This is a genomic window from uncultured Dysgonomonas sp., assembly GCF_900079725.1.
In the GTDB taxonomy this organism is placed as follows: domain Bacteria; phylum Bacteroidota; class Bacteroidia; order Bacteroidales; family Dysgonomonadaceae; genus Dysgonomonas.
Genome location: NZ_LT599032.1, coordinates 2,421,287 through 2,536,629 on the forward strand (window position 1 = coordinate 2,421,287; position 115,343 = coordinate 2,536,629).

Below are 115,343 nucleotides of genomic sequence, written 5' to 3' on the forward strand. Positions count from 1 at the left end.
GGGAATCCCTATTTACATACGGATTGTTTTCATCATACTCAGGATCTTTATCAGCGCCTTTTACCGGAAGTCCGTTAATTGTCAGATAAGAGTCTACCAGTTCCTGTGTAGGGTTGTCTGCTGATATTTCCGCATGTTTAGAAATCGGAGCCATGCCCTTCATGTCTGTCCATGTCTTTAATTCGGGAACATAAGTGATATCCAGAATAACCTCCCTATTATATTCCTGTTCAGGAGTAAAAAGCCTGAAATAGCTTTGCTCAGGATTTTGGGAATATTCAAACAACTTGTATTGACCATACTTATCCTGTTCTTTTATAAGGCGTCCTGCATATAATTTTACCTTTTCGTAATTGTTTTCGTAAAGATATGCCCGTGCCTGAAAAGCACATGCAGCACCGAGAGTTATACGTCCGTTTTCAGCAACAGGAAGATTATCAACCTTAGGCAGATAGCCTCTGTTAAGAATATCTTCGAGTTCGGTATGTATAAACTCCATTATAGTTGCTCTTGATGTACGGTTTATATCATAGGAGTCTTCTAAAGAGAGTTCGGAGGTAAAGAATGGTACATCTCCATAATAATTGGTCATTCTGAAGTAGATGAAAGCTCTTATAAAACGTATTTCGTCGATCATCCTGTTCTTTGCATTATCACTTAAACCCGGAATTCTGTCTATATTTTTAAGGAATACGTGACATGTTTTGATACCCCCATAAGAATCTTTCCATTCATTTTTGAACAGATCTAAAGAAGGGGTAGCCTGACCTCTACGTATAGTACTGGGATCACTTGAGCCATAGGTATGTACCATATTATCACCAAGAAATTCGTCCCGCCACATTATGCCGGCATTGTACATTTGGTTGTATGCCATATTTACAACCAGCATGGCCTTGGACTCAGATGTCCAATATTTAGCATCCGTAAATTTGTCGCGGGGTTCTCGGTCTAGGTCTTCACAAGAAGAAAAGAACAAAATGCCTGCGAGTATGGTTGCGATATATAATAATTTTCTCATATTCATATACTTATTTAAAATTCGATGTCAATACCAAATCCATAATATTTAAGAGTAGGATAATTTCGTCCACTATTTGTTCCGCTTCGTCCCATGTTATTATCATACTCCGACGATTCGGGATCGATGAACGAATTCTTTGACAAAGTGAATAAATTCTGAGCGTTTACATAAGCTCTGGCTTTGCCTAGGCCTATCTTTTGTACGATTTTCTTAGGAATAGTATATCCCACTTGAATATTTTTCAAACGAAGGTATTTTCCATCCAGGATAAAAATATCTGAACCCCGTTTCCAGTTGTTTGCAAAAGAATCCGAAGAATCGTCTGTCAGACGTGGATATTTCGCACCAGTATTTACCGGAGACCAGGTGTCGAGCTGGTGCTTAAACATTACCGGATACCAGGCACCACTGTGAAACGGTACATAGATATCACCACGAAGCGCTTGTTGACGCTTGCCTACACCTTGTATCAGCATCGACAGGTCGAAGCCTTTATAATCAACATTGTAGGTAAATCCGAAAGAATAGTGAGGGAAGCCATCACCCAAGTAAAAACGGTCATCATCATTTATTACACCATCGCCGTTGCGATCAACAAATTTCAGGTCGCCCGGCTGGATATTTTTCACATTATCAGGGATGGCGGAATTTTTGATTTCATCATAGCTTTGGAAAAATCCATCCGTTTTTAATCCATAATACGCACCTAAAGGTAAGCCTGCACGTGTAATATATCCTACATTGCTATCGACTGTTTCAATCTGATCTTGTGGAACATCGACAACTTTGTTTTTTGAATTTGCTATATTGAATGAAAAATTATGATTAAAGCCAGCTGCGCTTAGTCTATAATTCAGAGTGACTTCCCATCCGCGGTTTATCATTGACCCGATATTGACCTTTTCCAATTCAGTACCATATACACTTGGAGTTATCGGTTTATCGAGCATATCGGTCGTTTTCTGATCGAAATAATCGAGATTAACGACTAAAGAGTTGTTTAAGAATGTTAAGTCAGCTCCAATATTGAACGTTTTTACTTTTTCCCATTTCAGGTCAGGACTAGCTTCTGAAAATCCGGTTCCCGAGAAGGCATTATTATTGAATCCGACACTGTTGGTATAGGCTGTATATGTTGTAAAAAACAGATAGTCCTGTATTTCCTGATTACCAAGTATACCCCATGAACCACGGATTTTGAGATCTCCTATTTTGTCTCGATAGAAGTCCATAAAAGATTCTTCGGAAGGACGCCAACCTAATGAGACAGAAGGGAATGTCCCCCAGCGGTTATCTTTAGGGAAGCGGCTCGAGCCATCGGTACGCACTGTCGCTTCTGCATAATATTTATCTGCATAATTGTAATTTACACGGCCGAAAACAGATTGGATTACACGTTCTGTAGTACCATTTACCTCAGTTCTACTATCATTAAATACTGTTTGCGTCTCTCCTTCAGCAATCGGTATTCCCAAGTCGATATCAGTATATTTTGTTTTTACGTCTATTCCCTTATTATTCAAATACTCCTGCGAAACTCCGGCCATTGCCGTTAGTGTATGTTTGCCAAACTGCTTATTATAATCGAGTAGAAACTGTGCATTTAAGAATGTACCTTTAAATGAATAATTTTCGGTATCGCGGTCGGTATTTTCAGTTCTCGCTATTTCTGAACTATTCTGTTTATAAAGATCATACTGGAGCCTGCGTATAAAACGGGAATTGGATGTCATATCCCAACCGAATACACCTTTGGCTTTAAGGTTGTCGATTATCTTAAAGTCTAAACTAACACCAAGGTTTACTAAGTCATTATTATGCTTGTTGTAGCCCCCCAATTCGAGAGCAGCGGCAGAATTTGTACTAATAGAACTTTGAATATATCTTCCCGATGCATCTCTTGGTGCATTGTAATAATATTTCGGTGTACGGGCTGCATCGGCGATTTTAAAACCGGAATTCGCTTCATCCCCCTTTATATCATTTCTTGTATATCCTAGTATTACGTTCAACTTCATACGTTTATATTCAGTAGTGAGATTGGTCCGTAAATTATATCTTTTTACACCATAATCAGGACCTATGAAGTTACTCCCCTGATTGTAATATCCACCGGAAACCATATATGTCGAATTTGTTGTTCCACCGGAAACACTCACATTGTAGGATTGTTGCAGGGCTGTTTTGAAAATATAATCCATCATCCATTCAGCATCCTGATGATCTCTCAGATCCTGAATCTGCTGAGGGCTATAAGCAAGGCTATTTCCTCCATTTGCTAATGCTACATTCATCATCGTTGCATTTTGCCATCCATCGAGAGGTGTATACAAAATGTTAGGAGATTCAAACCCTACCGATCCGTTGAAACGAACTGTTGGCTTGGCGTTTTTCTCTCCTTGTTTAGTTGTAATCAAAATAACACCACTGGCCGAACGCGACCCGTAAATAGCAGTACTACCGGCATCTTTAAGTACAGATATGTTTGCTACATCGGCAGGGTTCAGCTTATTCATATTGTCTATATCGGTGATCATACCGTCGATAACAACCAATGGAGTATTATTTGTCTTAGTTTTGACCCCGCGAATATTTATATTCATAGTGTTGTCATTCGGGTTCATGCTCCTCTGCTGGATTACAAGATTGGGGGATGCCCCTTGCAATGCCTGTGTCAGATTAGCAACAGGACGATTTTCTATGGCTTTGGAAGTTATCTGGTCAACAGCTCCTACAACGTGTCTGCGTGTAGTAGTTCCATATCCGATAACAATTACCTCATCGAGCATTTTGGAGTCTTCTTCCATTACAATATTGAAGAATGAGGTGCTTCCGGCTTTTACTTCCTGAGTAAGGAATCCAACGTACGAAAAGACCAGAATATCGTTTTCATTACAGTTGATAGTAAAACCACCATCGATATCTGTTACTGTTCCATTGGTTGTACCTTTTACAGTCACACTTACCCCTATCAGAGGCTCTCCTGCACCATCTTTTATAATACCTTTTACGGCAGCCTGTATAGATGGTGGAGTAACTAAATTGTCAGTTTGCTTTGCATACACTCCTCCTGTGGTTAGGGACAGAACGAATGCCAGCAGCAAGCTAAAAATCAAAGATTCACACTTTTTGCAAGTCATACATGTTTGATTTAATTAATTATTCGATAAAATATTAGATTCAGTAAATAAATAAGATTATCGCTGAGTAAGCGATAAGAAAGAAATAGGTTAACTCGAACTTTCTTTTTCCATAAATATTAGTCTTTTAGGATTATTAGATTAATGTGTTCTTTAAAAGTCTACTTTGGTATTTTAAACTTTAATTAACACAAAAATAGACTTGATAACTTTTTTCTTTATACGAATTTGCGACATAAAAATACAGGAAACTGTTTTGGTATTTGATTCGTACTTTTTAGTCTCAAATTCGTACTTTCCTCAATGTTAAAGCACTTGGAAGTGGCCTCTATATATCAGTTTTTATATTAAACAATACCTAAAAAGTACTATATTTGTAATACTTTGTTATCTAACTATACAATATTCCACTCTTGTATTTAAAGATGGAGTCGTTCTAAATAAAAGCCAATACTATGAAATACAACTCACAATTTAATAGGCTTGTATTGTTTACAATCTTGATAATTTTATCCAACTCTATATGTGCTTATAGCCTTCGACAATATTCAAGTAAAAATGGGCTTTCTAACAGTGCTATATTATCCATGTATCAGGATAAAGGCGGCCTCATGTGGTTTGGGTCATGCGAAGGTTTAAATATGTTTGATGGCCTGAATTTTCAGGTCTTCATGCCATCAAATGAAGAGAATATCCTGTCCGGAAATATAATTGAAAGTATTCTTGAGGCAGAGGATAATACACTCTGGATACAGACAAATTATGGATTAGACCTTTTAGACAAACAGCTTAAGACCGTCCGCACCTTTAAAGAATTTAAGGGGAAAAACTGGATTATTAAAAGTCCGGCAAACGATATTTTTGTTGTAAAGAACGATAATTACCTTTACTATTATGTAGCAAAAGAAAATAAATTCCATAATATATATATAGAGGATCTGGTATTTGATGATATTCTGCAAATTGTTATTGATAAAGAAAATACCTTATGGGTTTTCATGAAAAACGGTAAATATTTCAGTTACAATATCCATTTGGATGAGAATAAAAAGCCAGCTCTTATCAAAAAGAACTATTTTACTAATAAAGAAAATATTATCTGGTGTTTTTATGAGGATGGTATCTTTTATTTTGTTGACGACACCTATGCGCTATATGAATTTGACCCGATTTCAAAGAATAAATACTATATACATGATATATCTGCCGAAGTGGTCAAATATGGAGATATATCATCTATCATCAAGTATAAGGATAACTATTTCATCGGATTTAAAAATAGTGGCTTGATCATACTACAACATATGCCAGAACAAAAAAAACGGTTCTCTATATATGAAGTAGATATAAAATCGGGTATTTTTTGCCTGATGAAAGATAAGTATCAGGATATTGTATGGGTTGGTACTGATGGACAGGGAGTATATATGTATTATACCGATTCGTATACAATAAAGGCAACACTATTCCGGGATCTTCCCCATAATATAAACAATCCTATAAGAACATTTTATCTCGATGATAAAAATACATTCTGGATTGGGACAAAAGGGGACGGGATCGTTTCTCTTGGCGGTTATGATATTGCAACAGGCAGCCAGACTACATCGACTCATTTTCAGACGATGAATAGTCAGCTAAAAGACAACTCAGTATATACGATAGTTCCCAGCAAAAAAAATATCTTATGGATAGGAAGCGAAAAAGGAATAAATTATTATTCATATAAAGATAGGAAAATTAAAAATATAGATGTATCCATAGACGGTAAACCGGTACAATATGTTCATTCGATATGCGAATTTAACGACTCTACACTTTGGATAGCCACTGTTGGCGAAGGTATTGTTAAAGCACGTCTGGGTGGAGACAACGATAATCCGGTGATAAGCAATGAGAAATTGTTTTTGTTTGATGAAGGTAAATTTTCTTCAAACTATTTTTTTACCACATATAAAGAAAACGATTCTATTATCTGGTTTGGAAATAGAGGATATGGCGCTTACAGGATCAATAATCATACTGAGGATATTGAAACTTTCACCTTCGACCAAAACGATAAAAATCAGACACTAAATGATATTTTTTCAATTCTGAAAAACAAGGACGGCTATTGGTTTGGAACAAGTTATGGGCTAGCCCGAATGTATGATGACGGAAAGAAACAAACTTTTGATAAAGATAACGGATTTCCTAACAACGCTATTCATGGCATCCTGCAAGATTATTATAACAACCTATGGCTAAGTACAAACCAGGGGCTTATCAAATTTAATATTGCACAAAATACATTTCAGACATATCGGCAACACAACGAGTTGGAAGTGACAGAATTTAGTGATGGAGCTTACTTTAAACACGAAAACACAGGCGTCTTATTCTTTGGCGGTATCAACGGTTTTGTAACAATTATCACTAACGAATTACCGAAAGAAGATTACAGCCCACCTATACATTTCAATGGCTTATCTATATTTGGTAAAGAGAATAATATATTCGACTTTTTAGAAATAGACAATGAGGATAAAACTCTGAAACTAAATTACAGGCAAAATTTCTTTTCAGTATCTTTCACCGCTGTCGATTATATACATGGCAACGATTACACTTACTTCTATAAATTGGATGAACTGAGTACTAACTGGATTGATAATGGTACTTCCAATACAGCAGCATTTACTAATATTTCTCCAGGTAAATATACCTTGTTGGTCAAGTACAGAAATAATATAACGGGGAAGGAAAGTCCTGTTCAATCTTTATTTATTGATATACTCCCTCCCTGGTATCTTACCAACATAGCTTATCTTGTATATGCCATACTTTCCCTTTGCATTCTGTTCATTATTATACGGTTTTCTATCAAATGGTATAAGATGAAAAAGGATAACATTATAGAAAGGTTAAACCGTCAGCAACGGGAAGAAATTTATGAGTCTAAACTTCGCTTCTTTACCAATATTACTCACGAACTATGTACTCCTTTGACTCTGATATATGGCCCATGCGAAAAGATACTTTCATACAAAAATACAGATAATTATATAAACAAATATGCAACCCTTATTCAGCACAATGCCGAAAAACTAAATAGTCTAATCTCCGAACTCATCGAATTCAGGCGATTGGAAACAGGCAATAAGACCCTTGAGATAAGGAATCTTTCTGTATCGGAGTTAACCCGCAATATAACAGATTCGTTTGTAGAATTAGCTGAAGCTAAAGGCTTCGAATATGAAGTTAGAATTGAAGAAAATGTTTTGTGGAATACCGATCCGAGTTGCTTATCCAAGGTTGTAACCAATCTTATTTCCAATGCTTTTAAGTATACATCCGATAATGGAAAAATAGGTTTAGAGCTATTTGTCAAAGGGGGAAAACTTAAGATTGTAGTCTCTAATACGGGAAAAGGCATTAAGAAAGAGAATATAGCTAAGATTTTCGACCGCTATACGATTCTTGACAATTTTGAGGAACAGAATAAGAATAAAGTGTCTCCAAGAAATGGCTTAGGGCTGGCGATTTGCAATAATATGGTAAAACTACTGGAAGGGGAGATAAATGTATCCAGCACTCCTAATGAAGTGACCATATTTACGGTAACTCTTCCTGTTTTGGAGGCTACCGACGACTCATCGGTTTACGATAGTACAGAACTGAGCCTTATAGAAGACCCCCTGCCTGTTAATCTGGAAAATTCACCCATACCGGATGATTATTTACTGCCTGGATATGATAAAGAAAAGAAAACAATAATGATTGTAGACGATGATCCGTCTATGTTGTGGTTTGTAACGGAGATTTTTATAGAACAGTACAATGTAATACCTATAAACGATCCGAAGGAAGTAATACCTTGCCTGAAAAAGAGTCTTCCCGATCTTATAATTTCGGATATAATGATGCCTGATATCGACGGCCTGTCACTAACAGCCTCAATAAAGGCGGATAAACTCCAAAACCATATACCGTTAATTCTTTTGTCAGCTAAAAATACCGAGGAAGACCAGATCAGGGGGATTGATTCAGGAGCTGAAGTGTATATCACCAAGCCATTTAATGTGAAGTATTTGGAAAAAGTGGTTGAGCGGTTAATTAAAAGAAAAGAAGATTTACAACAGTATTTCTCTTCGGCCTTAAGCTCCTTTGAAGTAAATGAAGGGAAACTTACGCATGAGGAAGACCGGAGATTCATGGAAAAAGTTTATGAAATAATAGATACAAATATTGCAAATCCAGATCTTTCTGTAGAGACTATCAGTTCCTCGTTGGGATATAGCACCCGCCAATTTTATCGAAGGCTAAAAGATATTACTCCCAAAAAAACAGTTGATATAATTAAGGAATATAAACTGGATATGGTAAAAAGGTTGTTGATCAGTACAAATTTATCTGTAGATGAAATTATGGATAGAACAGGCTTTGCTAATAGGGGAAACTTCTTCAAGATATTTTTTCAAAAGTTTGAAACAACTCCTAAAAAATACAGGGAAGAAGTCCGTAAAAATGCAGGAAAATCTAAAGAAGGCCCGTACTGCTAATAATAAAAGGATATTTGTTCTGTTGGGAACACTTATCCGAAATAAGCTTCCCTACTGCAGGTGCATAATTAATTCCCGAATAAACACACTCCACCCCATCTATTTATTTTTCTAATTTACAGCAAATTACATATTGTCTTTCAAAAATAATCGCAAAAATACTTTGTTGTGACCGAATAGTTACATATATTTGTATCCGAATGGTCACAATTAGGCAATAAATAGCATGGAAAAAAGAAAAGAACGCGACCGCGATAATACAGAAGAACGTCTGATAGGTGCAGTCGGTGAGTTGATAGTAGAAGTCGGATTTGAGAATCTGGGTATCAATCAGGTAGCCAAACAAGCAGGATTTTCGAAGAATCTGATATATCGTTATTTTGATTCGCTTGACGGATTGATATATGCTTATATGAAAAAGCATGATTTCTGGCTTAATACACCTTTAGAGCAACCGGATATTTCGGATATCAAAGGTTATCTGAAAGCCTTTTACCGCAGGGAGATAGCTGAATACAGAGAAAATATTGTTCTCAAAAGATTAAAACGGTGGGAGCTCTCCTCGGACAAAGATTTCGTAGTGGAAATCCGTGCCCAGCGGGAAAAGAATGGAGTGCAATTTATGGAGATGATGTCCGGATTCGCAAAGATAGACAAAGAGCAATTACAAGCCGTATCCACCCTTATGGATGCCGGAATATCCTATTTGGCAATTTTTGAAGATAACTGCCGGATGTATAATGGTATTGACATTCAAAGCGACAAAGGATGGGAGCAAATAATCGAAGGTATAGATACACTTATAGATATTATAATAAAGTAACCAATAATGAAAAAAGTAGTTTTAAACATGGTTTTAGCAGCGACAGTATTGAGTTGTAGCGGACAAAGTCCTGCTCCCTCCCAATTCGAAACCGGCAATATACAGGTTCGTGTGGAAGAAGGGAAAAACTGGTTACATGATTTCCCTATATTCTTTTTTATCAAAAAGAAGAACGCGCCGCAGATTGCTATCTGGACAGAAGATACGAAAGGTAATTTTATCTCGACCATCTATGTCAGTGAAAAACTTGCCAAACAGACGTGGATAGGTGCCAGAGGAAACAGACGGAAAGAATCCCTCCCTTGTTGGAGTCATGCACAGGGGGAACAATATTCGGACGGTTTATATCTTCCTACTAAAGAAGAGCCACTTACCGATGCGGTAACAGGAGCGACACCGAAAGGCAGTTTTTCGGCTAACCTGCAAATGGATGAAACAGTAAAGCACTTCATTGTTAAATGCGAGTTTAACCACTCTGTCGATTTCAACGAATACTATCCTAAGGATGCCAAAGAGGGCGACAGCAATTATTCCGGCGGGAAATTAGGAAGCGGACAGCCTGCTGTAGTTTACAGCATCGAAGTCGATATGACTAACGGACAAAAGGAATTTACCGGGAAATTAATTGGGCATAGCAGCCCCGATGGTTCAGACGGAAAAGTTTATCCCGATACTTCAAAACTGACTACAGCCCTTGATATTGTGAAAGGGATTACGGTTTCAGTCAAGGAATAGGCAGCATCTATTTTTTTAATCCAAATGTGACCGATTGGATACATTTATAAAACAAACGATCATGTTTCCATTTATATTATTCGGAGAGATAGGGCAGGAAAAGAAATGTCCATATCATGTACTGTCAGGGGAAAGGCATACTTATTACAGGATAACCTATAGCTATCCTTACGATTTAAACGAAGACATACTATTCATTTATGATGTCTTTTACGAATCGCTTAACCCGTTCGATCGACAATCGACGGTATCAAAAGTGAATAACAACGAACCGGTTATTCTGGATAGTATGTTTATCGAAGCCTTCAATCACTCAATAAGTCTTGCCCAAAAGACGAAAGGTGTATTCGATCCCACCATTGCACCGCTCATAAACCATTGGGGTTTTGGTTTTGAAGCATCAAAAGATAAAGAGATTGACAGTATAAAAGAGTATGTCGGATATGAGAAAATAAGCATTGAAAACGAACGGGTAGTGAAATCAGATCCCCGTGTACAGCTTAATTTCTCGGCGATGGGAGACGGTTTCTCCTGTGAATTGATAGCACGTTATCTCGACAGAAAAGGAGTGGAAAACTATATGGTAGATATAGGCGGGGAAATAATTACCAAAGGAAAGAATAGAACCGGCTCCGATTGGTCTGTCGGCATCCTCAAGCCTCCCGTAGACTTAGGGCAGGAAGCATCCCGATTTGAAGCGATAGTCCGGCTCAATGGCAGGATTTGTCTTGCCACTTCGGGAAACTATAACAACTACCGAACGAAAAATGGCAAAAAGTACGGACATACTATTAATCCATTGACGGGCACACCTGTGGACAATGATATTCTCAGTGCAACGGTTATCGCTTCCGATTGTGTTACGGCAGATGCTTACGCTACTGCTATTATGTCTGTCGAAGATGATAAACTAGATGACCTGTTAAAAACAGAACCGTCACTGGATTATTATCTTATCTGCAAGGAAAAATCCCAATCCGATAACTACAGTATAAAACAATCCACAGGGATGCGTAAATACCTCTGATATTTTTTTACCCAAATTGTGACCACCGGGCTACATAATTAATAACATAAAAACAAAGAAATGATGAAAACAGAAATTTTAGCAGCATTAGGCATTACGGCAGTCGGAATGCTTACTTCGTGTGATAAAGACCTGGTAGATTACCGCCAGGGCGATATCAAAGTGTATGTAAAAGAGGGGAAGGAGTACCTGCATGACTTTCCGGGACTTCTGGGGATTAACAAGAAAAATCCACCACAGATAGCCATGTGGATAGAAGACCTGAGCGGCAACTACATCAGTACTATTTATGTGAGCCATAAGATAGCTACTGAGTCGTGGCAGGGAAACAGTGGCAACCGGAGAAAAGAATCGCTTCCTGTATGGTGCCATTCGCGGGGCATACAATATCCTGATGGGTTATATCTGCCGACAAAAGGTGAACCGATGGTCGACGGCATTTCAGGAGCAACCCCTCACGGCAATTTCGATGTGAAAATGACTCCGGTAGGAAACTTAAAGCAGTTTGTTGTTAAGGTAGAATTAAACCATTCAACAGACTGGAACGACTATTACCCAAAAGGAGCAAAGGAAGGTGATTCCAACTGGACGGGTGGCAAAGATGGTAGCGGACAGCCTGCGGTTGTATATGCGGCAACCATCAACCTTGATTCGGATAAAAAGCAATATACCGCAACCCTGATTGGACACAGCAGCCCTGACGGGTCAAACGGTGAACTTTATACCGATTTGTCTTCCCTGACATCGGCTTTGGAAATAGTAAAAGAAATAACAATAAACATTGAGTAAAATGAAGAATTTAATTTTAATTGCGCTTTTGAGCTTATCGGTCATAACGGCTAAAGCACAAACAAAGGAAAAAGAATGTAAGATATCATTCGCCACGACAATCGGAACAGGATTGTCTATGAGCACACCGTCAAAGACACCGTTTACATGGCAGGTACTGGGCTATTATAACCTGACTGACAGATGGGCTGTAGGAGCCGGAACAGGGTTGTCTTTCTATGAGAAAACGCTTATCCCGGTATTCGGTGATGTGAAATTTCAAATCGGCAGGACACGTAAATTCACTCCTTATGCAGAACTGGCAATGGGGTACTCTTTCGCTCCAGCCAACGACGCTAACGGAGGATATTTTGCAAACCCTTCTATCGGTATTCAGTACCCGTTAAAGAATAGAATGAGGCTGCAATTTGCCGTTGGCTATGAATGGCAGGATTTGAAACGACTGAAGAAACAAACCGACAACTACTTTCATAAAGAATTTGAAGAAAAGTTGTGGCATCAGGCGATCTCATTTAAGGTGGGTTTAACTTTCTAAAGATTCTACGAGTAAGGATAGAGTAACACATGGAAAAGCAGGTAAAAAATATCTCCCCGTTGCGAACAGCAGGGAGATTCCACCCTTAGAGATCAGAATGTCCTTTTTGTACATAGAGAAAGTAGGATAAAGCCCATATTTTTGCAGCCATTATTAGAGAATTAAATGAAAGAATACAAAGTCATATTACCAAGAAAAGAGCTTATGCCATTCATTAGCTACTATTGGATATTTGAAGAAGATGGTATAAACAACTATACGGAAATAGTTATTCCTATCGGTTGTATGCAACTCGTTTTCCATATGGGAACGCCGCCATTTTCTACATTGACAAATGATTACCAGCCTATCACATTTGTAGAAGGGCATATGGCTTCTCATTCTAATTTGACATACCATAATCATTGCAAGCAGGTCGTAGTTGTTTTTACACCTCAAGGCTCACATGCCTTTTTCAATATTCCTATGCTTGAGTTTTACAATAGATATGTATCTGTTGAAGACCTAAATGATAAATCACAGGTAGAGCTGCGTGATAAAATATTGGATATGCAGGATAAATGTTCTGCTATTTCAATGATTGAAGATTTTTTTATGAATAAAATTCAAACGAATTACAACTTCAATCGGATTTGTTTTGCTGTTAATGAATTAGAAAAGGTTAATCCTGTAAGTATAAAGGAACTTTCAAAAAAAAGCTGTCTAAGTTATAAGCAATTCAAGAGAATATTCTATAATCACGTTGGCATTAATCCCAAAGAATTTGCGCGAATAATCCGCTTTCAGCGATCAATGAATTATATGCAAACAAATAAAAATATAACATCCACCTTATTGGCAGAGAAGGCAGGTTATTATGATGAATCGCACTTATTGCGAGAATTCAAACTACTCACAGGCTATACGCCTAATGAGTATGCACTTAATTGCCTGACTTATTCCGATTATTTTATAGTGTAATTATGAATCAATATACTTTAAAAAATTATATCCATTTTAATACTACATCATATTATGAGAATCTTTAATATAATCACCAACGGCGTACTTCTAATAATAATCGCCATAATACATAACCTTACGGTAATAGAACCCGATAACGGAGGCACACAATTTTCAAGAATGGCTGAGACATACTTCTATAAAGTCAGTCCCGGAGCCGAGCTTTTACCGATAGTTGAGGCAAAGACAAGTTTTGCAGACGTTGAAATACTTGTAATCTTCTGGTTCTTATATTTTGGATTGCTTTTAATACCTCTCGGGTTATTAATACATTCTATTGAACGGAAAGGTGGGACTTTACCACTCGTATTTACTATATCATATCTTCTGTTTGTGCTTGTCGGAGTTTATATGATGCCTAATTCCGGAATGACATTCATCATGTTACCTCATGCTATTTACATGTTGGTAATAAATCAGATAAGAGCCCGGAAAAATCGGAATGTAGAGGTCAAAGATTAAAACAATATGAAAACTAAACTGATTAAACTTGATGGTATATTATTGATATTACTGGCCATATTTCACCTTTCATTTTGGGAGTTATTCAATTGGCAGGAAGAATTGCCCAAGTTAAGCGACACAAATAGTGGAATTATGCAAATATCTACTATTGGGTTTGCATCTATTCTTTTCCCTTTGGGAATAATTTTGATACGTTATTGTATTGAAATAGCTAATACAAAGTTAGGAAAAGCCCTATTATTGGCTCTGTCATTCTTTTTTCTTATAAGGACTATTGTCGAATATATATTCCCGGGAAGTTCTATCGAATTGGGTGTATTCCTGTTTTTATGTACACTTTTGTTCCTAGTGCCTGCCCTGCATTGATAAAGGCTAAAAATTAAAGAAAATCATTAAGCTTTACTTTATACCCCTAAAATCTGCTCACAAGATTCCAGTTAAATCACAATAAAAAAAGGAATGGCGAAAATAAAGTGAAACTTTCCTTAATACTAAAATAGAATATGACTGAATATTTTTATGATGATACGAAAAAAGAGCTGCCTTCTTATCAACTGCATAGATTATTCCTGTTAGCTGGTTGGTCGGATGGTTCAGAAAGCCCTGAAATACTGGATAAATTCAATTTGCCGTTTATAAATTCAACTTTGGTTATATCAGCATGGCGAGATGATAGACTTCTTGGTGTTGTCAGGGTGCTTAGTGATAAAACAGTAAGATCAGTAATTTATGATTTGGTGATCGAACCGGAGTTTCAAAGAAAAGGTATAGGCCGTGAGTTAATAAAACGGTGTATTCAACAATACCCAAAATCGGAATGGTTAGTTCAAACCGAAGAAGATACCGCAGGTTTTTACGAAAAGATGGGATTTGACAGATATAAAAATTCCATTTTAAGAATTCCTTCCAAATGGTTTAAAAAAGAAACTTAAATTATAGAATTGACCGAAATAAATGTCAAATGTATAAGAAATGAATAAAACAGCAATTATCTATACATCAAAGCATGGAACGACTGAGAAAGTAGCCCGATTGGTTGCCCAAAAAAGTGAAGGTAAAATTGCTCTGATGTCATTGGAACAAAATAGTAATAATGATATCGACACCTTCGATATCATTATACTGGGAACGCCTATTTATGCAGGAACACCCCGAAAAGCGATGACTAATTTTTGCAAAATGAATCAAGAGAAGCTATTAGAAAAAACAATCGGGCTTTTTATTTGTGGAATGGAACCCGGCTTAGATATCCGGAATAAACAAATAATAAACGCTTATTCTGAACCATTACGTCAACATGCCAGAACAGCCACATTTTTAGGCGGTGAATTCTTATTTGATGAAATGAATTTCTTTGAAAGACTTATTGTCAAAAAGATATCAAAAGCAACAAGTTCCATTTCTTCAATAGAATATAGCGCCATTGAGAAGTTTGCAAAAGAAATTAAAATATGAAAACGAAAAATAACGAATTATGAAATCATTAGAAGAAAGTGTTGTCATAGCAATGGATACAACAGACACCGCGATTTTCCCTTACCTTCCCTATATTTTACAGGATTTTTGGGAAATAGGTACTTCACCCAAAGAAGTCATAACACTACTTGAGAGACAAAAATTGAATCACGCGCAATTAGACGTGCTAGATTTAGGCTGCGGGAAAGGAGCAGTTTCAATAGGGCTGGCTGATAAATTAAGGCATCACTGTTTAGGAATTGATGGTATAGAGGAATTTATCAGTGAAGCAAACAGCGCGGCAAAAGAACATGCAGTGGATACTCTATGTGAATTCAGGGTTGGCGACATTAGAAAGGAGATCAAAGATTTAGGTAAATACGATATTATAATACTTGGCGCAATCGGGCAGGTATTCGGGAACTATTATGAAACCCTTACTACCATGCTACCCCATTTGAAAGATAGCGGTGTAATCATTATTGATGATGGCTATATTGAAAATAATGATGAAGTATCACAATCTTCGATACTGAACAAGGAAGAATTGCTGTATCAGGTAGAGGAAGCCGGAATGGTAATCTGTGACGAAATAAAAGCCGGTCAGGAAGTATTTGATAACAATGAAGAAGACCTTCGGTTATTAGTACAAAGATGCGAGGAACTAAAGGTTAAATATCCGGAGAAGACATCCCTATTTCAGAGCTACATTGAAAATCAAAGAAAAGAATACACAACACTGGAACAGGATATCATTTGTTCGATCATGTTGATAAAAAGAAATGTAATAGCCTGATGATGAGCATTCATAATTTAAAATCCGGACAATAGCTAATCATCATATCCGTGCTGTATGGAAGAACCGAAAGCCCGAATTCCGTCTTTGTATAAAAGAAACTTTTCCGGGCGTTTTTTTAGCGCTCATCACATTATTAATGAAGAATTAATAATGAAAGATAAAAATTAACTATGGAGAACGAAGAATTTAATAATAAGCTAACGACTATCAGCTAAAAGCTATCAACTAACATATAAACAAATAATCATTTCATAAATTAAACCAAATCTGTTATGAAAATAACCAAAACACAAAACAAACGAGTAAAGTGCTGTACCGAATGGCAGATATACGCCCTTGTGCTGGTCTTGTTCCTGTTACCTCTCTTCTATGCGGGGGCAGGTAACAGTCGGGGACGGAACCCCTCCGCAGGACTTTTCCATCCTGGAGGTCGTGTCCAACGGTACGGGAGGTTTCCGCCTGCCACGTCTTACAAACGGGCAGCGCCAGACCCTCGAAGAATCCACAGCCTTCCAGACCGAGATTGTTGGCAAGGGCAAGGGGCTGACTATCTACAACACCTCTGTCGACTGTGTGGAATACTGGAACGGTATCAGGTGGATTAGCATCTGTACGGGAGGCTCTTCCTTTATAGGAGGAGACTGCGCCAGCTCCAACTCCCTGGCCGGAGGGGAAACGATCCACTGTGAGATAACTGACTCCAACTGCCTGACAGACGGGGAATATGTCTTTACCATTGTCTCAGGGACTGACTATATCTCCCTGAGGGTTATTGATGCCGGGGCAGGTGAGTTTGACCTGACCTTTGAACCCAATGACCGTGCCAGTGACCGCCAGGCTATTGTAATGGTCACCAGTCCCTGCGGTACCAGTGAATTTTTCGTCTATACCCAAAAGGGCGACGATACAGGTTGCGGAACAACGACCGTACCCGCTATCAAAAGCCTGGATGATATTACAGCGATGTGCTCTGGCGGAGCTGTCTACCTTTATCTGGAGGGATACCCGGCAGCAGGTACTTACATATGGACACTCAATGGGCAACAGGTAGGTACAGGCTACAACTATACGGCTACACAACCGGGAAAATATATTGTATACGGAGATAAAATAGGCTGCGATAACAACCGGTCGATACGCGTGACACTGGACGGTACGGGAGCGCCGTCACCTATATCCATTATCGTGAGGGGTAACAACGGACTTGTCTGTGGAGCAGGTGGTACAACCACCCTGATAGCATCCTCGCCAGCTTCAGGTATCGTGCGTTGGTTTAAGGACGGGGTATTGCAGCCACTTACCTCTCCCCATAACGAGGTAGAGGCTGGTGTGGGCTCATGGTTTGCTGTGGTCAGTGATGGCAGTTGCTGGTCGACACCGTCTGAAACGGTAACAGTATCAGAGGCGCTTAACTGCGCGCTGGGCATCCAGCTATCGGGCGGGAGTGTGAATGCTGCCGGACAGACGGAACTTGTCTTTGTTTCCGCGGTGGGTATTGCCCCTGCCTCGCAACCGCTTACGGTAAGCTGGCAACCGAATGATGCAGACCTTATCGTTAGCAGTATGGTGATTGGCGCAAACGGTTTCCCATCTGGCGTGGGTGAGCCACACGGCAATATTGTGGGTGGGAACGGCGGCACGGGTACGGTAACCTATACGATACAACCCGCAGGGTTCACTGCATTGGAAGTGGATGAGTCGCAGGGTGGCAATCCTTTCCTGGAGAAAGTATCGAAAGTGGACTTTACCACTACTAACGGTATTTCGTATGCAACGGCAAGCGTATTCTTACGGCAGATAAACTATAACCTGCTTACCGATGTAAGAGGCGGTTATATCCTGGACGCACAGACGGAAACCCTGAGAGTACGTGCCAATTTCGGCTGGACGATAACAGCAGTGGCAGACCCTGACAATATCCTGCAAGACGGAAGCAGCCTTGTCGGTAGGACAGGTGGTAACAATACCACAACGGGCGATGCAGTCAATTTTACTATGGTGGCGAAGGATTTGCAAGCTCCCAAAATCGGCAAGACGGCAACGATCACCTTTTCCCGTAGGCAAGACGGCTCGACGTGGGATGTGGTTATTACGGCGGAGGAAGCCCTGTATGTGGGTTACTTTGGCGGCGCACTCGTGGCAACGATCGAAGGAGTTTGGCAGTTTCAATACCCGTTGTATGTGCAGAGCGAGGATGAATCGGAGGGCAGTCAATGGAAAACGTCAAATACTATTTCGCCACCAACAAGCGAATGGAATGGCAAGAGGAATACATATAACTTGAACTCAACGGCTCACCCGGCAGCTTATCTGTGTATGCAAAAGAACGGAGCGGCAATAAGCAGTGTTTACGATCCGAATTATAACTGGTATCTACCTGCCCAGCAACAGCTAATGGCCATTTGGGTAGCCCATGCCAGCTTTGAAAGCCAATATCAATTCAACTCTACATTCTTAAATTCGATCTATTGGAGTTCTACGACGGACAGAACCAGGGACATCAATGTCGGTGTCAGGGACATCAATGTCGGTGTCAGGTACGTCAACTTCGAGAATGGAACCAGTAGCTACGACGAGAGGACTAATCCGCGCCGTGTGCGTTGTGTCAGGGAATTACCATAACCTTATTTTGAATTTAATAAACTTAAAAAAACATAGAAAATGAAACGGATTTTGATCATGGCATTATTCATCGGACTGTTGGTTCCGGCGGGGCTTAAGGCGCAAAAGGTATATAGGGATGCAAGCGACCGGCTTATCCTTGACCTGACGGTCGCTGCCGGAATGCCTGCGGATGCGGTAACAAACACATCCAAAACATCGGTTTACGCGTTATTTAATCCCAGCGCTTCTTCGACTTTGATACCAAATAATGACCATAACGGCACTATAAACGCGGATGTATTCCAGAAGTTGGAAGTAGCTCCGCATGACATGAACGATGCCGGAGTAATAGGTACGACAGGGCCATTTACGATGAACTGGATAACGGCATTCAACGGGTGTAAGAATTCTTCTTACAACGGCGGCGGCTGGCGGTTACCGACACAGCGGGAACTGATGCTTATTTGGATTTTCTATCCTGCGTTTAAAAGCCTCTTTGTCTACGAAACGATGTTCACAGCTGATGGCAACTATTTGAGTTCTACGCAGGGCAGCAGTGACAGTAGCAGCTGGTTCATATGGTACATCAACTTCTATGATGGGAGCGCACATCAAGTCGGTAATACGGCTCAGGGGTACCGTGCACGTTGTGTCAGGGAATTACCATAACCCTATTTTGAATTTAATAAACTTAAAAAAAGGCATAGAAAATGAAATGGATTTTGATTATGGCATTATTTATCGGGCTGTTGGCTCCGGCGGGGCTTTACGCCCAGAAGGTATATAAGGAGGGCAGTAAGGCTATCCTCGATTTGACCGTAGCCGCCGGTATGCCTGCAGATGCGGAAACAAACACGTCCAAAATATTGGTTTACGCCTTATTATTTCTTTTATTATTAGAAATAGAATGTGATATAAACTATTTTGGAGATATAGTGGAAATTCTATCAAATGCTTTTGCTATTGCTGTTTTCGGGTATTTTTTAGAAGCTATTTATGATATGGGGCAGACTTTATTTACTTTAGTCGATTTCGACAATAAAAAAGAGTAGTATACACTAAAATTGTGCATCTTCCTCGCAAGGAGTAAGAAATGATGAGAACTGAAAAGATGAGAAAGATTTTTCACTCTGTCCCCTACAACTGCCCCCTTGTGATAAAATAAAAAACTCAATCATCTGATACACAGGATAATCGAGTTTTTTCGTGGTGCCACCAGTAACAGAACTATACTGTTAAGTGGCTTATTTTATGAAAGTTATATTTTACAAAAAGAATTGTATCTCCTATTGAGTCACCATGAACTTACTTCAATTTGCTATAGTTTTCTGATGGTCGGACTCTAAGTACGAAGATAAGCAATATTCAAAAGATACAAACCATTTTACTCAATAATATTTTAAAACTAACTAAACGATATTAATACTTTCGGAAAAGAAGCCAACAGAAACTAAAACCAATAAACGCTATCTGAAATTTTCGAGTATAAAAGAATATTATTACATTTGTGTAAATATTTTCAGCTATGGAGGATAAATTTTCAGCGTTAGAGAAATTTAATTTTTGGAATGGTAATGTACCTGAACTAGGATTTGCCAGAAAGGATTATACAGACAGGATATTTGATTATACTGGTAATAAGCTCGTGAAAGTACTGGTCGGCCAACGTCGTGCCGGAAAAAGCTACATTCTTCGCCAAATAGCAGACAGACTAATAAAGAGTGGAGTAGATTCCCGGAATATATTTTATATAAATAAAGAATTTATCGATTTTGATTTTATTAATGATTATAGAGAGTTGGAGTCTGTATTGAAATTATATAAGGAGAAGCTTCGTCCGGAAGAGAAGGTATGGCTATTCATTGATGAGATACAAAATATTGACGGTTGGGAACATTTTGTTAATTCTTATTCTCAGAATTTTACGGATGTTCACGAGATATTTATAAGTGGTTCCAATTCAAAAATGTTATCCGGAGAACTGGCTACACTTCTCTCAGGGCGCTATGTCAATTTTGAGATATTCCCGTTCAGTTACAATGAATACATAGGGATAACAAATAAAGAGCAGGTTAAGCAGAGCTATATAGAATATATGGAAAGCGGAGCATTACCCGAATTATTTGTTTTGCCCAATGATGAAACCAAACGTAATTATATCTCAGCCATAAAAGACACTGTCTTACTACGTGATATCATCCAACGCCATAGTATCAAAGATCCCAAATTACTGGAAGATATTTTTATCTATTTGGTAAATAATGCATCGAACTTGGTTTCAATAACTAACATCGTTAATTACATGAAAAGTAGCGGACGTAAAACCACCTATGATACAGTATCCAATTATATCGGCTATATCGAGGATACTTTTCTAGTACACCGTGCCGAGCGTTATGATATCCGGGGAAAAGAAACAATCTCAGGCAACAATAAGTATTATATAAATGACCTGTCCTTTAAAAACTACCTGTATCCCGGATTTGGCTACGGAATAGGCTATAAGTTAGAAAACCTTGTATACCTGGAACTCCGCCGTGCAGGATATGAGATATATGTGGGAGCTATGCGAGATAAAGAAATCGATTTTGTTGCAAAAAAATCCGATAGGGTTATATACTTGCAAAGCACCTATCTATTAGTCGATGAACAAACAATCCGCCGTGAATATTCACCTTTGGAAACCATACCTGATAATTATGAAAAGGTCGTTGTTTCGCTTGATGACATATCCTTGCCTTCCAATAATGGGATACGACATATTCAGGCATGGAAACTCAGAGAATTTTTATAATTTGGAGGTATTATATGTTAATTTAAGAAGCGTGAAGCCGTTCAATATCCATTTAGGTGGCCGGCAAAAGCCATTTAACGGGATATAACAACCTCACGCTAATTATTAAAAAGATATTTCCGATAAAATATTTCTGAAATTCTGTATTTTTTGAAAATGAAATTATCTATATATAAAAAGAAAGTGTTAAAAAAGAATTCCATTTTTAGCATTTATTTGAATATTAATTTATAAATTCGGAGAATATAAAGTAACCTCTCAAAAAGAATACCATGAAAAAGCTCTTGTTTGTTTTGCCTGTCTTTTTGATAACATCTTTTCTTAATGCCCAGACAGGGGATAATCCATTCAGTAAATTCGGGTATGATGTATTAGTTGGAACTTCATCAAAAGGAGAGTTTGAAGAATTCCACGACAAAAAAGATATTGTAGAGATTGGCTCTATCTTATATGATACTAAAACTAAAAAGATAATAAAGCTTTTAGACAAAGATTCTACGACTATTGATATTTCAGCAGCAACTACTGCGATGTCAATAGACCCTATGTGCGAAAAATACTATTGGATTTCTCCATATGCTTATGTCGCTAATAATCCGATTAAATTTATTGATCCTGACGGACGGGTTATCATAATTCATTATGGAGGGAAAACACCTTTTTATTTCAATGGTTCAAATGCAGCACAAGCTCCTAATAATGCCTTTGTTCAAAAAGCTATACAATCATATAATTATAATATTGCTAATGGAGGTGGGGAAAGTATGAAAGCTTTGGCAACAAGCAAAGAAACTGGTGTGCATCTAAAACAATATTCAGAAAATAAACATATTGCAGGAACTGTTTTTTGGAATCCAGAACAAGCAAGTAAAACAGCCGAAGGATATACACGTTCGCCAGCGACGAATTTAGAACATGAAATGGATCATGGGATTGGTTATGTGACAGATAAAGAGGCACACAAGAACAGAGCAGAAACCCCAGATAAACAATATGGGACAGCCGAAGAAAGAAGAGTAATTACAGGGGCAGAAGCAAAAACGGCTCAAGGAAATAAAGAATATCCGGCAGGATATACAAGAAAAGACCATGATTCACATGGGCATATTAAAGTAAACGACCCTACAAAAACAACTCCTACTCAAACACAACAAACACAGCAACAAAATAACCCATCTCTGTTGGAGAGACTTAAAAAATTGTTTGAATGAGAAATTTAATTATAATACCTTTTACGTTATTGCTTATATCATGTACTTCTCAAAATAAGGATATGAACAATTCTGGTGAGCAAAAGGCAGATACTATATTTATTACTTACTTTCAACATAGTGTAGATTCTGATGTAGCCATTACTTGTGATAAGATAGCTTCAATTCAAAAAGACCATCTTGAAAATGACTACAATTCATATTTTGAATATGGAATGATACCTTTAGTTATAGATACTTTTATTGTCAATTCTGAATATATAGAAAAGATAGATTCATTACTACAATTAAGAGAAAAAATAGAAACCTTCAATGATGATAAACGTATGCTTGTATCAATAAAACGGCATAATGGGAAGAATGATGAACTGTGCATAGGTAATTTTTTAGCTCCTAAAGTTTATTATAATAATGAACCTTATATTATTGCCGATGAACTTATATTTATTTTAAGATACAAAAGCGGCTATTACAGATGGAATGACCCTAACTTATTTCAAGAACTAAATAATCATAAGGAAATAAAGAAAGAACTTGAGGAACAATTGATCGTAGATGATGAATTTAGAAAAGAGAAGGAAAAAATTCTATTGAATCAAGCAATCGAATAAATTTTATGAAATATTTACTCTTATTACTGATATGTTTGTGTACAATTATGACACAAGCACAAGAGGATATATTCCGAAGGCATTATAAAGATGCTTTTGGAGAAATAAATAAAATGTTGAATAATAAGGATACTGTAAATTTTTGCAAAGCCGTTTTCCTAACTGAAAATGCCTATTGTGATAATAAAATGAATATAACAGATTTTGATGAATACATTGAAATTTGTAGTCTTATGTGTGATGAAATAGCTAAATCAGAAAATATTGTATATACAGAAAAAGATAAGGAAAGAGCAATGGCTCAATGTGCAGCTTTTGTATTTATGACGGATTCGGTAGTTATGGTAACTGATGAAGGTGTCAAAATTCGCCCTCCATTTTCTTATAACTCCGAAGATTTTGCAGGACAAAAGGAATGGTCTAATACCTTTGTATCAACATTGATGCAGACACAAAAAGGTAATTGTCATTCCCTGCCCTATCTTTATAAGATCATTATGAATGAATTAGGCTATGAATCACACTTAGCATTAGCACCCAATCATATTTATATTAAAGCGAACAACAAAAAAGTAGGCTGGTATAATATAGAACTTACCTGTGGCGATTTTCCCACCGATGCGTGGCTAATGGCTTCGGGCTATATACATACCAATGCTATCCGAAACGGAACCTATATGCGCGCCCTGTCTGAAAAAGAATCCGTAGCCATGACATTAGTCGATTTAGCACAAGGCTATCAAGCAAAATTTGGTATTGAGGACGGAAGTTTTATGTTGATGTGTTGCAATACAGCATTAAAACATTTTCCTAATTATATTAATGCTTTATTACTAAAAGGAGAGATTCTAACCGAATTATACAGGAAATCTGAAGACCCCGAACTAATGAGCCAAATGACAGAACGATATACACACATACATGAATTAGGTTACAGGAAGATGCCTGATGAAATGTATATGAAATGGCTCGATACCCTCAAAGACAATACCGACAGCAGAATGAAATCCGTAATAGTAAAAAAATAATTCTTATGCGGATATTTCTTACAATATGGATATTATGCTTATGCTATACATATAATTGTATGGCGCAGGCTACTTTGCCAGTTATAGACTCTTTTGGAAAAAATAAGCCTGTTGTGAATACTCCTGTTATACCGACAAGCCCGACTATCAGAAATAACGCAAATCCCCATGACCCGACAAGCCTAACCAATATACAACAAAGAAATGCAGCGTTAATAAAAGAAGTAAACGAATTAGAAGTCCAAAAAGAAATACAAAAGCAGAGTGATATTCTGATGCTGACACATAACGGCTTTTCCATGCAATCCGATAATGTCGGCACTTCAAATTATTATAATGCCTTTACCGAAATACAGAAGATGCTTACAGGAGAACAGTCCTTAAATCTGGGCAAAGCTATTTTCCTTGTCGAAAATGCTTATTATGATAATGCCTACATATACGAAGACTACCAAAATTCCATAAAGGATATTGCAGAACTATGTAATGAGAAAATAGAAGAAGATAAGCTAGACAAGAATGATAACCTTGTTAAAAACATGATGATTTTTAGATTCATTTCCGATACCCTTATTATGAAAGATAAGAGTACAGGAAAGAAACTATATCATTATCCTGTGAAATATAACTATGAAGATTATCATTCCCGAAACAGCTATGACAGTCATTTTGTAACAACCCTTATGCATACAGGAAAAGGACAATGTTATTCCATGCCCTTATATTACCTTGTATTAGCGGAAGAAATGGGAGCAGAAGCCTATTGGTCTTTCTCTCCCCGACATACATTTGTGAAAATACAGGACAATGGGGGAAAATGGTATAATATAGAACTGACCTGTAAAGGAGTATTAAGCGATGCACATTATATGAATAACAGCTATATAAAAGCCGAAGCATTACAAAACAAAATATACCTTGAGCCAATGGATAAAACAAATGTAGTGGCTCAAATGCTTATCGAACTGGCAAGGGGATATTATCAAAAATACGGATTGGATGATTTCTATTTACAATGTGCTGATACAGCAATGAAATACCTTAATAATGATTTAGACGTGGAAAAATTTGCTAAAGTTGACCCCATCTCGCCAATCCAAATTGACCCCCATGTAACAATCTAAACTGACCCCCTGGCTGCAGTTTAAATTGACCCCGGTAAAGAAGAGTAAAACAGAAGCTTGTCAGTTTTGTTTTAAAGTGTTAAAATTTTTGTTACTTAAAAGCTGAGCAACAAAAATTTATCATCATGTCTAACAAAACCATTAGTATGTTAAAACTACGACAAGTAATCCGTCTTTATAATCAGGGCAAAGGCACCAAAGCCATTGCCGGAATGTTGTTTATCTCACGCAATACCATTAAGAAGTACCTGCACATATTCCTTAGTTCAGGTCTTAGTTACGAAGCCTTTTCAGGGATGAGCGATCTGGAGTTATCCCAGAAGTTTCTGGTTGCCGCCCATCCTGAGAAGAGCCAGCGTCAAGTAGATCTGGAGGCTCTGCTTCCGGGTATATGCAGGGAACTCAAGCGTAAGGGCGTTACTAAAGAGATGCTCTACAGGCAGTATATAGAGAAGTACCCTGAAGGTTACGGCATCTCCCGCTTTTGCGGTTTTATCCGGTTGTATTTAGCCCAGCATCGTCCTGTTATGCACATCGAACATAAAGCCGGCGACAAGATGTATATCGACTTTACAGGTCAAAAGCTACATCTGGATAATGGAGACGGGACCAAGACAGAGACGGAAGTCTTTGTTGCTATTCTGGGATGTAGCCAACTCACTTATGTGGAAGCAGTAGCCAGCCAGAAGAAAGAAGACCTGATACGGGCCTGTGAGAACGCTCTGATCTATTTTGAGGGCGCACCTTTGGTGGTTGTACCCGATAACTTGAGAGCAGCCGTAACCAAGGGCAGTAAATACGAAGCGGTGTTGAACGAGTCCTTCGCCTGCTTTGCGGAGCATTACTCGATGACAGTCCTTCCGGCAAGGGCTTACAAACCACGGGACAAGTCCCTGGTGGAAGGTGCGGTAAAACTGGTATATAAAACAATCTTTACCAAGCTGGACAAGCGTATCTTCTATGACCTGTCTTCATTGAACGCTGCTATCCGGGTCGCCCTGGAGATACACAACAACACACCTATGTATAAACGGGAGTACAGCCGCAGACAACAGTTCGAAGAGATTGAGCGTGATGTGTTGCAGGACCTGAACCCGATCCGCTATGAGCTGAAAGAACAGGCTCAGCTTACTGTCTGGAAGAACGGATATATACGCTTAGGAGTGGATACCCATTATTACAGCGTCCCCTATAAATATATCGGAAAAACAGTCAAAGTCCTTTATACTTCGCAGTCAGTAGAGGTTTACTACCGGCATGAACTCATTGCCCAACATGTGCGTAACAGACGTAAATACCAATATACGACCAACACGGAACATCTGGCCTCCCAACACCAGTTCCTGACCGAGTGGTCTGCCGAGAAGTTTATATCCCAGGCTATGGATATACATGAGGATGTGGCTGAGTATATAGCCAAAGTGCTGGAGGAAAAAACATACCCTGAGCAGGCCTACAAGTCTTGTTCAGGCATACTAAGTTTCTCCAGGCGGGTGGGTAACGAACGCCTGATAGATGCCTGCCGCTGTGCCCAAGCCTTCGGGCAATACGGATACAGGGTAATAGAAGAGATCCTGAACAAGCGTCTGGATAAGCTAAAACTGGAGGATGAAGCTGCACGCATACCCAATCATAAAAATATCAGGGGCAAAGACTATTATCAGTAAACATTTAAACCAAGAATAAATCATGAACAATCAAACATTGGACAAGTTACGCCAGATGCGCTTATTTGGCATGTATGAAGCTTTTAAGACCAACCTGGAAGGCTCCATTAAAGAGACATTAACACCTGATCAGTTTATCGCTATGCTGGTAAACAGTGAATGGGATGACCGTAAGAATAAGTCCATAGCCAGGCTTATTAAACTGGCCAACTTCCGTTACAAGGCATCATTGGAACAACTGGACTACTCTGTAGAAAGGGGGCTGGATAAGAATGAAGTACACAGGCTGGCTTCTTTAGACTTTATCAAGGAACACAAGGATCTGTTTATTACAGGTAGTACGGGGACAGGCAAGAGCTATCTGGCATCTGCATTAGGCTTTCATGCCTGTCAGATGGGATACAGGGTGCTATACGCTTCAACAGCTAAATTGATGGGCCAGCTTAAACTGGCTAAAGCCAAAGGTACCAACCTGACTGAACTCAAGAGGATAGAAAGGACAGACCTGCTTATTTTGGATGATTTTGGATTGCAACCTTTTGACTCACAGGCAAGAGTTACATTGCTGGATATCATAGAAGACAGGCACGGGAAAAGGTCTACGCTGATTACATCCCAGATACCTGTCAAGGAATGGTATGACATTATAGGAGAGAAAACCATTGCGGATGCTGTATTGGACAGGATAGTACATCAATCACTGAGGGTTGAACTACATGGTGAATCACTCAGAAGAAAAAAATCTAATCAGGAATGTTTATATTTGTAAAAATTAATTAGTAAAAACCGACAAAAATGATGGCTTTTTACAAACAAAAAATGACTGCTTTTTTTACTCCTAAACAAAAACTTTCCAAGGGGTCAATTTAGATTGGCGGATGGGGGTCTATTTTAGTGTTATTTCCAAGACGGTATAATGCTGAAATCACAGTATCAAACAAGGCTTACCCTTACATTAGCGCATTTATTGAATGCCCCAAAGCCCGAAGATATGAAAAACAAATCTCCCGAAGCATATAAGCATTTTGAACTGATGCAGGACTTTTACAGGCAAATAGATAATCTGGGCTATGAAGAATTGCCCGAAGACTTATATGCCCGATGGCTTGATTATATCGAAAAAGAAAAGGCCAAATCTGAAAAACTGCCCTCTATATTTATCCCGAAGAAAGGCGGATAAAATTTATTTCTACATTTGTATTTAAAATAGTAGAATTATTAATCGTAACCCATAGAATTTATATTCTATAATCGCACCCATGATAGACCGTATAAAATTTTTAATCAAAGATGTTGATTTTGATATAGTAGAACGTTTAGATTTAACGCTTGATGCACTTTACAAGAAAAAATACGAAAGTGAGGTATATGAAGGAAATATTGGCAATTTGACTATTAAGTACCGCAAATCCTCGGAAGATAAGATTTTAACGATAAACGGTTCTTTGCATAAATATTACAAGGGTAATAATTTCTCATCCTTTACAATAGATGAAGCTAAAAAAGCGATTCTTCAATTAGAAGAAAAAGTCGGAATTAGTAAAGACCGCTTTATGGTACAAAATATAGAACTTGGGTTGAATATTCGTATGCCAAGAACTCCAATGAAGTATATATACACTATAAAGAGCTATAAATTCAAAGACTTTATACCAATGACACCATACGAAACTAAAGTAATGGGGTATAGATGTAAGTTTACAAATTATGAAATTAAGTTCTATGATAAAACTTATGACGCTAAAGTACAAGATAAGCAGATAGCTCCAAAAAACACCTTACGATATGAAATAAAGATGAAAAATAAGTATGCGACCAGAAAAGGATTTATAGAAGTAACAGCAGAAAAAATATTTGATGGGATATATCTTCCAAAGGCAAAACGCCTTATGGATAATATATTTAAGGAACTTGACTTTTTAGATTTATCATGTAATCACGAAGGGATAGAACCCAATGAAGTAAAAGAATATTTCTTCATAAAATCAGATAACTATAAATTCTATATCGAATATTTAAAAGAACTTGAAGAAAAAGACCCGAAGAAAAAGGTATATAAAAATGCAATGGATGCAAAAAGGAGATTAGTTAAGAAAGTAAGACCTAATTTGACAGGAGAACTTACAGGAGAATTAAAAGAAAAATTCGCAAAAGGCATAGAGGCTCTTTCCAAAAAATGAACAGGAGTTTATAAATAATTACACAATCCAATATAGGGGAAAAAGTTGTATAAAATAAAATAGATTTATAGTATATATATGTAAAGTTCCGTACTGTTTAATGATACTTTTAGGCAAACAAGATATATATTATATATATCGTTTTAAATAGTATGATTGCTTTACATATCGTCTAAACAACCTTAAAATATTATTTTATTAACCGTGTTTTATAATATTAAAGTTGTAATTTTAAAATCAGAGGTTTGCCCTAAAGTATCATTAAACAGATAAAACATATTTGTAGAACACAAATAAATCAAACTATTATAATGAAACATATTGAAGAACTTGTTGGAAACTACTTAAAACTAAATACTGATTACGCATTATTTATAACAGGAAAATGGGGTATCGGAAAAACATATTATTATAATAACACTTTAGTTTCTTTAATTAAAAATACAGAGATAAATAATTATGAAAAAAACAATTCTAAAAAATTTATTCCTGTATATATATCATTATTTGGCATAAAAACCATTGAAGATTTACAGACTCAAATATTATTATCTATTTATAAGATTAATGGGAAGAAAGCTAAATTGGCAACATCTATCGCTAGTGCTTGTATAAGAGGATTTGCTTCATATCATAATGTTGAGATAGAAACTTCGGATATTCTTCCTAATACCTTAAATATACGGGGATTTGATGATTTAATATTATGCTTTGATGATATAGAAAGAAAAAATGATGAGTTAAATATAAAAGAACTAGCAGGGTATATAAATTTACTACTAGAAAACTATTCTGCAAAAATCATATTAATTGCCAATGAGAAAGAAATTAAGGATAATAAAACAACGGAAGGAAAAAATAATTGGAAAGAAATAAAAGATAAAATTGTAGGTAATACTATTGAATTTAATCCCGATTTATCTTTTTCTATTAATGGTATAATTGAAAGTCTTAATACAAATAGTGATTATAGATCATATTTAAAAGAAGAATTAGATTTCATTTTGGAAACGTTTTCCAAAACTTCTCTAAATCTTAGAACCTTAAAATATGCCCTATCCTGTTTTCAAACTGTCTTTAATTTAATAGAGCCTTTATTGGATAAATATACTGAAATTAAAAACAATAAAGCTGAAATATTAAAATCATTACTATATTTTACAATTGTTATTTCAGAAGAATATCGCTTAGGGAAAATAACGTATTCGGAAAACAACGGCATAGATAATTGTTGGAGTTTTCTTTGGTTAGAGGATTTTCACTCTAATAACGGAACAGTAGAACTTACAGAAGATAATCAATCTTATGCCGGGCAATATTATCATAAGTATTATGCACCTGCTATGCCGACCTTTTACCAATCAATTTATGATTTTGTTACTGGAGGTGCAATTTTTCATAAAGAAAGTTTTATTGAACAATTGAAAAAAGACTATCATGTATATGATAACTCAAAGTCTAAAATAGAAATATTATTTGATGTATTATCAAGAGATAATTGCTTCTTATTATCAGAAAAGGAATATAGAGAAAGAACTAAGGAATTGCTTAGTTATATAGAAAAAGGATTATATTCTGACCCTGAAAGATATGTGAATTGTCTATATTTTGTTTTGAGGTTTGACAATATCTTAAACTACAATCCCGCACGTTTAGTAAAAAGGATTAAAATAGGTCTAAATAAAGCGGATATCAATTTTAGATATTATGAATCCTTTAAGGATAGGCTTCATGCTTCAAGAAATGAAAAGGACTCTTTAGCTGAATATAAAACAGAAATAATAAACTGTTTAGATTTAAAATATCAAAAATATCAAAAGATTATTGACAAAACTAAAATTGAAGAATATGAAGATATGTGTAAAAAAAGCATATATGATTTTTGCTTATTCCTTTATGACAAAGGTATTCATGGAATACTTGATAAAATAGATACAAAGGTATTTTATCTCTCATTTATTAGAGCAAATACAGAAGCTAAATATAAAGTAACTGGATGTATAGATGTTGTTTTAAGTAAATATTCAAATATATATTATTTAAAGGATTTCTTACCTTTCCTCGTTGGTCTCCAATCTCTATTAAAAAAAGGAGAGAAACAATACGCAAAAAAAACAGTTAGCGGATATTGTTATAGGAAATTTCAGGAATCTATAAATGGATATATTGAAAAAATAAACATTGAACTTAAACAATATCAAAACTCAAATTCCTAGATAGTATAGGGTGGTTTCTATTTATTGTATTTGAAAGATGGCTTGTATAGCAATATTTCTGCAACAAATCAAAATACAATAATTCAAAAGCACAAGCATCAATAAAATCTACTCTCTTACGATAGCCCGAAATAAACTGGCAATTTGTAGTTGTCAAAAAGTGTTGGATATTCTTTTCAGAAGTACGCATAGTATAATTAGCGTGAGGTTGTTGTATCCCGTTAAATGGCTTTTGCCGGCTAATTTACCCTCTAAAGCCGTTGCAATCTCTTTTAGTGTTATGTGTTGTTTTTCTACTTCGATGCGGTTAGGTTTGCCATGAAACGCCAAATATAAAACAGGATAGTTTTTATAAGTTCCTTTTGTGAATTGTTGTAAGCGTTTGTAGAATTCTTCTTTAGTATCGCATTTATAATATACATATTTGATATTAGCAAAAGTACGAAGTAATTCGAGCATTGGTTTTACACTTTGATGGCTTTTCGGATTCTTATTCCAGTTACCCTCTAAACAATAGATATTTCTTTCGTATGTCTTTGTATCACTCATAGTATAATATCGCTAAATACATCATAAAAACGCGGCAAATCCTGCTTCCTTATTATCTCGTCATTGTACACCTCTAGCATTTGAATACTTCTATGGCGGCTGTATTTAGAAACAGTTAGTAATTCACCCTTGTAAGATTTTATTAATTTGGTTATAAAAAAATGACGGAAACCGTGGATACTTCCGTCAATATTTAGATCATTTAGAACTTTCTTTATTATCTCTCGTATGGATTTAGTTGTTAGCCGACTTCCCGAAGAGAAATTACTTCCGCTTCGGAATAAAGCACCCTCTCTTATCCTATTTGTATGTAGATATTCTTTTAATACTTTAATGGTTGAGGGATGCAAATGTATAAGCTCTTTATCGTCCTGCCCCTTACCTATAATAAAAGCGGTCTTATCTTTCAGGTTAATATCGGTTACATTCAGCCGTGTAATTTCTACTTGGCGCAAACCTTGAAATATAAGCAGTGATAAAATAGACTTTAAACGCAAGTTTTGAATTGTCGGCTCTAATGAAGAACAATAATCTACAATCTTAGAAATATCCTCATTGCAAAGACCGTCTTTCTTATGCAGCTTGCTTTGTTTAAATCCTCTTACTTTTGTATTAATCTGAAAAGGGAATCGTTGTAAGTTATTCAGACCATCAATGAAAATCTTAGCGGAAATTAAATACTTGTTTTTTGTGGAAACACTTAGCGTGTCAATAGAACTTAAATAGCGTTTATACTCTAAGTAAGTATTGGAATTAATTCCATGTAATTTTACAAAATGAATGAAATGTTTAATCCGGGTCAGATACTCTTTTCGTGTGTTTTCGGTTATATCTATACAATCAAAAATACTGTTTTTTAATTGTAATACATCATTGTAGTTTACTAACTCCATCGTTTTTAATTTAGTGATTATTTACTAAGTAATTACTTGAAGTTACTAAAAATATCTTACATTTTCAAATGTAAATATCTAATTATAAGGTATTTATCTATTAATCATCTAAATGTTTAACCTATGTTTACCCAACTAAAAAGAAAAAACGCTGTAATCTATTCAATTACAACGTTTTATAAGTTTTTAAAAGTGGTGCCACCAGGAATCGAACCGGGGACACAAGGATTTTCAGTCCTAATATTTTAAATATATAATAAATTGATTATAAAATATTTATATTAATTATTATATTTGTATATGTCAACAAAATAATAACTATTGATATTTTTATTATTTACTGATTATTATATTTTAAGTAGATTATAAAGAAAATGCATACTACCAAATTTACGATTGAAGATTATCTGGCCGAATATCTCCGAGGTAAATGGGGAGTGAAAGATAAGGATGGAAATCATACATCCGTAGTTAGAATCCCAGAGAATATATATCTATATGACATATTATCCTCTATAACAATAAAAAAGCCCCGTCATATTAAAGAAATAGATGGAAATCTGGAAATAGTTATTCCACACCGCAGAGAGGGTAACAAGAAACCCGAAGTATATAGCTATGTCAGCAAGAAAGGAGCAAAATTATTTAATAAGTCACTTAAACTCTTCTTTCGCGCTGATTTACATGAATACCTGGATCACAAAAAACACGAAGAAGGAATATCCTACAAAGACGCCGGCTTCATGTTTGTCGCTGAACTAGGAATTGAGTCCTTTGATTCGGAGTCTGTAACAAAGAATTATTCAAGATGGAGACAGAAAGTAAGAAATAGAAAAAAGGCCTATGCTACCAGATAAAAAGAATAGGTTAATTAAAGTTAAAACACAGCGACAAACCTTACCTTCCTGTCCTTTTTTTTGCGGCAAAAGTGCGGCAAAAGTGCGGGTTTGTTGATATACAACACATTATGCTATGAATAAGGTAATTTGTAAGAGGCTCGAGCTCGTCCATGTTCAGGACATCGATAAAATGTATGCTGACCAGGTAACGCTAAAACCAGGTAAAACATTCACCCAGTTAATACTTGAAGGAAAGGCTGAATATAGCAGTCAATCACAAACTCCGGATGCCGGACCAGTAGTAAATGAAACTGTAACAGCCAAAATAAGGCCCACTCAGGAATCATATATAATAAAGTTTCCACTAAGATATTATGTTATCCGGCTTTACACAGATGCCGGAGCATTTATAGTCGGCTCTCTCGACTACCCTGCAGAACTAACGTTCAAAGATGATAAGGTATATGTAAATCTTACTTTTAAGGCTTCGAAACCGCTTTAATAGTCCTTTATAACCCCTCCTTATATAGATAACATTGCATAAAACTTCAATGCAATGTTTGAATTCCTTTTACAAGAAATCTTGACGTCCAAGCTGTTGATGCACCATTCATCACTCAATAGCTTGGAGATTCTTATTCAAAAATTAAGAGAACCGGAAAAAGCAGAAAAACCAGGGAAACAATTAACTCCGGTAAATCTCCTTCCTGGATTCAATATCAGTTGTGTAAAATATGCTACTCCCGGGGACATCTATATAGAGAAAGATCCATTCGCCGATCTGGATGAAAACTCTATTGCCATAATCCCTATCATCGGCTCGATGTTCAAATATAGTTCTTGGTGGAACTATGGGATGGATGATATTGCAGATCTTATCAGGCTGGCAGATGCATCACCTAATATTATTGGAACAATTCTTCTATGTAATACACCGGGAGGAACTTCTCAATCTATCATCCAACTGGAGGATGCCATGCGAAACCGGACAAAGCCCAGTGTCGGCCTGATTGACGGTAACTGTTGCTCAGGCGGAATCTATGCGCTTTCATTTTGCGACAGATTAGCAGCCACTAACCCCATGTGTGTGATAGGAAATATCGGAGTTTACAATCAAATCGTAAATGATGACAAGTGGTTTGAAGAAAGGGGCGTGAAATTTATTTCAGTTTATCCCCCAGAATCGAAATATAAAAATCTTGCTTATACCGAAGCAAAAGATGGAAACCCCAAAATACTGATAGAAGAATCCCTTTCTCCTTTCGCCATCCACTTCCAGAACATAATCAAGCAAAACAGACCTAATCTGGATTTGTCAGTTGAAGGAATTATCGAAGGAAAAGACTTTTATGCCCAGGATGCTGAAAAGAACGGACTGATAGATACCATAACCAATCTGGAAGGTGCGGTCAACCTATTAAGAATTCTCCATACAGAAAAACAATCAATTTATTCACCTTTTAAAAAATAGAAAATGAAAAAAAAATGGCAAAAGCGATTGATGTCCTTAGTTAGCAAACTAGGATTCGGTGAAAAGATGAAAGCCGGCTCTTTGACAGCTGACGAACAAAAACAGCTTTTCACTGAGTACGAATCTACCTATGGCCTGACATTCGCTGCAGATAAAGAAGCAGACGAAGATGATGACGAAGAAAGCCAGAGTGTTCTCTCAGCTGAAGAACAAATGCAACTGGCTTCAATCTTCGGAGAAGACAAAGCTCCGAAGACAGCAAAAGAAGCAGTTCCTGCCCTAACAAAAAAAGTAAAGGAACAGAGGCAGACGATTGAAGACCTTGGTAAACAAACAGAAGACGATACGCCATTAGAGAAAGTAAAGGCAGAGAAACCATCTACTCTGGTCATTGCTACTACTTTAGGATTGTCTGCACACTCTACTGCATACCTATTCGGAATTGAAAGTCCTACTTTCGCCCGGGCTAAGTGGTATAACAACCTGATGGTAGCCAGAAAAGCACACGAATCGGAAGCCGATATCACTCCGGAACAAAGTGTTGAATTCAAAGAAGCTGTAACGGCACTTTCTACAGAGTTGAGAAATCGTGTCGATTATCTGAACCAGAATAATATGCTGGATCTTCTCGATTTTGAGAAGCTAGTATCTGGCCAGGGATCAATCGATTATTCCGACTTATTTGGCCAGGCTGGGGAATATATCGTTCGCCGTACTGACATAATCCTGGCTTATTTGCGGTCACTCCCGAGTGTGGATCATATCTTCCCGATGGTCTCCAATGTGCAAAACAAGGAAATTGTTCCGGGAGCTCACTTCGGGGAGCTATCCCAGGGATACCGTAAAGGCAAGATATATAAGGGCCGGGCAAACTTTACTGCTGAAATTTATGCAGTAAACGATCTGATGTTCAAATTTTTATTTGAAGACCTGATCGACTTGGAGAAACAATATATTGGATATCTGAACCGTGAAGGCTCTAACGTTATCAAGTGGACATTCATTGAATGGATCATGGTTCACTTCGGACAGATTCTACATAATGAACGTAACCAGCGCCGTGTAATCGGCGTACGTGTTCCACAACAAAATGTAAAAGACAATCCTGCCATGTTTGGGGCAGATGGTATCCTGAGAGCAGTGGAAAGAGTGGAAGAACAATACAAGGTACTTCCGTTTCTGGACATGAAAACATATGATAACAGTACAATACTCGATTATTTCGAAGAAATATACGATCGGGTTGAACAGATACTGCCATCGATGGAAGGAATGAGTTTCTATGCAAATGGAAAACACAAAAGAGCCTATACTCGTTTGTTCCGCGCCAAATATGGTAAAGACAATGACTTCACAGGGGTAAAAGAAGGCCTGATCGATATCTCCCCGGAAAAAATCATCTGGGTCCCAAATATGAAGAATACCGACTACAAGGTAATTCTTACATTCCCAGGTAATATGGAGAATTATGAGGATAAGCCGAACGAAATGGTAATGTTCTACTTTGAACGTGACTGGGAGTCTCTGGGCGTTATGTCTCGTTGGAAAGAAGGATCCGGACTCCGCCAGGCTGGAGTGAGATATAAAGACCTCGAGCTATTGAAGAAATCGAACTTCAAGCATCAGTATGTATTCACCAACTTCCCTGCAACAGATTTGGATCCGGACGTATCGAAGATTGATGGTAGTCTGAACACACTGTTCCTTACCGGTGAAAATACTGCAGCTGCAGTGATAACTGATATTGAGAACTTCGAGCAAGACAGGGTGTACAAAATCGTGTGTGGCTCTTTGAACAATGCTACTAAAGTCAACAAAACTGGCAAATTTGCAAAAATACAATCTCAGTTTGTTCCGACCAAAGTAGGGGATTACATTAAAGTATATGCTGAACTGGAAGATTATCAGGAAACGACTGAAGATGGAGAAACCTACACTGCTACCCGTCCTACCGGAAACTTCTTGGAGCTTGAACGTAAAGTTTCAGCTTAAATTTATACCGGAGCTTCAGAGCTCCGGATATTACTATCTCTTAATAGAATAAATAAATATGATATTAAATAATCTAGAAAAAACAGGGGATAAAAATTCTCAATTGCATACCATGAGATACAGGATTTACCTGGCTCTTATGACAGATGTAGACATATTGAATTTCCCCCAGGCAATCCGAGGCGCAATTCTTTCGAATGTCCTGAAGCCCGGTGCATTCTTTAAGTTTTTGGATGCAAAAGCGCAATCTATAAAACCGAATGCGGAACCCGGAGAATCTCCATTTAATGGTAAGATTGTTCTTAATCCTATTATCGAGGGTATTTCAGAGGAAACCTTGCAATGGATATATGACAATGTTGGTTTAGATTTTCTCGTAGTTTGGGAACGTTGTTCTGATGGCCAACGATTCATTGCAGGAGATCCATGCTCCGGCGGCTTAAAACTCTCTTATACCTCAATAGGTGAACTTGAAGGAGGTCTGGCCGGTATAGCTACAGCATTAACAGGTGGTGAATGTCCAAATCCATTCTGGTTTTACAAAGGGCCGCTTCCCCTTGAACCTCCGACATATGTGCCTGCAGATGCAACAACATTTGCGTTAACCGAGAAATCACAATATCAATTGACGGATAATACTGCAGCAAAAGTATTGACTGATATCAGTGGTGTGTCTGATTCAGATGTAGGGCGAGTTATAGAAATACTCGGAGCCGGATCCACAAATGCAACTAAAATAAGTCCTTCAGCTAAATTTATTTTGCAGAAGGGGATTGATTTTGTTGCAACTTCAAGTAACCGGATCAGCTTCTATATAAGCAAAATCGGTTCGTCCGGATATGCATTCTATGAGGTACACCGGGCTTAACCAATGTATTCACATATAAAAGCCACGATTATGTGGCTTTTATTTTTAATATTTGAAATATGAGAAAAATATCTTTCGCAGAAAAAAACAGTCTTGTTATAAGACATAAAAATAAAAAGTTCTTTTTTAAAGACCTGGAATTATTCAATAAGCATTTTCCGTCTCACGCACTGATCAATGAACTAGCAAGGGCTAATGAATTTTCATATGATCGTTTGGATGGGCAGATGCTTTACGAATTACTGAGCATCGTGGAAATGAAGGAAATACTGGAAAACCGGACAGAAAAAGAACAGGTGAAGTTACCGGAATCTACAGGGGTCAAAACATTGGATGATGTTAAAACGTTGCTAATCGAACAGCTGGGCCTCACTGAAGAAGACATTGAACAGATTGGTGAAGATTATCTCCAGTTCCTTACAACTAAGGATGATGAAGATATAAAAGTCGCTGTACAAAAGTTCGTTGCTGCACTTCGTCCAGCCAAAGAAGGCGAAAATGAAAACGACAACGATGGTGACAGTACTGCCGGAGAAAACAGTTCCGGAGATGGTACCGGAGGTAAAGCGCTGGACACACCAGTGAAAGAAGAAATTCCAAAGACAGTACCTGAAGTAGCGAAATCAGTAAAGACAGCCAAAGTGGAAATACCGGTGAAATCAATGAAGGTCAAAACACCTGCTCCAGCTGATAAAAAAAAAGAAGCAAAAGCGAAGAATTCCAAAAAATAAACTGGACCAGTTACACTAATTCGGATATTCAATTATGCATTCTCCTGTATGACGACCGAGTAAACACTTACCATCGCCTGCAGGAGATTGATGCTATATTGGATGACGAAACAGACAAGGCACTCGAGTTCGTTCTTCTTGATATTAGGAACCAGCAAGCACATAAAGAATTACAATCATTCAATGATACCGGTGATTTTAAGTATATACATCCACTTACAGTTAAGGCCAGATATAAGCGGACCCAGAGAGAAGAATTAATCAAGTTGAAAAAAGAGGACCCGGCTGCATTCCTGAATGAAATTACAAACCTGAATCAAAATATTAGACGGATTACAAGCCAAATAAACAATAAAAAGTATAAGGATGAAGCAGAACATCAATCATGGCTCGATAACCTTGAAAAAGCAAAAATAAAGCGTCAAATAATAATAGAACTAATATGATCTATTGTACCGAATATCTACCAATATATTGTTTTGCTATTTCTTTGAAGAAAATATTTATAGAATCTTCAATAATTGTATCCAAATTGCTACCTTCTATAAATGAAAGAGAGGCAACGTAGATAGCTTCTTTTATATCTTTATGGGTTATAGTTATAAAGATAGCGTCATTAATATTTGCGTCTAAAGCTACGCTCAGATTTAGTGTTCCATTAATTGTAGATAATTGCATTTTAAAGTGATTATCTACATTGCTTTTTTCAAAAGAAGAATTCTGTATTTGTTTTAATAATTCAGACATATATATATTTTTTCAAATTCTCTCAAATTTACCCTTTTTCATTCTAAAACCCTCTAATTTTAAGAAAATGATATTCTTTTCATATCTAAAATACTGATTTTCAAACAAAGTTACAGTTTAACTTTTTGAAAATAAAAATTAGTATGCACGCGCTGCCCGTGCCGCTGTGTTGGCGGCTTGTAATGCAAAAAAGGGCAAAAAAAGGGTTATATGACGCAATATGTTAAATATCACGCGTTTAAATGTTAAAAATAGCGGAAAATTTGCATTTTTCGATACTTAAAATCGGATATCTCAAAAAGCATCGGATTGAATCCTAAAACACCTCGATTGGTTGTCCTTTATTCCCCCCCTCCCCTCGAATAGCTTTGTAATACATCATAAAATAAAGCTAAATGAATCAATTGAAATGGACAACTGAAAGACGAAGGGTGAGAGATCTCATCCCTTCGGACTACAATCCCAGGCTGAAGGATGAGAAGGGGCAGACAGTTCTGGAGGAAAGCATGGATGCGTTCGGCCTGGTAGACACACCGGTCATCAATCAGGACAATGCTCTTATATCGGGCCATCGCAGGCTGGAGTATTACATAGAGCGTAACCGGATAGATGAAGAAATAGACGTTCGTGTTCCGTCCCGGATGCTGACTGAGGATGAAGTCAAGCGATACATGCTACTAGCCAATACGCATGCAGGCAAGTGGGATCTTGTGAAGCTGGAGGAAGAGTTCGGGGATATCTACAAAGATATTATGGTCAATGAGCTGCCATCGATAGAGGACACAGCTCTCCCATCAGCTGAACAGGTAACCCGGAGTAAGGATGCAGAACGTGAAATCATAGAGGACGAGTTCAACGATCTGCCACCGAAGAATCCCATCACTCAGGTAGATGACCTCTATGAGCTGGGAGTACACAGGCTTATCTGTGGAGACAGTACCGATATGAATGTAATAGGCCGTTTAATGGCCGGACTACTCGCACATATGGTATTCACCGATCCACCATATAACTTGGCTCCGGAACAGTTTTCCGGTTTCGGAAAGAATGAGGCCCAGACATTCGCAATGGGTGTCGGTGAAATGTCGGAGGAACAGTTTATTGAATTTCTGAAAAAAAGCTTCTTGGTCTTGATCCGGCACTCCGTTAAGGGTTCTATTCACTATGTATGCATGGACTGGAAGCATGTACTCGAGATCAGAGCTGCAGGAAAGGTCTATTCGGAATATAAGAATATGATAGTCTGGAATAAGACAAATGGCGGGATGGGTAGCTTCTACCGATCCAAACATGAGCTGGTCTTCATGTTCCAAAACAAAGAGGTCCTACCTGAAGAAATACTCGATGCCAGGATAACCGATATCGAGCAAACAGGCTACGAATCGCATCACGAACTGATTTTCGTGTTTAAGAGTGGGCGTGAACGCAATGTAAACAACTTCATGTTAGGTCAAACAGGTCGATACCGGACAAATGTCTGGGATTATCCCGGTGCGAGTTCATTCAATAAGACTGCAGACGTTAGTACCAAGGATCACCCTACTCCAAAGCCCGTAAAACTCGTAGCGGATGCAATAATGGATTGCAGCCTGATCGGACACATCATACTCGACATATTCTCCGGATCCGGAACAACTATCATCGCAGCTGACCAGACTGAACGTATTGCATATGTCGCAGATCTCGATCCGGGATATTGTGACCTGAACGTTCGAAGATATATCCGCTATTGCCGGAATGCAGGTAAACCATGTGTAGTGAAAAAGAACGGTGTAGTATTAACCAAAGAACAACTAAAGGAATATGAATTACAATAGCGCCACTCTGGAAAAAGTCCGGGCCTTCGGTGTTCTAGGTTATCCACCACATGAAATCATTCACCTGGTAGAACCGGAAAATGAGGAACAATTCCTGAAGGATATTCAGGATCCTGCGCATGAAATATCCAAGGCTTATCAAAAAGGTAAGACAACCGGACAGTACACGATGGACAAAGCTCTCTTCGATGCAGCCAAAGCGAATGGCACGGATGCCAATGAGAAACTAAATCTGCGTCAACAAAAGAAAAGAGTGGAAACTGCTATATACGAAAGGTTTAATGTTTAATATTAAACATTAAATTATTATTTTTTCTATATTTGCCTAATAATATCATCGTATGACAGACATAGAAAAAGCAGCAAATATCATAAAAGATATAGCAGAGAAAAATCCAGAAGCAACTAAAGAATTAGGTAAAACTGCTGTAACATTAACTAAAGCAATCAATGTTGCTTTGGCTCCAATTTCATTAGTTGTTTGGGGGTATGATAAAATATCAGATTTTTTGCAAAAAAAATTAGCAGATAAATTAAACAATATACCAGAAGAAAATATCGTAACTCCTCCAATCAATATTGCTGGACCTACTATTGAAGCAATGCGTTTTACTGGAGAAAATGATATTTTAAGAGAAATGTATGCTAATTTACTAGCTACTTCTATGAATATAAAAACAACAGATAAAGCTCATCCTAGATATATTGAGGTTATTAAAAATATCACTAAAGATGAAGCCTTAATTCTTAGAAGTTTCATTAAATCAGATGTCTATCCATCAATCCGATTAAAAAAAATATCAAATACTATTACAAAATCATATAGTATAATTATGAATAATTATACGAATATCTTCGAAAAACTAGATGTTGATCGGAAAAATTTATTGATTTATTTTGATAACCTATCCTATTTAGGAATAATAACGATTAATTATAATGAAAGAATAAATAACGAGGATTTATATAATAAACTTCTAGCAACATCCGATATAAAAGAACTTATTAAAGGGTTAGAAGATCATAAAATAGAATATGAATTGGAAAAGGGATATATATCATTGACTGAATTTGGAAAAAACTTTATCAAAAATGTTGTAAATTAACAGAGTTTGAATTAATCTGTCCTTTACCAGCCCGCAAATGCGGGCTTTTTTTGTATCTATAAATTCAGATACATATGCTACAACACTTACAACAATTACCTATTGAAATAGTCCAGGGATACCTGGACAGCAGAAATGCCAAAGCAGCCGGAATAAAGCCGGCTCTAGCGGCCTATATTCTGCAAATAAACGATGCGTATAACCTCAGTAAGAAATACCGGAATGTAAGTGAATGCGCAAAACAACTCCAGCTTCTTCATCCGGAACTGGAATCTTTATCGGTTGCCAAAAGCCGTGTGTATGACGCAATAGAGTTCTTTAATGCTGATTGTACAGTAACAGCTCCGGCCTGGAACAGCTACTATGCTGATATGATGAAAAACCTGGCCGATGTGAATCTTGTAGCCCAAGACCTGAAAGAAGCCAGGAGATGCCTCGAACGTGCCCGGGAATATGACCTCGCAGCATCAGCTAACAGGATAGATCCACGACGTATCCAGTTCAAACATCAGTTAGTCTCTCCGGACGTTCAGCTTGCTCGTATGGGTGTGACTCCTGTCGGGGTTCTCCGTGCATGGGAGGAAGCCAAAGCCATTATTAAGAGCCGGGATATCTCCCAAGGCGAGCAAAAACGCTTATTAACCGAAACCGGACGAGAACTGGATACTTTAAAATATACAGATTATGAAGAAGTCGAAGGTTAATGAGAATGTCTTTATCCGGGCTTATCTGTCAGTTGTTCAAATAATAGCAATGTTACTGGATCCGACGTTCTTGTTTGGAGAACTTGGCCGTGGATCCGGAAAGACTACGCACATTCTCGCTCCCCGGATTGACAGAGTTCAGAATGATATGCCTGGTGCAATGCTTGTGCTTGCTGCTGCAACTTACAAAAGTATTCTGGACAATATCGTCCCGGGCATACTTGAATATTTTCTGGAAAATTATGAGCGGGGTGTTTACTTCGAATTCGGGAAAAGACCTCCGGCACACTTTGGAGTTCCAACATCAAAGAATCCAAACTGGTCCCGATCGGAAATCGAGAAAATAAACGATTTCAAACATACTATCACCTTTGTAAATGGTACGGTTATTAAGTTCGTTTCATGCGACAGGCCCGAATCGATGCTCGGTCTTAATGCTGCCCACCTATTCATTGACGAAATGATCCGGATCCCGGAAGAGAAATTCCTGGAACGAATTATACCGGCATTACGCGCCGACCGTTCGAAATTCGGACATTCGCATTATTACATGGGTATTACTGGTTTCAGCTCGACACCGAACTTCGAAACAGACGAAGACTGGTGGACAAAGAACGAAAAGGACCATAATCAGCCATTAATGGATAAGATCCTCGAGATAGCATACGAAGCAGACCTACGCATGGGTAAACTTCTGACAGCTCAGGCAGAAGCCGATACAGAAGAAATAAAGAAGCTACAACGCTATGTTGACAGATGGACTGAACGTCTGAATAAACGCTCGGATGATCCAGATCAGTGTGGACTACGTGTCGACCAGACAGCTTATCTCCGGGCTTCGTCTTTCTCCAATATAAAGATTCTGGGAATAGATTATATCAAAAACCAGATTAAAACAATAAAGGATCCTGATAAATTAAACACTTCAATCCTTGCCGTTCGAAAATATAAGGTGAAAGATATGTTTTTCGGGAAGTTCGGGAAACAACACCTGTTCGATGACGGATACGAATACAAGTATATAGACCGCGTTGCGCTTGGTGAAGATAGGGAATCATCCAGTCGCGACCTGAAATACTGCAATCCTAACATGCCATTGATTGCCGGATATGATCCCGGGCCGTTCCAAAGTATTGTTTTCGGCCAGGAAGAAAAGCAAAAAAAGACATTCCGGATCATTAAGGATATATGGGTATACCATCCAGATCAGCATGCGGAGCTCGCAGAAAAAATAGACACTTTTTTCAAGCACCACAAAAATAAAGTAATATACCTGTATTATGACCGTGCCGGGAATCAACGTGATCCTGCCTACCGGAAAGATTATCCATTGCTGGGTACTCTGAGAGATACTGATGCCAACCTATTGCAGATCGCACTGGTCGCCCGGGGCTGGACAGTCCATCCGATGAGCCGTAACCAGGCGACAATATTCTACAGCCAACATTACCGGTTATTGAACAAACTATTCGGAGATCAGGAAGGAAAGCACTGGAAGATACTGATAGACCGGAATGAATGTGAGGCCCTGGTAAGCTCCATCAACCATTCACCGTTGAAGAAAGGAACCAGGGACATAGAACTGGATAAGAGTAGTGAAAAATTAGATTTTGAAGACCAGGCTATGTATTCGACACAGCTATCATCAGCACTCATGTATTTGCTGTGGGGAAGATTCAGCGAAATATTGCCGGCATCGGACCGAGTAAAAATAACACCTCAAGGTGCCGGAACATATAGTGGATAATCCTATATTTGTAAAAATTAATCAATATTACACAAATGGCTAACAAAGAATTAAAAGTAGGAGATGTCGTAAAACTTAAATCTGGTTCACATCTAATGACGATAAAAGGTATCGATAAAACTCAACAAGGACGTGAGTATCCTGTGTGGTGCGAATGGTTTGATGAAGATAGTAAGGAATTTAAAGTCAGAGAATTTGTAGTTGAAGCATTGACTTTGGTTGATAATAAATAAAAAAAGCTCCCGATCCTAAGACCGGGAGCTTCAGCTGTCAAGCTAATCGCTAACCATTGAGAATGGAAAGTGATTTTTCTTTAAACTGCCTGGACATATCTTCCAGTGCATATGCCAGAGTCTTTCTTTCTTCCTCAGTCAATTTTGCGGGCTTACCATGTACCATATTCCCGTTTAATCGCTGATATAGCCAAGAACGTGATTTATTAAAGTATTTTTTTGCGATATACGACATGGATGCCATGTCTGCAATATCGCCCATCTCTACAATTGTTTTCAATTCTGATATACGATCATCAATCGCTTCTATTGATGACATCATCTCTTCCTCGGTCTGAGCCTTTATCATTTGCTTAATTTGGGCTTTAAACTCCTCCTTTTTTTGCGGATCGGTCGCTTTCCTATATTCTTCCCTAAGGGCTTCCAAATCTAATACTGCCATATTTTTTGGGTTTTACCCCCTCACTCGGAGGGGGTGTTGTTTAACATCTCTTTTAGTTCGTTGTAGCGGTCCAGTACGCTGTCTATATATTCCGCAGCTCCCGGGCGATTTCTTAATTCAGGTTCTTCGTTATATGCATCTAAAATCATTTCGAGCATTTCCACTTCCTCCTGAATTTTTTCTCTTTCGCTTTGTTCCATCATTTCAACTTTTTTGGTTAATACTACGCTTAGCTTGACAATACAAATATACGTAATTCCTTTATGATAACCAAATGGTTACCAAGGTATTTTAAAAAAAAGAGTTAAAAAAAAGAGGAACAAGTTGTAAGAATGAATATAAATTATAGTACATTTGTAATGAAATGGCCCTTAAACTCTTATAGCCTTAACAAAAGGTCTCATCTTTATATAATCGATTAATCTTACTCTTTACTTCATCTAATAAATACACCCTTTATTAACCCAAATAAACTTCTATGTTATGAAAAAAAAAGTATTATTTATTGTTTGTATTTGTAGTTTGATATCATTAAGTATTGGATGCTCAGACGATGATGGTTGGAAAAAAGTCGCTTTTCAAGATTTCATTCTTGATAAAACCTGCCAGTGGACTGAATTTGAAAAGCAAAAAATATATAGGATTGATTCTCAAACTGATTTATTAAACTACATAGAATGTGAAGATAATAAGATACCTCAAATAGATTTTGAGAAATACACTTTGTTAATGGTAAGTTTTGATCTGCCAAATCCCGGTTATAGTATTACTAAGAAATTAACAAGAAACCAAAATAACTATTTGTTTGAAATAAGATACAAAAGTTCGGGTACCCCACAACCAGCAGAGGTGATTTTGATCCATGTTGCAGTGCTTATTGAAAAGATAGAAGCAACATCATCAATTGAATTATCAATTTCGAAACAATAACAAGTAATATTATAACAATATGAAAAAAATACAGTTGATAGTAATCCTATTCTTCACTTTTAGCTTGTTTTTGTCAGCACAAACAAATTATTTTTATAATGGGGATGGGAAAAAAATAGTTTTGAAACTACGGAATGATTTATTGTTTTTGGAGAAGAACAATGCAAATTCACAAACTCGGCTTAACCAAAAAGTAGTGCATAATTTTGAAAAGTATATCATTGTAGAAAATATTGATTCTAAATTACAAAAAACAATATCAGATGAAAACCTAATGTTTGAGGCTGAAGATGGAACATTACAAGCATTGTCTAATACCGTTTTGATGAAACCTAGTGAAACTCCCATAAGAATTGTATTGAATAAACTTAATTTAACAAATTCTGTAGTTAAGTTGGATTCCATATATGATATGTACATCATTGAATTCAACACAACTAAAACAATGGATATAGCCAATAAAATATGGGATAGTGGTCTTGTCTCTTTTGCCGAGCCTTCATTTTACAAAATAATCAAATTACAGAACCCCCTTTATTCTTTGCAGTGGGGATTTAGAAATACTGGACAAACAGGAGGCACAATAGGAATAGACGTAAATGTAGAACCAGCTTGGAATTTAACAAGGGGTAATTCTAATATAAAAGTTGCAGTTTTAGATGAAGGAGTCAGACTTGACCATCCTGATCTTCAGGGAAATCTATTATCTGGCTATGATGCGACAGGCAATAATAGTAATGGAGCACCAAATCAATCAGACTATCATGGAACCGCATGTGCAGGTATTATTGCTGCTGTAGATAATAATATAGGGGTTGTAGGAATTGCTCCTAATTGTAAAATGATTCCGGTTCGAATAGCTTATAAAGGTTCAGATGGAAGATCTTGGATAACGCAGGATTCTTGGATAACGCAAGGAATAAATTATGCATGGAACACAGCTAAAGCAGATGTCCTGAGTAATTCATGGGGAGGGGGATCAAATTCAACAGCTATCAACAATACTATACTGAACGCTATGTCTCTAGGAAGAAATGGGCTAGGGGCAGTCGTTATTTTTGCATCGGGAAATGACTCTGCTCCAACAGTTTCTTATCCAGCTTCTTTAGCCGACGTAATTGCAGTAGGAGCACTTACTCCTACTGGACTGCGTGCAGATTTTTCTAACTATGGAGATGCATTAGATGTGGTAGCTCCAGGTGCTCATATTCCAACAACGACTATTAATGGCTATACAGAATCTTTTGGCGGGACATCGGCTGCATGCCCCCATGTAGCTGGTATTGCGGCATTAATATTATCTATAAATCCGGAACTGACATCGCGAGAGGTGCGTAATACTATAGAGTCAACATGTAGAAAAGTCGGAGACTATTCTTATTCTGTCAATAAAATGAATGGCACTTGGAATAATGAAATGGGCTTTGGTCTTGTAGATGCTTATGCCGCTGTAAGAAGAGCTCTTGGCTACAAAGAAATTGTCAGTCCCAATGACCTATACCGCAGAAGTAAATTCTGGTTCAAACTCAAGGATGGCTCCAATGCCACATGGAGTTGTACTAACATTCCTGGTATAACAATCAATTCATCAACAGGTTTATTGAATAACACGAACTTTGATTACACAGGGAACATTACTATAACAGCTGCGACGTCAACCATAGCATATACTAAAGTTATATATATAAGTCCAGAGTATATAGATGGTAAATTCATATTTAATAATACGACAAAGACCTTCTCCGAAATACATTCGGGTTATCCTTTGTATGAAAATGGATTTGATTTGAATGCAGGTTCTACAGCTGTTTCGAATTTGGCAATTGAAATCACTTATCCCGGATTGGCTATTATCGAGGGTAAAACACCTGTTTATAGCTGGGTAAACTATTCAATGACTCCGCGTTTCACAATCGAAAATAATGGTTCCAGAATTAAATTTTCACGTCTTATGGTCGATGAATCTGCCGAGATAGGATTAGAGATCGAAACAGGAAAAGGAACTATATCACAAATGTTTTATCTTAATACAGGACGTTTTTCTCCAATCCTCTATCCATTCAGCTCTTATAGACTTTCACCACTTGAAGTTAAATTGACAGACAACACTATTACAGTTTCAGAAAGTACAGGACAGGAAAGAGGTATATCTTATACTAATCTAGCAGATAATAATTCTTATGTATATGAGATATTGGATATATTGGGAACATATAAAATGCAAAAAGGAAATTTCAAATTATATATTGGTGGCAGTAAAGATATAGATATATCAACTTTACCCAAAGGTTTCTATGCTTTAACTATCTACAAAAATGGAGAAAGAGTTCATTCAGGGAAATTTAAAAAGTAGATAATCGACTATAATATATTTATTTGTCAAATTAAAATATATGCAAAAACTTATAACAACTTACATCAATAATACCGATGTAAAAGAGGTGAACCTCTGGTCTCATAAGACTAAGCGGGACAAGATCGTAGCCGTATGCCAGGACGATGATCTGGTAACCGTGCTTCAGGTAGATGGAGACTATTCGAAGGTAAGGACCAGCGATGGGAAAGAAGGATGGTGTATGTCCGGCTTCCTGATATGAACCCAGCAAAGAATAAATAATTGAGCAGTCGTACAACGGTTGCTCTTTTTTTTGTAGCTTTGTATCGCAACCAGATAATCTATTAGACAGCCGCTGAGATCAGGATTATTTCAAATCCTCATAACAGCGGTTGTCTTTCCGTACATTCTTTTTTAGGCGGTTGTCTGATAGAGTCTGGTTGCAAGCGGAAATGGCAGCCGCTACTCTTTTGCCATAAACTGTACAGTTATGAGCAATACAGATAACCAATCACAAATAATACCACCGGATCGGATATCCCTTATTACGAAAGCCGGCAAACTGAACTACTCTATTGAGCAGACGGTCTCCATCGTCCGTTCACATCATCCCGCATTAAGTAAAAATACATTGAAGGATCTTCTCTCCGATCCTGAATCAGCTGAATATGAAGCATACCATACCGGGAAAGATGCCGGCATGTTCGATGTAGAGTCCGGGCTTCACGATGCGGCAGCCGGAGGCGATGGCGATGCTCAGAAAGCCCTCCAGAATCTTCGGGCAGAAAGGGCTGTCGGAAAAGCAATAAAGGATAAGTTTTTTCCGGATACAGAATAACCCCGGCGAAAGCCGAGATTATAAATTGAAGTTAATTTTATGGTGCGAAGCCCTGCAGTAATGTGGGGCTTTTTTGTCCTTTAACGCCTTATTTGGTTAGGCTTCTTTTGTGCTATGGAATTGAAAACAATCACCGGGTGTGAAGCCATTGACCTGATGCGCAAAACGAAACTTATTCCGGGTGCTACATTCGGAATCAGATTTATAACCTGCGACCTGAATCGTATGGAGTACGGCCATATCCGTGTATACGAGGAATGCCTGGTGCGATCGGCCAGACGAAACGAGGGCCTTGCTGTGGATCCGGATCATTATTTATTTTTCACCGATACATCTACGGACGAACCAAGGCAATGCTTCAAGAAACTCATCCGTGCCGTTTGTTTTCCTCCATCAAATCAATGGCTAACAGTTAAATGGTTCACATGAGTAAAAAGACAAGACAGCCTGTAGGCTATGTTAAACCGGGTTCATCGACAACGGTTGAGATATATAATGGTAACCGGGGGATAGCCTCGAAGCCCGGAGTTGCTGTTCTTACATTCGAGATCCAGGGTGTTGAAGACCGGGAAGATATCCGTTTTTCGGAATCGCGTTCTACTTATCAACGCTATGTAAATGACCGGCTGGCCCTCAATCTTGGAGGCTATTCCGTTCCCATCTGGGGACATTACAACCTCTATCCCCAGGAAATATTCTCCATGGTAAGCGAAAACAAACTACTGCCGGAGGTTATCGAGAAACAAGTCAAATTCATGTTCGGCAAAGGTCCCCGCCTGTACAGGGAAATCATCACCGGGGAAGGAGAAAAGCAAAAGAGAGTCCGCATACCGGTAGAAGACCAGCGCATTCAGGACTGGCTTGACAGCTGGGAAGAAATGGGATACCAACATTTGTGGGAGTACCTGAAGAACATTATCACCGACTTTTATCATGTAAAGACCTGTGTGTCGAAATACAATTTCAATGTCTCAAGGCGAATAAACGGGCCGTTGCCAATAGCAGCTCTCACCTATGTAGGATCGGACGAAGCGCGGTTGGCAATGAAAGGAGCAAAGCCAAACCGTTCCATCAAAAACGAAGACTGCAAGTATGTCATTGTGGGCGACTGGCTGAACATCACGGCATCGGAATATGATGTATGGCATCGCTTCGATCCACGGACGCCCCTGAAGTATTCGCCGGCTATTTCCTTTACTCACGACAAGACCTTCACCAAATGGGTATATGCACTCAATAGCTGCTTTAAAGGCCTGAAGGAATACATGAAGGCTTCGGAACTCGCTCCTAAATACCTGAACTCCTACCTGAGGAACGCTCTGAATGCGCATATTCACGTACAAATACCGGGAAGCTGGTATGAGCAGCATAAAATTATACTGCAGCAGATCTGCTCTGATAATTTAATGAGAACGGACGTTCCTCTCCAGACGGAGTACCGGGGAGTAAAACTCGTAGGAGATGACGGTAAAGCATTACCGTTCTACGAAAGCATGATGGACGAACTTATATCATGTGAACTCCGCCGGATCACATCGCTTATGTCCGGAGAAGGAAAGAACCAGGGTAAACTATACGCAACGACTAAATGGGGCGAAGAAGGATGGAAGTTCGAAGAATTCCCCGGGAAGTTTAAAGACTTTTTCGACACTGTACTGAAATACGAGGAATATGCCAACAAAGCTATTCTGACAGGGAAAGGAGTACCATCTTCCATCTCGAATGTGGACGGATCCGGAATCATCAGTAAGTCCGGAAGCGAAGCGTATTATAATTACCTTCTCTATGTAATGACGCTGACGCTCGACGAATATTTTGTCCTGAAGGACCTGAACCGGGCTATTCACATAAATTTCCCGTATGCAAAGAAAGAAGGCATTAAAGCCGGCTTTTGGATAGACATCCCGGCTAAGTTACAGGAAACGACTCCGAGTGAACGCCCGACGAAAACAGCCACAGCCGACCAGGATTAATACAAAAAAATAATAATATGTCTGCAATTATAACCCCATTCAACAAAGAGAGCTTCGCTGATGAGATGAAGCCCAAAATATCCGGAGCAGATCTTACGCTCGAATACGAGAATATCGAGAGTTCCGTCTGTAAGGTTGCTGAAGACTGTATCGAAGTACTGTCAGAACCATTGTATGAAGCTATCTGCCAGGATAAAGGCACTACAGACGAAAAATTGCAAGCCAAGGCGCTGGATTATCTGCAACGTTCAATGCTACACTTCTGCCTGTACGAACATCTGATATTCTTAATGGCCAGGATAAAAGATGACGGGGTCACTGTGGTCAAAAGCGACACCGAGACAACAGTATATAAATACCTCCAGGACGGGCTGGAAAACAAGTTTATAACCATCGGATGGTTTTGGATGAATAAGCTGCTGCAACTGATGGACAAGAACATCGATAAATTCCCTCTGTGGAAAGACAGCGAACCCCGGAAGGATCTTGCAGATACTCCTATCACCCGGGATGATTTCTACAGATGGGTGGGAGTTAAAGATGACTACTTTGTTATTGTGGCCCGATGGCTCATCCGGGAAGCCTGGACCGACTGTGTCACCTCCCGGATAAAGGACCCGGAAAAGACAGACGCCATTGCCCGGGCAATGTGCTATGAGGTGATGGGACGGGCCTGTTCGCGCCTCGCATTCCTCCAGCTCCCGGAACCGGTACGCCTGGACATCAGCAATGAGATGTCGAAAGCCAATAAGGACAAAGAAGAATCCAATGTCCGGAAACGTGTGGCCAGTTCATTCACTAATCAGGCCGCCGCATACTGGACAGCCCTCGAGGTGCAGCTGAAGAATGATGAACTAAAGGAAAATCCCCAGAGTAGGCCTATATATACACCTCCGAGAATATCGGAAAATGATCCGTTTGTTTATTAGCCTATGAAAACAATTATATTAAATAAAGGCACGCTGGAGCTTCCCGAATCGTGGGATGAACTTACTTTCAGGCAAAAGATATTCGCTTTTACCAGGCTGAAGGCGGTCGCTGAAAAGAAAATTTCTCCTCCGATCTTCAGGATTCTGTTGCTGCAACACTTAACCGGCTACACACCGTCGTCCGGTTTTTATGTATGGTTTTTGAAATGGATAATATATTGTATCCGGGTTCCCTTCGTTTTTGTGTTCTATGTGTTTAGGTTAGGTTTAGTCAGATTGCCGGGTTATTGGTCGGTGTGGAAAGATTATCACCGGCCGAAACGAAGGGACCGGGATATAATTAATTACAATCTGTATATGCTTTCCGAACAATTGGACTTTGCATTCAGTATAGAAGACCATAAGGTGACCTGGAACCGGCACTTCTACCAGAATCCTATCCCGTACATTAAGATAAAGGGGAAGAAATTCACCGGTAGAAAATTCATCCGGGACGTAGCTCCATTCACAAATATAACGACGAAGGAGTATTGCGACTGTTGTGAGCTGTACTCAGGATATCATAGTTCACAGGATCCTGAGTATAGAGAGAAATGCATGGACAAATTGATTTCTATTCTCTATCCGGCTACCGGCGAATACAATGAGAACCTTGTAGGAGATCAGATGGAACTGATAGCATCGATATCCCCAGAGATTAAGTTTGGCATTCTTTATTGGTTTGCCGGCATTGTGGAATTCTATACTACGCATCCGGTCTATTCTATATTATTCCCGAAAGACTCCAGGCAGGAAGATAGTGAAAACAAGATCTCGGTCGGGATGAATGAAACAATCCTGATGATCAAAAAGAAAGGTTATCCATCTATCACGACAGACACCGTGAACGACTTCTTCGACGCCCAGATAAAAATAATAAAAGACGACCTGTCCGAAGCGATTGCCAAGGGTGCAAAGATAGAGGACCTGGTTAAGATGACAGGACTAAGTATTGATTTAATAAACAGGCTGACATGAATCCGGAAATATTAATCACATTATTCAAGTATTATGCAAAGTTCGTACCTAAACCGGTACTGAGAAGCATGTTCAAAAAATCGAGCGGGCAGATTCCCGGATACAATGAGATAGCCCAGGAAATACTGGCATCTCCGGATACTTATGTTATCCCGGATATCGATGCTTTTATCTTCTCTGCCAATGAAGGATTCCTATCCAAGAAAATAAAGAATTCCAAGAAAACGGTTCTGTATGTGGAATACGGTGCATTCTCCTATAGCCCGAACCAGACGTATGGTGTAAAGGAAAAGCTGGGCCTCCATGTTGCGCAACCTTATTCAGCATCAAACAATGATAACCTGAATGAGATGCTGATCATGGACAAAATGTACAAGATCTTAACTTCTATTCTCGACCAGATGGAGAAGGACCAGAAAGCATATGATTTTTGTGGAAACTCTAAATTAATCGAGTTCCCTGCGGACGTTGTAGCCATAGATCCTCCATTGTTTCACGACCGGACCGGGTGGATGGCCATCTTCGACTATTCCACCACAAATATAGTATTATGACACTGCAGGAAAAACAATCGGAATTTATTGAAATGTTTAACTCCCTCGAGTCCTGGCCTGATCGCTTCCAGTTCCTGATCGATATGGGGTCCGGTCTGGACGGACTCCCGGAGGTTATGAAATGTACATTAACACAAATAACATCATGTAATTCCCGGACATTCTTCTATCCTTCCGTATTTGATGGCATTGTGCATATTCGGGGCTGGAGCAATTCCGCAATAATGTCCGGACTTATTGCTATGCTACAAATGATATTCAATGGATGCCAGGTGGATGAAATATGGGAAGCAAAAGTATTAAACACAATCGACTTCCATCTCAGAACCGACCTGATCAATAATTTAACAGAGCAGCGTAAAGCCGGGCTCTTAGAAATGATAAACCGTGTGATACGGCTATAATTCCTTCCTATATTCTCTTTCCGTTTGTCCTTTAGAAGCTCGCTTTGGCGGGCTTCTTTTGTATCATCAGATTATAATCGCTATGTACATTCAAAGTAATACGATGTCTCAGGCCGAATTTATCCGGGCCGTGCTGGAAAGAGATGCCAGAAATATATACCGGGCACAGCAGCTCATTGTATCCCAGCGCATCTATCTGGCCGGAAAAGACCTGAAAGCAACCCGGCGAAAGGTAGGAATACAAAAACAGTCAGGAACATTGGAGAACGCCCTCTCGAACCCGGAGTTCTACATGAAATCGGAAGATGAACGGTTTGTCCTGGCAGCAAATTACCCTCTTTATATCCGGTTCCTGGACATGAAACACAAAGGAAACTGGAGAATATTCAACCGGCAGGTGTGGGGTATTCTATATAATAACGCACTCCCTGATATCAAAAATAAGTTTGGACAATTCATCAGCGACACTATTGGCGCTGCTCTTCGTGCTGCATTCCAACGATTTAATAAAAAATAGATATGGCTAAATTAAAAGATGATCATATAAAGTGGATTCTGGAACTGGATGCCAAAGGTGTTCAGGCCGAAATATCAACTTTATCTTCCCTCAGTAAAGAGTTGGAAGCCGATAATAAACGCCTCCAGGCCGAATACGCTGCTGCCGCAAAACAGATGAAGGAAACCCGGAAAGAACTGGAGCGCCTGACGAAAGCCGGCAAAGAAGATTCGGAAGAATTTAAAGAGTTAGAGGCCACTCTCGAGTCTGTATCATCCGATATGACTGACTATAAACGAAAGATGGTCGAGAACACCAAAGCCATTGAACAAAACAGAAAGACTGTAGAAGAAATGGTCAAAACTCTTCGTATCGAAGATATGACTATGGATCAGTTGAAAAAACGAGCCAAAGAACTACAAACCCAATTAGATAAAACAGCCGAAGCCACACATCCCGAACAATACAACGCCCTGGATAAAGAACTGAAAGCTGTTAAAAGCCGGATGAGCGAACTCGACTCCGGATCAAAATCCATGTTCTCTGTATTCAAAGGAGGCCTCATGGTCCTGGCCGGTAATCTGATGACCAAGGCTATAGATAAAGTAGGTGAATTGATATCTACAGGGTTAGAATGGGTGAAGGTAGGAATGGATATGGCCAAAAGCTCGGAGGGTACAATTGCTTTCTTTAAAGAATTAAGCGATAGCAAAAGGATACTGAAAGAAGTAAAAGAAGCTACGGACGGAACCATCAGCAGCCTCGATATAATGAAAAAAACTATACGGGCCAAAGAGATGGGTATCCCGATCGAAGATATGGCTAATCTGATGAAGTATGCCAGGATACAGGCTCAGAAGCTAGGTAAGGATATGGATTATATGTCAAATTCCATCGTAGACGGTATCGGTCGGAAATCGACGCTGGTACTCGATAACCTTGGTATATCTGCAACCAAAGTACAGGCTGAAGTAAAGAAGTCCGGAGATTTTACTCAAGGCGTTCTGAAGATCGTAAACGAAGAACTGGAAAAACAAGGTACTATTGCTCTGACCGGAGCCGACAAAGCTGCCATAGCTGCAGCGAAATGGGAAGATGCCCAGCTCAAGATCGGACAAAAGGCAAAATGGCTTAGTGAACTCTGGGATAAAGTATCCGGAAATATTGCCGATAAGATATCCGGGCTTATAGGAGATACACGTTCTCTCTCCGAACAGTACAAGGATCAGGTAGAAAAAGTGGCAGATCTGGAGATAAATTCGGTTACTCTGGCCAAACGTTATGATGAACTGAAATCGAAATCCAGTTTAACTAAAGATGAGTCAGCCGAACTGAACCGGATCATGAATACATTATCCCAGACAATCCCCGGAGTGGTCACTGAATGGGATAAATATGGAAATATTCTATCCATCAACACTCAGAAAGTATATGATTTTATAGACGCAGAAAAGGCCAAACTTAAATACATGCACCGGGATACGATCAAGCAGGCTGGAAAAGATATTGAGGACTATACCGAAAAGTTAGAGAAGGTGAAGGCAAAATATAGCAAAGGCTTCTGGGAAGAAACAATTACCAATAGATCAACCGGTGGGGATAGCTATACTATAAAACACATATATACTCCCGAACAGATGGCACAGTTCGAAAAAGAGATTCTCGAATATGGACAAATGGTAAAAGGAGCTGAAGAAACAGTAAATGAACTAACCGGAAAATCGATAGAGGACCAGATTAATCAGCAAAAAAATCTCATTGCAGCCCGGAGTAAGTTTACTGCGATGAATAAAAAGGAACTGGATACCTGGATCAAGGATGAGAAGAACGCTGCAAACGAATATCTGCAAATAGCTAAACAGATATACGATCAACGGTTCGGTACGAATCCGGACAAAGATCCTAAGACGCCAAAAGGGGATCCGGAACTACAACGTCAAAAGAAAGCATTGAATGCTATGCTGGAGACACTGGAGACAAGCCATCAGACAAAGATGGCCGATATCCGCAAAAAATATCTGGATGGCGAAATTAAATCAGAATCTGACTTCAACCGGAAGAAATTCTCCCAGGAACAGGCATATTATATTCTTCAGGAAGAATCCCTCAAACGGCATCTGGATAAAGTTACCAAGACCGAAGTCCGCGAAGATATCCTGAATAAGATTGCCGCAATACAGAACAAACGACTGGAACAGCAAATTAATTATCAGGCCAAACTGGAACAAATTATTCTGAATGCCAACCCGGAAGAAAAAGAGAAGCAAGAGTATGCTAACCGGCTTCATGACCTTGGCATATTCGGCAAATCACGCCAGGAACTGCAGATGCTGCAAATGTCTGCGGAAACTGAAGAAGAAAAGAACCTCCTGCAGAAAAAGATCGACGCACTCGAGATACTGGAAAAGCAACATCAGGATAATCTGTTCAATATCCGGCAGCAGGCTAAGAGCAAAGAAAAGGCCCGATCAGAGGAAGATTTTGAAAATAGTTTCAAAGCCCGGAAAGATGAAATGCAGCTGGAGCTGAATGACCTGATGTCACAAGCCCAAACACTGCGAGGTGGGGAGTCTTTTGATGCTGAAATGGCTGTGCATATGCAACGGCTTCAAATGATCAATGAAGAAATACAGGCCCGGAAGAATGCCGGTCTTGAAACAAGTAAGCAAATAGCTCAGATAGGCAGAGTCGAAGCCCAGATGACAGCTACAATAAAAAAAGAAAACGATAAGCGGGTATCAGTATACAATCAATATGCTAATACACTTGGTACTGCATTCGGTAATTTCTTTGCCGGTCAGACATCTGCACTTGAAGCATTCGGCGGTGCAGTGGTTGACATACTATTCGATACACTTGGTAAAATAGTAGAAACAAAAATAATGGAGGCTACTGCCGTAGCTGTTGCAGAACAGGCTAAGGCTGCTGCTATTGCAGCTGCATCCCCGGACAGTGTGATGTCATTTGGTGCCACATCGGCCATTCGTATTGCTGCCATTGGAGCAATAATCACCGGTGCATTGGTTGCTGCCAAGACCGCTCTGAAAGGTATGATAAGCAAGAAGAAAGGTAATTCCTCCGGCTCTTCATCATCAGAAACTACTACCAGCAGAAGGGTTGTCTCCGGTTATGCCGATGGCGGATATCACGAAGGCTATACAGGCCCGGGAGATAAATACGATGTGAAAGGTTACTTCCCCGATGGAGAACCATACCATGCTGGAGAATATATCATCCCTCAGGAAAAACTTAGAATACCCCGGGTTGTGCGGATGGTGCGTGAAATAGAATCAATCCCATCATCGGGAGGCAATAAGAATCCATTGCCTGAAGGATTTGCCGATGGCGGGTATCATGGAGATACATCCGGAGAATCGTATCAATCCCCGAACTTCTCGGAATTAAACCTCTCCATCAAAGAACTCAATGCGCTAATTGCTTTTTGGAAAGCCAATGGTGGCATACCGGCAATTATAAATATTTACGACCTGGCTAAGTCTCAGGATATTGTTGACGATTTCGGAAACTTTGGAAAAAAAGTATAAACGATGGATATAAAACTCAAAAACGGAGAAACACTCGATTTCAAACCGGACTTTAAATTAAGCCTGACATTGAATAATCCCATGCTGACAGAACAGGGATCGATGTCACTGCCGGTAGTACTGCCGGAGTCGAACCGCCGGAAGCTGGGCTTTCCTGACAGACTAGACCATGCCTACAAAATCAAACAGGTATTCAATACAGTGATCGGAGCAGGTTCTTATCAGAAACCGGCACTGCTCAGGACAACATCACATAATAAAGGCACTATAGGTGCATTTTACCTGAATGAGTCGGAAATGTACGCTAAGATGAAAGATGTAGACCTGTCGCAAGCATTCAATATCATTCGTCCGGCCAGTGACTTCCATGTAGCCGGCACATTCGCCGAGACTCTCGATATGGTGATAAAATACATGGAGCTGGTGATGGTCGATAATATTAAAGAAGATTTTCACCTGTTCCCTGTAGCGACAGATTACTATACGGAAACTGTTCATACGGGATTCGGAGACAAAGAATATACATTTTACCAGCTACTTAACGAACAGATGTCGGGTCAAAACAGGAATGACAATTTAACCGATATTGATTTGAACGGAGAAGAATACTACATGTTGGCCGGACGTAACGCCCGGCAATATAATGAAGGTGGTAGCCTTGTGGATGTCCCAAAAGGCTATGGCATCACTCCGTTCCTGAAGCAGTCATATGTTTTGCATCGTATTTTCGAGTATTTCGGCTACCGTCTGGAAGAATCTATTTTCGATACCGATCCTGAATTTCAGAAAATGGTCCTTGTCAACAATACCGCCGACGCTATAGTTAGAGGTGAATTAAACTATGCCCAGCTGGTCCCTTCAGGTACAATCAAAGATTATCTCGATTCCGTCCGTACAGACTACGGTTGCGAGTTCTTTATTTCGCCGGATCACAAATACGTTGAAGTAAAGTTCTGGAATGACCTTATAAAAAATAAGAAATTCATCCCGCTCGATAGCAAGGCTACAGGTAAAGAAATTCCTAACCTTGCCGAACCCAAATTACTAAAGCTGACCGGGAACCGGTCTATCGAATATACTGATGTGAATTTCGATACGCAGGAAAAGTTTGAAAAAAACTACGGGCAACTCAAATATGCTAAAGATACCATTTACCAGGGGCGTCCTGACTATCCGGCCGGTTATTATCTGATACAGTCTTTAGGTGATATTTACGAACGTTACCCTTATGTAAATGACTCCGGCAATACAGTCCGGGGTTGGCGTTACCATTCCAAATACCTGTTCGATAGCTACGAAGAAAAAACGGATACAGACTATGAAGATAAAGCCGGCAAACGGGATTATATAGCCTCCGTCTCTGCATTTGTTCATTATACCGGCACACTTGTAGGCGTTAATATACCGGGCGAATACCACCGGATGCTATTTATCGGAAACCGCCGTCATCTGAACACTTTTGTAAAAAAATTACATACAGACGAAAACGGGAACCAGACAGTCGCGGACGAAAAAGAAGATACTGTCTCATGCCCCATAATAACAGCGTTCTACAGAGGCAAGACTTCTCCTGCAGGACGGCCGAGACCAGTAATCTATGGTAATATAATGATGTATGATGATCAGGGAGAACCGCTCGAGGGTGGATTTAACCTTATTTTCGGTGGAGAAAATGGCTTATACAACAAGTTTTGGAAACTATATGCCGATGTTATCCGGCATTCATTCCTTCAGGTAGAGATCCCTTTGAAATTCGATATCCGGGATATACTTACTTTCAGGTTCGATAATATATACTTGTATAAAGGTCAACCATTGATACCCGAAAAACTGGAGTTTGAGATTGAAAAAGATAATAAGATAAAGGTTATTAGTGCATTATTTAGGACTATTCGGCTGTATTTAGATGAATAAAACGGAAGATACTTATTTTATATAACTAAGAAAAGTAAGTTTTTTGATTTTTTTCGTTAATTCGAATATTTTTTCACATCTTTGTAAAAGCATATAAGTTAACACTGCTTTAATGTCCTACTTTAGTTTCTAGCATTTTTATTAGTATTTCTAAAGAATTGATGTTATGAAAAACGTTATTAAATCTATCGCCATTTTTATATTTTTTCTTTCCTGTAATGGAAATGAGAATTTTCCAATTGTTCACGAAGATTATTATGTAAAAGTTGAAGCTTTTTATAAGTTTAATAATTCAGATGAACTATATCCCGATGGCAGTTCGGATGTATTTGTTTATTATGGCATACAAAGTTTGGACATTGTAGGCTTTAATATTGATGAGAAAGGTAAATTAATAAAAGATAACAAAGAAATTTTGCCCAATAAATATATCAAGACTAGCGCGGAAGGTAAATGTATGTTTATGTCAGACAATTTAGATGAACATGTTACTTTTATAATCGTAAGCCATCAATTTAAGGAACTACTCGCAATAAACAGTTTTTATAATTCCAGAACTCAGATAGAAATAAAAAGCGTAGTAGCTAATTAACGAGTATGATGAAAATATATTTTAAGACTTTTAGATATAAGAAAAGTATGTCAATTCTAGGAATTGCATCTTTGTTTTCATTAATATTTTTATTGATTGTAGTGTCCTGCAACAAGAATCAAAAAGGTAGTGCAGACAAATTGAAAGAACAGACTACAGATGCGACGGAATCAATCAATTCGGATTCGATAAATAGTGTTATCAGCGAAGACGAATTAGCTAATATATATAAAGAATATCTTTACTTTGATAGGAATGTATTTGTGTTGAAGCTATCAGGAGATGAAGCTTCAAAAATAGGCATTTCTTCTTCCAAATATAAAGCTATTATTTCTAGACTAAAAGAGATGAACTCGTTTTTAGAAAAAACGCTTAATGAACTGAAAGATGGAGAAACCCAAATTCTTCAAATCCCTAAAGAACGTATATTGGATACGTTAAACATTGATCCTAGAATTAGAATTACTGATTGATGTAAAAGTAAGACGGTATTACCGCCAATTTATTTAACCATTAAGTAAGAATATTATGAGAAAGATTAAAGTATTTTTCACACTATTACTAGTTGTGATTGGATTGCCATTTCTAGCTACTTGCCAAGGTACGATCGAAGATGAACCTGATAACATGACTAAAACCAGCCTTTCAGAAGATGAACTAATGAGTATATATAAGGATTATGTATATTTTGATACGGATATATTTGTATTGAAACTGTCAAAAACAGACGCTTTAAAAAAAGGAGTTTCTCCAGATCAATACAATTCAATTATTATTAATTTAGAAGAAATGAACTCATTTCTTAAAGGACATCTTGAAGGCCTTAAGGAAGGTAAGATAGAAATCCTCACTTTTCCCGAGGAACGTGTATTGAATAAATCCAAAATTGATTCGAGAATAGTCCTGGATAAAAATTCAGAGTTTATATTAGATAGAACTACAAAGTCTACATATGAAGTACAAGCTCCCAATGGACAAATAAGCTATGGCTTTGCTCAAATGCCAGGTGGTGCGTATGCCTGTAAATTAGGCGGGTATACTAAATGTATGGGAGGAATCTACAAGGTCGGTTTCACTAGTACTTATGCAACTGTTGAAACAGGTGTACGGGTTGGTTTTTGGCCAGCGAATCCTAAAGAATTTAATATTCATGCTCAATATGGATTCGCAGGAAAAGTTACTGTTTCCGGTACATGTGATTGTTGGGGGTGGGTCTCATGGTAGAATGAAAATCATTTAATATAATGATTTAAACAGCAAGAAAGATTTACTTGATAATCCGTTTTCGATAGTAGCCAGATGATATTTATACAAGCAACCAAATGACTTCAGATAAGCTGATAATATAAGAATGTACGGAACGGATTATAACAGCCCTGCCTTATGGCGGGGCTGTTTTTTTGTCCTTTACCTTCCTATCATAAAGCATGACTTTTGAATAAAAAATTCAAAAGTTTAATTGCGATGAAACTAAAATTCCAACTTCTTACATCAGCAGTACTCATCATTGTCGGATGCGGGCTGCTTATTGCCGGTTTCTGTGTCCCGCCTGTCGGAATCATAGACAGTTCTGTCCTGATTGCCTTCGGTGAGATCCTGACATTCGTCGGTGCCATTTTCGGCATAGATTACACCTACAGGTTCAAAGTTTCTAACAATAAAAGCGAGATAAAAGATGACAACAAATAAAAAGCTGCTCATTATCCTTGATCCGGCGCACGGAGAAGAAACGCCCGGCAAACGTTCCCCCGATGGCCGTCATCGCGAATATAAATGGTCCCGCGAACGCCTGAAGGTAATAGAACACTTACTACAGGCGCATGGATATACTGTTGTATGGACCAGTACATCTGATCGTGAAATCGGTTTAACCAACCGGAAAAACACAGGTACTAAGTTGACCAAACAATATTCGGATCTTGTACCATTGTTTATTTCACTTCACAACGATGCCTCCGGCGTCACCCCGGAATGGCGGCAAGCCCGTGGCGCCAGCGTATGGACATCTAAAGGCCGTACCACTTCAGATATATTCGCAGACTTCTTTATTCAGCGAATGACAGAATGGATGCCAAATATTAACCGGCGAATCTATTCGCCTGCATATTTGGATCGTGACTTTGAAAATGACTTCACCGTCCTGATGGGCGACTACTCTGCCTTACTTATTGAGTGCGGTTTTCAGGACAACAAAGAAGATGTCGCCCTGCTCGAAGACTCCCGGTTCTGCAACCAGGTTGAAGACTGGATTGTAGATTCAATCGAAGACTGCAACAATTATGTACTTGAAAAAATGACAAAATGAAATCCCATGCTCTTCTATCTCTTTGCCTTCTACTTGCTCTTACTGCGTGCCGGAGCAATAAGGACCTTCACAAAGTTTCTGAGTCAGTCTCAGAAGCGCAAAGCAGCGCATCCACGCATTCAAAAGACAGCACAGCGACCGCCACCAGCACCCGTGACAGTACGTCGAATATCACCTCCGAAAAACAATATATTCGAACAACCTGGTATCGACCTGACGGAACAATACGAAAAATACAGGAAGAAGGGCGGGAGGTTGAGCGAACTGAGCTGGCTGTTCATGATTCAGGATCATCTTCTGTATCCGTAGCTGAACAAAAGGTGGACAGCACAAAGAAAGTAAACCGGAAGAAGCTGGAGACAGAGCAGCTCAAGACCTTCACCGATTCGCGGCCCATCCAGGGCGGTTCGGAATGGTTTGGTGTGATAGCCGGCATATCTGTTTTCCTGATATTCTGTGGAATTATTGCATATCTAATTTATAGGAAGAAGAAAAAATGAAAGATATCGTAAGCGCCGAAGACATATCCGGTATGGATAAACTCTTCGAGATTTATAAGTCATTGCAAGGAAATGAATCAGCATCACAGTCCGGGTTTCAGGATTTCCTGAGCGTTAATTCTGCTGAAAGGATCGTTTTTCTGGAAACATATTGCGATTATTCCTTTATGCAGGTAGATCGCACCGCTATTCTTAAAGTCAAACCAAAAGCAGGCCTATGATAACTGATGTTACATATCCCAATAAGCATTGCTTCACCGGAAATCCCATTCTTGTAAAGGTCCAGGCTAATACAACCGATGATATCAACCTGAAGTTAAAGGTTGACACCGAGCCGGAAATAGTATTGACAATCACTCCCTATACACCTGTTTATACACCCTTATCGGAAGGAACATTCGATATCTCCGATATCCTGGATACCTACTTTAAGAAAGTATCCATCACAGAAGGATCGTTAATCACTTTGGCTCACGACTTCAGGATACAATACACTGTGACAATAGATGGCTATTCCGGAAGTTCCTTCGAGGGTTATGCTTACAGAGGCGGTATTAATAACAAAAATTATTCCCTGCTCGAATCCTGGGGCTGGGATATGTTCCGTTACAGGCTCGATAGCCCCGACCGGAGAAACTTCCTGTTTTCTACACGTACAAATTCGAACCAGATAAGGCTACGGGAAAGAGAACTGTATCCTTTTGTATTTATCCATCCCGGTACTCCCATATCCTTTGTTACATCCAACGGCCGGATCATTACTTATCCCGCACTGGTTAAAGGCAATGCCTGCACGATGGATTTTGAGACATTAAGGAATATGTTCGTCAGCCTTTTTAACGAACTGCCATCTTTCATCTCGGTACTTATCGACGGCAAATCTTTTTTTAATGTTACCATCACACCGGCTCAGATAGCTGAAGAACATGTGATACTCCGGTTTAAAAATTCATTGGGCGCTTATGAACAGATCGAGGTAACCGGCGCTGCTGTCAGGACCTCACAGTTTTCGGAAGAAAACACCTGGCTTACTCCCCATCGCGACGGTTACTATGAAGAATTACGTGACAGGCTGACCACAAAAGAGGGCGTAACCGTACAGACCGGTTATAAATCGAAAGACGAACTGGCGTTTATCAAAGACCTTCTCAAAAGTGATGAAATCTATTACATAGATCCGGAAGCGATTTATAACCAGAAAAGCAACAGATGTCACGTCACTACCGAGAAATACGAATATACAAAACGGAATGCATCACCTGAATCCATTCCTTTAAAAATCCGCTTTGTCACGGAAGAAACATTCGAATCCCCGGATATAATATTGGATTATGCTAAATCTGTATTTGAAAATATCACGGCTCAGGGTAAACCGGAAATAAATGGCGAAGGCTTTATCTACGATGATGACTATATGTTCTACGCAGAATAAAATAAAATAATAATATGGCAAAGAAATTTACAAGTAAGATTGGACTACAACCAATCTATTCTACTAAAGATCCTGATGGGAATCCAGCTACCCTTGGTGAAGCTGGTTGTCAGATAATGCGGGAAAATCTTGAGATAATAGAAGAAATCCTTGAAGAAAAAGCCGAAGAAACAGATGCTGATGGAAATAAGGTTGTACGTTCTCCCGACGGCAAGATTCTTTCTTCAGAAAAAGGACAGGATAGGACAAAGGCTCCTGACTTGAAATTATTTACAGAGGAAATTGAAAAATTAGAAGATAAAGTCGAGAAAGTCGAGGATCACACTACAAATGCTTTTATCCATGTGCAGACAATTGAGGAGCCGGGTTTTGCCGTATGCGATGTTCAAGGAAATTGTGGGTTACGCATAGACGAGTCCGGGAAAACATTTATGAATCTGGATTCGGTTTCTGCTTCGGAATTTTTAAAAGAAATATTAGAAAAAGGCTTTGCCATATCCGACCGTTTCGGATTTTCTCCGTTTGCAATCAATGCTAAGGGAGAAACAGACCTTAACCTGTCTAAAGCCACACTAAAACGCATAAAGCAACAACTGGAATCATTAGATAGTTTGCTACAAGCTGATTATAACCATATCGTAACCTACGGGCAAAGTTTAGGTGAGGGTTCACAGGCAAGCCCGATATTAACTACCTCCTCATTTTCGAAATGGGGGTTGATGTTCAATCATGGTATAAAAACCCGCTATGCTACCGCCCCGACTTATCAATCGTTTGTTGCACATATAGAGAGACAGGACGCCGAAAACGGGGAAACCCCGGCGGCCGGAACAGCCGATATGTTTATCCAGTCTGCCGAACTGAACGAAAGCGATAACAAATATGTCTTATCCTCTTGTTGTGCGCGTGGTGCAACTACTGTCAATGAATTATCAAAGGGGACAACATGGTATAATAATATTATTGCAGACGTAACCAACGGAAAGCGGATAGCAGAGGCACAAGGCAAGACATACAGGCTTATAGCTGTGACCTGGACTCAGGGAGAATATGATTACGGCAATGGCATAGCTTATTATAAAGGCAAACTAAAGCAATTGCGCAGCGACCTGATAAATGATGTTCACAACATAACAGGAGATGATTATTCCGATCTGCCTTTCATTACCTATCAGGTATCATCTTCATATACGGCGGGTAAATCATACCCGGATATAGGATTAGCATTATTACAGCTTGCACAGGAAGAAAACAGCGGCTTTTATATGGCGACTCCTATCTATCAACTTCAATATGCGGATAGTTGGCATTTAAAGAATTTCAGCTCTAAATTACTGGGGGCTTATTACGGGTTAGCGCTGTTTAATGTTTTGTTCGGGAATGACTGGAAACCATTATATCCCGCATCACATATTATATCAGGTAACAGCATATACCTAAAATTTAATAAAAAAGGATTGACATTCAGTAAGCCACCATATATAACCGCCACAATAACAAACAGGGGGCTTTCTCTGCTAAATGCATCGAGTGCCGAGATTATCCAGTCGGTAACCATCATAGAATCAGACACGATAGAAATAAAGTGTTCTGAAAGTCCTACAGGGCTTACCCTGACTTATGGCTTTGCCAACTCAAACAATAGAAACGCCGGAGAAATACGGGATAATTCGGACATGACTTATACGATTGCCGATGTAATATATCCTATGTATAACTGGTGTTCAATATTTGAATATAAACTTTAAAAATTAATCATATGGGAGTAGCGATAGTTGTACCCGAAGTGGATTGGAGCGACAAATCAGTAGCTCAGGTAACAATAGTAGGCGGAGAAGTTCCAGACCCTACAATCCCGGCAGAAGTGCGGATAATGTACACTTCTTATCTGTCAAAGACAGGTCGTGCGACAAATGATAATTTGTTGAATATGCTAGCCGAATTGTACGCGGCATCAGTATTAAGTAAGTGTACAGGTTTATTCTATCTTGCATCACCTGAGAACAATCTGGAACATGTGAAGTACAGTATTATTAACCTTAGAGCGCTTACTGTGAACAATACGCCTCTTGTAACTGCTACCGGAACCGGAGGGACTACAAAAGCGGGAGACTTTACAGACACAGGAGGGTATAATCTTTCGGCAAAAGGTTTGTTAGTTGTTTTTATGCTATCTGCAGCTCCTACTGGTAATGGAATAGACTGGGGAGCGGATGCGAATAAGGTTTGTGCTTTCACCTCTAATGGTGGTGATGGCAATTATATTAATAGTACCGTTATAAAATGGTCTGATGGCGTTGCTATATCGACCACCGAAGACGCAACGACAAAGAAAGGCGTGTACTCTTTTTATGTAAAGGGAACATCGGCAAGATACAAACATAACACAGTCTCTTTAACAAAAACGGTAACTGTGAGTTCTACTAATCCGTGGAATCCAAAACTGTTGAATTACGCATCGACAAACAACCGTACATCCGCAGTTCATAAAATGTATGCTACATTCAACAACGACATGACCGTGGATGAGATAAACGCGATACATGATATTTTTGAGAAATATAAGGATTTGATATAAATTTAATTATATTAAAAAGCCATTCAAACAATGTGAATGGCTTTTGTTCTAATAGGATGTGTCTCGGGTTTGATGCTTTTCCGTAATTTGCTCCGGCTTCCTTGTTTTTTATAACTTTAGAATGAGTCTACCTTTTTTTAATATATCAATGGGATTTAACAGATACTGAATAATCTTTTGATTAGACAAGAATAAGCAAATGGTAATAATGAGAAAAAACACGATAAATTCTAATAAAAGATTTACTTTCAAATTATATGTCGCCAATATGTTAATATAAAGAATGTAAACCATTGGAGCATGTAGCAAATAAATATCCATTGTCTTATTTCCCCATTTAGCCAATTTTATTGTCATTATATTTATTATGCACAATGAGACAAAAATAGATACAGAAAATGTTAACAAACGATACAAACATCCGCTTAGTTTATCATTCGGAAATAAAATATCAAATGAAACTATTCCATGCAAAGATATAGCAAACTGCACATTAGTAAATAGATAAATAGAAACAAAAACAATAGCGAGTGAAATTACTGAATATATCTTATTCCAGTTTCTTATCTTCTCTATTGTGCTATGCGAACAATAATAACCAAGAATGAAATAAGGAGAAAAGACAATTATCCTCGAAGGCAAATACATTAAAGAATCTGTTGTTGTTTTAAACCCTATAGTCAATGCAGCAACAATAGATAAAATAATTATAACGAAAAAATGAATTTTCAATTTAGAGATGAAGCAGAATGCAAAACGCCAGAATAATAAGGCCGGTATATACCACATTACATTACGCGGATGAAATAAAAAATCCCTTATAAGAAAAGAACCATCAAGCATCAGAGGGACAGACAATATAGCCTGAAAGACATAATAAGTAAGAAGTAGCGATAGAACATTCTTTTTAAATTTTGCCCATATTATATTTTTCGAAAAATATCCTGACACAAAAATAAACAAAGGCATATGAAAGGTATAAATGAAAATATAAAGGGCTGATTCCGTATCCAAACTATTCAATGTCACATTATGCTCCATCACATGTCCCAAGACGACACACATAATGAGGAAAAACTTCAATGAATCAAAAAAGGGGTCTCGATCCACAAGTGGGTGACCACTCGTGATATCCCTACAGTCCTGTTTAATTTTCATTTCTGAGAATCGAATCTTGTACACGAATACTTTCTTGTGATAAAAGTATAAATAATCTGTTAATTAAACCAAGTAAGACTTTTACCTAGTTTTAAAAAAAAAACCTATATGTCCATTGCACTTAGCAATAATAGGATTCGCAGATCTTCTTTCTTTTCTGATATATTTATTTGTTATTTCGATGCTTAAATGTTGTGCATGGTCTACTATCGTCAATGTTCCATTTTTTAATTTCAATCAATTAACTTCATTTTTATGAACGATGTTTATTTATCTATTGGAAAAATAAAACTCCCGGTAAAAATAAGATGTTAAATTATGGCCCTTATATTTGTTAAATTATTAATCAATTACTGTATAATACACTCACTAGTCTTGCTGACAGGCTCATTTTGTCCTGTCAGGGTTTATCCATACCTTCAGCCGAGTGTTCCAGTTTGCTTAATGCCGTTTTGTTCAAGCAGAGTTTTTAGCTTACCTATTTCTTGATTCAATTCAGCTATAACAGCGTCTTTATATTTTATCTGCCTATCGTGCTCGGAGCAATAGATTACCTTCCCTTCCTTAATTAAATTTGATATTAGCTTTTCTTCGCTAATGTTAACCGTGTTTTCGGAGTCACTTTTTAGCATTGATCCTTTACCCGTTATTAGCCATTCCAAATTCAAATCAGGAAAATTATCCGACATTTCAAAAAGCCACTTACTCTGTATGTCTGTATTATTCTTGATAGCTCTACGAATCATGCCATCGCTAGCTGATATCCTCTGTTCAAAAGCACTTATACTAATGCTTTGGTTTTCTATGAATAATTTTAGGCGTTCAATCATTTTGCTATTTATCAGTGAAAATAATCACGATTTATTTTGTTATCGTGATAATTATCCTATATATTTGCGTATAGTTTCAAATTGAAACTCTATAAAAGTATATATTTTTTTTCAAAATATGGATATAATAAAAGTAGAACATGGGGTTAGCGGCAAGCTGCAGAAGCTATTTGGAGTAAGCGCGCCAACTATACGACGGGCGCTCAGGGGAAATCTGGAGGGCCGGCTTTCGGAAGATAAGGCTCTGCGTATCCGAAAAGCCGCATTAGAAAACGGAGGTCAGATATTATATACTGAAAAATAGAATCCATGAAAACGTCTGATTTGGAAAAAGGCAACCGGTACAGATACACCGCCGGATGTGAAAGTATCGAAATAACATACCTGTACGAAATTATCAATGGGTATCTGTTCGAGCATGATGGTGTAAGAAAACCTCTCAGTATAATAGAAGTGAAGTTGTACATTGAAGAAATATAACCTATGGATATTTTTACATTAAAGCAAAAAATCATAGAAGCCAGCGATGTATCGGTACTCGGTGTATTGAAACACTTGTATCCGGCTTTCGATAACGTGAAGTTCGCAGAAGCTGTAGAAATAACAGGCAGCGAACGATGGCTGAAATACCATATCAAAAAAGGCAATATCACCAAAATCAGGCGTGGGACGGCAAAAAACTCACCCATCTTCTACAGCCGGCGAGAAATCGCAGCCGTGATGATGGCAGAAGCTGAACTGGCTAAATTTAAATAAACCTATGAGTTATATAAACCTCATTAATGACTTCTGGGACCAAAACGAAATACAGATATTCAAACCTGGAGAACAGCGCCTGTATTTTTATCTACTAAAGGTATTTAACAAGAGCGGTTGGAAAAGACAGGTAAACAGGACCAATGCCTTTATCCAAGGTGAGTTGGGAATGTCGTACAGTTCCTTAAAAAGAGCGCGGGACGGACTGAAAGAAAGAGGACTGGTCGATTTCAGATCGCAACAGGGGAAAAAGGATGTTACTTATAGTCTGCAGCCACTGCCGGAAGAAAATGTCCCATCCAATGAGACCACTTTTGGAACTGGTAATCAGTCGGGTACCGCGCCGCAGCCTACCGGAAGGGGAAGGCAGAGCAACAGAGCCGGATCCAGGACATCCCGAACTGGCTCCTCCCCTCCTCCTTCCAGATCTCAATCCGGCGCATACGATCCTGGTGGGGATCATCCACCGGATGACGGAGTAAGCCGGAACTGGAATGACCTGAAACGAAACCTAAATGAACTGAGCGTTCCACTTAGCGATTATCAGAAGATTGTACAGCTGTCGGATTACGGACGTGTGGGACACCCCGTGTGGAAAGCGTTCCACGAAATAAGCAGGAAGAAAGGTACGAGAGGCGCAATCGAAAGGCCGGGACCATGGATACAGTGGTATATAAACCAAGCTCCACCGACGGCTGCCGAACCGGCTCCGTCGCCTCCACCGGAGGTGCCTGATATCCCAGCGGATCGCCCACCCGATGACGGTGCAGAGCGCAACTGGAATGAACTAAAAAACCGGCTGAAAGAATTGAGATGTCCTCCGGCTGCAATAAACCAGATAGCAGCATTATCCGGTTACGGAAAAATCGGAAATCCGGTATGGAATGCACTGGAAGAACTCCGGAATAATGACAATGATGTTATTGCACCTGGTATGTGGATTATTTCTTATATAAGAGAAAACACCTAGCCAGTCAGGTCATATTTAGTAATATATTATCAATACGTATCCGTTCCCGTACTGGGAACGAATAGTAGAAAGTATACCCATATGCGAACTATCACATTTATACATAATATTTTTAATATCAATACAATATGGAAACAATTATCAAAACGGCATCCGTAAAAGTGATGCTAAGCTACGACTACTCGCACTTCGAGGCATCGATGTCCCTGGAGAACGAAAGCGGGCTGACAGTTCAGGATATCGACGACGCCCGGAAGAAATGCCAGCGCCTGGCAGATAAGGCAGTCGGCCAATACAAAAAAGCCAAGGAGATGGCCTCGCAGCGTTCACACGGGGAGTACAGGATGCGAAACTTCGAAGACCAATGCAAATACATCCAGTCCAAGGACGAACAGGACCGGACGGTGGAAGAAATTGCCATGCTCAAGCAATACGAAGACGAGAACTGGCAGGCCCAGTTCGAGTATGATTACGATTATGACGATGATTGCGATTACGGGTTATAAATCCACTCCGCAAAATTGCGATGTGACGAAAACAAAGAAAAAAAATGAAACAAACGGAAAATGAAATCGCCTTGGTACCTATACCCGGAACAAAAGAGAATATCTTCCGTACCAATGACAACGGACTATTCAATGCATCATCACTGGCCAAAGAGTATGGCAAGGATGTATACGGTTATCTCCGTGGCCAGAAGGTGAAAGACTTTGTGTTTGGTGTCAGCATCGAATATGATCTGGATCCGGAACTGGAATTTACGGACAAAGGCAACATCGTACGTGTGATCTCCGGAGGTACCGCTCCCGGTACCTGGATGCACCTCGATATCTTTATCAAGTTCCTCGGCTGGCTGGATCCGAAGCTCGAACGCGACTTCCTGAAGAACGCCTTCGCCGCGAACAGGAAACAAGACGATCCGCTCCAGCGACAGCTGGCCAAAACGGAAGCCGGGATAAAAACACTCAGGAAGAAACTCTCACGCAATCCCCTGTATAAAGAACTGCTCCGGAAAGAGAAGGAAGCGCAGCAGCTACAGAAGGAGATCGATAAAGGCCAGAAATCCTGCCGGCAGAATATGCTGAAAGAAGTAAGAAAAGCATTAGATAACCCACACCGTAAAATTGCGGAGTGACAAAACCAAATAAAATCATGGAAGAAAAAGAATTTACAGGAATTAATATTCCAAGTGACATTACCGATCCTGAGGTAATAGAATACTTCAAGCTCATAAATGAAGTCTTTAAAATGGCTTTTGATAAAAAGCTGCCCATTTTATTATTAGCAGAACTTGATTCAAGCAACGGCATTACTTCAGCTATGGGCTGTCCTCATTGTATTTCCAAATGTATTACTCGTTTTCTGGATTCATACCCAAAAGCTATGGATATTATGATGAATGGTCTGGTCGAGCATATGATAAATAAACATAAGGAATCGAACCCATTGTCTGTAATCGAACAACTAGTCAGAGATGCCAAAAAGAACACTGCAGCAGGTAATTGACGCCGCTAAAGCCGGCGAAGCCGTATCTCCGGAGGAATGCCGGGAAGCTATGCTGGCTTTGCATTCGATGTATACAAAATCACATATGGAGCTAGAAATTATTGCCGATGCAATGATTGATCCCGAAGGCTTATATTATACAGCAAATATGGTTCTCGGTAGTGGCGAACTATTAAGACAGAAACGGGATGTGTACATGAACAGAACGCCGGCAATCTACCTAAAGGAAATGGATATCCGGCAACAGGAAATAACAACGTTTTACGAAAACATCAATCATGAAAAAGCCTGATTTATCCTTTAATCACTACTTCCCGTTCTATACCCGGAAGATTACAGGGGTGAAGAAATATTATTATTGTATAGAAACGATCATGCATATTTCTGCAGAATTCGGTATACTTATCTCCATCGGCTATAAGCAAAAGAATATGGATAGTATTTGCATAATGCGGATAACTGATAGGACCAGGCTGTTCGATATCGCGATAAACGCTATCCATATATCATATACTGACTTTGCCGAAGATGTGAAAACAGCCTACCGATATATTTCTGCGGCTCTCAGAACCTTATCACCGGAGCCGGCTTACCGTGAAACATTGATGTTATCCACTTACTTTAAATTCAACCCTGTTTTAAAACTGGAAGTTAATCATTGGCACAGGGAAATAAAACTGTCATACGGCAGCTTCGAATATAAGATAATGGATGGGAAAAAGGTTGAAAATAATGAGCCTGTCGATGACGGTTCGGAGGAATACACCCTGCTGAAAAGAGTTTCTGCAACTTTACGTGTAATCGAAAACCACCGGACATACCAGGAGATCGCGAACAACTATTTCGAAAAGCAGCTGGATGACGAATGGGATTGTTACACCGGATATTTCGCGGCGCCGAAGTGTATACGGAAAAATGAATATAGGGTATGATTAAAATGGAATTGGATAAAGAGGATCTGATATGCCTTGTCAATGGATTTGACCTTGGCTATGAAATACCTCCTTTGGCCCGAAAGTGCGGGACATGGACCGGCGGGTTTGTCGATGAATGGAACTGGGATAAAGATAAGCTCAGGAAACTTACTGAAGAACAACTGTTGGAAGTATATAACGAATGTAAAAATTTAAAGAAATAATGGAAAAAATTAAATGCATCACGTTCGACCCGGAAGCGCAGGATGCTCTTCCGGAAGAAGTAAAAGCCAGGATGAAGGCCGACCGGGAAAAGGCTATGGCCGAGAGGGATAAAAACCGTATTGAAATCGGCAAATATACTATTACATATAACCGCAAAAACATACCAAAGTTTGTGCAACGATTGACGGACAGAGCCATGCATATGATTGCCGGAGGCGACAGCCTGGAAGAAGTGGATCTGGTACTACGTTCCCATCTGAAGGAAATAGAATACCATGGCAGTATCTATATCAGCTACATGGGAATATGCGAATGGAACGACAGGGAGTCCCTGTATATCCGGAACAGCTCGGGTGATTATACACTGGTGTCGATAAGGCCGATAAAGGAAGACCAGGATAAATAACCAAACCGCAAGTTTACGGTATGAACAATAAACCAAAAAATATGGAAAAAATAACTACCTATGGACCATTCGACCTGACACACGGCAAATGCAAATGCTGCGGGGAAACCTCCTCCGAGATCGTGATCGGGGAGAACATGTGCGCTGACTGCGTACAGATGATCGAATTCGAGGAAATGTGTATGAAAATGATGGAAGGAGGCAAATATGAAATATGAAAAGCCGAAATACTTAGCTGGCAGTACAAACACCACACCGCAAAATTGCGGAATGAGTACAAATACACTAAAATCCAACCAACCGACGCCTGTAACATTTACCAAGGTCACGCCCAGACAAGAGAAGTCCTGTATCTATAATCCGAAGCGCCGGACACAGGAAGAGATTGAGAGCGATATCGCTGCAGTTGAAGCCCGCATCGCCCGGGGCATAGACATCGGTCCGGAATGGAACCAGTTAATAAACCGGTACAACAGCCTGCAGGTAGAATATGATAGAGTATCGGCAGCCAACAATGAGGACTCGGACAGAAAGAAGTATTTGAAAAAGCAACGGGAAAGAACCAGGTTAAGATAATATACCAATGGATGGAAATACCACACCGCAAAATTGCGGAATGAACACGGAAAAGGAACCTGAAGCCGGAATATGTAAAGTTTGTGGCTGTACCGATAACCACGCCTGTTATGATCCTGAATATGGTCCATGCTGGTAGGTGGATGAAACATATACTCTATGTTCACATTGTGCCGGCCCGGAAGATCCCGACAGTCTGGCAGCATTACGATTAATAGAAAAAGAAGAAGATGTCTGGTAAACTTTATTAAAATATGAAGAAATTTAATACAGAAATAACAATTGATGCCACGGCTGCCGAACTGCAGCAGATTGGCATCACCATACCTGATTATTGCGGACAGGCCATGCGCGCCTGGGACTTTAATACGATGACTCCTAACGGGCCATGCGCCAAGGTATATCCGTATTATAGTGAAAATGATTACTTCGAAATCCCGATGCGCTATGTCCGGTTTGTCGACCTTACTATCGAAGAAGCGAGCTTTATTTATCCGGATGCCGTGGAAGCAAATATAACGATGATCTCCGGTCTGAGTGTTGAGAACCATATTCACCGCCTGGAGCGAACACACCTTCTGTCGAGCCATGCAAAAACAGTTTACCACGAAGTATTCGGCTTTCAGCTCCGGGCGATCCTGTCACAACAGGCGCACCGGTACCGGCTGATTGAAAACTTTGTCCAGGAACTTCAGGCTATGAATCTTCAACCTGTATGTGAAGACGAAGGCATCAGGCTGGAATACATTTTTAACGACAGTCTTCAGCCATGGGTCAGCAAACTACTGAATACATATATCGGATTTTGGCGGAGCATAGCGATCAAGGTGGACCATGACCGGCAGACCCGTATTGCCCGGTATTATATCAAGTATCAGCTGATCACCGGCAAGGACCTGACGGATGACGAGCTAATAAGGGCGGTGGAGTATGTGCAAAAGAAGATATAAGGGGCAAACCGCAAATTTGCGGAATGAACTATGGAGAATACGACGGAAAGAGACAAAGGTACCCAGGAAGTTGAAGAAAAAACTCAAGAGGATGTATGGACAAAGTGATTATCTCCGGATGAAGCGACTTGGCTGTTTCTCCAAACCATATATTCAATATAATGGATACCGAATACATCCGTTGTTGTATTTTGGAGGTGTCCGCCGGCGTTATTTATGTGATCTACTTGAAAACAGCAATGCGATTCTTGTACCTGAAGGAGGACAATGGGAGGTGAAGCCAATCAAATATACTCCGGAAAAATGGAATTTTAAGGAATTCCCCGATAAGTTTAAAAAGTATTTTGAGTCAATGATGGCGTTCGATCCTGCCCTAGAACAGAATTATTTCAAGTATATTCATGAAACAGGAATGCCTACAACAATTCCAGATTGGTTACATCATCTATGGATGGAGAGCAATACAAAAAGAGATAACACCGAGCATGATCCGGAAGCCCCATCTATATAGTTTTGAGACAATGATCTGAAGTCATAAACAGAGAAATCTGCCAGCTCCCGACAATACCAGTCGGGAGCTTTTTCTATTATATCTATATCCTGAATTTATTTTTACATGAACTTCATTCAAAAGAACGATGTTTTATGAACGAAGTTTAAACCATAAAAAGACATATCTGAATAATCTCTGAGCGATGTTTTCCGACGGGTATAAATGAAGTTTGAACGAAGTTTTTTAATAAAGCTGAACGAAGTTTGAGCGATGTTTAATCTTAAAACATCATTCAAAAAGAACGAAGTAAGGATAAGTCAATAATTTTTTAAAATTGATAATATAATATACTATATTTGCAGAAATGAAAAATATATCTAAATATGAAAGTATTTGTTTTCATACAGCAACGTCCATTAAAGGTTAGTACATACACGTCTCTTACCGCACTCTATGAAGCCAACAAATCAATTCTCGGCATCTCAAAATCCACGCTGGATAAATGGCAATTCGATTCTTATAACTATGTCAATAGCCGCTACGTAATTGCAAAAACAGAATCACAATCAACCGGAGATGTACGCAATACATGAACTTAAATAAATAACTTCGTTTATTTTGAACGAAGCCAGCAGTAATAATCATATCAGATATTTATCCAGTCGAGCAAAGCGAAATTAAAGGGCTATTTCCGCTCTTTTACACACCATCCGAACAACTGTACCGAACCTGACATGTAAATCAACAGAGCAAGCCGGAAACGGGTAAAAACACAACACTTACACAAAGTCATTATCCCACTAAATATTTCTTTTAAAAATAATCTAAAAAAATAATTCCCCCCATCTCTCCTCTTTCGACTTGAAAAGGAGGATAGAGGAGGTATGTCTTAGTCTTATTCTATATAATAATGTGTAAAAACCATAACCTAAACCTTGTGTACAACCAAAAGGTCATCCCGAATATAAATTATAACATCGATTATTTTGAACGAAGTTAAAAAAAGCAATTTATCTTGAAAATACCAGCTATTTTCCAGCGTATTATAATGCTTGAAAACTTACAATTTTAAGTAAAGTGAACGAAGTTGTACGGGTAAATTATAACTTTAATCAAGGGATGCCGAGTTAGCCAGCCGACATAGTTAGGCTAGGGTATACTTGGTATTATTTAAAACCATATTTGACAATATAATAGCATATATTATCAAAAATAATTATTATAAATAATACTGATGATTCTGAAAATTATCTTCAAAGTTAAACTTCGTTTTTTTTGAACGAAGTTACTGAACGAAGTTTTAAAGTCTACAAATCGATTTCACAATCAACGCAATTCACACGTAATCAGCATTATTACGAAATTTATTGTTTCACCATTATTTTATAATGAAAGAAGTTGTTGAATGAAGTTGAACGAAGTTTTTCAACCGAATTAGGTGACGTCTGAACGAAGTTTAATTATCAATCAAAAACTCCCAGTTGAACTGTGCCAGTACTTTTACATTAGCATTCCATATCACTGACCAATCACGGTCGATGTATATATCTGTTACCTTCATATCTTTATCCGGTGCATGGTTCAATCCCTCATGTACTGTATATTTATCGATGCCTACAGCTGATGAACGAGCAATGGTCGCCCAGGAATGCCGGGCCGCATAAAACTCCAGATCATCGACACCGATCTGTTTGCCTATTCTTTTCAGGCCTTTATTGATTGCTGCATTGAAAATCATATGATTTGTGTAATGTCTGTAGAAGCGGAATAGTTTTTTATCATCGTTATATTTATTGATCAACTTTGTAATACAATCCTCGATTCTCACCCGCATCTCTGCCCCGTCATCACGACGCCCCTCTGTTTTCTCTCGGTTATAAGTTATTATATTTTTTTTAGGTAATCCGCAATAAAACATATCAGCGCTATTCATCCCTATCAAGGCAAAAGAAAGTAAAAAGCAATCCTTTGCCAGATTGAACCGGTTTGTCCTACCGCCTATTATTTCCTTTTCATATGGAAGATCTATTATCTGCTGTATCAATGTAACCGGCAAGGCCCGCTTACGTGTTTTCGGTTGTGATTTTAACTTATAATTTTTGAAAGGCGAAAAAGGAATATTTATTAAGCCTCGATCTTCGTCATTATATTCTTCCTTTGCTTTATTATGTATCGCACGCACACAAGCTAGGTATTTAGATACAGCCCGGCCTCCTTTAGCCTCCAGATCCTTCTTGGTTTTCTTCCTATTATTTCCGCGCTGCGAAGGTTCTGTAGCAATAAACTGTTCGAATTCCCGAAGGAAGTTTGTATTTATTTCGGAAATATCCAGACTATCTCGTTTTATAAACCTTAATAGAGCAGATAACATATTTAGGTAAGTATCACCAGTACCCTTTTTCATTTTTGCTGCTCTTTCTTTTGTATACTGTATAAAGTCCAGATAAAACTTATCGCCACCCTGCAGATGTTTTTTTATTTTAGAGACTAGTTCATCTATAGGTATGTCGAACAATTCAAATCCCAGATTATTACAAGCTTCACGACACTTCTTTATGAGGTCATCACATTTTTCTACTATATTTACATTTTTAATTTTTAAACTCCGGGTGAGATCGTCATCAGTTATATACAGATTCGTAGATATCCGACGTACCTCGCGGTTATGGGTAACACGTATTCTTATATTGTATGTTCCGTCTGCTCGTTTATTTTGAACTTCTGCTTTAAATGTAGCCATAATCACGTAAATTATATGTCAACAATTGCAAGCAAATGTAGTTAAAAGTAGATACAAGTAAGCCAATTTTATGATTATAATTTTTTATATGAGAACTCGTAAAATAACAAAACGCCTAAAAACTAATGTTTTAGACGTTCTTTTTAAAGTGGTGCCACCAGGAATCGAACCGGGGACACAAGGATTTTCAGTCCTTTGCTCTACCAACTGAGCTATGGCACCAATGTTTGTAGTTTTGTAGTCTTGCGTTTGCGTGTGCAAAGATAGGATATATTTTACATTTACCAAAAATATCGTATAAAATATTTCAATATAAAGAATCCGAGGAAACAAAATAAAACATAACAATTTTATTATAAGATTTTTACGCAAAAACAATTAGTTTATCTCGTACTATCCCCTCTCCCATTTATCGTTTTCTTAACTAATATTAGCTCCTAATTTCTTTAAAAAAGTGACAAAAGTAACAGTTTCTACCATATTTATGGAAATACTACTTCTCCTCCCCTATCGAGTCCCAACCTTGAGCCTTTAGTTCAATTTCAGTTCCGTCACGGGTTTCCATTACAAGGCCTAAACCCTCTTTTGTTATATGTCCGATGATATGGACACCTTTTATCTTCGATACTTTATCATGCAAATACAAAGGTACCGTAAAGAGTAATTCGTAGTCTTCTCCTCCATTCAGAGCCACTGTCGTCACATTCATATTAAATTGCTCCGCCATCATAGCCGTCTGATAATCTATCGGGACACGTTCTTCATAAATATGGCACCCAACCTTACTTTGTTTACATATATGCTTCAACTCGGAAGACAAGCCATCCGATATATCGATCATCGATGTCGGCACGATAGCTTCTTCTGCCAGAAACTTTACAATATCTTTACGGGCTTCGGGTTTCAACTGACGTTCGAGTAAATACTCTTTCCCTGTAAAATCAGGCTGAAAGTCTTTTTCTCCACCGCCATACACAGCCTTTTCCCGCTCTAATAACTGAAGCCCCATAAAAGCAGCGCCTAAATCACCGGAAACACAGATCAAATCTGTCTCTTTCGCACCATTGCGATAGGATATTCTACTCTCTTCCCCTTCACCAATGCAAGTAATACTGATTGCCAGACCGGTAAGTGATGCAGATGTATCCCCACCTACCAAGTCTACGCCATATTCTTCACAAGCTAAACTAAGTCCTTCATAGAATGTTTCCATATCTTCTACCGAAAAACGTTTTGATAAACCTAACGAAACTGTCATCTGTTTAGGCTGACCGTTCATAGCATAAATATCAGAAAAATTGACAATAGCCGACTTATATCCAAGATGTTTCAATGGCACATACATCAGGTCGAAATGAATACCTTCAAGTAAGAGATCAGTAGTTACCAATGTCTTTTTATTGCCATAAGACAAAACTGCGGCGTCATCCCCTACCCCTTTCTCAGAGCTGGTATTCTTAAGTTCAATATTTTTTGTCAGGTGATCGATAAGACCAAATTCACCCAAGCTTGCTATTTCTGTTCGTTTCATTCCTTCAGATTTTGAATAATATACAAAGGTAGATATATAAAAGGTAACAAAGGTAACAACATTTTCATTTTTTATATTCTGTTACTTTTGAGTCTTCCATCTATTATCTGAAAGACAAGATATCTTCATATATCCAATGCTCAGATCCACCTCAGCATTTCTAAAAAAGTAACAAAAGTAACACTTGTTACACATTTGCTTCATTGCTATTTTTTATAACTCCTTGCAATTAAAAAAGCGATTAATTAAGATATCATATACTATATAGATAAAATATCTTGCTCATTATCAATTTTTTTTTGAATTATATATTGAAGTCGTCCAGACCTTTTATTATCATATCTTTTTGTCATGCTGACGATAGGAAGCATCTCGTTTTTCGAGAGATATTTGGCTACACTTCGCTCCGCCGATTTTGACTCCGTCGATTTTCAATTCAATTCACTCTGTTCAAAATGACAAAGAGGATATTTGTTTCATAATGTTATCAGATTCAAAAAGTCTAGACGCCTTCATTAAAAAATAATGGCATTATAAGCAAATAGTATTGTTTATAATATTATCTTTGTAAGAAATGTACGGTAACCGAAGAATGCCTTAAGATGCCTAAAAGTCTGTCTCTATTTATTATTTTTATCTGCTTGCTTGCAGGATTTTCGTCATGCAGCGACGACGAAAACACCGAAGAACTTAAAGTTAGCCTGACCTCAGCCAAACTGAAGCTCGCCGAAAACCAAGTTATTGAAATTATCAGTGGGAATGGTGAATACACGATTGTATCTGATAATAAAGATATTGTTGATGCTACAATCGAAGCTGGCAATATATACTTATCTCCTAAAAAACTAGGATCTGCAAAGCTAACCTTAAAAGATAAGCTCAATAAGGAGATAGTGATTGATATCACAGTCATAGACCGTTACCTTATACTTTTCACAAATCTGCGGGAAGCTATTGTTGTCGCTAACAGTGACAGAAAAGAAGAGATAGCAGACGATATATTGAAAAATGCTTTCCTGCCTAAAGCTTATGCCTACAAATTGATTGCTAATCAAGAGAAGGAGTTTTCCGTTCACCAAAATAGCAGCACTTCAACTGTAGCAAAAGGAACCTATTCATTCAATACCGATAATGGTCTCTATTATATGAAACTCTATTATGATAATAATGAGTTTATATATGAGATCTCTTCTGAGGGCGATGCAGCAATGTTCTATCAATATTTCAATAGAGGAATAGGATACAACAAAACATCTGTTCCTGTGCAAAGACACATAAAACTGACTGAAGACCTGACTCAAAAATATAAAGAAAAATACCCTGATGCCGGAATAGAGTCTACCAAAATAGAAATAATAGCAACAATACACGAAAGGATATCTGCACTGGAGTAATAACTTCATTTTTTCCACATACTTCTTCATGGGTTGCCATAGTTTTTATGGCAGCCCTCTTTTTTGATAAAAAATATCTATATTTACCATCGCAAAATAGTATTCATGCATGGAAAGGGATAAAAAAGAAAGGAGATCGCGGCGCACCAACATCGTTTTGGAGAAAGATATTATGGAGGCTGCAAAGTCAGTGATAGAAGAAGAAGGTTTTGCAAAAACTACACTTTCGGCTATAATACAGAAAGCAAATATAGAACCGAATGTCTTTTACAAACGGTTCGAAAACCTGGAAAACCTATTCGAGCAGTTCACCCGGAAACATGATTACTGGATAAGCGATATTATGGATATGCAATCCGAAAAAGACGATTATATGGAATATTCATATAACCTCATGGCCGGAGTTGTAGAATCGTTATACGACAACAAGAGTATGCAGCAAATACTTATCTGGGATATCTCGGTGGATAATCCCATCACACGGGAATCTGCTATGGCCAGAGAAACAACCTCACAAAAGCTCATAGACAAATACAACGATATATTTAAAAATTCGGGCTTCAACTTCGACGTATTCAGTGCACTTGTTATCGGAGGTATTTATTACCTTGTTCTCCGGCGTCACCGGGGTTCCTTTTGCGGAGTGGATTTTTCTACCGAGGAAGGACGGGAGAAGCTGCTGAATACAATAAAAAGCCTTATCATAAAAATATACAATTCATTGGAGGAAGATATGAAGGTAGCTAAGATAGTTTCCAATATGAAGGAGGAAGGTCTAGACAATCAGACAATTGCGAAATATACAGGGTTAACTTCTGATGAAATATCAAGAATCGCTAAGTAACTCCTAAATATTAATCTTACCTTTGGCGACTTAATTTTACATTCTTCAATTCGGTTTATAATGAAAACAACTACCCAGACCGGAACGGCCTTCACCATCCTTTCGCTTTTGGCAGTATGTCACATGCTCAACGATATGCTCCAGTCTATCATTTCAGCGGTATACCCTTTACTGAAAGATTCACTGTTGCTGAATTTTACACAGATAGGACTGATAACATTAGTATTTCAGCTATCATCATCTTTGTTTCAGCCCGTTGTTGGCCTCATCACTGATAAGAAACCACAGCCCTATTCCCTGCCCATCGGTATGACATTTACCATGATAGGAATACTGTCCCTGTCGCTTGCCAACGATTTCATACATGTACTGATTGCCGTATTCCTCACCGGACTCGGCTCTTCTATATTCCATCCCGAAGCTTCCCGGCTTGCCTATATGGCTTCGGGCGGAAAACACGGGCTGGCGCAATCCCTGTTTCAGGTAGGAGGAAATTTCGGTTCATCTGTAGGCCCTTTACTGGCATTGTGGATAATAACTCCATACGGACAACGGAATATCGGGTGGCTATCTATCATCGCGCTTGTTTCTATCGGGGTAATGCTTGTTATCAGCAAATGGTACAAAGCCAACCTGTACAGGCTGAAACCCACACCTAAAACAGATGGAAGCACTCCGGAAAAAACTTCCGGCTATTCTACCCGGAAAGTAGCCTTTGCCATCTCTATACTACTCATACTTATCTTCTCCAAATATGTATATATGGCAAGCCTCAGCAGCTATTATATGTTTTACCTGATAGACAAATTCAGTGTATCGGTCCATGATGCACAGCTATACCTGTTTGCATTCTTGTTTGCCGTGGCACTGGGTACTATCATAGGAGGGCCTGTAGGCGACCGCATCGGACGTAAATATGTAATCTGGGCATCTATCCTCGGCACTGCGCCGTTCGCCCTTATTATGCCGCATGTAGGCCTTATGTGGACATGTATATTAAGTATCTTTATCGGATTGATATTATCCTCGGCCTTCTCAGCTATTCTGGTCTATGCGCAGGAACTTGTTCCAGGTAAAGTGGGCCTGATAGGCGGCCTGTTCTTTGGGCTGGCATTCGGTATTGCGGGAGTAGCGTCTGCCATACTGGGCAAGGTAGCTGACGAAACAAGCATACAGCATGTATATGATATTTGTGCATACCTGCCGTTGATAGGATTAGTCGCAGCTTTTTTGCCTAATACAAAAAAAACGGAAAAAGCCTAGAGCGAGTTTAAATTTTATAACTTATACAAGCAGACCTCTTAATACTTGAGATTCTTGAACAAAGTTCGAGCTTCCCTAGCCTTATTGAGATAAGCAAGCAACATATCGCGGTCGAAATAAGCCGATGACTGAGGGGTATAAATAAGCTCAAATAATGAAAGTAGTTCCTTGTCTGTAAACTGGTCGAGTATGATATTGAATTCGACCTCATCTCCCAGTTCGAAATATAGCAGGGCTAAACGTTGCTTCACCGCCAGATTGGTAGGATCGAGTTCGAGCAGCTTCTCTGTATAAAAAGCAGCCTGCTGATAATCTTCTTCCTTTATATATACCATAGCCAGTCTATCCAGTAACTGGAAGTTTTCTTTATTCTGGGAGTAAATACTTAGGTAATAAAGTTCGGCTTCTTTATACTCCTCACGCAGAAACTCAACCTCTCCGGCAACCATATTCAGATCCAGCGAATAAGGATTATCCTTTAATCCCGTTTCAACTATTGCCAATGTCTTCTGATAATCTCCCTTTCCCAGATAAAGGTAAGCCCGTTTGGATAGTAATTCGGTGGTCTCACCCTCTATATCTTCATATTTCTGTAAGCAGGCCAATGCTTCATCATACATTTCCAACGATTCATAGCATTCTGCAAGCAGGAAATGGATGGAAGTATCATCCGGATCGGAAAGCAACAAGTCGTTGAATATCTCGATAGCCTCCCCTACTCTGTCTACCAGAGACAAACAGTGAGCCTTCAATTTCAGTACATTGCTATCTGCATCATTAATAGTAAGCGCAAAATCGAAAGCATCGATAGCCTTTTCGAATTGCTCCTTCAGAGAGTATAGTTTTCCGAGGCTTACCCAGGCTTCGTAGGTGTATGGTTCTATATCGAGTATCTTATTTGTAGCATCTATGGCTGCCTCAAAGTCTCCCAGCATCTCATGGGCATAAGCCAGGTCAGACAGCACTTCTATATTTTCTGGATTGTACTTCAGGCTTTCCTGCAGATACAACACGGCTTCTTTAAAACAATCGGCCTCTACGTGAAGAAATCCGAGTTCGGCAAGCATATTATCCAGCGGTTCGTCTTCTTCTTTCTCGAGCAACTCCTCCGACAGCGCAAAGGCATCCTGATACTGCTCCAGTTGCAAATAACACTCGATCTTTAACAGATAAAGGTCAAAATCATATTCGGATGAAGAATCCAGAAGCTCCAGAGCCAACTCGTATTCACCATCATAAACAGCCAGCTTTGCCTTCTTTATAAGCAAAGGAGTATTGCCCGGATGTATAGCCAGTCCGGCATTTATTATTTCGCGGGCGGTATCCAGTTCCTCTATAGAATCGAAGTATTCGGCCAGATCGCTGAATTCGTCCGCATCGAAATAGGGGTTTTTACCCGATTCATGGGCTTGCTGATATCGTTTTACAAGTGATGATATATCTTTATCCGGCATTCGGTGTTGTTTTAATCTTAAAAGGTTACAAAGGTAACACTATATCAGTTAGTAGCCAACAGCTTTGGCTTCTATACTCAAAAGGAAACATTAGGGACGACTATTAAATCAGAACATCCTCTTCTCCGTATATGTTTCAAATATAATTTCAAATTCTTTCTGAGTGATAATATCCTTTTCTTTAAGATATTTCAATCTGTTCAAAAGGTCTTCTTTCGTGATATCCTCATTCATATCTATATATCTGTCCAATTGATATTTCTTTGCAGTTTTCACTACTTCATCTATAAACTCGGTCACTTCCTTTTCGTCTGGTTTGTTGCGATAAAAAGAAATATTACGATAACCTTCAAGTATCACATCATCCTGCATCGGATGCAAAAGTCCAAGAATTGCAACTATCCAGAAACCTCCGCATGCAATTACTGTCGATTTCATATCTAACGTTTCGGGATTATTGATAATAAAATACATCGCAATAATAAAAAAGGGCGCAACGATAAAGAAATACCAGATAAGCTTTGCAAATATATTACTATCTGCCTGATAACTCTTTTTAAAACCGATTTCTTCAATCGGTATCTCGTAACGGTTCAGCTTTCCTCCCTCTTTTGTTTCTACTTCAATACGATTTGGGTGCAGCCTGAACTTGCGGTAATCCAAAACTTTCCGTTGATAAAATTCTTTCATATTATCTTCTTACAAGTATAACAGCATCTTCTGAAAAACGATTGCGCCCCTTACGTTAATTATCATTATTAAACGTAAAGAACGCAATCTTAAATATAGATAAAGTTTTTTATTTATCTTTTGCTTTTGCCCACGAATCTTTAAGCGATACGGTACGGTTGAATACCATATTGTTATCAGTAGTATCTTTGTCTACACAGAAATAGCCTGTACGCTGAAACTGGAACTTATCTCCCACTTTGGCCTCTTTCAGATATGATTCCATCTTGCACCCTGTAAGAACACGAAGCGAATCGGGGTTCAGCAGTTCGGTCAGATCCCGTCCATCATCGGCCGGATTCTCTACTATGAACAAACGATCATAAAGACGTACTTCGGCATCGAAACAATCTTCGGTAGATACCCAATGGATAGTCCCTTTCACTTTTCGTCCGCTCTCGGGCATACCACTTTTGGTCTGTGGATCGTATTCGGCATATACCTCTGTCACATTTCCGTCTTCATCTTTCTTACAGCCTGTGCATTTTACTATATATGCATTTTTGAGGCGAACCTCATTGCCCGGTGTCAGGCGGAAATACTTTTTAGGAGCATCTTCCATAAAATCGTCCCTTTCGATAAACAATTCACGGGAGAAGAGTATATTATGGCTTCCTGCCGTTTCATCCTCCGGATTGTTTTGAGCATCCATTACTTCGGTCTGCCCCTCAGGATAATTTGTTATAACCAGTTTCACAGGGTCTAGTACAGCCGATACGCGGGTCGATTTTTTATTCAGGTCTTCACGTACCGCATATTCCAAAAGGCTTATATCGTTTATCCCGTCGTATTTGGTATAGCCTATACGGTCTATCAGGTTGTGAATAGACTCGGGAGTGTATCCCCTGCGACGGAATCCGACAAGAGTAGGCATGCGCGGGTCGTCCCAGCCGGTAAGTATTTTTTCTTCCACCATACGTCTCAGATTACGTTTACTAAGCAGGGTATAGGTAAACTGCAACTTGTTGAATTCATACTGACGCGGGCGGTATGTATCGGTAGCAAGCTGATCGATAAACCAGTCGTATAGGGGACGGTGTACCTCAAACTCAAGGGTACAGATAGAATGCGTCACCCCTTCGAAATAGTCACATTGCCCATGTGCGAAATCGTACATCGGATAGGCCTGCCATGTGGTTCCCGTACGGTGATGCGGGTGCTTGATGATACGATATATGATGGGGTCACGAAAATGCATATTCGACGAGGCCATATCTATCTTGGCACGAAGCACCATACTCCCCTCCTCGAATACTCCTTCATTCATCTTGTGGAACAAATCGAGGCTTTCTTCGATAGGGCGGTCACGATAAGGGCTGTTAACTCCCGGTTGCGTAGGGGTCCCCTTCTGTCTGGCTATTTCTTCCGCCGATTGTTCGTCAATATAGGCTTTGCCTTCTTTTATCAGTTGTACGGCAAAATCCCATAATTTACCAAAATAGTCGGATGCATAGTAAACATTAGGCCATTCGTAACCCAGCCATTTTATATCCTCCATAATGGAATCTACATACTCCACATCTTCCTTTACAGGATTGGTATCATCGAAACGAAGGTTGCAAACGCCTCCATATTCTTTGGCAATGCCGAAATCTATACAGATGGCTTTTGCATGACCAATATGCAGATAACCGTTCGGTTCGGGTGGGAAACGGGTCTGGACACGGCCGTCGTTTTTACCTGTAGCCAAGTCGTTTTCCACTGCCGCCTCTATAAAATTGAGGCTCTTTTTCGGTTCTTCTGCATTTAATATATTCTCAGACATACAGTTAGATATATGTTAATTTTATTATTATCAATTGTTTTGAACTTCACCATGCATATAGGTATTGTATGCACTTTGAAACTCGTCATATTTTTCTGTTCCTTTATAACGGGATAAAATCTCCTGCGATTCTTTATATGCCCTTTCGGCTTCTTCCAAATCACCTTCTTTTACATATTCTATCGATTCTTTATTCAATTGAGCCGCTTTCTTGGCATCGCTGTCCAGAGAGGAGCAGGCTGTGAATAAAATAACGAGAGAGATAAAAGTCAGTAAAAATGCAAGTTTCATATAAAAAATAAATTAGGGTACAAAGATAATTCTTTAGTAATAAGTTAGAAGTAATAAACAGTAAGTTTTTTAGACATTGTGTCAGGATCAGAAAAAAATGAGAGATATTTAGAACCTGACGAATATTTTTCTATGAGTATTAATCAGTTTTCTTGCATAGATGTAACAATGCGCTGTCGGATACCTTTATCCTCACAGGCAATGTGAAAGAAGCTGGTGAATATTAACTAAAATACTGTCACCCAGATATTAAGTATTACAGATAGGATGCCATCTTTATTGAAACTGACATTTCCTATTAAGCAAATACCGGCTTATATATTGATCGTTAAACAAGGAAAGATTATTGCCAAATGGGAGCATATAGGAGAGGAACAGTAAATTGAATTAGATAGAATATTGAGAAACCGATAAGAAATAGAAAAAAGGGATATTCATATTCTTATAAACTTTATCTCATCGTATTCACTTTATCTCCTATTTTGTATCTTTACTGCTTAATTAAAAACACAACATAAGAGATGAAAGGGAAAATACTTGTAACGGGAGGAGCCGGATATATTGGCTCGCACACTGTTGTAGAACTGCAAAATGCAGGGTATTCGGTTGTTATAATAGACAACTTATCCAATTCTACAGCCGACTCCATTGACGGAATAGAACGGATCACAGGCATCAGGCCTGTTTTTGAAAAACTGGATTGTAACGACCTCGAAGGGCTGAAAAAACTATTTACTACTCATCCCGACATCAAAGGAATCATCCATTTTGCAGCAAGTAAAGCTGTAGGTGAATCGGTACAAAAACCATTACTTTATTACAGGAATAACCTGAATTCCCTTATTAATCTGCTCGATCTTATGCCACAGTTTGGCGTTAAGAATATCGTTTTCTCATCGTCTTGTACTGTATACGGAGAACCGGATGTGAACCCTATTGATGAAACTGCCCCTGTAAAACCGGCAGAATCGCCATACGGAAACACAAAACAAATCAATGAGGAAATAATCAAGGATTTTGTTCGTTCAGGAGCCGATATCAAAAGTATCATCCTGCGCTACTTCAACCCGATAGGCGCCCACCCTTCTGCCGAAATAGGCGAATTGCCGAATGGTGTTCCTCAAAATCTTGTTCCTTATATCACACAGACAGCTATCGGTGTACGCCAGCAAATGAGCGTATTCGGAGACGATTACAATACACCTGACGGTTCTTGTATCCGCGATTTTATCAATGTGGTAGACCTTGCCAAAGCGCATGTAATAGCTATCGACCGTATGTTGGGAGAGAAATCGGAAGAGAAAGTAGAAATTTTCAATCTGGGAACAGGCCGTGGAGTTTCTGTTCTTGAACTTATCAATGTATTTGAAAAAGTGTCGGGAGTAAAGCTTAACTATAAAATTGTAGGACGCCGCGAGGGGGATATAGAAAAAATATGGGCCGAACCTAAACATGCTAATACAGTACTTGGATGGACTGCAAAAGAAAACATTGAGAATACAATGGATTCGGCATGGAAATGGCAATTAAAGCTGAGAGAGAAAGGGATTATGTAAATATTCTATCTCCTTATCATACTGAACGGAGTGAAGTATCTTTTTTACGGGGATATTTCACTCCGTTGAACATAATACAAATCTCTCTTTCATTTATTATTACATTCGTTTTGTATAACTTAATTCTAAAAAACAAATACTATGAGAAAGATCTTATCAATTGTGTGCTTACTATTCTTTTTTGTAATAAACATATTAGCACAAGACCAGACTATAGAAGGTAATTTAATTACATCAGGAGACATTAATGTAGGTAATAATGTACCAAATAAATGGGGAATCGGTGCTAAAATACATTTAAGAGGTACCACTTTAAGTAATGATCCTATATGGATAGCTAAATATACACCCAAACAAGAAACAACGGATTTAAGGATTAACGTTGGGGATGGATATTCAGTCGAAGACCGCTTGGTTATTGGTACTACTGAATGGAATACAGCTATATTTCAGGAATGGTTTGTTGTAAGAATGGATGGAAATGTAGGTATCGGAACTGCTCAACCAACTTCAACTCTCGATGTGAATGGCCGAATTAAAAGCAGCTCTCTTGATGTTAGCCAATTAATTCGCGCCAAGGAAGTAAAAATTCAAATACCAGACTGGAGTGACTTTGTCTTTGCCCCTGATTATAATCTTCCCAGCCTCACAGAAGTAGAACAACATATCAAAGAAAAGCAACATTTACCGGATATTCCATCAGAAAAAGAAGTAAAGGAAAATGGTATTGATTTGGGAGTAATGCAGGCCAAGCTTTTACAAAAAATAGAAGAATTGACTTTATATGTCATCGAACAAGATAAGAAAATAGTAGAATTACAGCAAAAATTAGACGAATTGAAAAAAGATTGAATATAACAAGCGGAGTGAAGTATCTTTTTTATGGGGATATTTCACTCCGTTTAGGATGTCAGAAATATTTACTCCACCGGAATATATATTTCCGTTTTCAATTTATCAGGCGCGGTACTTTCCGGATTATTCACATATTTCTCAAATAAAGGGGCATTCCGTACCTGATATCCACCTTCCGGAATCCATTTCCCGTAAATAGTATCATAAACACTGCCTAACTGGTCGTAAGGTCCCTGATAATGAAATACCGCATACTTCCCTCCCTCTATTTCTTTAACACCTATTTCTCCTTTTGCTACAGCCGGTTTATGTATTACAAGGCATATATCTGTCCGTAGTTTATGCGATTCGGTCACTTTAGGATCATCATAATAAAAACAAATATGCTCTATGCCTGCCGAAAACAGTTTGTTCTCTTTTACAAACTGCCAGAGACGTTTCCATGTACCGGGAAAATCGAGGGAAGAATACTCCCCGAATAGCCGGATATAAATAGCTTGTTTAGCTTCTACCTCCTGTATTTTCGGAGCTTTGAGATTCAGGTTCTCATTAATTAGTAATGGTTTCATAATAGTGTAACTTTTATTGTTTCTATAATCTGTAGGTGAAATATTATAGAACTGCCGGAAAACCTTGGTCAGCGAAGAAGGTGTGGCATATCCTACATTGTAGGCAATATCCTGTACAGGAAGCTCTGTGTACCTCAACAGCCGGGCTGCAGTCTCGACCCGTATACGTACAACAAAAGCGCCTATCGGTTCACCTACAATAGCTCTGAATATACGATGGAAATGGTATACTGAAAAGTTGGAAACTTCGGCCAGTTTATTCAGATCCATTTCTTCATCCAGATTGCTACCGATATACTCGATAACGGTATTGATACGTTTGGCATATTCTTCTCTGGTAATTGTTTTCTGTTCCATAGTCTATAAATGTTTCGGTACAAAATTATGCACCATTCATTTTATTATCTTTTCCAATCTTGCTAACTTACGGAATGGATATATTCTGGTAAATGAGTAATTAGATCACTTAGCAAATATATTTTGTTAGATCATAATTTCCAATATTCCATTTCATTTTCATTATATACAAAGTATTTGTGTAAAACTCTCTTTATTAATCTTTTTTGTTAAATAGAATTATTTATTTAATTTTAGAACGTCTTAGAACATCCATTAATTTATTAAATCAATTAATATTATGAGAATTATTAGAAATTCTATTGTGCTGCTTATCGGTCTGATAAGTAGTGTAAGCATGTTCGCACAACTTCCTGTATCCTTTGGTGTAAAAGCCGGAATGAATTTATCGGAGATACAAAAAATAGATGACAATGTTAAGGTAGGCTTCAATATTGGTCTAACTGCAGAGCTTGCATTGCCAAGTAGTTTTTACCTGATGTCGGGTTTGGAGTTTACAACCAAAGGAGCTAAAGGTAAAGAGGTGAATGTCGTACTCCCTGCCGGAAGTAATCCTATGACAAGTAAAATTACATATAATGCTATGTACCTTCAGCTACCTATACATGTAGGATATAAACTGGATCTGGTACCCGGTACTAAACTCATATTCCGTGCAGGACCGTATCTGGCTTACGGCGTAGGAGGAAAAATAAAATGGGACGTAGAAGGTATTGAAGATCAGGATATCTTTAATGATGACAGTAACCGTTTCGATTTTGGAATAGGTGGAGCTGTAGGCGTCGAATTCTTAAATAAGATAAGCGTTAGCCTGGGTGCTGATCAGGGTTTAACAAAAATATTTAAAGATACCAGTACAAAGAACCGGAGCGCATATATCAGCGTAGGATATAAATTCTGATAGAATTCTGTAAACTTATATAAAAAATAACAGGGGGTTCAAATTGAACCCCCTGTTATTTTCTAATTTATCTTCTTTATTACTTCCTGCATAATATATGCCATCTTCGGCTGGGCTATTTTAGCAGCTTCCTGCACATCTTCGTGTGTTACCTCCACTATCTTCCCTATCACACCCAGATCGGTGATTATAGAGAATGCCAGCACCTTCATTTTGGCATGATTGGCTACAATAACCTCCGGTACGGTGGACATACCTACGGCGTCGCCGCCTATAATGCGAAACCAGTTATATTCGGCCGGGGTTTCGAATGTCGGGCCCTGAGTCCCTACATAAACCCCATGTTGCAGTTTTATGTTGTTTTCTTTGGCTATCTGCATAGCTAACAAACGAAGTTCCTTGTTGTATGCATCGCTCATATCGGGGAAACGTACGCCGAGTTCTTTATAATTCTTTCCACGCAGCGGATGTTCGGGAAAAGTATTGATATGATCGTCGATAAGCATAATATCACCTATGTCGAAGCTGCCGTTCATTCCACCGGCTGCATTGGATACAAAAAGATATTTAATACCCAGTGCCTGAAATACCCGGATAGGAAATGTTACTTCCTGCATGCTATAGCCTTCGTAATAATGAAAGCGGCCCTGCATGGCTATTACATCTTTACCTCCGAGTTTACCAAAAATAAGTTTACCACTGTGCCCTTCTACTGTAGAAACAGGGAAGTTCGGTATGTTTTCGTATGGGATATCTTTTTTGTCACTTATCTCGTGTACCAGTTCGCCAAGTCCTGTACCCAGTATGATTGCGATATTGGGAATAGTCTGTACTCTACTTCTTATAAAGCCTGCGGTTTCCTGAATTTTCTCTAACATGTTTATATATTTTTTCTTTAAAATCGTCCTCTTTATCTAAGAATGTGACTTCGATAGGCAAAAAGTACATATACCTTTTTACATCTTCATCTATATTTTCATTCAATACAAGGCGTGTAGCGTCTTTTTCTGTCACCAGAATAATCTTATTTTCAGATGGTATCCCTGCAAATTTATTAATAATATACTGGATGTCTTTTGCTTTGAAACTATAATGATCAGGGTAAGTTATGGTATCTACTTTATCTGTATATTCCTCCAGTTTCTTTAATATCATCTTCGGTGAGGCTATTCCGGTAGCCAGTAAAATATGCTTATCTTTCAGGATATCTAACGGTTGCTCGACGGCAAAATCCTTAAATACGGGTTGTAATTGTTTATAAGCAAATTGTGTAAAATATAATCCCTGATAGGGAAAAGCGTTTATATCGTGCGAAATAATACGGTAGTCGATTGGCTGCATATCACCGGGACATTTAGTTACGATTATCATATTCGCATTTACAAGAGCCGATGCAGGCTCCCTCAATCGTCCGGCAGGAAGCATTTCATCTTCATATACAGGACGGTTAAAATCGGATAAGATAATAGTATAAGAAGGTTTTACATACCTGTGCTGAAAAGCATCATCCAACAAAATCACTTCGGGAGGGTTTTCCAATGCCAGCATTTCTTTAATACCTCTTCTCCTGTTACCATCGACTGCAACTATAGCATCCGGAAATTTTTGTTTTATCTGAAACGATTCATCACCCAAATCACGGCTGTCAGAATCTTCTGTAGCCAGCACAAAGCCTTTCGATTTTCGTTTATATCCGCGACTGAGCACTCCTACTCTGTATTTTTGCTGCAACAGGCGTACAAGATATTCGGTATGGGGAGTTTTTCCCGTTCCTCCTACTGTGACATTGCCTATGCAGATAACAGGAATATCAAATTCTTCGTGTTTGAGTATTCCCCAGTCGAAAAATTTGTTGCGTATAAATACAATCAGTCTGTACAACCATGAAAACGGCAGCAACCATTTGTTGATATGTACAGGCTGATTCTTTATCATTTTTTTAGCCCCTCCAACCTCCCCAAAGGGAGGCTATAGAGAGAGTATATATTTTTTACTTAATATCTATATCGTAAGGCATACGTGCCTGGATAAAGTCCTGCTCTTTTATTTCCTTGATTGTTTTGAACAGTTGATAGTCACTACCAAGATACTCTTTCATAGCCCGTGTGGTCAGTTCTTCTTTCTGATCGCTAAGGAAGGATTCAAAGAAATCCCTTTTCTTAGGAAAACTGTTTAAAGAATAATCTTCGAGGTTTGCCAGTTTTGCTGCTTCTTCAATAGCTTTGTCTATACCTCCCAATTCGTCTACCAAACCTATTTTTACAGCCTGGTTACCTGTCCATACACGTCCCTGTGCAATAGAATCGAGGGAATTTTTAGCAATACCACGACCGTCCGAACAACGAGTAAGGAACAGATCGTATCCGCGCTCTATATAATTTTGAAGTATAGCCTTTTCATCATCACGCATCGGACGTGTGAGATCGCCAAAATCGGCGTGTTTATTTGTCTTCACATTATCAAATGTCAGACCTACCTTCTTGGTAAGGCCTTCTACATTCGGGAACATACCGAATATACCGATAGAACCTGTCAATGTATTTGGCTGGGCTATAATTTTGGAAGCATTACATGAGATATAATATCCTCCCGAAGCCGCATAATCTCCCATAGATACTACTACAGGTTTCTTCTCTTTCAGGTCGGTAACAGCTTTCCAAATCTGCTCAGAAGCATAAGCGCTACCTCCGGGAGAATTTACACGGAATACAACAGCTTTTACTTTGTCGTTGTCTTTCAGTTTTTCCAGTTCTTTTACAAAGCGTTTGCTTGTAATACCATCCGTACCCGAACCATCTGTTATAGAACCTTCAGCATATAATACAGCTATGATATCTTTCGATTTGCTTTTGTTTTCGAACGGTACGGTAGTCATATCCTTCACCGAAGCCAGACGCACGTCTTTAGCCTTTTCTACTCCTGTGAGCAATGTTTTCAGATATTCCCTTACTCCCGTTTCATACATCAGTGTATCCACCAGACCATCCTGCACACATACTTCAGATTTTTTGAAAAGGGCAAGTGAATCTGTAATTACATTTAATTTTTCTACAGAGATATCTCTCGAAGCCGATATTTCACTTGTGATGGTCGACCACATATCACCTATATAAGAAGATACCTGCTCACGATTGGCATCACTCATTTTATCAAGCATAAAGGGTTCTACCGCGGATTTGAATGTACCTACTTTGAATATCTGCATCTCTATACCTATTTTATCCAGCAATCCTTTGTAAAACATAGGTGAAGCTGAAAGCCCGTGCAAATCGAGATGACCTTCCGGATTCATTATTAATTTATCAGCTACAGACGAAAGATAGTAACAACCCTGTGTATATACATCACTGTATGCAACAATAAATTTTCCGCTTTCTTTGAAATCTACCAACTGATCTCTTATCTCTTTAAGAGAAGCACCGGATGCGGAAAAAGCACCCGCATTTATATATATACCTTTTATATTATCATTTTCCTTTGCCTTTTTTATAGACGAAACAATATCATCAAGTCCAAGTTGTGGTTCGCTATTTTGATTCAGCATAGCGAGTAAAGGATTTTCTTCTTCTACCCTTTCAGACAATATGCCTTCGAGTTTCAATGTCAACACTGTATTATCTTTCAATGTATAACTCTCTTTGGCCGACATTGCTGCCAAAACAATAAAAAATATAAGGAAACAAATTCCTAATACTATCGAACAGCCTAAAATAGAGGCTAATAAACTTTTAAAAAACTCTTTCATCTCGTAGTTTTTATATTTAAATAAGTAACAAAATTATATATTTATCTGGTAATATGCTATTTAAAATCTATAAATCATTAAAATTTATAATTATTGATTGTATGTTGATAACCTGTTGATAACTGTTGATATATTTTTTATTTAAAAATCATGGTTTATTGGAACTAATCATCATATATGAAATAAGTCGCAAATAACAATTAAAAATCACATCAATTTATTAGGACACATTTCAAAGGATTATTAACAGTGATAAACAAAACAAGAACAAATTATTTTTCAACAAATATAGTTATCAACATTGTTTTAATAAAGTTCACAATACGCTATATACAAATAATTTGCCTAATTTTATACCGGTTAATAACTCACAATCTTATGCAAACAGATTTTTAATAATGAAATATGCAAGCTTTTTCTAAAAAAACAATGAACACAATTAACAGCCTATAATGACCAATATGATTTTTTTTAAAGTTTTAAACAAAAAGAATAATATTAATATAATTTGATAATAACTCCGTAATCCGAAAAATATAGAGATACAACAAGAATATATGAATAAAGGAAAATTTTTCAGAATTATTTTAGCCTTGTCAATAATATTGAATATTGCGACAGTAGCTTATATCGGTATCAACTATTATATAAACAGAAAAAACGGCAATATTTTTAAATTGAATGCTTATGCTTGGGCCAACAGCCAGTTGGAAGACCCCGAACCGGGTGAAAACCGGGTAGTATTTATAGGTAATTCCATTACTGAAAACTGGGTACACCTGAGATATAAGTTTTTTAAGGACAACAATTATACCTGCCGTGGCATTGGCGGGCAGACCAGTCCCCTGCTTTTGCTTCGTTTCCGTCGGGATGTCATAGAACTTAAACCCAACGTAGTGGTTATAAATGCAGGCATAAACGATATAGCCGAGAATACGGGTGAATATGATTCTGTATTCACAATGGATAATATAAAATCCATGGCGCAACTGGCACAAATAAACGGGATAAAGGTTATACTGACATCTGTACTGCCTTCGAGCGGATATGGATGGAAAGGGCATATAAGGAATATTACGCAGAAAATAAAAGACCTGAATGTAGAAATAAAGGCTTATGCCGAAGAAAACGACTATGGATATGTAGATTACTATACTGCTATGGTGAATGATGAAGACAGAGGAATGAAAGAAGGGTATAGTTTCGATAGCCAACATCCAAGCGAAAAAGGCTATTCGGTTATGGAACCTCTAATACAGAAAGCTATTAATGATGTATTGAATCAAAAATGAAAACGATATGAAAAGAGCATTTTTATTATTTTCCTTACTGGCGAGTATGACGGTTGCCGGATTTTCTCAACAGTTCGATCCGTCGAAACTGTCCGTCGGAGGTAATTTCAGTTTACAGTTTGGTGACTATACTGTTGTGGGTATTTCCCCGCAGGTAGGATATGATTTTTCCAAATATCTCACTGCAGGAGCAGGTTTCGGATATACTTATTTTAAAGATAAGCATTATGATTATAAATGGAATAACAGTTATCTGAGTTTCGATGTATTCGGACGTTTTTATCCTGTCGAATATCTGGTTATCAGTGTACAACCTGAGATCAGCCGTATGTGGCAGAATATAAAATATAATGACGGTATGGAATTCAGTGAAAGTAAATTTGTACCTTCGTTCCTCATTGGTGGAGGTGTGCGCCTTGGCGGTATGATGGCCATGATACAATACGATGTGGTGCAGGATAAAAATTCACCTTATGGAGATAATATATTTTATAGTGTGGGATATACATTCAGATTTTAAGCTCATATTTAGTAAGTAAAACACCTAAATATAGATATATCATTAAATCCTTTTAAATCACTTATATATAATAAAACTTAAATTAATCATGAAGAAACTTATTTTAATGGCTTCGTTTTTTTCTCTGTTCAGCCTGTTTTCTAACGCCCAGAATTTTAATGAATTGATAAATTTGAAAAGGTATGCTAAAGCTAATAGCGAATTAGCTGCACCTGCTAAAGGTGAAAACAGAGTTGTATTCATAGGTAATTCTATTACCGACGGATGGGCGTCTCAGCGTCCCGATTTTTTCAAATCCAATAATTATGTGGGTAGGGGAATAGGTGGTCAGACCAGTCCGCAACTTTTATCCCGTTTCCGTCAGGATGTTATTAACCTGAAGCCTGCGGCTGTTGTAATTAATATAGGTACAAATGATGTGGCTGGAAATACAGGGCCTTACGATGCTGATTTTACACTCGGTAATATAAAATCAATGGCAGAACTGGCGAATGCCAATGGAATAAAGGTTATCCTGTCATCAGTAACTCCGGCAGGAGAATATCCATGGAGAAAAGAGATTAAGGAAGTACCTCTTAAAATTGCTGCATTGAATGCCGGTATTAAGGAATATGCCTCATCTAATGGATTTGCTTATATAGATTACTACACTCTCCTGAAAGATGAAAACAGAGCTATGATCGCCGAATACACTACCGATGGTGTACACCTTACAAAAGAAGGTTATGCTGTAATGGAAAAGGCAGCAAAGACTGTGATAGATGAAGTACTGAAATAGTTTGGATATATAATATGAATGAGCCTTTTAATTATAAGATTAAGAGGCTTTTTTATGTAATAAAGTTTAAGATTAACAATATTAAAAGCGATAAATAAAAAAATAGTAACTTTGTACCCAAAATAATTTAAAACTGAATAATGGCATTACAATGTGGTATAGTAGGCCTTCCGAATGTAGGAAAATCTACTCTTTTCAATTGCTTGTCGAATGCGAAGGCACAATCGGCAAATTTTCCGTTCTGTACTATCGAACCGAATGTAGGTGTTATTACCGTACCTGATGAAAGGTTGAACAAACTTTCGGAACTGGTAAAACCTAACCGTATAGTGCCTACTACTGTCGAAATAGTGGATATAGCAGGTCTTGTAAAAGGTGCGAGCAAAGGAGAAGGATTAGGGAATAAGTTCCTTGCCAATATCCGCGAAACAGATGCCATATTGCATGTTCTTCGTTGCTTCGATGATGATAATATTACACATGTAGATGGTAGTGTAAATCCTGTTCGTGATAAGGAGATTATAGATATAGAGTTGCAATTAAAGGACTTGGAAACTATCCAATCCCGTATACAAAAAGTAGAAAAGCAAGCTAAAACAGGAGGTGACAAGGATGCTAAACGTGCTTATGATATCCTATTACAGTTTAAAGAAGCCTTGGAACAAGGCAAATCTGCCCGCACAGTAAAATTCGATAACAAAGAAGATGAAAAAATAGCCCGGGAAGTTTATTTGCTTACCTACAAGCCTGTACTCTATGTATGTAATGTAGACGAAGCCAGTGCTGTATCGGGTAATAAATATGTGGAGCAAGTACGTGAATCGGTGAAAGACGAAGATGCTGAAATACTGATTGTAGCTGCAAAGATAGAATCGGAAATAGCTGAATTTGAATCATATGAAGAGCGTGAAATGTTCCTTTCCGAAATAGGGTTGCAAGAATCCGGAGTGGCACGCCTTATTAAGTCGGCTTATAAATTATTAGGCTTACAGACATATTTCACAGCCGGAGTTCAGGAAGTACGTGCATGGACATTTACAGCAGGATGGAAAGCTCCTCAATGTGCAGGCGTAATACATACCGATTTTGAAAAAGGATTTATCCGTGCAGAGGTAATTAAGTATAACGATTTTATTACTCTGGGTTCCGAAGCTGCAGTAAAAGAAGCCGGAAAGATGAATGTGGAAGGTAAAGAATACATCGTTCAGGACGGAGATATAATGCATTTCCGATTTAATGTGTAAAAGATAACCTTAAGGTTATGATAATAAACTATGATTCTCCAGGTCAGTTATGCAACAGAATATGGTCATTGTTACCCTCTATTGCTTACGGGCTCGAATATAAAGAGAAAGTCCTTGCGATAAATCTCGATAAGTATTCGGTAGACTTTGAGAATCTGAATAGTAATAAATATATCCGGTTTGCTTCCCGGAAACTTGTCCAAAGATTCCTTTTATCTATGAAAGCGAGAGGATATATACAGAACGGAAAGCCTAATATTTTTTCGAAGCTGTTTAAGCTCAATCTGATAGAAGGTTGGTCGAATCGTTTGGGCAATGAACAATTAGTAATAAGACATTCCGATGAAATAAGGAAGATATTCACATTCAGGAGTGAAGTGACAGATACGGTAGACACTGTATTTTCAAAATTCAATGATACTATTATCATTGGTGTGCATATTCGCAGGGGCGATTATGCTGAATGGAATAATGGCATTTATTATTATACTGATGCAGAATATCTTCATGTAATGAAGAGCATAGAGAAGCAATTTGAAGATAAGGGAAAGAATATAAAATTCCTGTTATGCTCGAATGAAAAAATTGATCTTCAGTATTTCAAAGAATTGGATTGCTTTATAATACCAGATTCGTCAGGTCCTAAAGATTTGTATGCTTTGTCGAAGTGTTTATATATAACAGGCCCGCCGAGTTCATATTCGCAGTGGGCTTCCTATTTAGGAAAGAAGCCTCTCAGGCTGATACTAAAAGCTAATGAAAACGTCTTATTATCCGAGTTTTCGCAGATTATAGCATTGAATAAATTAGAAAACGGAGACGTTATTAATATAGATTAAATAAACCTTAAAATAGCACATAATATGATTAGTCCAGCAGACAAAAAAGATTACCCGGTGCTGATAGCTGTATGGGAAAGTGCTGTAAAAGCTACTCATGATTTTCTGTCAGACGAAGATTTTGAATTTTATAAAAAACATATACCCATCTATTTTGAGCATGTGTCGTTATATAAATATAAAGATGACAAGGGTATTGTTAAAGCATTTCTTGGAGTGGCGGACAATAGCATCGAAATGTTATTTGTAGATAATGAAAGCCGCGGATCAGGTATAGGCAAGATATTACTGGACTATGCCGTAAATAAGCTGAATGCCAGAAATGTAGATGTAAATGAACAGAATAAGCAGGCCTTAGATTTCTATTATCATTTTGGTTTTAAAGAAGTAAGCCGCGACGAATATGATGGCGAAGGAAAAGGTTATCCTATCTTGCATTTAGTTAAGCCGGAAGAATAATAAAGAGAAAAAATTAGTTTACTTTGTACATCATTTGTTTACTTATAAATGGATGTTGCATATATAAAAAATAATAAAAAGGTCTGGGACCTTAATGTTTTAAATACCTGAGATATGGCTCAAAAAAATAAAATCACTACGGTATTGTTCGGTTTAGATGGGGTTGTTGTAGACACAGAACATGATTATGACAAGTTTTGGAGTAAAATAGCACAAGACAATGAACTGAAAATAAATAACTTTCCTGATATAATAAAAGGAATGACCCTAAATTCGATTATAGAGCTTTATTTTGCTATCTCCAGCCCCGAAGAAAAACAGGCTATAAGACAGGCATGCTCTGATATGGAACAATCTATCGATTATAAAAAGATAGTTATTCCTGGTGTACTCGATTTTATTCAATATATCAAAAAAGAAGGTTATAAGGTAGGTTTGGTAACCAGTTCCCCTGCCAGCAAAGTAAAAGTTGCACTTGCTCAGTTGTCATTAGAGGATGCGTTTGATACGGTGATTACATCCGATAGCATAAAGAAAGGTAAACCAGATCCTATGGGATATGTTTTAGCAAAGAACAACTTAGGTGTTTTGTCTTCCGAATGTGCTGTATTTGAAGATTCTTTTACAGGTATTAAAGCTGCTACATATGCATTTATGCGTGTGATAGGTATTTCCACCACATTATCGGCCGATTATCTGAAAGATTATACTTATGCCGTTGTATCTGACTTTTCGGATACAGATAAATTGAAAACACTTTTGGGATAAAAACAATAATTAGATATATGATTGAAGAGTACCTGTGTGTAGTGTACTCTTTTTTCATTTTATACTTTGAATATTTGAATAGATAGCTATTTTCTAATATTTCAAAGAACAATAAGCTGACAGCTCTATACTGACAACTCATTATATTGATAAAATTTTTCTGACAAAATACAAAATACCTAGATTTTCTTATTTTCTGGGAAATAAATATCGAATCTTGTCCATCCATTCTCAGATTTCAGATCGAATTTACAGTTGTGATTTATCAGTACCTCACGTACGAACATCAAACCTATCCCCTGCCCTGACGACTTTGTAGTAAAGAATGGTGTAAAAAGCTTTTGTTTTACATCATCAGGTATTTCGGGACCATTATTTGCAATTTGGATAGATAAAGGGTTCGATCGCGTGGCTATTCGTATCTCCCCATTCTCCCTGATAGCTTCATAAGCGTTTTTAATCACATTTACGAGCACTTGTTCAAATTGTATACCATCCAAGCGGATAATGTTATTATCTTCCGTTAAATCCAATTTAAGGCCTATATTGCGGTGTTTACATTCGAGCCGTGTAAGTGCATCTACCGAACGTGCGAGTTCATTGAGGTCTGTTTCTGTCAGGGAAGGCTCAGGGATTTTAACCACTTCGGCAAAGTTGCTGATAAAGTAACCCAGATGCCTGCACCTGTCGAAAGATGCATCTACCGCAGGAAGCACATCTGCCAGTTCGTTATCATCATTTTGTCGTAGGATATCCGATATTACATTCAAAGTAGAACTGACAGCACCTACCGAATTATTTACTTCATGCGCCATCATACGGATAATGTTTTCGTACGATTTCTTTTCTATTTCCAGCAATTCATGGGTGAGTTCTTCTATCAGTATAAATGGATGGGAAAAGCCCCTGTCGATAAATGAAGAGCGTATGCAGCGGTACATGGTGATACCCGAACTCCTGATAACTACATCTTCACTTGCTTTAAGCATTTCCAGCTGACTGCCTATGCTGATACCCGAATCTGAAAGTTTCTTCCCTTTTACTTCGTTTATATTATTAATGTCGAGTAAACGCAGGCCTGAAGGATTGATCTCGGAAATATGGTCGTCAAAATCAAGGATAATTACTCCCTGTGGCGATGCCTGAATAAGCAGATCCAGAAAGTGGTTCTTTTCCCTTACCTGTAAGCGTTCGTCTTTCAACTGGTCCATCATTTTGTTGAAGATCGAAATCAGTTTATTGGCTTCACTATCGGAGATAAGGCGTAAGCGTGTCGAAAAATCCTGTTCTTTCAGCAGTTCCATCCCATCAGCTATTATCTGGTAGGGTTTTATCAGCCGGTAATATAAAATTACGAACAAGATAATAGCCAGAATGGCCACACCCTCTATTATCATAAATTTATATATATCCGTTTTATAAAAAAGGAACCCGATGGAAAGCAGTGCTCCAAATACCAATATAACCAATAGCCAAAAGAGAATTTTCGATTTCATACGATTATTGTTCGTTGCTGCTTATACCATATTTTTCCATACGCCTGTATAGAGCCTGACGTGTCAGTCCCAGAGCCATTGCCACTTTAGAATGATTGTTCCCATATAGCTCTATCGCTTTCAAAATCATGTTTTTTTCCAGTTCTTCCAGAGGGTAAACAGAATCGGGTAATCCGGCGGAAGGACCGGGTATTTCCGTATATTGTTCTTTAAAATCCTTATCAGTAATAAGATCTTTACCCGATACAAGTATAACGCGGTCGACCAGGTTTTTCAATTCGCGGATGTTTCCCGGATAAGGAAGCCTTTGCAGGTAATTCATTGCATCGGATGAAATTTCTATACTATCCAGTCCGTTCAGTTCTGCTTGTTTCTTTGCAAAATGATTGACCAGTAAAGGAATGTCTTCTATACGTTCACGCAACGAAGGCACACGAATAGTAATTAAATTGATACGATAAAACAGGTCTTCGCGGAAAGTACCTTTCGATACCATTTCGGCCAGATTTCTGTTTGTCGCACTTATTACCCGTATATCTACCTGCTTTTGTTTGCTATCGCCGAGCGATTCGAACGTTTTATCCTGTAATACCCGCAGCAGTTTTACCTGGCAGGTGGCATCCAGCTCTCCTATTTCATCCAGGAAGATACTCCCTTTATTCGCCAGCTCGAAGCGCCCTACCCTATCGTAATGCGCATCTGTAAAGGCTCCTTTCTTATGACCAAACATCTCGCTTTCGAACAATGATTGGGAAATACCTCCCAGATTGACTTTTACAAATGGGTTTTTACTGCGGTTACTATTTTCATGTATTGCCTCGGCTATCAGTTCTTTACCTGTCCCACTCTCGCCTGTTATCAGTACAGATGCATTGGTTTTGGCTATACGCGAAATGGTATTGAATACATTTTGTAAGAGTGGTGACCTGCCTATAATTCTGTCGCTTCGGAAAGCCTTTATTGTTGGAGTGATGTCGGTTTCCGTTTCTTTTTCTGTTTCTTCTTTTAGCTGTATGGCAGTTTGTATGGTATTCAGCAAAGCCAGATTATTCCAGGGTTTGGTTACAAAATCGAATGCACCTGCTTGTATTCCTTTTACTGCCAGACTGATAGAACCCCATGCCGTAATCAGTATCACAGGTACATCAGGTGCGAATATTTTCACTTGCCGAAGTAGTGTAAGGCCTTCTTCGCCACTGGTACCTTTTGTATAATTCATATCCATCAGGATGAGGTCGGGTAGGGTAGTGCGCACAAAGTCAATGGCTTCCTGCGAGGAAGCAACATTTGCTGTCTTATATCCGGCCCGGTTAAGAACCAGAGTCAGTGAAGAACGTATGGCAGCATCATCGTCGCAAATTAATATCATAGATTATCTTTTTTGAATCAGTAAAAATAATTATTTCCAGTATATTGAATCGAAAAAAGTAACAAAAGTAACACCTTTTACACATTTTGAATGGTTGTTACTTTTTGGTTTTCTTACATCAGATCATTTTCAACTAAAAAAGTAACACATTTTTCGGTCAACTGTTTCTTGCTATCTCAAAAAGTAACAAAAGTAACAGGATCTTGTCTATTATTCTACTGTTACTTTTTCATTATTAAATTATCAAAGAACGATACATATGACTATAGATAAACCCGCTGGCGCGAACTTGTAGTCTGTGTATTGCTCAATAGAGCAACAGATTCGAAGTCTGCACGAGCCTGAGGGCAACCACAAGGGATTGGCGCTACATGATTCCTCAAAAGGTAACAAAGGTTACACATTTTCATTTATTTGCTAATATGCTAATTCTCAAATTTGCTAACTAATTGATTTTTTCAAAGAGCTATAAGCTAACGGCTTACTGTATAGATAAACCTTATTTATTTTGTTGCACTTTCATAGTCAACCGAAATCTCTCTGTCACTGATGAAGTCATACAGGGTAAGACTTCTTATCTGATAATAGTAAGACCATAGTTGATACATCTGCTCTATATAATTCCTGCGTGCTTCGTCCTTCGACGATTGTGAATCGTTCAGGTTCAATACATCTATTTTTCCCAATACAAATGCTTCGATAGACGTATTGTAACGCTGTTGGGCTATTTTGTCGGTCTCTTTGGCCAGTTCGAGTTGTTTCGACTGGCTGTTGAAATTCTGTACCCGCAGAAATACATTCTGATTAAAGTCCATTTGCTCTTTTTCTATCCGCGAGTTTTCCACATCGCGTTCCGCTTCGGCAATCTTTACCTTTCCTTTTCCCTTCCCCCAGTCGAGGATAGGTATTTTTATGCCTACATTGACTATCTGGTTGCTGCGCCAGTTGTTACTGTTGAATGCACGGGAGAATGTATCTTCCTGACCCGACATACCAAAGGATACAAACAGTTTTGCATTCCAGCGGTCGGCCTTTGCCTGACTTACGTCGCGGTTAGCTTCGAGCATCCTTTTCTGTACATTCTGGGTAAATGAATTGTTTTCCCGGGCCAAAGCTATTACCTGTGCATATGATAGTACGGGCAATTGATTCGCCAGCGATTCGGGTATTATAGGTTCCAATATAATATCTTCTCCATAATTAAGGAAAGAACGCAGTTGAAACATACGTGCATTGAGTGAAGCCTGAGCATCGGTGAGGTACGATTCGGCTTTCAGTAGCGATACTTTTAGCTGTAACAAATCGTTTTCTGAAATCTGTCCTATTTTTCGTTTGGCTTCGGCTATCGTATACAGCTTCTCCGAATTTTTTAGGTTTTGCTGTGCTATTTCCATATTTATCTGTCCTAGAAGCAGGTTGAAATAGTACTGTATAGCCGTATTGGAAACTTCCTCCATATCTCCTATAAGCTTTTGCTGTGCTTCCTTATATTTCACAGGCTCTATGCGTTGGAGCCACTTTACACGGTTGAACCCGAAAATAGGTTGCTCTAATGTAATGGATGCTGGTATGCCCATATAGCGTGTAGAGCCTCCTTCCCCATATTGCTGTAAGCGCTCAAAACTGCTTTCTACAGACAGAATACCTCCCGTAAGAGGAATATTCTGCGATATAGCTAGTCCTCCGTCTATCCGGCTGTAATCATTGCTTACATAGGTGTATGTTCCGTCTGTATTTTGGAACTGGTTGTACGACTTTGAATAATAGGGTAGGGTAGAGTTGAGGGTTACTTCGGGCAACAACTCGGCTTTATAGGTACGGTAGCCCCAGTAACTGGACTTGTACTGGTTGCGTGCCACCACTGCATCTACCGAATTGGATACACTGCGGTTAATGGCATCCGTCAGGCTGATGGCGATAGTGTCCTGTGCAGTCAGCCCGGCAGATAACCAAAGAGAAATTGCTATGGTAGAAAGAGTTCTTTTCATAATCGTATATTTTTATTCATCTTTCAATGCTTCGGCAGGTTGTATATCCGATGCTCTTTTTGCCGGATACCACACTGCAGCGATAGCAATTATGCATAGAAAAAAGAATGTGATACTATAATTTATAATGTATTGTACTGGTTCGGCAGAAGTATCGCCCCTATTGGGAGTAGGTATTTCCATATCTTTCAGTATATCTACCAACGAGATATTTATACATATAGCAACAGCTATAATGCTGGCTATAACTATTAAAAGGATAGTTTCCAGAGGGAATAACCATCTTATATTTCTTCGGGTAGAGCCCAGTGCCAGCCTTAATCCTATTTCGCTGCGCCGCGCCTGCACTCTGAACCAGAAAGTGCCCACAACACCCAGAAATATATTTACAATCAGAAAAGCTGTGATAGAATATATGCTTTTGAGGTTGCTGTCGTATTCCCATCCTTTCATATATTCATCCCTTATATCGGTCATCGATTGTACCGATGATAAATAGTAGTGCCCCAGTGCAAGCTGGCTTTGCATAGCTTTGGTAAACCGTTTTGCAAAATCTTTGTCGGCTTCCGGTTTCACCCGTACACAGAGTTCGCCTGTGCCAAGCCTTTTGTCATCTTTTTTCAAAGGGGAGTATATTATTGCTTCATACTCGGCATACTCGCTCCATTTCGATCTCGAAGCTACTCCTACCACTTTGTGTGTCCTGTCGGGGTCTACGGTATCGCCGATTCTTCCCATAGTGAATTTTTCCACCTTATTAGCCGGCCTTTTCAGGAAGGTATTGCTTTCATCGGCACTGATAACAACTATATTTTCGCCTACTATATTATCCCAGTTGTAAGCATTTCCGTGTTCTATCTTTATTTTGAATACATCAAAATATTCAGGTGTTACGAATTTTGCTCTCGCATTTTGGTCTACCGTATCTATAAAAACACCTCCACCCGAATAAGACTGGGAGTATGGTATAGATGCTATAGACAGGCTTACATGTTCTATTTCGGGATATTGTTTTATGCGGTCTACTATAGACCATATATTATAAGTCTCTGTCTCAGCCGTATTATCATTATCTTCTGTTTGTTCTTCTTTTTCTTTCTCTCTTATGTTGATACGGTAGACGTGTTTTGTGTCAAATCCCGTATGCTCCATATTCCGTTGAAAAAGAAACGTTATATAATCGGTACAAAACCACAGGATACAAAAAACCAATATAAGTTCGATAAGTATCCAGATATTTATTTTCCGCTCATTAAATATTATTTTAAAGATATGCTTAACCATATTCTTATGTATTTTTCTTGTTAATGGAATCAACTATGTTTTTTTTAGATGCCCGGTACGCAGGCAGGCCTGCAGAAAGTAAATTGAGCAGGAAGCATGCAATGAACACTCCTAAAAACACAGGTATGGAAATAAGAGCATTTATGGGGATTGTACTGTCAGTGCCTATATCCAACAGCCACTCTTTAAGTGCTGTTACTGTTATATACGAAAGTAACAACCCGATGATGCCGCCGATAAGCGATGTAATGAAATTCTCATATAATATCTGGATGAGAATTATATATTTCTTTGCCCCAAAAGCTTTTCTTACACCAATTTCTTCGGTACGTCTGTTTACGCGCGACATGCTGAAACTGGATAAGTTGACAGCCGGTATCAGTAATAACATACTGAATATAAATATCATTTTTTTATTAGTTTTTTCTACATCAGGTCCTTCATTAGACCATTTGTTCAGTATTTGTAATCTGTGATTATATGGGCCTAAGAAAGTAAGATTCCATTCTGCATCGGCTGCATTATACTTACGTTCGGCAGCCCTGACTTCCTCTTCGGCTTTAGGCATATCACTTTTGTCTTTCATCAGAAACAGGACGAAATATAGGCGATGTTCATAGCCTTTCTTCGTAGTGTATGGAATATAGGCTTCTCCGTATGCAAATTTGAAAGCCTGTGATACATTTTTTACGATACCTGTAATCTTATAGGATTTAAAGTCTATTTCTATTTCCTGTCCTAAGGCTTCATTATTGCCGAATAGCTTTTTTGCAAGATTTTCTGTTATTATGGCATTTTGTATCCCTGAAGCAAATTCTTCCTGAGTGAACGGTTTTCCGGCTGTAAAGTTAAATGACATTATTCGCCAGTATGCGGCATCGACCTGCTGTACTTTTGTAAGTATCTGTCCTTCGCTTTGCCTTGAGTTTACCATGAATTCAGTGTCAGAAACATTTATGGCTGATATATATTCAGGACTTTGGAGGTCGGATAAATAATTTTTGTACAATTCATACGAGACGTTGTCGCTCTGCATCCATTCTGTATTTTTACCGTTCTTCACTGAGTTTTTTATATACATTGTTCTATTCCGGTTGACTTCGGGAGCAACACTTACATGTTTTATTGCTTCTGTAACTACCACGGCCATAATCATCATGATAGCAAGTGCAGTACCTGTAATAGTGATAATGCTGATAAACTTATTCTGCTTCAGTATCTTTATCGCCTGTTTGAAATATATTTTATACATAATCCTTTATTTTTTATTCATCTCTCAGTGCTATTGCCGGCTGTATTTTCGATGCCCTCCTTGCTGGATACCATACGGCAGCAATAGCTATTACGGCCAGTATGATAAATGTAAGCCCGTAATTGATGAAATATTGCGATATGTGTATAGGATTCCATTCCCTGTTGATAGATGGTACTCCTATATCTTTTAATACGTCTACTAACGTGACATTTATGCAAATAACTGTGGCTATAATACTTGCCAGAAACAGTAGAATCAACGTTTCGGTCATAAACAATCTCTTCACCCTATTGTGAGATGCACCCAGCGCAATACGCAATCCTATCTCGCTCCTGCGGGATTGTATACGGAACCAGAATGTACCTACAACAGCGAGGAATATATTAATAAGCAGAAATGCACTGATAGAATAGATGCTTTTCAGGTTATTATCCCAACCATTCCATTTTATATAATCGCTGCGTATATCTCTGAAAGATTGTACCGATGACAGGAAGTAGGGTCCTACACCAATCTGTTCCTGCATGTTTTTAGAGAATCTTTCTTCAAAGCCCTTCGCTGTTCCTGGTTTTACGCGGACACTGATTTCTATGGAAGGTGTATAAAGCAGATCGCCTTCATCTCTTTTCAGAGGTATATATACCATCGTGTTATATGCATCGAACTGGCTTCTCTTCGATTTATTGGCAACCCCTGTTACCTTCAAACGTAAATAATCCTGGCTGTTATGATCTCCATAATTTATTGTATCTATTTGAAATACGCTTTTTTTTAGGAGTATGTCATCCATATTTCCGGAAATTACTGCTTCATTCATATTGTTTCCTGAAAAACTCTTTCCTTTTTCCATATTGATTCCGAATACATCGAAAAATTCCGGAGTAACAGTTTTTTTCTGAGGATAATCTATTACCGTATCTATAAAGAATTCCCGGCTCATCCATGAACCTGAATGAGGTACTGCAGCAGAGGATATACAGGCATTCTCTATTTCGGGATATGCTTTTATGCGGTCGAAAATAGTCCATATATTTTCAAATAATTCAGCCTTTTTTTCTTCGTCATCCGAATCAATCGCTGACTGCCCTTCATCTTTTATCCCCAGATTTATAGCATAGACTTGTTCTATATCGAATCCCTCCGGTTCCATATATTTCTTGGCTAGAAAATAAATGTAATCGACACAAAACCACATGATACAAAAGACCAGAATAAGCTCGATCAATATCCATATATTCACCTTTCTTTCTGTCCAGATTATTTTTAGAGTATGAAGTATCATATTTATGCATTTTTTTGATTAAGAGAATCTACTATTTTCATTGTGGAAGCACGGTATGCAGGTAGGCCGGCCGATAAAAGGTTGAGAAAGAAACATGCTGCGAATACCCCGAGGAATACAGGTAATGAGACTAAAGCACCTATTGGTATACTACTGTCGGTACCAATATCGAGCAACCATTGTTTGAGCCATATTACTACCAGATAGGAAAGAATCAGGCCGATAATACCACCAATGAAAGAAGTAATCAGATTTTCATATATTACCTGAATAAGTATCACATACTTCTTTGCACCGAACGCCTTTCGGATACCGATCTCTTCGGTGCGTCTTTTTATACGCGACATACTGAAACTCGAAAGGTTGACGGCAGGTATAAGCAAGAGAATCAATATGATAAAAACCATTTTTCGTGTTGCTTTTCCGTCCTCCGGATCTTCATTCGAATACCGGGCCAGTTGCATTTGCTTATGGTCGTATGGCCCTCTCAGAGTCAGATCCCATTCATTGTCCACAGCGTTGAATTTACGTTCGGCGGCCCTGAACTCTTCCCTTAGCAAATCAAAATCTGCCTTGTCTTTCATCAGAAAAAGTATAAGAACCTGCCTGCTTTCATATCCGCTTTTAGATGTATAAGGAATATAAATTTCGCCATATGCGTAGGTGAAGGCCTGTGATACATCTTGTATAATACCTATAACTTTATATTCTTTAAAGTCTATTTCTATATTTTTCCCTATTGGATTTGTATTACCGAATACTTTTGTCGCCATGCTTTCTGTAATTACAGCATTTCTTATACCCGAGTTAAATTCTTCCTGACTGAATGGTCTACCTTCGACGAACGAGAAAGAAAGCACTTTCCAGAAGTCGGCATTTGTCAGTTTTGTTTTGGCCAGAAAGCGCTGGTTATTGTTGTCTTCCTTCACCATATACTGGTCTCCACTCCATGTATTATCTATGATGGCAGTATATTCCGGACTTTTTACCTCCGACAGGTAATTCTTATAGACGTCATATGGGAGATTACCGCTCCACATACGGTCTTTCTTTTCTTTACCGTATTTGGTGAAATGTTTTATATACATCGTCCTGTCTCTGTTGATTTCGGGAGCGATACTAATATTCTTTATGGAATCGGTTACTACGATCACCATTATCATCATAATAGCGAGCGCTGTGCCTGTAATGGTTATAATACTCACAAACTTATTTAGTTTGAGTATTTCTATAGCTTGTTTGAAGTAGGTTTTATACACGGCTTCTATCTTTATATTGTTTTTTACTCATCCCTCAGTGCTTCTGTTGGCTGTATATCCGATGCTTTTTTTGCAGGATACCATACGGCAACAACTGCTATCAGAGCAAGGAAGAGGAATGTTAATCCATAGTTTATAAAATATTGCAAAATGCCTGCGCTTTCTCCTTCCCTGTTAGGTATAGGTACATTGATGTCTCTGATCACATCTGTTACCGATACATTCACGCAGATTATAGTTGCTACGATACTTGCCAAAAAAAGCAGTAAGACGGTTTCCAATACAAACATATTTTTTACATTCGATTTCGATGCTCCTAAAGCGATACGCAATCCTATCTCACTTCTGCGCGATTGTATGCGAAACCAGAATGTACCTATTATGCCGAGGAATATATTTACAATAAGAAAAGCGGTAATGGAATAAATACTCTTGAAATTATTATCATATCCATTCCAACTCATATATTGCTCCCTGTCTTCTTCTATCGGTATTACTGACGAGAGGTAATAGTGTCCTACTTCCAGTTGGTTTCGCATATCTTTAGTAAATTTCTCTTCGAAATTCTTATCGGCTTCCGGTTTTACTCTCACACACACTTCCCTGTATTCTGCTACATAATGGTGGTCCTTTTTCATAGGTCTGTAGAGGACGGCACTATAATTCTCATATTCATTTCTTTTGGTTTTAGCAGCTGTTCCTATAACAGTCTCTTCGTGTTCTCCTCCGGGGTTTGTACATTTTACTTCTTGTGGAAGTTTATTTGCTATCAGTCCGTCCCGTCCGGGGCTTATTATGATAGGCCTGCCTACAATTACGTTATCCCAACTGAAGGGAGTGCCCGAAAGGACATCTATTTTGAATACATTGAAAAATTCGGGAGTTATCGTTTTAAATTGAAAATACACACTTACCGAATCTATCATCATATCTCCATTCGACCACGAACCGGAATAGGGATAGGCAGAACTGGAATAACTTAGATACTCTATTGCCGGATAGCTTTTTATGCGATCATAAATAGTCCATATATCGTCCCTCATCTCATTTTTCTTTTCTTCATCCGATGAGGCCCATATTTCGCGTCCTTCTCCTTTCAGATCTATTCCTATCCGGTATGTATGCTCTATATCGAATCCCCGGGGTTCAAGATATCGCTTTGTCATAAAGTATAAATAATCGGTACAAAACCACAATATGCAAAACACGAGAATCAGTTCCAGTAATATCCATGCATTTACCTTACGTTCTGTCCAAATCAGTTTTAAAATGTGCTTTATCATCGTTATAAGTTATTTCGGTTAAGAGAATCTACTATATTGACCTTAGAGGCTCTGTAAGCCGGAATACCAGCCGAGAGAAGGTTCAGGATCAGGCATACGAGAAATACAGCAAGGAATACCGGAAACGATACTAACGTTTCCACTGGGATAGAACTATCTTCTCCTATATCCAGCAGCCATTTCTTCAGCCACATTACCACAGCAAAAGAGAAGATAAGTCCTATGATGCCCCCTATAAGAGATGTAATGAGGTTTTCGTATAGTACCTGCATCAATATGACATATTTTTTTGCTCCGAATGCTTTTCTTATTCCTATTTCTTCTGTCCGCCTTTTTATTCGCGAAAGGCTAAAGCTGGATAGGTTTATGGCCGGTATGATTAATAAGATGGCTAAAACAAACACAATTTTCCTTATATTTCCCTTGATGTCCGGATCTTTGAGTGAGTTAGTCATTTTATGTACTGCGTGGCTATACGGACCTAAAAGTGTAAGGCTCCATTCTTCGTCTGTAGCATTGTATTTCCGTTCGGCTGCACGTACTTCTTCTACAATGGAGTCAAAGTCTTTTTTGCTTTTTGCCAAAAATAAAATCTGAAAAGATCCCTGTTCGTATGCAGAGCGCGATGTATATGGGATATAGATGTCTGTAGAGGCATATTGGAATATTTGTGATACATCTTTCACTATTCCCACTATGGTGTACGGTTTAAAATCGATGTGAATGGTTTTTCCTAAAGCATCTTGATTCCCGTAAAGTGCTTTTGCGGTTTTTTCTGTTACAACGGCCTTTTTCAGACCGGATTTAAAATCCTCTTCACTGAATGAGCTACCCTGGGTAAAGGAAAAAGACATGATTTTCCAAAAATTTGCATCCGTCGATTTCAACTCAAAAGGCATTCGTTCCATCAGGTCTTCAGATGTTGTGACTTGACTTTTGTTCCATGCATCAGCTTGTATGCTTATCAATTCAGGAGACTTCATTTCCGATAGATAATCTTTGTATACCTGGTAACTGATATTACCATTGCTTTGCCTTCCTTTGTTCTTTTTCTGTTCTTTTATTTCGCCGCGGATATACATTGTTCTGTCGCGGTTGATTTCGGGTGCAACACTTATATTTTTGATAGATTCGCTGACTATGAGAACCATAATCATCATAATAGCCAATGCAGTTCCCGCAATAGTTATTATACTGA

119 protein-coding genes and 1 tRNA gene (2 of these 120 running past the window's edge) are annotated in these 115,343 nt (G+C 38.6%); 91 read left to right on the plus strand and 29 right to left on the minus strand.

Annotated elements, in window-relative coordinates:
- Positions 1–1,021, minus strand: partial view of a RagB/SusD family nutrient uptake outer membrane protein gene (locus QZL88_RS09900; protein ID WP_363927430.1) — the 5' portion only. It extends 638 nt beyond the left edge of the window; only the first 1,021 of its 1,659 coding nucleotides appear in the window; it begins with the start codon at positions 1,019–1,021; the stop codon falls past the left edge of the window.
- Positions 1,022–1,035: 14 nt separating this feature from the next.
- The gene (locus QZL88_RS09905; RefSeq protein ID WP_296940663.1) at positions 1,036–4,164 is read right to left on the minus strand and encodes a TonB-dependent receptor; all 3,129 of its coding nucleotides are present in this window, start codon (positions 4,162–4,164) and stop codon (positions 1,036–1,038) included.
- Positions 4,165–4,619: 455 nt separating this feature from the next.
- On the opposite strand from QZL88_RS09905, the gene QZL88_RS09910 reads away from it, so the two are divergent.
- The 25 genes from QZL88_RS09910 to QZL88_RS10030 all read left to right on the plus strand — a co-directional run bounded on the left by QZL88_RS09910 (position 4,620) and on the right by QZL88_RS10030 (position 31,770).
- The gene (locus tag QZL88_RS09910; RefSeq protein ID WP_296940665.1) at positions 4,620–8,705 is read left to right on the plus strand and encodes a hybrid sensor histidine kinase/response regulator transcription factor; all 4,086 of its coding nucleotides are present in this window, start codon (positions 4,620–4,622) and stop codon (positions 8,703–8,705) included.
- A gap of 226 nt (positions 8,706–8,931) precedes the next feature.
- A complete protein-coding gene (locus QZL88_RS09915) occupies positions 8,932–9,528 on the plus strand; it encodes a TetR/AcrR family transcriptional regulator (protein WP_296940668.1) in 597 nt (198 codons plus the stop codon).
- A 6-nt stretch (positions 9,529–9,534) separates the two neighbouring features.
- Entirely contained in the window at positions 9,535–10,263 is a 729-nt protein-coding gene (locus QZL88_RS09920) for a hypothetical protein (protein ID WP_296940670.1), read from the plus strand.
- A gap of 61 nt (positions 10,264–10,324) precedes the next feature.
- Positions 10,325–11,290 (plus strand): FAD:protein FMN transferase, encoded by a 966-nt coding sequence (locus QZL88_RS09925; RefSeq protein ID WP_296940673.1) that lies wholly within the window; start codon positions 10,325–10,327, stop codon positions 11,288–11,290.
- Positions 11,291–11,350: 60 nt separating this feature from the next.
- The gene (locus tag QZL88_RS09930; RefSeq protein ID WP_296940675.1) at positions 11,351–12,079 is read left to right on the plus strand and encodes a hypothetical protein; all 729 of its coding nucleotides are present in this window, start codon (positions 11,351–11,353) and stop codon (positions 12,077–12,079) included.
- Between the two features lies 1 nt (position 12,080).
- Positions 12,081–12,614: a hypothetical protein gene (locus QZL88_RS09935; RefSeq protein ID WP_296940677.1), complete on the plus strand. Its 534-nt coding sequence runs from the start codon at positions 12,081–12,083 to the stop codon at positions 12,612–12,614.
- A 165-nt stretch (positions 12,615–12,779) separates the two neighbouring features.
- Entirely contained in the window at positions 12,780–13,574 is a 795-nt protein-coding gene (locus QZL88_RS09940) for an AraC family transcriptional regulator (RefSeq protein ID WP_296940679.1), read from the plus strand.
- A 54-nt stretch (positions 13,575–13,628) separates the two neighbouring features.
- Entirely contained in the window at positions 13,629–14,078 is a 450-nt protein-coding gene (locus tag QZL88_RS09945) for a DUF6463 family protein (RefSeq protein ID WP_296940682.1), read from the plus strand.
- 6 nt (positions 14,079–14,084) lie between these two features.
- Complete coding sequence (locus tag QZL88_RS09950; RefSeq protein ID WP_296940686.1) at positions 14,085–14,447, plus strand: hypothetical protein; 363 nt, start codon at positions 14,085–14,087, stop codon at positions 14,445–14,447.
- Positions 14,448–14,584: 137 nt separating this feature from the next.
- A complete protein-coding gene (locus QZL88_RS09955) occupies positions 14,585–15,013 on the plus strand; it encodes a GNAT family N-acetyltransferase (protein ID WP_296940687.1) in 429 nt (142 codons plus the stop codon).
- A 40-nt stretch (positions 15,014–15,053) separates the two neighbouring features.
- Entirely contained in the window at positions 15,054–15,536 is a 483-nt protein-coding gene (locus QZL88_RS09960) for a flavodoxin domain-containing protein (RefSeq protein ID WP_296940689.1), read from the plus strand.
- Positions 15,537–15,555: 19 nt separating this feature from the next.
- Entirely contained in the window at positions 15,556–16,332 is a 777-nt protein-coding gene (locus tag QZL88_RS09965) for a class I SAM-dependent methyltransferase (protein WP_296940691.1), read from the plus strand.
- A 372-nt stretch (positions 16,333–16,704) separates the two neighbouring features.
- Positions 16,705–18,957: a DUF1566 domain-containing protein gene (locus QZL88_RS09970; RefSeq protein ID WP_296940692.1), complete on the plus strand. Its 2,253-nt coding sequence runs from the start codon at positions 16,705–16,707 to the stop codon at positions 18,955–18,957.
- Positions 18,958–18,996: 39 nt separating this feature from the next.
- Positions 18,997–19,608 (plus strand): DUF1566 domain-containing protein, encoded by a 612-nt coding sequence (locus QZL88_RS09975; RefSeq protein ID WP_296940695.1) that lies wholly within the window; start codon positions 18,997–18,999, stop codon positions 19,606–19,608.
- A gap of 41 nt (positions 19,609–19,649) precedes the next feature.
- Positions 19,650–19,991: a hypothetical protein gene (locus QZL88_RS09980; protein ID WP_296940698.1), complete on the plus strand. Its 342-nt coding sequence runs from the start codon at positions 19,650–19,652 to the stop codon at positions 19,989–19,991.
- A gap of 473 nt (positions 19,992–20,464) precedes the next feature.
- Positions 20,465–21,733 carry an ATP-binding protein gene (locus QZL88_RS09985; protein WP_296940702.1) on the plus strand — a complete coding sequence of 423 codons (1,269 nt, stop codon included), beginning with the start codon at positions 20,465–20,467 and terminating at the stop codon, positions 21,731–21,733.
- A 272-nt stretch (positions 21,734–22,005) separates the two neighbouring features.
- Positions 22,006–22,944: a hypothetical protein gene (locus QZL88_RS09990; protein WP_296940703.1), complete on the plus strand. Its 939-nt coding sequence runs from the start codon at positions 22,006–22,008 to the stop codon at positions 22,942–22,944.
- Entirely contained in the window at positions 22,941–23,555 is a 615-nt protein-coding gene (locus QZL88_RS09995) for a hypothetical protein (RefSeq protein WP_296940704.1), read from the plus strand. The genes QZL88_RS09990 and QZL88_RS09995 overlap by 4 nt, the downstream gene beginning before the upstream one ends.
- Before the next feature lie 47 nt (positions 23,556–23,602).
- On the plus strand, positions 23,603–24,583 hold the full coding sequence (locus tag QZL88_RS10000) for a hypothetical protein (protein ID WP_296940705.1): 981 nt from the start codon (positions 23,603–23,605) through the stop codon (positions 24,581–24,583).
- Positions 24,584–24,588: 5 nt separating this feature from the next.
- Positions 24,589–25,707, plus strand: a complete 1,119-nt coding sequence (locus QZL88_RS10005; RefSeq protein ID WP_296940707.1) for a hypothetical protein — start codon at positions 24,589–24,591, stop codon at positions 25,705–25,707.
- Positions 25,708–25,853: 146 nt separating this feature from the next.
- Positions 25,854–27,374, plus strand: a complete 1,521-nt coding sequence (gene istA / locus QZL88_RS10010; protein WP_296938926.1) for an IS21 family transposase — start codon at positions 25,854–25,856, stop codon at positions 27,372–27,374.
- A gap of 22 nt (positions 27,375–27,396) precedes the next feature.
- Positions 27,397–28,143: an IS21-like element helper ATPase IstB gene (gene istB, locus QZL88_RS10015; RefSeq protein ID WP_296938925.1), complete on the plus strand. Its 747-nt coding sequence runs from the start codon at positions 27,397–27,399 to the stop codon at positions 28,141–28,143.
- Between the two features lie 222 nt (positions 28,144–28,365).
- Positions 28,366–28,554, plus strand: a complete 189-nt coding sequence (locus QZL88_RS10020) for a hypothetical protein (RefSeq protein WP_296940709.1) — start codon at positions 28,366–28,368, stop codon at positions 28,552–28,554.
- 79 nt (positions 28,555–28,633) lie between these two features.
- Positions 28,634–29,554, plus strand: coding sequence for a hypothetical protein (locus tag QZL88_RS10025; protein WP_296940711.1), 921 nt, complete (start codon positions 28,634–28,636; stop codon positions 29,552–29,554).
- A gap of 311 nt (positions 29,555–29,865) precedes the next feature.
- Positions 29,866–31,770: a P-loop NTPase fold protein gene (locus tag QZL88_RS10030; protein ID WP_296940713.1), complete on the plus strand. Its 1,905-nt coding sequence runs from the start codon at positions 29,866–29,868 to the stop codon at positions 31,768–31,770.
- A 153-nt stretch (positions 31,771–31,923) separates the two neighbouring features.
- On the opposite strand, the gene QZL88_RS10035 is transcribed toward QZL88_RS10030, so the two are convergent.
- Positions 31,924–32,319 (minus strand): DUF6642 family protein, encoded by a 396-nt coding sequence (locus QZL88_RS10035; RefSeq protein WP_296940714.1) that lies wholly within the window; start codon positions 32,317–32,319, stop codon positions 31,924–31,926.
- Positions 32,316–33,212: a tyrosine-type recombinase/integrase gene (locus tag QZL88_RS10040; RefSeq protein ID WP_296940715.1), complete on the minus strand. Its 897-nt coding sequence runs from the start codon at positions 33,210–33,212 to the stop codon at positions 32,316–32,318. The genes QZL88_RS10035 and QZL88_RS10040 overlap by 4 nt, the downstream gene beginning before the upstream one ends.
- A 374-nt stretch (positions 33,213–33,586) precedes the next feature.
- On the opposite strand from QZL88_RS10040, the gene QZL88_RS10045 reads away from it, so the two are divergent.
- The 7 genes from QZL88_RS10045 (at position 33,587) to QZL88_RS10075 (ending at position 39,559) form a co-directional block, all read left to right on the plus strand.
- Complete coding sequence (locus tag QZL88_RS10045; protein ID WP_296940718.1) at positions 33,587–34,069, plus strand: hypothetical protein; 483 nt, start codon at positions 33,587–33,589, stop codon at positions 34,067–34,069.
- A gap of 115 nt (positions 34,070–34,184) precedes the next feature.
- A complete protein-coding gene (locus QZL88_RS10050; RefSeq protein ID WP_296940720.1) occupies positions 34,185–34,553 on the plus strand; it encodes a hypothetical protein in 369 nt (122 codons plus the stop codon).
- Positions 34,554–34,607: 54 nt separating this feature from the next.
- Positions 34,608–35,522, plus strand: coding sequence for a S49 family peptidase (locus QZL88_RS10055; RefSeq protein WP_296940724.1), 915 nt, complete (start codon positions 34,608–34,610; stop codon positions 35,520–35,522).
- Between the two features lie 3 nt (positions 35,523–35,525).
- Complete coding sequence (locus QZL88_RS10060; RefSeq protein WP_296940726.1) at positions 35,526–37,514, plus strand: hypothetical protein; 1,989 nt, start codon at positions 35,526–35,528, stop codon at positions 37,512–37,514.
- 58 nt (positions 37,515–37,572) lie between these two features.
- Positions 37,573–38,382, plus strand: a complete 810-nt coding sequence (locus QZL88_RS10065; RefSeq protein ID WP_296940729.1) for a hypothetical protein — start codon at positions 37,573–37,575, stop codon at positions 38,380–38,382.
- Between the two features lie 59 nt (positions 38,383–38,441).
- Positions 38,442–39,113, plus strand: a complete 672-nt coding sequence (locus QZL88_RS10070) for a hypothetical protein (RefSeq protein ID WP_296940734.1) — start codon at positions 38,442–38,444, stop codon at positions 39,111–39,113.
- Positions 39,114–39,211: 98 nt separating this feature from the next.
- Complete coding sequence (locus tag QZL88_RS10075) at positions 39,212–39,559, plus strand: hypothetical protein (RefSeq protein ID WP_296940739.1); 348 nt, start codon at positions 39,212–39,214, stop codon at positions 39,557–39,559.
- 1 nt (position 39,560) lies between these two features.
- Here QZL88_RS10075 and QZL88_RS10080 read toward each other — a convergent pair whose 3' ends face one another.
- Positions 39,561–39,860, minus strand: coding sequence for a hypothetical protein (locus QZL88_RS10080; RefSeq protein WP_296940741.1), 300 nt, complete (start codon positions 39,858–39,860; stop codon positions 39,561–39,563).
- Positions 39,861–40,255: 395 nt separating this feature from the next.
- On the opposite strand from QZL88_RS10080, the gene QZL88_RS10085 reads away from it, so the two are divergent.
- From QZL88_RS10085 to QZL88_RS10110, 6 genes are all read left to right on the plus strand, one after another.
- Entirely contained in the window at positions 40,256–41,677 is a 1,422-nt protein-coding gene (locus tag QZL88_RS10085) for a DNA modification methylase (RefSeq protein WP_296940742.1), read from the plus strand.
- Positions 41,664–41,966: a hypothetical protein gene (locus QZL88_RS10090; RefSeq protein ID WP_296940745.1), complete on the plus strand. Its 303-nt coding sequence runs from the start codon at positions 41,664–41,666 to the stop codon at positions 41,964–41,966. The genes QZL88_RS10085 and QZL88_RS10090 overlap by 14 nt, the downstream gene beginning before the upstream one ends.
- 52 nt (positions 41,967–42,018) lie before the next feature.
- On the plus strand, positions 42,019–42,783 hold the full coding sequence (locus QZL88_RS10095; RefSeq protein WP_296940747.1) for a DUF4393 domain-containing protein: 765 nt from the start codon (positions 42,019–42,021) through the stop codon (positions 42,781–42,783).
- 74 nt (positions 42,784–42,857) lie between these two features.
- A complete protein-coding gene (locus QZL88_RS10100) occupies positions 42,858–43,487 on the plus strand; it encodes a hypothetical protein (protein ID WP_296940750.1) in 630 nt (209 codons plus the stop codon).
- Positions 43,468–45,234 (plus strand): hypothetical protein, encoded by a 1,767-nt coding sequence (locus QZL88_RS10105; protein WP_296940751.1) that lies wholly within the window; start codon positions 43,468–43,470, stop codon positions 45,232–45,234. Before QZL88_RS10100 ends, QZL88_RS10105 begins: the two co-directional genes overlap by 20 nt.
- 35 nt (positions 45,235–45,269) lie before the next feature.
- Positions 45,270–45,467, plus strand: coding sequence for a DUF2158 domain-containing protein (locus QZL88_RS10110; RefSeq protein WP_296940753.1), 198 nt, complete (start codon positions 45,270–45,272; stop codon positions 45,465–45,467).
- 49 nt (positions 45,468–45,516) lie between these two features.
- Here QZL88_RS10110 and QZL88_RS10115 read toward each other — a convergent pair whose 3' ends face one another.
- Positions 45,517–45,909, minus strand: a complete 393-nt coding sequence (locus tag QZL88_RS10115) for a DUF5053 domain-containing protein (RefSeq protein WP_296940756.1) — start codon at positions 45,907–45,909, stop codon at positions 45,517–45,519.
- A 20-nt stretch (positions 45,910–45,929) separates the two neighbouring features.
- Positions 45,930–46,112, minus strand: a complete 183-nt coding sequence (locus QZL88_RS10120; RefSeq protein WP_296940760.1) for a hypothetical protein — start codon at positions 46,110–46,112, stop codon at positions 45,930–45,932.
- Positions 46,113–46,392: 280 nt separating this feature from the next.
- Between QZL88_RS10120 and QZL88_RS10125 the strand changes: the two genes are divergently transcribed.
- The 23 genes from QZL88_RS10125 (at position 46,393) to QZL88_RS10235 (ending at position 68,251) form a co-directional block, all read left to right on the plus strand.
- A complete protein-coding gene (locus QZL88_RS10125; RefSeq protein ID WP_296940762.1) occupies positions 46,393–46,839 on the plus strand; it encodes a hypothetical protein in 447 nt (148 codons plus the stop codon).
- A 19-nt stretch (positions 46,840–46,858) separates the two neighbouring features.
- Positions 46,859–49,192 (plus strand): S8 family serine peptidase, encoded by a 2,334-nt coding sequence (locus QZL88_RS10130; protein WP_296940765.1) that lies wholly within the window; start codon positions 46,859–46,861, stop codon positions 49,190–49,192.
- 40 nt (positions 49,193–49,232) lie between these two features.
- A complete protein-coding gene (locus QZL88_RS10135) occupies positions 49,233–49,436 on the plus strand; it encodes an SH3 domain-containing protein (protein WP_296940767.1) in 204 nt (67 codons plus the stop codon).
- A 228-nt stretch (positions 49,437–49,664) separates the two neighbouring features.
- Complete coding sequence (locus tag QZL88_RS10140) at positions 49,665–50,012, plus strand: hypothetical protein (protein ID WP_296940770.1); 348 nt, start codon at positions 49,665–49,667, stop codon at positions 50,010–50,012.
- A 114-nt stretch (positions 50,013–50,126) separates the two neighbouring features.
- Complete coding sequence (locus QZL88_RS10145; RefSeq protein ID WP_296940773.1) at positions 50,127–50,441, plus strand: hypothetical protein; 315 nt, start codon at positions 50,127–50,129, stop codon at positions 50,439–50,441.
- Positions 50,438–51,985: a hypothetical protein gene (locus QZL88_RS10150; protein WP_296940775.1), complete on the plus strand. Its 1,548-nt coding sequence runs from the start codon at positions 50,438–50,440 to the stop codon at positions 51,983–51,985. Before QZL88_RS10145 ends, QZL88_RS10150 begins: the two co-directional genes overlap by 4 nt.
- A 17-nt stretch (positions 51,986–52,002) precedes the next feature.
- A complete protein-coding gene (locus tag QZL88_RS10155) occupies positions 52,003–52,914 on the plus strand; it encodes a DUF6712 family protein (RefSeq protein ID WP_296940778.1) in 912 nt (303 codons plus the stop codon).
- 3 nt (positions 52,915–52,917) lie between these two features.
- Entirely contained in the window at positions 52,918–53,931 is a 1,014-nt protein-coding gene (locus tag QZL88_RS10160; RefSeq protein WP_296940780.1) for a hypothetical protein, read from the plus strand.
- Complete coding sequence (locus QZL88_RS10165; protein ID WP_296940783.1) at positions 53,928–54,485, plus strand: hypothetical protein; 558 nt, start codon at positions 53,928–53,930, stop codon at positions 54,483–54,485. The genes QZL88_RS10160 and QZL88_RS10165 overlap by 4 nt, the downstream gene beginning before the upstream one ends.
- Positions 54,482–54,889, plus strand: a complete 408-nt coding sequence (locus QZL88_RS10170) for a SufE family protein (RefSeq protein ID WP_296940786.1) — start codon at positions 54,482–54,484, stop codon at positions 54,887–54,889. The genes QZL88_RS10165 and QZL88_RS10170 overlap by 4 nt, the downstream gene beginning before the upstream one ends.
- An 82-nt stretch (positions 54,890–54,971) precedes the next feature.
- Complete coding sequence (locus QZL88_RS10175; protein WP_052303102.1) at positions 54,972–55,406, plus strand: hypothetical protein; 435 nt, start codon at positions 54,972–54,974, stop codon at positions 55,404–55,406.
- A 2-nt stretch (positions 55,407–55,408) separates the two neighbouring features.
- Positions 55,409–58,930, plus strand: a complete 3,522-nt coding sequence (locus QZL88_RS10180; RefSeq protein ID WP_296940791.1) for a hypothetical protein — start codon at positions 55,409–55,411, stop codon at positions 58,928–58,930.
- A gap of 3 nt (positions 58,931–58,933) precedes the next feature.
- On the plus strand, positions 58,934–60,844 hold the full coding sequence (locus QZL88_RS10185) for a hypothetical protein (RefSeq protein ID WP_296940793.1): 1,911 nt from the start codon (positions 58,934–58,936) through the stop codon (positions 60,842–60,844).
- 166 nt (positions 60,845–61,010) lie between these two features.
- Positions 61,011–61,436, plus strand: coding sequence for a hypothetical protein (locus QZL88_RS10190; protein ID WP_296940795.1), 426 nt, complete (start codon positions 61,011–61,013; stop codon positions 61,434–61,436).
- A 5-nt stretch (positions 61,437–61,441) separates the two neighbouring features.
- Positions 61,442–61,909: a hypothetical protein gene (locus QZL88_RS10195; RefSeq protein WP_296940797.1), complete on the plus strand. Its 468-nt coding sequence runs from the start codon at positions 61,442–61,444 to the stop codon at positions 61,907–61,909.
- A 55-nt stretch (positions 61,910–61,964) separates the two neighbouring features.
- Positions 61,965–62,660, plus strand: coding sequence for a hypothetical protein (locus QZL88_RS10200; protein ID WP_296940798.1), 696 nt, complete (start codon positions 61,965–61,967; stop codon positions 62,658–62,660).
- A 240-nt stretch (positions 62,661–62,900) separates the two neighbouring features.
- Positions 62,901–63,125 (plus strand): hypothetical protein, encoded by a 225-nt coding sequence (locus tag QZL88_RS10205; protein ID WP_296940801.1) that lies wholly within the window; start codon positions 62,901–62,903, stop codon positions 63,123–63,125.
- On the plus strand, positions 63,112–63,741 hold the full coding sequence (locus QZL88_RS10210) for an N-acetylmuramoyl-L-alanine amidase (RefSeq protein WP_296940803.1): 630 nt from the start codon (positions 63,112–63,114) through the stop codon (positions 63,739–63,741). The genes QZL88_RS10205 and QZL88_RS10210 overlap by 14 nt, the downstream gene beginning before the upstream one ends.
- On the plus strand, positions 63,738–64,241 hold the full coding sequence (locus QZL88_RS10215; RefSeq protein ID WP_296940805.1) for a hypothetical protein: 504 nt from the start codon (positions 63,738–63,740) through the stop codon (positions 64,239–64,241). The genes QZL88_RS10210 and QZL88_RS10215 overlap by 4 nt, the downstream gene beginning before the upstream one ends.
- Entirely contained in the window at positions 64,238–64,462 is a 225-nt protein-coding gene (locus QZL88_RS10220; RefSeq protein WP_296940807.1) for a hypothetical protein, read from the plus strand. The genes QZL88_RS10215 and QZL88_RS10220 overlap by 4 nt, the downstream gene beginning before the upstream one ends.
- Complete coding sequence (locus QZL88_RS10225; protein ID WP_296940809.1) at positions 64,459–65,673, plus strand: hypothetical protein; 1,215 nt, start codon at positions 64,459–64,461, stop codon at positions 65,671–65,673. The genes QZL88_RS10220 and QZL88_RS10225 overlap by 4 nt, the downstream gene beginning before the upstream one ends.
- A gap of 14 nt (positions 65,674–65,687) precedes the next feature.
- Positions 65,688–67,421: a sialate O-acetylesterase gene (locus QZL88_RS10230; protein ID WP_296940811.1), complete on the plus strand. Its 1,734-nt coding sequence runs from the start codon at positions 65,688–65,690 to the stop codon at positions 67,419–67,421.
- 11 nt (positions 67,422–67,432) lie between these two features.
- Positions 67,433–68,251, plus strand: a complete 819-nt coding sequence (locus tag QZL88_RS10235) for a hypothetical protein (protein ID WP_296940813.1) — start codon at positions 67,433–67,435, stop codon at positions 68,249–68,251.
- A 108-nt stretch (positions 68,252–68,359) separates the two neighbouring features.
- Here QZL88_RS10235 and QZL88_RS21205 read toward each other — a convergent pair whose 3' ends face one another.
- Together QZL88_RS21205 and QZL88_RS10240 are read right to left on the minus strand one after the other, a co-directional pair.
- Positions 68,360–69,409 carry an acyltransferase family protein gene (locus QZL88_RS21205; RefSeq protein ID WP_363927448.1) on the minus strand — a complete coding sequence of 350 codons (1,050 nt, stop codon included), beginning with the start codon at positions 69,407–69,409 and terminating at the stop codon, positions 68,360–68,362.
- Between the two features lie 419 nt (positions 69,410–69,828).
- Entirely contained in the window at positions 69,829–70,239 is a 411-nt protein-coding gene (locus tag QZL88_RS10240; RefSeq protein ID WP_296940816.1) for a hypothetical protein, read from the minus strand.
- Positions 70,240–70,357: 118 nt separating this feature from the next.
- On the opposite strand from QZL88_RS10240, the gene QZL88_RS10245 reads away from it, so the two are divergent.
- The 17 genes from QZL88_RS10245 (at position 70,358) to QZL88_RS10325 (ending at position 77,628) form a co-directional block, all read left to right on the plus strand.
- Positions 70,358–70,543, plus strand: coding sequence for a hypothetical protein (locus QZL88_RS10245; RefSeq protein ID WP_006800647.1), 186 nt, complete (start codon positions 70,358–70,360; stop codon positions 70,541–70,543).
- Between the two features lie 5 nt (positions 70,544–70,548).
- The gene (locus QZL88_RS10250; RefSeq protein WP_296940820.1) at positions 70,549–70,719 is read left to right on the plus strand and encodes a hypothetical protein; all 171 of its coding nucleotides are present in this window, start codon (positions 70,549–70,551) and stop codon (positions 70,717–70,719) included.
- Between the two features lie 3 nt (positions 70,720–70,722).
- Positions 70,723–70,995, plus strand: coding sequence for a hypothetical protein (locus QZL88_RS10255; protein WP_296940822.1), 273 nt, complete (start codon positions 70,723–70,725; stop codon positions 70,993–70,995).
- Positions 70,996–70,999: 4 nt separating this feature from the next.
- On the plus strand, positions 71,000–71,965 hold the full coding sequence (locus tag QZL88_RS10260) for a hypothetical protein (RefSeq protein WP_296940824.1): 966 nt from the start codon (positions 71,000–71,002) through the stop codon (positions 71,963–71,965).
- Between the two features lie 128 nt (positions 71,966–72,093).
- Positions 72,094–72,471 carry a hypothetical protein gene (locus tag QZL88_RS10265; RefSeq protein WP_296940827.1) on the plus strand — a complete coding sequence of 126 codons (378 nt, stop codon included), beginning with the start codon at positions 72,094–72,096 and terminating at the stop codon, positions 72,469–72,471.
- Positions 72,472–72,515: 44 nt separating this feature from the next.
- Entirely contained in the window at positions 72,516–73,100 is a 585-nt protein-coding gene (locus tag QZL88_RS10270; RefSeq protein ID WP_296940829.1) for a KilA-N domain-containing protein, read from the plus strand.
- Positions 73,101–73,117: 17 nt separating this feature from the next.
- Positions 73,118–73,471 carry a hypothetical protein gene (locus QZL88_RS10275; protein WP_296940832.1) on the plus strand — a complete coding sequence of 118 codons (354 nt, stop codon included), beginning with the start codon at positions 73,118–73,120 and terminating at the stop codon, positions 73,469–73,471.
- Entirely contained in the window at positions 73,440–73,763 is a 324-nt protein-coding gene (locus QZL88_RS10280) for a hypothetical protein (RefSeq protein ID WP_296940834.1), read from the plus strand. The genes QZL88_RS10275 and QZL88_RS10280 overlap by 32 nt, the downstream gene beginning before the upstream one ends.
- On the plus strand, positions 73,750–74,403 hold the full coding sequence (locus QZL88_RS10285; protein ID WP_296940836.1) for a hypothetical protein: 654 nt from the start codon (positions 73,750–73,752) through the stop codon (positions 74,401–74,403). The genes QZL88_RS10280 and QZL88_RS10285 overlap by 14 nt, the downstream gene beginning before the upstream one ends.
- On the plus strand, positions 74,400–74,609 hold the full coding sequence (locus tag QZL88_RS10290) for a hypothetical protein (protein ID WP_296940837.1): 210 nt from the start codon (positions 74,400–74,402) through the stop codon (positions 74,607–74,609). The genes QZL88_RS10285 and QZL88_RS10290 overlap by 4 nt, the downstream gene beginning before the upstream one ends.
- Positions 74,609–75,016, plus strand: coding sequence for a hypothetical protein (locus tag QZL88_RS10295; protein WP_296940839.1), 408 nt, complete (start codon positions 74,609–74,611; stop codon positions 75,014–75,016). Before QZL88_RS10290 ends, QZL88_RS10295 begins: the two co-directional genes overlap by 1 nt.
- Positions 75,017–75,036: 20 nt before the next feature.
- Positions 75,037–75,234, plus strand: coding sequence for a hypothetical protein (locus QZL88_RS10300; RefSeq protein ID WP_296940840.1), 198 nt, complete (start codon positions 75,037–75,039; stop codon positions 75,232–75,234).
- Positions 75,224–75,592, plus strand: a complete 369-nt coding sequence (locus QZL88_RS10305; protein WP_296940843.1) for a hypothetical protein — start codon at positions 75,224–75,226, stop codon at positions 75,590–75,592. The genes QZL88_RS10300 and QZL88_RS10305 overlap by 11 nt, the downstream gene beginning before the upstream one ends.
- A gap of 7 nt (positions 75,593–75,599) precedes the next feature.
- A complete protein-coding gene (locus QZL88_RS10310; RefSeq protein WP_296940844.1) occupies positions 75,600–75,731 on the plus strand; it encodes a hypothetical protein in 132 nt (43 codons plus the stop codon).
- Positions 75,732–75,846: 115 nt separating this feature from the next.
- Positions 75,847–76,542 (plus strand): hypothetical protein, encoded by a 696-nt coding sequence (locus tag QZL88_RS10315; RefSeq protein WP_296940846.1) that lies wholly within the window; start codon positions 75,847–75,849, stop codon positions 76,540–76,542.
- Positions 76,523–77,053, plus strand: a complete 531-nt coding sequence (locus tag QZL88_RS10320; protein WP_296940848.1) for a hypothetical protein — start codon at positions 76,523–76,525, stop codon at positions 77,051–77,053. Before QZL88_RS10315 ends, QZL88_RS10320 begins: the two co-directional genes overlap by 20 nt.
- A 365-nt stretch (positions 77,054–77,418) precedes the next feature.
- Positions 77,419–77,628, plus strand: a complete 210-nt coding sequence (locus QZL88_RS10325; RefSeq protein WP_296940851.1) for a hypothetical protein — start codon at positions 77,419–77,421, stop codon at positions 77,626–77,628.
- Positions 77,629–78,491: 863 nt separating this feature from the next.
- On the opposite strand, the gene QZL88_RS10330 is transcribed toward QZL88_RS10325, so the two are convergent.
- The 3 genes from QZL88_RS10330 to thiL all read right to left on the minus strand — a co-directional run bounded on the left by QZL88_RS10330 (position 78,492) and on the right by thiL (position 81,306).
- Positions 78,492–79,775: a phage integrase SAM-like domain-containing protein gene (locus tag QZL88_RS10330; protein ID WP_296940853.1), complete on the minus strand. Its 1,284-nt coding sequence runs from the start codon at positions 79,773–79,775 to the stop codon at positions 78,492–78,494.
- Positions 79,776–79,924: 149 nt separating this feature from the next.
- Positions 79,925–79,997 (minus strand) — tRNA-Phe (locus QZL88_RS10335).
- A gap of 271 nt (positions 79,998–80,268) precedes the next feature.
- A complete protein-coding gene (gene thiL, locus QZL88_RS10340; protein WP_296940857.1) occupies positions 80,269–81,306 on the minus strand; it encodes a thiamine-phosphate kinase in 1,038 nt (345 codons plus the stop codon).
- Between the two features lie 602 nt (positions 81,307–81,908).
- On the opposite strand from thiL, the gene QZL88_RS10345 reads away from it, so the two are divergent.
- The 3 genes from QZL88_RS10345 to QZL88_RS10355 all read left to right on the plus strand — a co-directional run bounded on the left by QZL88_RS10345 (position 81,909) and on the right by QZL88_RS10355 (position 84,807).
- Positions 81,909–82,700, plus strand: coding sequence for a hypothetical protein (locus tag QZL88_RS10345; protein WP_296940860.1), 792 nt, complete (start codon positions 81,909–81,911; stop codon positions 82,698–82,700).
- A gap of 109 nt (positions 82,701–82,809) precedes the next feature.
- Positions 82,810–83,544, plus strand: a complete 735-nt coding sequence (locus QZL88_RS10350; protein WP_296940862.1) for a TetR/AcrR family transcriptional regulator — start codon at positions 82,810–82,812, stop codon at positions 83,542–83,544.
- Between the two features lie 60 nt (positions 83,545–83,604).
- A complete protein-coding gene (locus QZL88_RS10355) occupies positions 83,605–84,807 on the plus strand; it encodes an MFS transporter (protein ID WP_006800676.1) in 1,203 nt (400 codons plus the stop codon).
- 38 nt (positions 84,808–84,845) lie between these two features.
- Here QZL88_RS10355 and QZL88_RS10360 read toward each other — a convergent pair whose 3' ends face one another.
- From QZL88_RS10360 to QZL88_RS10375, 4 genes are all read right to left on the minus strand, one after another.
- A complete protein-coding gene (locus tag QZL88_RS10360) occupies positions 84,846–86,261 on the minus strand; it encodes a tetratricopeptide repeat protein (protein WP_296940868.1) in 1,416 nt (471 codons plus the stop codon).
- Between the two features lie 108 nt (positions 86,262–86,369).
- Positions 86,370–86,951 (minus strand): hypothetical protein, encoded by a 582-nt coding sequence (locus QZL88_RS10365; RefSeq protein ID WP_296940871.1) that lies wholly within the window; start codon positions 86,949–86,951, stop codon positions 86,370–86,372.
- A gap of 109 nt (positions 86,952–87,060) precedes the next feature.
- Entirely contained in the window at positions 87,061–88,755 is a 1,695-nt protein-coding gene (locus QZL88_RS10370; protein WP_296940874.1) for a glutamine--tRNA ligase/YqeY domain fusion protein, read from the minus strand.
- 30 nt (positions 88,756–88,785) lie between these two features.
- On the minus strand, positions 88,786–89,046 hold the full coding sequence (locus QZL88_RS10375; RefSeq protein WP_296940875.1) for a hypothetical protein: 261 nt from the start codon (positions 89,044–89,046) through the stop codon (positions 88,786–88,788).
- 521 nt (positions 89,047–89,567) lie between these two features.
- On the opposite strand from QZL88_RS10375, the gene galE reads away from it, so the two are divergent.
- Both galE and QZL88_RS10385 read left to right on the plus strand, forming a co-directional pair.
- Positions 89,568–90,602, plus strand: coding sequence for a UDP-glucose 4-epimerase GalE (galE, locus tag QZL88_RS10380; RefSeq protein WP_296940877.1), 1,035 nt, complete (start codon positions 89,568–89,570; stop codon positions 90,600–90,602).
- 141 nt (positions 90,603–90,743) lie between these two features.
- On the plus strand, positions 90,744–91,454 hold the full coding sequence (locus QZL88_RS10385; RefSeq protein WP_296940879.1) for a hypothetical protein: 711 nt from the start codon (positions 90,744–90,746) through the stop codon (positions 91,452–91,454).
- 68 nt (positions 91,455–91,522) lie between these two features.
- On the opposite strand, the gene QZL88_RS10390 is transcribed toward QZL88_RS10385, so the two are convergent.
- Positions 91,523–92,383, minus strand: a complete 861-nt coding sequence (locus QZL88_RS10390) for an AraC family transcriptional regulator (RefSeq protein ID WP_296940880.1) — start codon at positions 92,381–92,383, stop codon at positions 91,523–91,525.
- Between the two features lie 280 nt (positions 92,384–92,663).
- Here QZL88_RS10390 and QZL88_RS10395 point away from each other — a divergent pair, with 280 nt between their 5' ends.
- Positions 92,664–93,284: a porin family protein gene (locus QZL88_RS10395; protein WP_296940881.1), complete on the plus strand. Its 621-nt coding sequence runs from the start codon at positions 92,664–92,666 to the stop codon at positions 93,282–93,284.
- 62 nt (positions 93,285–93,346) lie between these two features.
- Here QZL88_RS10395 and QZL88_RS10400 read toward each other — a convergent pair whose 3' ends face one another.
- From QZL88_RS10400 to sppA, 3 genes are read right to left on the minus strand one after another with little or no spacing between them, the layout of a single operon-like run.
- A complete protein-coding gene (locus tag QZL88_RS10400; RefSeq protein WP_296940884.1) occupies positions 93,347–94,162 on the minus strand; it encodes a purine-nucleoside phosphorylase in 816 nt (271 codons plus the stop codon).
- A complete protein-coding gene (gene lpxK / locus QZL88_RS10405) occupies positions 94,119–95,216 on the minus strand; it encodes a tetraacyldisaccharide 4'-kinase (RefSeq protein ID WP_296945045.1) in 1,098 nt (365 codons plus the stop codon). The genes QZL88_RS10400 and lpxK overlap by 44 nt, the downstream gene beginning before the upstream one ends.
- A 58-nt stretch (positions 95,217–95,274) precedes the next feature.
- Positions 95,275–97,029 carry a signal peptide peptidase SppA gene (sppA, locus tag QZL88_RS10410; RefSeq protein WP_296940886.1) on the minus strand — a complete coding sequence of 585 codons (1,755 nt, stop codon included), beginning with the start codon at positions 97,027–97,029 and terminating at the stop codon, positions 95,275–95,277.
- A 557-nt stretch (positions 97,030–97,586) separates the two neighbouring features.
- On the opposite strand from sppA, the gene QZL88_RS10415 reads away from it, so the two are divergent.
- The 7 genes from QZL88_RS10415 (at position 97,587) to QZL88_RS10445 (ending at position 102,929) form a co-directional block, all read left to right on the plus strand.
- Entirely contained in the window at positions 97,587–98,321 is a 735-nt protein-coding gene (locus tag QZL88_RS10415) for a GDSL-type esterase/lipase family protein (RefSeq protein WP_296940888.1), read from the plus strand.
- A 7-nt stretch (positions 98,322–98,328) separates the two neighbouring features.
- Positions 98,329–98,841: a hypothetical protein gene (locus tag QZL88_RS10420; RefSeq protein ID WP_296940891.1), complete on the plus strand. Its 513-nt coding sequence runs from the start codon at positions 98,329–98,331 to the stop codon at positions 98,839–98,841.
- A gap of 88 nt (positions 98,842–98,929) precedes the next feature.
- A complete protein-coding gene (locus QZL88_RS10425; protein ID WP_296940894.1) occupies positions 98,930–99,619 on the plus strand; it encodes an SGNH/GDSL hydrolase family protein in 690 nt (229 codons plus the stop codon).
- A gap of 140 nt (positions 99,620–99,759) precedes the next feature.
- Complete coding sequence (ychF, locus tag QZL88_RS10430) at positions 99,760–100,863, plus strand: redox-regulated ATPase YchF (protein WP_296940896.1); 1,104 nt, start codon at positions 99,760–99,762, stop codon at positions 100,861–100,863.
- Between the two features lie 17 nt (positions 100,864–100,880).
- Entirely contained in the window at positions 100,881–101,702 is an 822-nt protein-coding gene (locus tag QZL88_RS10435; protein WP_296940898.1) for an alpha-1,2-fucosyltransferase, read from the plus strand.
- 24 nt (positions 101,703–101,726) lie between these two features.
- A complete protein-coding gene (locus QZL88_RS10440; protein WP_296940901.1) occupies positions 101,727–102,161 on the plus strand; it encodes a GNAT family N-acetyltransferase in 435 nt (144 codons plus the stop codon).
- A gap of 114 nt (positions 102,162–102,275) precedes the next feature.
- A complete protein-coding gene (locus QZL88_RS10445; protein ID WP_296940902.1) occupies positions 102,276–102,929 on the plus strand; it encodes an HAD family phosphatase in 654 nt (217 codons plus the stop codon).
- Between the two features lie 179 nt (positions 102,930–103,108).
- Here the strand turns inward: QZL88_RS10445 and QZL88_RS10450 are convergent, their stop codons facing one another.
- From QZL88_RS10450 to QZL88_RS10490, 9 genes are all read right to left on the minus strand, one after another.
- A complete protein-coding gene (locus tag QZL88_RS10450; protein ID WP_296940905.1) occupies positions 103,109–104,425 on the minus strand; it encodes an ATP-binding protein in 1,317 nt (438 codons plus the stop codon).
- 4 nt (positions 104,426–104,429) lie between these two features.
- Positions 104,430–105,794 carry a sigma-54 dependent transcriptional regulator gene (locus tag QZL88_RS10455; RefSeq protein WP_296940908.1) on the minus strand — a complete coding sequence of 455 codons (1,365 nt, stop codon included), beginning with the start codon at positions 105,792–105,794 and terminating at the stop codon, positions 104,430–104,432.
- 503 nt (positions 105,795–106,297) lie between these two features.
- A complete protein-coding gene (locus QZL88_RS10460) occupies positions 106,298–107,782 on the minus strand; it encodes a TolC family protein (RefSeq protein ID WP_296940911.1) in 1,485 nt (494 codons plus the stop codon).
- Between the two features lie 12 nt (positions 107,783–107,794).
- The gene (locus tag QZL88_RS10465) at positions 107,795–109,066 is read right to left on the minus strand and encodes an FtsX-like permease family protein (protein ID WP_296940913.1); all 1,272 of its coding nucleotides are present in this window, start codon (positions 109,064–109,066) and stop codon (positions 107,795–107,797) included.
- Between the two features lie 4 nt (positions 109,067–109,070).
- Positions 109,071–110,318 carry an ABC transporter permease gene (locus tag QZL88_RS10470; RefSeq protein ID WP_296940917.1) on the minus strand — a complete coding sequence of 416 codons (1,248 nt, stop codon included), beginning with the start codon at positions 110,316–110,318 and terminating at the stop codon, positions 109,071–109,073.
- 13 nt (positions 110,319–110,331) lie between these two features.
- A complete protein-coding gene (locus tag QZL88_RS10475; RefSeq protein WP_296940920.1) occupies positions 110,332–111,603 on the minus strand; it encodes an ABC transporter permease in 1,272 nt (423 codons plus the stop codon).
- Between the two features lie 2 nt (positions 111,604–111,605).
- Positions 111,606–112,862, minus strand: a complete 1,257-nt coding sequence (locus QZL88_RS10480; RefSeq protein ID WP_296940923.1) for an ABC transporter permease — start codon at positions 112,860–112,862, stop codon at positions 111,606–111,608.
- Positions 112,863–112,885: 23 nt separating this feature from the next.
- Complete coding sequence (locus QZL88_RS10485) at positions 112,886–114,145, minus strand: ABC transporter permease (RefSeq protein WP_296940926.1); 1,260 nt, start codon at positions 114,143–114,145, stop codon at positions 112,886–112,888.
- Between the two features lie 2 nt (positions 114,146–114,147).
- A protein-coding gene (locus QZL88_RS10490) for an ABC transporter permease (RefSeq protein ID WP_296940929.1) crosses the window boundary here: on the minus strand, positions 114,148–115,343 show its 3' portion. 55 nt of this gene lie beyond the right edge of the window; only the last 1,196 of its 1,251 coding nucleotides appear in the window; its start codon lies beyond the right edge, outside the window; its stop codon occupies positions 114,148–114,150.

What these genes read in the sequence shown, in the direction of transcription:
- QZL88_RS09950 (WP_296940686.1), top strand. Translation starts at nt 14,085, where the DNA reads ATGAAAACTAAACTGATTAAACTTGATGGTATATTATTGATATTACTG.
- QZL88_RS09965 (WP_296940691.1), top strand. Translation starts at nt 15,556, where the DNA reads ATGAAATCATTAGAAGAAAGTGTTGTCATAGCAATGGATACAACAGAC.
- QZL88_RS10120 (WP_296940760.1), bottom strand. Translation starts at nt 46,112, where the DNA reads ATGATGGAACAAAGCGAAAGAGAAAAAATTCAGGAGGAAGTGGAAATG.
- QZL88_RS09955 (WP_296940687.1), top strand. Translation starts at nt 14,585, where the DNA reads ATGACTGAATATTTTTATGATGATACGAAAAAAGAGCTGCCTTCTTAT.
- QZL88_RS10105 (WP_296940751.1), top strand. Translation starts at nt 43,468, where the DNA reads ATGAAGAAGTCGAAGGTTAATGAGAATGTCTTTATCCGGGCTTATCTG.
- QZL88_RS10100 (WP_296940750.1), top strand. Translation starts at nt 42,858, where the DNA reads ATGCTACAACACTTACAACAATTACCTATTGAAATAGTCCAGGGATAC.
- QZL88_RS10095 (WP_296940747.1), top strand. Translation starts at nt 42,019, where the DNA reads ATGACAGACATAGAAAAAGCAGCAAATATCATAAAAGATATAGCAGAG.
- QZL88_RS10155 (WP_296940778.1), top strand. Translation starts at nt 52,003, where the DNA reads ATGTCTGCAATTATAACCCCATTCAACAAAGAGAGCTTCGCTGATGAG.
- QZL88_RS09915 (WP_296940668.1), top strand. Translation starts at nt 8,932, where the DNA reads ATGGAAAAAAGAAAAGAACGCGACCGCGATAATACAGAAGAACGTCTG.
- QZL88_RS10090 (WP_296940745.1), top strand. Translation starts at nt 41,664, where the DNA reads ATGAATTACAATAGCGCCACTCTGGAAAAAGTCCGGGCCTTCGGTGTT.
- QZL88_RS10050 (WP_296940720.1), top strand. Translation starts at nt 34,185, where the DNA reads ATGAATAAGGTAATTTGTAAGAGGCTCGAGCTCGTCCATGTTCAGGAC.
- QZL88_RS10310 (WP_296940844.1), top strand. Translation starts at nt 75,600, where the DNA reads ATGGATGGAAATACCACACCGCAAAATTGCGGAATGAACACGGAAAAG.
- QZL88_RS10055 (WP_296940724.1), top strand. Translation starts at nt 34,608, where the DNA reads ATGTTTGAATTCCTTTTACAAGAAATCTTGACGTCCAAGCTGTTGATG.
- QZL88_RS09910 (WP_296940665.1), top strand. Translation starts at nt 4,620, where the DNA reads ATGAAATACAACTCACAATTTAATAGGCTTGTATTGTTTACAATCTTG.
- QZL88_RS10035 (WP_296940714.1), bottom strand. Translation starts at nt 32,319, where the DNA reads ATGAGTGATACAAAGACATACGAAAGAAATATCTATTGTTTAGAGGGT.
- QZL88_RS10150 (WP_296940775.1), top strand. Translation starts at nt 50,438, where the DNA reads ATGAGTAAAAAGACAAGACAGCCTGTAGGCTATGTTAAACCGGGTTCA.
- QZL88_RS09940 (WP_296940679.1), top strand. Translation starts at nt 12,780, where the DNA reads ATGAAAGAATACAAAGTCATATTACCAAGAAAAGAGCTTATGCCATTC.
- QZL88_RS10215 (WP_296940805.1), top strand. Translation starts at nt 63,738, where the DNA reads ATGAAATCCCATGCTCTTCTATCTCTTTGCCTTCTACTTGCTCTTACT.
- QZL88_RS10020 (WP_296940709.1), top strand. Translation starts at nt 28,366, where the DNA reads ATGAAAAACAAATCTCCCGAAGCATATAAGCATTTTGAACTGATGCAG.
- QZL88_RS10470 (WP_296940917.1), bottom strand. Translation starts at nt 110,318, where the DNA reads ATGTATAAAATATATTTCAAACAGGCGATAAAGATACTGAAGCAGAAT.
- QZL88_RS10040 (WP_296940715.1), bottom strand. Translation starts at nt 33,212, where the DNA reads ATGGAGTTAGTAAACTACAATGATGTATTACAATTAAAAAACAGTATT.
- QZL88_RS10140 (WP_296940770.1), top strand. Translation starts at nt 49,665, where the DNA reads ATGAGCAATACAGATAACCAATCACAAATAATACCACCGGATCGGATA.
- QZL88_RS10435 (WP_296940898.1), top strand. Translation starts at nt 100,881, where the DNA reads ATGATAATAAACTATGATTCTCCAGGTCAGTTATGCAACAGAATATGG.
- QZL88_RS10455 (WP_296940908.1), bottom strand. Translation starts at nt 105,794, where the DNA reads ATGATATTAATTTGCGACGATGATGCTGCCATACGTTCTTCACTGACT.
- QZL88_RS10395 (WP_296940881.1), top strand. Translation starts at nt 92,664, where the DNA reads ATGAGAATTATTAGAAATTCTATTGTGCTGCTTATCGGTCTGATAAGT.
- QZL88_RS10445 (WP_296940902.1), top strand. Translation starts at nt 102,276, where the DNA reads ATGGCTCAAAAAAATAAAATCACTACGGTATTGTTCGGTTTAGATGGG.
- QZL88_RS10170 (WP_296940786.1), top strand. Translation starts at nt 54,482, where the DNA reads ATGACACTGCAGGAAAAACAATCGGAATTTATTGAAATGTTTAACTCC.
- QZL88_RS09980 (WP_296940698.1), top strand. Translation starts at nt 19,650, where the DNA reads ATGAAATGGATTTTGATTATGGCATTATTTATCGGGCTGTTGGCTCCG.
- istA (WP_296938926.1), top strand. Translation starts at nt 25,854, where the DNA reads ATGTTAAAACTACGACAAGTAATCCGTCTTTATAATCAGGGCAAAGGC.
- QZL88_RS10355 (WP_006800676.1), top strand. Translation starts at nt 83,605, where the DNA reads ATGAAAACAACTACCCAGACCGGAACGGCCTTCACCATCCTTTCGCTT.
- QZL88_RS10250 (WP_296940820.1), top strand. Translation starts at nt 70,549, where the DNA reads ATGAAAACGTCTGATTTGGAAAAAGGCAACCGGTACAGATACACCGCC.
- QZL88_RS09905 (WP_296940663.1), bottom strand. Translation starts at nt 4,164, where the DNA reads ATGACTTGCAAAAAGTGTGAATCTTTGATTTTTAGCTTGCTGCTGGCA.
- QZL88_RS10420 (WP_296940891.1), top strand. Translation starts at nt 98,329, where the DNA reads ATGAAAAGAGCATTTTTATTATTTTCCTTACTGGCGAGTATGACGGTT.
- QZL88_RS10415 (WP_296940888.1), top strand. Translation starts at nt 97,587, where the DNA reads ATGAATAAAGGAAAATTTTTCAGAATTATTTTAGCCTTGTCAATAATA.
- QZL88_RS10400 (WP_296940884.1), bottom strand. Translation starts at nt 94,162, where the DNA reads ATGTTAGAGAAAATTCAGGAAACCGCAGGCTTTATAAGAAGTAGAGTA.
- QZL88_RS10160 (WP_296940780.1), top strand. Translation starts at nt 52,918, where the DNA reads ATGAAAACAATTATATTAAATAAAGGCACGCTGGAGCTTCCCGAATCG.
- QZL88_RS10320 (WP_296940848.1), top strand. Translation starts at nt 76,523, where the DNA reads ATGTGCAAAAGAAGATATAAGGGGCAAACCGCAAATTTGCGGAATGAA.
- QZL88_RS09995 (WP_296940704.1), top strand. Translation starts at nt 22,941, where the DNA reads ATGAGAAATTTAATTATAATACCTTTTACGTTATTGCTTATATCATGT.
- QZL88_RS10275 (WP_296940832.1), top strand. Translation starts at nt 73,118, where the DNA reads ATGGAAGAAAAAGAATTTACAGGAATTAATATTCCAAGTGACATTACC.
- QZL88_RS10005 (WP_296940707.1), top strand. Translation starts at nt 24,589, where the DNA reads ATGCGGATATTTCTTACAATATGGATATTATGCTTATGCTATACATAT.
- QZL88_RS10245 (WP_006800647.1), top strand. Translation starts at nt 70,358, where the DNA reads ATGGATATAATAAAAGTAGAACATGGGGTTAGCGGCAAGCTGCAGAAG.
- QZL88_RS09970 (WP_296940692.1), top strand. Translation starts at nt 16,705, where the DNA reads ATGCGGGGGCAGGTAACAGTCGGGGACGGAACCCCTCCGCAGGACTTT.
- QZL88_RS10260 (WP_296940824.1), top strand. Translation starts at nt 71,000, where the DNA reads ATGAGTTATATAAACCTCATTAATGACTTCTGGGACCAAAACGAAATA.
- QZL88_RS10200 (WP_296940798.1), top strand. Translation starts at nt 61,965, where the DNA reads ATGAGAAAGATTAAAGTATTTTTCACACTATTACTAGTTGTGATTGGA.
- QZL88_RS10165 (WP_296940783.1), top strand. Translation starts at nt 53,928, where the DNA reads ATGAATCCGGAAATATTAATCACATTATTCAAGTATTATGCAAAGTTC.
- QZL88_RS10280 (WP_296940834.1), top strand. Translation starts at nt 73,440, where the DNA reads ATGCCAAAAAGAACACTGCAGCAGGTAATTGACGCCGCTAAAGCCGGC.
- QZL88_RS10465 (WP_296940913.1), bottom strand. Translation starts at nt 109,066, where the DNA reads ATGGTTAAGCATATCTTTAAAATAATATTTAATGAGCGGAAAATAAAT.
- QZL88_RS10390 (WP_296940880.1), bottom strand. Translation starts at nt 92,383, where the DNA reads ATGGAACAGAAAACAATTACCAGAGAAGAATATGCCAAACGTATCAAT.
- ychF (WP_296940896.1), top strand. Translation starts at nt 99,760, where the DNA reads ATGGCATTACAATGTGGTATAGTAGGCCTTCCGAATGTAGGAAAATCT.
- QZL88_RS10365 (WP_296940871.1), bottom strand. Translation starts at nt 86,951, where the DNA reads ATGAAAGAATTTTATCAACGGAAAGTTTTGGATTACCGCAAGTTCAGG.
- QZL88_RS09930 (WP_296940675.1), top strand. Translation starts at nt 11,351, where the DNA reads ATGATGAAAACAGAAATTTTAGCAGCATTAGGCATTACGGCAGTCGGA.
- QZL88_RS21205 (WP_363927448.1), bottom strand. Translation starts at nt 69,409, where the DNA reads ATGAAAATTAAACAGGACTGTAGGGATATCACGAGTGGTCACCCACTT.
- QZL88_RS10285 (WP_296940836.1), top strand. Translation starts at nt 73,750, where the DNA reads ATGAAAAAGCCTGATTTATCCTTTAATCACTACTTCCCGTTCTATACC.
- thiL (WP_296940857.1), bottom strand. Translation starts at nt 81,306, where the DNA reads ATGAAACGAACAGAAATAGCAAGCTTGGGTGAATTTGGTCTTATCGAT.
- QZL88_RS10370 (WP_296940874.1), bottom strand. Translation starts at nt 88,755, where the DNA reads ATGTCTGAGAATATATTAAATGCAGAAGAACCGAAAAAGAGCCTCAAT.
- QZL88_RS10175 (WP_052303102.1), top strand. Translation starts at nt 54,972, where the DNA reads ATGTACATTCAAAGTAATACGATGTCTCAGGCCGAATTTATCCGGGCC.
- QZL88_RS10025 (WP_296940711.1), top strand. Translation starts at nt 28,634, where the DNA reads ATGATAGACCGTATAAAATTTTTAATCAAAGATGTTGATTTTGATATA.
- QZL88_RS09960 (WP_296940689.1), top strand. Translation starts at nt 15,054, where the DNA reads ATGAATAAAACAGCAATTATCTATACATCAAAGCATGGAACGACTGAG.
- QZL88_RS09975 (WP_296940695.1), top strand. Translation starts at nt 18,997, where the DNA reads ATGAAACGGATTTTGATCATGGCATTATTCATCGGACTGTTGGTTCCG.
- QZL88_RS10325 (WP_296940851.1), top strand. Translation starts at nt 77,419, where the DNA reads ATGAAAGTATTTGTTTTCATACAGCAACGTCCATTAAAGGTTAGTACA.
- QZL88_RS10460 (WP_296940911.1), bottom strand. Translation starts at nt 107,782, where the DNA reads ATGAAAAGAACTCTTTCTACCATAGCAATTTCTCTTTGGTTATCTGCC.
- QZL88_RS10070 (WP_296940734.1), top strand. Translation starts at nt 38,442, where the DNA reads ATGAGAAAAATATCTTTCGCAGAAAAAAACAGTCTTGTTATAAGACAT.
- QZL88_RS10235 (WP_296940813.1), top strand. Translation starts at nt 67,433, where the DNA reads ATGGGAGTAGCGATAGTTGTACCCGAAGTGGATTGGAGCGACAAATCA.
- QZL88_RS10065 (WP_296940729.1), top strand. Translation starts at nt 37,573, where the DNA reads ATGATATTAAATAATCTAGAAAAAACAGGGGATAAAAATTCTCAATTG.
- QZL88_RS10230 (WP_296940811.1), top strand. Translation starts at nt 65,688, where the DNA reads ATGGCAAAGAAATTTACAAGTAAGATTGGACTACAACCAATCTATTCT.
- QZL88_RS10205 (WP_296940801.1), top strand. Translation starts at nt 62,901, where the DNA reads ATGAAACTAAAATTCCAACTTCTTACATCAGCAGTACTCATCATTGTC.
- istB (WP_296938925.1), top strand. Translation starts at nt 27,397, where the DNA reads ATGAACAATCAAACATTGGACAAGTTACGCCAGATGCGCTTATTTGGC.
- QZL88_RS10330 (WP_296940853.1), bottom strand. Translation starts at nt 79,775, where the DNA reads ATGGCTACATTTAAAGCAGAAGTTCAAAATAAACGAGCAGACGGAACA.
- QZL88_RS10185 (WP_296940793.1), top strand. Translation starts at nt 58,934, where the DNA reads ATGGATATAAAACTCAAAAACGGAGAAACACTCGATTTCAAACCGGAC.
- QZL88_RS10305 (WP_296940843.1), top strand. Translation starts at nt 75,224, where the DNA reads ATGAAATATGAAAAGCCGAAATACTTAGCTGGCAGTACAAACACCACA.
- QZL88_RS10080 (WP_296940741.1), bottom strand. Translation starts at nt 39,860, where the DNA reads ATGTCTGAATTATTAAAACAAATACAGAATTCTTCTTTTGAAAAAAGC.
- QZL88_RS09920 (WP_296940670.1), top strand. Translation starts at nt 9,535, where the DNA reads ATGAAAAAAGTAGTTTTAAACATGGTTTTAGCAGCGACAGTATTGAGT.
- QZL88_RS10045 (WP_296940718.1), top strand. Translation starts at nt 33,587, where the DNA reads ATGCATACTACCAAATTTACGATTGAAGATTATCTGGCCGAATATCTC.
- QZL88_RS10375 (WP_296940875.1), bottom strand. Translation starts at nt 89,046, where the DNA reads ATGAAACTTGCATTTTTACTGACTTTTATCTCTCTCGTTATTTTATTC.
- QZL88_RS09945 (WP_296940682.1), top strand. Translation starts at nt 13,629, where the DNA reads ATGAGAATCTTTAATATAATCACCAACGGCGTACTTCTAATAATAATC.
- QZL88_RS10450 (WP_296940905.1), bottom strand. Translation starts at nt 104,425, where the DNA reads ATGAAATCGAAAATTCTCTTTTGGCTATTGGTTATATTGGTATTTGGA.
- QZL88_RS10060 (WP_296940726.1), top strand. Translation starts at nt 35,526, where the DNA reads ATGAAAAAAAAATGGCAAAAGCGATTGATGTCCTTAGTTAGCAAACTA.
- QZL88_RS10255 (WP_296940822.1), top strand. Translation starts at nt 70,723, where the DNA reads ATGGATATTTTTACATTAAAGCAAAAAATCATAGAAGCCAGCGATGTA.
- QZL88_RS10225 (WP_296940809.1), top strand. Translation starts at nt 64,459, where the DNA reads ATGATAACTGATGTTACATATCCCAATAAGCATTGCTTCACCGGAAAT.
- QZL88_RS10240 (WP_296940816.1), bottom strand. Translation starts at nt 70,239, where the DNA reads ATGATTGAACGCCTAAAATTATTCATAGAAAACCAAAGCATTAGTATA.
- QZL88_RS10110 (WP_296940753.1), top strand. Translation starts at nt 45,270, where the DNA reads ATGGCTAACAAAGAATTAAAAGTAGGAGATGTCGTAAAACTTAAATCT.
- QZL88_RS10360 (WP_296940868.1), bottom strand. Translation starts at nt 86,261, where the DNA reads ATGCCGGATAAAGATATATCATCACTTGTAAAACGATATCAGCAAGCC.
- QZL88_RS10130 (WP_296940765.1), top strand. Translation starts at nt 46,859, where the DNA reads ATGAAAAAAATACAGTTGATAGTAATCCTATTCTTCACTTTTAGCTTG.
- QZL88_RS10145 (WP_296940773.1), top strand. Translation starts at nt 50,127, where the DNA reads ATGGAATTGAAAACAATCACCGGGTGTGAAGCCATTGACCTGATGCGC.
- QZL88_RS10125 (WP_296940762.1), top strand. Translation starts at nt 46,393, where the DNA reads ATGAAAAAAAAAGTATTATTTATTGTTTGTATTTGTAGTTTGATATCA.
- QZL88_RS10115 (WP_296940756.1), bottom strand. Translation starts at nt 45,909, where the DNA reads ATGGCAGTATTAGATTTGGAAGCCCTTAGGGAAGAATATAGGAAAGCG.
- QZL88_RS10135 (WP_296940767.1), top strand. Translation starts at nt 49,233, where the DNA reads ATGCAAAAACTTATAACAACTTACATCAATAATACCGATGTAAAAGAG.
- QZL88_RS10290 (WP_296940837.1), top strand. Translation starts at nt 74,400, where the DNA reads ATGATTAAAATGGAATTGGATAAAGAGGATCTGATATGCCTTGTCAAT.
- QZL88_RS10350 (WP_296940862.1), top strand. Translation starts at nt 82,810, where the DNA reads ATGGAAAGGGATAAAAAAGAAAGGAGATCGCGGCGCACCAACATCGTT.
- QZL88_RS10300 (WP_296940840.1), top strand. Translation starts at nt 75,037, where the DNA reads ATGAACAATAAACCAAAAAATATGGAAAAAATAACTACCTATGGACCA.
- QZL88_RS10475 (WP_296940920.1), bottom strand. Translation starts at nt 111,603, where the DNA reads ATGATACTTCATACTCTAAAAATAATCTGGACAGAAAGAAAGGTGAAT.
- galE (WP_296940877.1), top strand. Translation starts at nt 89,568, where the DNA reads ATGAAAGGGAAAATACTTGTAACGGGAGGAGCCGGATATATTGGCTCG.
- QZL88_RS10030 (WP_296940713.1), top strand. Translation starts at nt 29,866, where the DNA reads ATGAAACATATTGAAGAACTTGTTGGAAACTACTTAAAACTAAATACT.
- QZL88_RS10485 (WP_296940926.1), bottom strand. Translation starts at nt 114,145, where the DNA reads ATGATAAAGCACATTTTAAAACTGATTTGGACAGAACGTAAGGTAAAT.
- sppA (WP_296940886.1), bottom strand. Translation starts at nt 97,029, where the DNA reads ATGAAAGAGTTTTTTAAAAGTTTATTAGCCTCTATTTTAGGCTGTTCG.
- QZL88_RS10295 (WP_296940839.1), top strand. Translation starts at nt 74,609, where the DNA reads ATGGAAAAAATTAAATGCATCACGTTCGACCCGGAAGCGCAGGATGCT.
- QZL88_RS10265 (WP_296940827.1), top strand. Translation starts at nt 72,094, where the DNA reads ATGGAAACAATTATCAAAACGGCATCCGTAAAAGTGATGCTAAGCTAC.
- QZL88_RS10085 (WP_296940742.1), top strand. Translation starts at nt 40,256, where the DNA reads ATGAATCAATTGAAATGGACAACTGAAAGACGAAGGGTGAGAGATCTC.
- QZL88_RS10210 (WP_296940803.1), top strand. Translation starts at nt 63,112, where the DNA reads ATGACAACAAATAAAAAGCTGCTCATTATCCTTGATCCGGCGCACGGA.
- QZL88_RS09925 (WP_296940673.1), top strand. Translation starts at nt 10,325, where the DNA reads ATGTTTCCATTTATATTATTCGGAGAGATAGGGCAGGAAAAGAAATGT.
- QZL88_RS10315 (WP_296940846.1), top strand. Translation starts at nt 75,847, where the DNA reads ATGAAGAAATTTAATACAGAAATAACAATTGATGCCACGGCTGCCGAA.
- QZL88_RS10425 (WP_296940894.1), top strand. Translation starts at nt 98,930, where the DNA reads ATGAAGAAACTTATTTTAATGGCTTCGTTTTTTTCTCTGTTCAGCCTG.
- QZL88_RS10440 (WP_296940901.1), top strand. Translation starts at nt 101,727, where the DNA reads ATGATTAGTCCAGCAGACAAAAAAGATTACCCGGTGCTGATAGCTGTA.
- QZL88_RS10385 (WP_296940879.1), top strand. Translation starts at nt 90,744, where the DNA reads ATGAGAAAGATCTTATCAATTGTGTGCTTACTATTCTTTTTTGTAATA.
- QZL88_RS10000 (WP_296940705.1), top strand. Translation starts at nt 23,603, where the DNA reads ATGACACAAGCACAAGAGGATATATTCCGAAGGCATTATAAAGATGCT.
- QZL88_RS10220 (WP_296940807.1), top strand. Translation starts at nt 64,238, where the DNA reads ATGAAAGATATCGTAAGCGCCGAAGACATATCCGGTATGGATAAACTC.
- QZL88_RS09935 (WP_296940677.1), top strand. Translation starts at nt 12,081, where the DNA reads ATGAAGAATTTAATTTTAATTGCGCTTTTGAGCTTATCGGTCATAACG.
- QZL88_RS09985 (WP_296940702.1), top strand. Translation starts at nt 20,465, where the DNA reads ATGGAGGATAAATTTTCAGCGTTAGAGAAATTTAATTTTTGGAATGGT.
- QZL88_RS09990 (WP_296940703.1), top strand. Translation starts at nt 22,006, where the DNA reads ATGAAAAAGCTCTTGTTTGTTTTGCCTGTCTTTTTGATAACATCTTTT.
- QZL88_RS10345 (WP_296940860.1), top strand. Translation starts at nt 81,909, where the DNA reads ATGCCTAAAAGTCTGTCTCTATTTATTATTTTTATCTGCTTGCTTGCA.
- QZL88_RS10270 (WP_296940829.1), top strand. Translation starts at nt 72,516, where the DNA reads ATGAAACAAACGGAAAATGAAATCGCCTTGGTACCTATACCCGGAACA.
- QZL88_RS10190 (WP_296940795.1), top strand. Translation starts at nt 61,011, where the DNA reads ATGAAAAACGTTATTAAATCTATCGCCATTTTTATATTTTTTCTTTCC.
- QZL88_RS10180 (WP_296940791.1), top strand. Translation starts at nt 55,409, where the DNA reads ATGGCTAAATTAAAAGATGATCATATAAAGTGGATTCTGGAACTGGAT.
- QZL88_RS10195 (WP_296940797.1), top strand. Translation starts at nt 61,442, where the DNA reads ATGATGAAAATATATTTTAAGACTTTTAGATATAAGAAAAGTATGTCA.